General features: G+C 56.2%; 112 protein-coding genes and 4 pseudogenes (1 of these 116 running past the window's edge). 57 read left to right on the forward strand and 59 right to left on the reverse strand.

From position 1 onward, the window contains the following. The first annotated feature begins 54 nt into the window (after positions 1-54). Complete coding sequence (locus tag NWP14_RS00825; protein ID WP_095101628.1) at positions 55-306, forward strand: DUF2766 family protein; 252 nt, start codon at positions 55-57, stop codon at positions 304-306. A 37-nt stretch (positions 307-343) separates the two neighbouring features. On the opposite strand, the gene NWP14_RS00830 is transcribed toward NWP14_RS00825, so the two are convergent. Continuing rightward, positions 344-1861 (reverse strand): MFS transporter, encoded by a 1518-nt coding sequence (locus NWP14_RS00830; RefSeq protein WP_189339887.1) that lies wholly within the window; start codon positions 1859-1861, stop codon positions 344-346. Positions 1862-2321: 460 nt separating this feature from the next. Next, entirely contained in the window at positions 2322-2825 is a 504-nt protein-coding gene (locus NWP14_RS00835) for a non-heme ferritin-like protein (RefSeq protein WP_095101632.1), read from the reverse strand. A 923-nt stretch (positions 2826-3748) separates the two neighbouring features. Between NWP14_RS00835 and NWP14_RS00840 the strand changes: the two genes are divergently transcribed. The 5 genes from NWP14_RS00840 to otsA all read left to right on the forward strand — a co-directional run bounded on the left by NWP14_RS00840 (position 3749) and on the right by otsA (position 9662). After that, positions 3749-4729, forward strand: coding sequence for an arabinose ABC transporter substrate-binding protein (locus tag NWP14_RS00840; RefSeq protein WP_095101634.1), 981 nt, complete (start codon positions 3749-3751; stop codon positions 4727-4729). A gap of 60 nt (positions 4730-4789) precedes the next feature. Then, positions 4790-6304: an L-arabinose ABC transporter ATP-binding protein AraG gene (gene araG / locus NWP14_RS00845; RefSeq protein ID WP_375214583.1), complete on the forward strand. Its 1515-nt coding sequence runs from the start codon at positions 4790-4792 to the stop codon at positions 6302-6304. 15 nt (positions 6305-6319) lie between these two features. Beyond that, positions 6320-7300: an L-arabinose ABC transporter permease AraH gene (araH, locus tag NWP14_RS00850; RefSeq protein ID WP_095101638.1), complete on the forward strand. Its 981-nt coding sequence runs from the start codon at positions 6320-6322 to the stop codon at positions 7298-7300. 159 nt (positions 7301-7459) lie between these two features. Next, positions 7460-8263: a trehalose-phosphatase gene (gene otsB, locus NWP14_RS00855; protein WP_095101640.1), complete on the forward strand. Its 804-nt coding sequence runs from the start codon at positions 7460-7462 to the stop codon at positions 8261-8263. Then, positions 8238-9662: an alpha,alpha-trehalose-phosphate synthase gene (gene otsA, locus NWP14_RS00860; protein ID WP_375214584.1), complete on the forward strand. Its 1425-nt coding sequence runs from the start codon at positions 8238-8240 to the stop codon at positions 9660-9662. The genes otsB and otsA overlap by 26 nt, the downstream gene beginning before the upstream one ends. A 27-nt stretch (positions 9663-9689) precedes the next feature. Here otsA and uspC read toward each other — a convergent pair whose 3' ends face one another. After that, positions 9690-10118, reverse strand: a complete 429-nt coding sequence (gene uspC, locus NWP14_RS00865) for a universal stress protein UspC (RefSeq protein WP_331834437.1) — start codon at positions 10116-10118, stop codon at positions 9690-9692. Positions 10119-10478: 360 nt separating this feature from the next. On the opposite strand from uspC, the gene NWP14_RS00870 reads away from it, so the two are divergent. Together NWP14_RS00870 and NWP14_RS00875 are read left to right on the forward strand one after the other, a co-directional pair. Continuing rightward, on the forward strand, positions 10479-12062 hold the full coding sequence (locus NWP14_RS00870; RefSeq protein WP_375214585.1) for an MFS transporter: 1584 nt from the start codon (positions 10479-10481) through the stop codon (positions 12060-12062). A gap of 4 nt (positions 12063-12066) precedes the next feature. After that, complete coding sequence (locus NWP14_RS00875) at positions 12067-13206, forward strand: glycoside hydrolase family 105 protein (protein ID WP_331834435.1); 1140 nt, start codon at positions 12067-12069, stop codon at positions 13204-13206. A 96-nt stretch (positions 13207-13302) separates the two neighbouring features. On the opposite strand, the gene argS is transcribed toward NWP14_RS00875, so the two are convergent. Then, positions 13303-15036: an arginine--tRNA ligase gene (gene argS, locus NWP14_RS00880; RefSeq protein ID WP_095101650.1), complete on the reverse strand. Its 1734-nt coding sequence runs from the start codon at positions 15034-15036 to the stop codon at positions 13303-13305. 230 nt (positions 15037-15266) lie between these two features. Here argS and NWP14_RS00885 point away from each other — a divergent pair, with 230 nt between their 5' ends. After that, complete coding sequence (locus NWP14_RS00885) at positions 15267-15836, forward strand: VOC family protein (RefSeq protein ID WP_375214586.1); 570 nt, start codon at positions 15267-15269, stop codon at positions 15834-15836. Between the two features lie 76 nt (positions 15837-15912). Beyond that, positions 15913-16647: a copper homeostasis protein CutC gene (gene cutC, locus NWP14_RS00890; RefSeq protein ID WP_375214587.1), complete on the forward strand. Its 735-nt coding sequence runs from the start codon at positions 15913-15915 to the stop codon at positions 16645-16647. Between the two features lie 201 nt (positions 16648-16848). Here cutC and cmoB read toward each other — a convergent pair whose 3' ends face one another. From cmoB to NWP14_RS00915, 5 genes are read right to left on the reverse strand one after another with little or no spacing between them, the layout of a single operon-like run. Further along, positions 16849-17853, reverse strand: a complete 1005-nt coding sequence (cmoB, locus tag NWP14_RS00895; RefSeq protein WP_095101657.1) for a tRNA 5-methoxyuridine(34)/uridine 5-oxyacetic acid(34) synthase CmoB — start codon at positions 17851-17853, stop codon at positions 16849-16851. Then, positions 17850-18593 carry a carboxy-S-adenosyl-L-methionine synthase CmoA gene (cmoA, locus tag NWP14_RS00900; protein ID WP_375214588.1) on the reverse strand — a complete coding sequence of 248 codons (744 nt, stop codon included), beginning with the start codon at positions 18591-18593 and terminating at the stop codon, positions 17850-17852. The genes cmoB and cmoA overlap by 4 nt, the downstream gene beginning before the upstream one ends. A gap of 39 nt (positions 18594-18632) precedes the next feature. After that, positions 18633-19028, reverse strand: coding sequence for an MAPEG family protein (locus tag NWP14_RS00905; RefSeq protein ID WP_375214589.1), 396 nt, complete (start codon positions 19026-19028; stop codon positions 18633-18635). 53 nt (positions 19029-19081) lie between these two features. Next, positions 19082-19900, reverse strand: coding sequence for a DUF72 domain-containing protein (locus tag NWP14_RS00910; RefSeq protein ID WP_375214590.1), 819 nt, complete (start codon positions 19898-19900; stop codon positions 19082-19084). After that, on the reverse strand, positions 19897-20463 hold the full coding sequence (locus NWP14_RS00915) for a hydrolase (RefSeq protein ID WP_095101662.1): 567 nt from the start codon (positions 20461-20463) through the stop codon (positions 19897-19899). The genes NWP14_RS00910 and NWP14_RS00915 overlap by 4 nt, the downstream gene beginning before the upstream one ends. Positions 20464-20728: 265 nt before the next feature. On the opposite strand from NWP14_RS00915, the gene aspS reads away from it, so the two are divergent. The 6 genes from aspS to ruvB all read left to right on the forward strand — a co-directional run bounded on the left by aspS (position 20729) and on the right by ruvB (position 26156). Further along, on the forward strand, positions 20729-22522 hold the full coding sequence (aspS, locus tag NWP14_RS00920) for an aspartate--tRNA ligase (protein ID WP_375214591.1): 1794 nt from the start codon (positions 20729-20731) through the stop codon (positions 22520-22522). 1 nt (position 22523) lies between these two features. Then, positions 22524-22967 (forward strand): dihydroneopterin triphosphate diphosphatase, encoded by a 444-nt coding sequence (gene nudB / locus NWP14_RS00925; protein WP_095101666.1) that lies wholly within the window; start codon positions 22524-22526, stop codon positions 22965-22967. 61 nt (positions 22968-23028) lie between these two features. Beyond that, the gene (locus NWP14_RS00930; RefSeq protein WP_095101668.1) at positions 23029-23769 is read left to right on the forward strand and encodes a YebC/PmpR family DNA-binding transcriptional regulator; all 741 of its coding nucleotides are present in this window, start codon (positions 23029-23031) and stop codon (positions 23767-23769) included. Between the two features lie 154 nt (positions 23770-23923). After that, positions 23924-24445 (forward strand): crossover junction endodeoxyribonuclease RuvC, encoded by a 522-nt coding sequence (gene ruvC, locus NWP14_RS00935; RefSeq protein ID WP_041146240.1) that lies wholly within the window; start codon positions 23924-23926, stop codon positions 24443-24445. 80 nt (positions 24446-24525) lie between these two features. Beyond that, positions 24526-25137 (forward strand): Holliday junction branch migration protein RuvA, encoded by a 612-nt coding sequence (gene ruvA, locus NWP14_RS00940; RefSeq protein WP_095101670.1) that lies wholly within the window; start codon positions 24526-24528, stop codon positions 25135-25137. 8 nt (positions 25138-25145) lie between these two features. Further along, the gene (ruvB, locus tag NWP14_RS00945; protein WP_095101672.1) at positions 25146-26156 is read left to right on the forward strand and encodes a Holliday junction branch migration DNA helicase RuvB; all 1011 of its coding nucleotides are present in this window, start codon (positions 25146-25148) and stop codon (positions 26154-26156) included. A gap of 53 nt (positions 26157-26209) precedes the next feature. Here ruvB and znuB read toward each other — a convergent pair whose 3' ends face one another. Next, a complete protein-coding gene (znuB, locus tag NWP14_RS00950; RefSeq protein WP_095101674.1) occupies positions 26210-26995 on the reverse strand; it encodes a zinc ABC transporter permease subunit ZnuB in 786 nt (261 codons plus the stop codon). After that, complete coding sequence (gene znuC / locus NWP14_RS00955) at positions 26995-27747, reverse strand: zinc ABC transporter ATP-binding protein ZnuC (RefSeq protein WP_095101676.1); 753 nt, start codon at positions 27745-27747, stop codon at positions 26995-26997. Before znuC ends, znuB begins: the two co-directional genes overlap by 1 nt. A 78-nt stretch (positions 27748-27825) precedes the next feature. Here znuC and znuA point away from each other — a divergent pair, with 78 nt between their 5' ends. From znuA to lpxM, 3 genes are all read left to right on the forward strand, one after another. Beyond that, positions 27826-28770, forward strand: a complete 945-nt coding sequence (znuA, locus tag NWP14_RS00960) for a zinc ABC transporter substrate-binding protein ZnuA (protein WP_095101678.1) — start codon at positions 27826-27828, stop codon at positions 28768-28770. Between the two features lie 15 nt (positions 28771-28785). Then, positions 28786-30105 carry a murein DD-endopeptidase MepM gene (mepM, locus tag NWP14_RS00965; protein ID WP_095101680.1) on the forward strand — a complete coding sequence of 440 codons (1320 nt, stop codon included), beginning with the start codon at positions 28786-28788 and terminating at the stop codon, positions 30103-30105. Between the two features lie 128 nt (positions 30106-30233). After that, entirely contained in the window at positions 30234-31208 is a 975-nt protein-coding gene (gene lpxM / locus NWP14_RS00970) for a lauroyl-Kdo(2)-lipid IV(A) myristoyltransferase (protein WP_095101682.1), read from the forward strand. Between the two features lie 51 nt (positions 31209-31259). On the opposite strand, the gene dcuR is transcribed toward lpxM, so the two are convergent. The 3 genes from dcuR to NWP14_RS00985 all read right to left on the reverse strand — a co-directional run bounded on the left by dcuR (position 31260) and on the right by NWP14_RS00985 (position 34763). Next, positions 31260-31979, reverse strand: a complete 720-nt coding sequence (dcuR, locus tag NWP14_RS00975; protein WP_095101684.1) for a two-component system response regulator DcuR — start codon at positions 31977-31979, stop codon at positions 31260-31262. Positions 31980-32048: 69 nt separating this feature from the next. Next, positions 32049-33734 (reverse strand): NAD-dependent malic enzyme, encoded by a 1686-nt coding sequence (locus NWP14_RS00980; protein WP_346431182.1) that lies wholly within the window; start codon positions 33732-33734, stop codon positions 32049-32051. A gap of 81 nt (positions 33735-33815) precedes the next feature. Next, entirely contained in the window at positions 33816-34763 is a 948-nt protein-coding gene (locus NWP14_RS00985; protein WP_375214592.1) for an AEC family transporter, read from the reverse strand. A 419-nt stretch (positions 34764-35182) separates the two neighbouring features. Between NWP14_RS00985 and NWP14_RS00990 the strand changes: the two genes are divergently transcribed. Further along, positions 35183-36517: a 2-hydroxycarboxylate transporter family protein gene (locus tag NWP14_RS00990; protein ID WP_095101690.1), complete on the forward strand. Its 1335-nt coding sequence runs from the start codon at positions 35183-35185 to the stop codon at positions 36515-36517. A 101-nt stretch (positions 36518-36618) separates the two neighbouring features. Here the strand turns inward: NWP14_RS00990 and pyk are convergent, their stop codons facing one another. Together pyk and NWP14_RS01000 are read right to left on the reverse strand one after the other, a co-directional pair. Beyond that, a complete protein-coding gene (pyk, locus tag NWP14_RS00995) occupies positions 36619-38061 on the reverse strand; it encodes a pyruvate kinase (RefSeq protein ID WP_095101692.1) in 1443 nt (480 codons plus the stop codon). A gap of 125 nt (positions 38062-38186) precedes the next feature. Next, positions 38187-39091: pseudogene (locus NWP14_RS01000) on the reverse strand (MurR/RpiR family transcriptional regulator). Positions 39092-39250: 159 nt separating this feature from the next. On the opposite strand from NWP14_RS01000, the pseudogene NWP14_RS01005 reads away from it, so the two are divergent. The 4 genes and pseudogenes from NWP14_RS01005 (at position 39251) to NWP14_RS01020 (ending at position 43600) form a co-directional block, all read left to right on the forward strand. Continuing rightward, positions 39251-39401: pseudogene (locus NWP14_RS01005) on the forward strand (formate--tetrahydrofolate ligase). Between the two features lie 10 nt (positions 39402-39411). Then, positions 39412-40887 carry a glucose-6-phosphate dehydrogenase gene (gene zwf / locus NWP14_RS01010; RefSeq protein WP_095101694.1) on the forward strand — a complete coding sequence of 492 codons (1476 nt, stop codon included), beginning with the start codon at positions 39412-39414 and terminating at the stop codon, positions 40885-40887. A 220-nt stretch (positions 40888-41107) separates the two neighbouring features. Continuing rightward, positions 41108-42919 carry a phosphogluconate dehydratase gene (gene edd, locus NWP14_RS01015; protein WP_095101696.1) on the forward strand — a complete coding sequence of 604 codons (1812 nt, stop codon included), beginning with the start codon at positions 41108-41110 and terminating at the stop codon, positions 42917-42919. A gap of 39 nt (positions 42920-42958) precedes the next feature. After that, on the forward strand, positions 42959-43600 hold the full coding sequence (locus tag NWP14_RS01020; protein ID WP_095101698.1) for a bifunctional 4-hydroxy-2-oxoglutarate aldolase/2-dehydro-3-deoxy-phosphogluconate aldolase: 642 nt from the start codon (positions 42959-42961) through the stop codon (positions 43598-43600). A 50-nt stretch (positions 43601-43650) separates the two neighbouring features. Here the strand turns inward: NWP14_RS01020 and purT are convergent, their stop codons facing one another. Then, positions 43651-44829 carry a formate-dependent phosphoribosylglycinamide formyltransferase gene (purT, locus tag NWP14_RS01025; RefSeq protein WP_331834426.1) on the reverse strand — a complete coding sequence of 393 codons (1179 nt, stop codon included), beginning with the start codon at positions 44827-44829 and terminating at the stop codon, positions 43651-43653. Between the two features lie 137 nt (positions 44830-44966). On the opposite strand from purT, the gene NWP14_RS01030 reads away from it, so the two are divergent. The 3 genes from NWP14_RS01030 to ptrB all read left to right on the forward strand — a co-directional run bounded on the left by NWP14_RS01030 (position 44967) and on the right by ptrB (position 48449). Further along, positions 44967-45365 (forward strand): YebG family protein, encoded by a 399-nt coding sequence (locus tag NWP14_RS01030; protein ID WP_375214593.1) that lies wholly within the window; start codon positions 44967-44969, stop codon positions 45363-45365. Positions 45366-45461: 96 nt separating this feature from the next. Next, positions 45462-46127 carry a tellurite resistance TerB family protein gene (locus NWP14_RS01035; RefSeq protein ID WP_375214594.1) on the forward strand — a complete coding sequence of 222 codons (666 nt, stop codon included), beginning with the start codon at positions 45462-45464 and terminating at the stop codon, positions 46125-46127. Positions 46128-46388: 261 nt separating this feature from the next. Beyond that, on the forward strand, positions 46389-48449 hold the full coding sequence (gene ptrB, locus NWP14_RS01040) for an oligopeptidase B (RefSeq protein WP_375214595.1): 2061 nt from the start codon (positions 46389-46391) through the stop codon (positions 48447-48449). Positions 48450-48458: 9 nt separating this feature from the next. Here the strand turns inward: ptrB and exoX are convergent, their stop codons facing one another. Then, complete coding sequence (exoX, locus tag NWP14_RS01045; protein WP_095101708.1) at positions 48459-49118, reverse strand: exodeoxyribonuclease X; 660 nt, start codon at positions 49116-49118, stop codon at positions 48459-48461. Between the two features lie 78 nt (positions 49119-49196). Next, positions 49197-49427, reverse strand: a complete 231-nt coding sequence (locus NWP14_RS01050) for a DNA polymerase III subunit theta (RefSeq protein WP_041146219.1) — start codon at positions 49425-49427, stop codon at positions 49197-49199. 126 nt (positions 49428-49553) lie between these two features. Here NWP14_RS01050 and yobA point away from each other — a divergent pair, with 126 nt between their 5' ends. Genes yobA through NWP14_RS01065 form a run of 3 tightly spaced genes read left to right on the forward strand, consistent with a single transcriptional unit; the run spans position 49554 to position 51156 of the window. Continuing rightward, entirely contained in the window at positions 49554-49928 is a 375-nt protein-coding gene (gene yobA, locus NWP14_RS01055) for a CopC domain-containing protein YobA (protein WP_095101710.1), read from the forward strand. A 3-nt stretch (positions 49929-49931) separates the two neighbouring features. After that, positions 49932-50801, forward strand: coding sequence for a copper homeostasis membrane protein CopD (copD, locus tag NWP14_RS01060; protein WP_375214596.1), 870 nt, complete (start codon positions 49932-49934; stop codon positions 50799-50801). Between the two features lie 16 nt (positions 50802-50817). Continuing rightward, positions 50818-51156 carry a YebY family protein gene (locus tag NWP14_RS01065; protein WP_157349241.1) on the forward strand — a complete coding sequence of 113 codons (339 nt, stop codon included), beginning with the start codon at positions 50818-50820 and terminating at the stop codon, positions 51154-51156. Positions 51157-51980: 824 nt separating this feature from the next. Here the strand turns inward: NWP14_RS01065 and NWP14_RS01070 are convergent. Further along, positions 51981-52124, reverse strand: a complete 144-nt coding sequence (locus tag NWP14_RS01070) for an Ecr family regulatory small membrane protein (protein WP_141334947.1) — start codon at positions 52122-52124, stop codon at positions 51981-51983. Positions 52125-52229: 105 nt separating this feature from the next. Beyond that, a complete protein-coding gene (locus tag NWP14_RS01075; protein ID WP_375214597.1) occupies positions 52230-53189 on the reverse strand; it encodes a VirK/YbjX family protein in 960 nt (319 codons plus the stop codon). Positions 53190-53352: 163 nt separating this feature from the next. On the opposite strand from NWP14_RS01075, the gene pphA reads away from it, so the two are divergent. Then, positions 53353-54006 (forward strand): protein-serine/threonine phosphatase, encoded by a 654-nt coding sequence (gene pphA, locus NWP14_RS01080; protein WP_346431190.1) that lies wholly within the window; start codon positions 53353-53355, stop codon positions 54004-54006. Here the strand turns inward: pphA and NWP14_RS01085 are convergent. The 5 genes from NWP14_RS01085 to yebS all read right to left on the reverse strand — a co-directional run bounded on the left by NWP14_RS01085 (position 54003) and on the right by yebS (position 60092). Next, positions 54003-54194, reverse strand: coding sequence for a YebW family protein (locus NWP14_RS01085; RefSeq protein ID WP_095101724.1), 192 nt, complete (start codon positions 54192-54194; stop codon positions 54003-54005). The genes pphA and NWP14_RS01085 overlap by 4 nt on opposite strands. A gap of 98 nt (positions 54195-54292) precedes the next feature. After that, on the reverse strand, positions 54293-54532 hold the full coding sequence (locus NWP14_RS01090) for a YebV family protein (RefSeq protein WP_095101726.1): 240 nt from the start codon (positions 54530-54532) through the stop codon (positions 54293-54295). Between the two features lie 114 nt (positions 54533-54646). Continuing rightward, positions 54647-56080 (reverse strand): 16S rRNA (cytosine(1407)-C(5))-methyltransferase RsmF, encoded by a 1434-nt coding sequence (rsmF, locus tag NWP14_RS01095; RefSeq protein WP_095101728.1) that lies wholly within the window; start codon positions 56078-56080, stop codon positions 54647-54649. 126 nt (positions 56081-56206) lie between these two features. Beyond that, positions 56207-58840, reverse strand: coding sequence for an MlaD family protein (locus NWP14_RS01100; RefSeq protein WP_331834416.1), 2634 nt, complete (start codon positions 58838-58840; stop codon positions 56207-56209). Further along, a complete protein-coding gene (gene yebS, locus NWP14_RS01105; protein WP_095101732.1) occupies positions 58809-60092 on the reverse strand; it encodes a membrane integrity lipid transport subunit YebS in 1284 nt (427 codons plus the stop codon). The genes NWP14_RS01100 and yebS overlap by 32 nt, the downstream gene beginning before the upstream one ends. Before the next feature lie 132 nt (positions 60093-60224). Between yebS and NWP14_RS01110 the strand changes: the two are divergent. The 4 genes and pseudogenes from NWP14_RS01110 (at position 60225) to htpX (ending at position 64685) form a co-directional block, all read left to right on the forward strand. Beyond that, a pseudogene (locus NWP14_RS01110) lies at positions 60225-60738 on the forward strand (GAF domain-containing protein). Between the two features lie 81 nt (positions 60739-60819). Beyond that, positions 60820-61497 (forward strand): RNA chaperone ProQ, encoded by a 678-nt coding sequence (gene proQ, locus NWP14_RS01115; RefSeq protein ID WP_041146207.1) that lies wholly within the window; start codon positions 60820-60822, stop codon positions 61495-61497. 19 nt (positions 61498-61516) lie between these two features. After that, positions 61517-63565, forward strand: a complete 2049-nt coding sequence (prc, locus tag NWP14_RS01120; RefSeq protein ID WP_331834415.1) for a carboxy terminal-processing peptidase — start codon at positions 61517-61519, stop codon at positions 63563-63565. 238 nt (positions 63566-63803) lie between these two features. After that, a complete protein-coding gene (gene htpX / locus NWP14_RS01125) occupies positions 63804-64685 on the forward strand; it encodes a protease HtpX (protein WP_375214598.1) in 882 nt (293 codons plus the stop codon). 79 nt (positions 64686-64764) lie between these two features. Here htpX and NWP14_RS01130 read toward each other — a convergent pair whose 3' ends face one another. Further along, complete coding sequence (locus tag NWP14_RS01130) at positions 64765-66138, reverse strand: MFS transporter (protein WP_331834414.1); 1374 nt, start codon at positions 66136-66138, stop codon at positions 64765-64767. 177 nt (positions 66139-66315) lie between these two features. On the opposite strand from NWP14_RS01130, the gene kdgR reads away from it, so the two are divergent. Continuing rightward, complete coding sequence (kdgR, locus tag NWP14_RS01135; RefSeq protein WP_041146203.1) at positions 66316-67107, forward strand: DNA-binding transcriptional regulator KdgR; 792 nt, start codon at positions 66316-66318, stop codon at positions 67105-67107. Between the two features lie 66 nt (positions 67108-67173). On the opposite strand, the gene NWP14_RS01140 is transcribed toward kdgR, so the two are convergent. Further along, positions 67174-67413 carry a YobH family protein gene (locus NWP14_RS01140; protein ID WP_095101742.1) on the reverse strand — a complete coding sequence of 80 codons (240 nt, stop codon included), beginning with the start codon at positions 67411-67413 and terminating at the stop codon, positions 67174-67176. A 160-nt stretch (positions 67414-67573) separates the two neighbouring features. Here NWP14_RS01140 and mgrB point away from each other — a divergent pair, with 160 nt between their 5' ends. The 6 genes and pseudogenes from mgrB (at position 67574) to rlmA (ending at position 71877) form a co-directional block, all read left to right on the forward strand. Continuing rightward, a complete protein-coding gene (gene mgrB, locus NWP14_RS01145; protein WP_041146201.1) occupies positions 67574-67717 on the forward strand; it encodes a PhoP/PhoQ regulator MgrB in 144 nt (47 codons plus the stop codon). Between the two features lie 74 nt (positions 67718-67791). Further along, positions 67792-68082 (forward strand): YebO family protein, encoded by a 291-nt coding sequence (locus NWP14_RS01150; protein WP_095101744.1) that lies wholly within the window; start codon positions 67792-67794, stop codon positions 68080-68082. A 635-nt stretch (positions 68083-68717) separates the two neighbouring features. Further along, positions 68718-68862 (forward strand): annotated as a pseudogene (locus NWP14_RS01155) (DUF2627 domain-containing protein). Positions 68863-68874: 12 nt separating this feature from the next. Further along, positions 68875-69084: a transcription antiterminator/RNA stability regulator CspE gene (cspE, locus tag NWP14_RS01160; RefSeq protein WP_001062678.1), complete on the forward strand. Its 210-nt coding sequence runs from the start codon at positions 68875-68877 to the stop codon at positions 69082-69084. A 191-nt stretch (positions 69085-69275) separates the two neighbouring features. After that, complete coding sequence (gene ftsI / locus NWP14_RS01165; protein WP_095101746.1) at positions 69276-71021, forward strand: peptidoglycan glycosyltransferase FtsI; 1746 nt, start codon at positions 69276-69278, stop codon at positions 71019-71021. Positions 71022-71082: 61 nt separating this feature from the next. Continuing rightward, on the forward strand, positions 71083-71877 hold the full coding sequence (gene rlmA / locus NWP14_RS01170; RefSeq protein WP_375214599.1) for a 23S rRNA (guanine(745)-N(1))-methyltransferase: 795 nt from the start codon (positions 71083-71085) through the stop codon (positions 71875-71877). A gap of 3 nt (positions 71878-71880) precedes the next feature. Here rlmA and mntP read toward each other — a convergent pair whose 3' ends face one another. The 5 genes from mntP to manX form a co-directional block, all read right to left on the reverse strand. Next, positions 71881-72447, reverse strand: coding sequence for a manganese efflux pump MntP (mntP, locus tag NWP14_RS01175; protein ID WP_095101751.1), 567 nt, complete (start codon positions 72445-72447; stop codon positions 71881-71883). Between the two features lie 426 nt (positions 72448-72873). Continuing rightward, positions 72874-73332 (reverse strand): DUF986 family protein, encoded by a 459-nt coding sequence (locus tag NWP14_RS01180; RefSeq protein ID WP_095101753.1) that lies wholly within the window; start codon positions 73330-73332, stop codon positions 72874-72876. 63 nt (positions 73333-73395) lie between these two features. Then, positions 73396-74247, reverse strand: coding sequence for a PTS mannose transporter subunit IID (locus tag NWP14_RS01185; protein WP_041146195.1), 852 nt, complete (start codon positions 74245-74247; stop codon positions 73396-73398). A 12-nt stretch (positions 74248-74259) separates the two neighbouring features. Continuing rightward, a complete protein-coding gene (locus tag NWP14_RS01190) occupies positions 74260-75060 on the reverse strand; it encodes a PTS mannose/fructose/sorbose transporter subunit IIC (protein WP_045859157.1) in 801 nt (266 codons plus the stop codon). 55 nt (positions 75061-75115) lie between these two features. Further along, positions 75116-76087 (reverse strand): PTS mannose transporter subunit IIAB, encoded by a 972-nt coding sequence (manX, locus tag NWP14_RS01195; protein WP_095101755.1) that lies wholly within the window; start codon positions 76085-76087, stop codon positions 75116-75118. 453 nt (positions 76088-76540) lie between these two features. Between manX and yoaE the strand changes: the two genes are divergently transcribed. Further along, a complete protein-coding gene (gene yoaE / locus NWP14_RS01200; RefSeq protein WP_095101757.1) occupies positions 76541-78100 on the forward strand; it encodes a CNNM family cation transport protein YoaE in 1560 nt (519 codons plus the stop codon). Positions 78101-78138: 38 nt separating this feature from the next. Here yoaE and NWP14_RS01205 read toward each other — a convergent pair whose 3' ends face one another. The 4 genes from NWP14_RS01205 to pabB form a co-directional block, all read right to left on the reverse strand. Continuing rightward, the gene (locus tag NWP14_RS01205) at positions 78139-79716 is read right to left on the reverse strand and encodes an EAL domain-containing protein (RefSeq protein ID WP_095101759.1); all 1578 of its coding nucleotides are present in this window, start codon (positions 79714-79716) and stop codon (positions 78139-78141) included. A gap of 124 nt (positions 79717-79840) precedes the next feature. Beyond that, positions 79841-81205, reverse strand: coding sequence for an L-serine ammonia-lyase (gene sdaA, locus NWP14_RS01210; protein WP_375215084.1), 1365 nt, complete (start codon positions 81203-81205; stop codon positions 79841-79843). Positions 81206-81482: 277 nt separating this feature from the next. Continuing rightward, the gene (locus NWP14_RS01215; protein WP_331834411.1) at positions 81483-82061 is read right to left on the reverse strand and encodes a CoA pyrophosphatase; all 579 of its coding nucleotides are present in this window, start codon (positions 82059-82061) and stop codon (positions 81483-81485) included. 3 nt (positions 82062-82064) lie between these two features. Continuing rightward, entirely contained in the window at positions 82065-83420 is a 1356-nt protein-coding gene (gene pabB, locus NWP14_RS01220) for an aminodeoxychorismate synthase component 1 (RefSeq protein WP_375214600.1), read from the reverse strand. An 87-nt stretch (positions 83421-83507) separates the two neighbouring features. On the opposite strand from pabB, the gene NWP14_RS01225 reads away from it, so the two are divergent. Continuing rightward, complete coding sequence (locus tag NWP14_RS01225; RefSeq protein ID WP_331834409.1) at positions 83508-83693, forward strand: YoaH family protein; 186 nt, start codon at positions 83508-83510, stop codon at positions 83691-83693. 117 nt (positions 83694-83810) lie between these two features. Here the strand turns inward: NWP14_RS01225 and NWP14_RS01230 are convergent, their stop codons facing one another. Both NWP14_RS01230 and NWP14_RS01235 read right to left on the reverse strand, forming a co-directional pair. Further along, entirely contained in the window at positions 83811-85808 is a 1998-nt protein-coding gene (locus NWP14_RS01230; RefSeq protein WP_375214601.1) for a heparinase II/III family protein, read from the reverse strand. Further along, complete coding sequence (locus NWP14_RS01235) at positions 85808-87046, reverse strand: alginate lyase family protein (RefSeq protein WP_375214602.1); 1239 nt, start codon at positions 87044-87046, stop codon at positions 85808-85810. The genes NWP14_RS01230 and NWP14_RS01235 overlap by 1 nt, the downstream gene beginning before the upstream one ends. A gap of 527 nt (positions 87047-87573) precedes the next feature. On the opposite strand from NWP14_RS01235, the gene NWP14_RS01240 reads away from it, so the two are divergent. From NWP14_RS01240 to NWP14_RS01260, 5 genes are read left to right on the forward strand one after another with little or no spacing between them, the layout of a single operon-like run. Beyond that, a complete protein-coding gene (locus tag NWP14_RS01240) occupies positions 87574-88863 on the forward strand; it encodes a sugar ABC transporter substrate-binding protein (RefSeq protein WP_241723375.1) in 1290 nt (429 codons plus the stop codon). An 11-nt stretch (positions 88864-88874) separates the two neighbouring features. Continuing rightward, the gene (locus NWP14_RS01245) at positions 88875-89816 is read left to right on the forward strand and encodes a carbohydrate ABC transporter permease (protein WP_375214603.1); all 942 of its coding nucleotides are present in this window, start codon (positions 88875-88877) and stop codon (positions 89814-89816) included. Between the two features lie 9 nt (positions 89817-89825). Continuing rightward, positions 89826-90665: a carbohydrate ABC transporter permease gene (locus NWP14_RS01250; RefSeq protein WP_375214604.1), complete on the forward strand. Its 840-nt coding sequence runs from the start codon at positions 89826-89828 to the stop codon at positions 90663-90665. 10 nt (positions 90666-90675) lie between these two features. Further along, entirely contained in the window at positions 90676-91770 is a 1095-nt protein-coding gene (locus tag NWP14_RS01255) for a sn-glycerol-3-phosphate ABC transporter ATP-binding protein UgpC (RefSeq protein ID WP_331834405.1), read from the forward strand. A 7-nt stretch (positions 91771-91777) separates the two neighbouring features. Next, positions 91778-92920, forward strand: coding sequence for an alginate lyase family protein (locus NWP14_RS01260; RefSeq protein WP_375215085.1), 1143 nt, complete (start codon positions 91778-91780; stop codon positions 92918-92920). A gap of 62 nt (positions 92921-92982) precedes the next feature. Here NWP14_RS01260 and NWP14_RS01265 read toward each other — a convergent pair whose 3' ends face one another. Beyond that, a complete protein-coding gene (locus tag NWP14_RS01265) occupies positions 92983-93327 on the reverse strand; it encodes a RidA family protein (protein WP_133598450.1) in 345 nt (114 codons plus the stop codon). 194 nt (positions 93328-93521) lie between these two features. Between NWP14_RS01265 and NWP14_RS01270 the strand changes: the two genes are divergently transcribed. The 5 genes from NWP14_RS01270 to rnd all read left to right on the forward strand — a co-directional run bounded on the left by NWP14_RS01270 (position 93522) and on the right by rnd (position 99932). Then, positions 93522-95432, forward strand: coding sequence for an ATP-dependent DNA helicase (locus NWP14_RS01270; RefSeq protein ID WP_375214605.1), 1911 nt, complete (start codon positions 93522-93524; stop codon positions 95430-95432). A 67-nt stretch (positions 95433-95499) separates the two neighbouring features. Next, positions 95500-96195: a tRNA (adenosine(37)-N6)-threonylcarbamoyltransferase complex dimerization subunit type 1 TsaB gene (gene tsaB / locus NWP14_RS01275; RefSeq protein WP_346431201.1), complete on the forward strand. Its 696-nt coding sequence runs from the start codon at positions 95500-95502 to the stop codon at positions 96193-96195. 38 nt (positions 96196-96233) lie between these two features. Further along, positions 96234-96830 (forward strand): Slp family lipoprotein, encoded by a 597-nt coding sequence (locus NWP14_RS01280; protein ID WP_375214606.1) that lies wholly within the window; start codon positions 96234-96236, stop codon positions 96828-96830. 219 nt (positions 96831-97049) lie between these two features. After that, complete coding sequence (gene fadD / locus NWP14_RS01285) at positions 97050-98735, forward strand: long-chain-fatty-acid--CoA ligase FadD (RefSeq protein WP_331834404.1); 1686 nt, start codon at positions 97050-97052, stop codon at positions 98733-98735. 81 nt (positions 98736-98816) lie between these two features. Beyond that, complete coding sequence (rnd, locus tag NWP14_RS01290) at positions 98817-99932, forward strand: ribonuclease D (protein WP_189339888.1); 1116 nt, start codon at positions 98817-98819, stop codon at positions 99930-99932. 83 nt (positions 99933-100015) lie between these two features. Here the strand turns inward: rnd and minE are convergent, their stop codons facing one another. Genes minE through minC form a run of 3 tightly spaced genes read right to left on the reverse strand, consistent with a single transcriptional unit; the run spans position 100016 to position 101823 of the window. Further along, positions 100016-100285, reverse strand: coding sequence for a cell division topological specificity factor MinE (gene minE, locus NWP14_RS01295; RefSeq protein WP_002910902.1), 270 nt, complete (start codon positions 100283-100285; stop codon positions 100016-100018). Between the two features lie 3 nt (positions 100286-100288). Then, positions 100289-101101, reverse strand: coding sequence for a septum site-determining protein MinD (gene minD / locus NWP14_RS01300; protein WP_041146180.1), 813 nt, complete (start codon positions 101099-101101; stop codon positions 100289-100291). Between the two features lie 23 nt (positions 101102-101124). After that, the gene (gene minC / locus NWP14_RS01305; RefSeq protein WP_095101777.1) at positions 101125-101823 is read right to left on the reverse strand and encodes a septum site-determining protein MinC; all 699 of its coding nucleotides are present in this window, start codon (positions 101821-101823) and stop codon (positions 101125-101127) included. Positions 101824-101949: 126 nt separating this feature from the next. On the opposite strand from minC, the gene NWP14_RS01310 reads away from it, so the two are divergent. From NWP14_RS01310 to NWP14_RS01320, 3 genes are all read left to right on the forward strand, one after another. After that, the gene (locus NWP14_RS01310; RefSeq protein ID WP_095101779.1) at positions 101950-102228 is read left to right on the forward strand and encodes a YcgL domain-containing protein; all 279 of its coding nucleotides are present in this window, start codon (positions 101950-101952) and stop codon (positions 102226-102228) included. Between the two features lie 92 nt (positions 102229-102320). Then, a complete protein-coding gene (locus NWP14_RS01315; protein WP_375214607.1) occupies positions 102321-102980 on the forward strand; it encodes a fumarylacetoacetate hydrolase family protein in 660 nt (219 codons plus the stop codon). A 93-nt stretch (positions 102981-103073) separates the two neighbouring features. After that, positions 103074-103520 carry a YcgN family cysteine cluster protein gene (locus tag NWP14_RS01320; protein WP_076947366.1) on the forward strand — a complete coding sequence of 149 codons (447 nt, stop codon included), beginning with the start codon at positions 103074-103076 and terminating at the stop codon, positions 103518-103520. Positions 103521-103546: 26 nt separating this feature from the next. Here NWP14_RS01320 and NWP14_RS01325 read toward each other — a convergent pair whose 3' ends face one another. From NWP14_RS01325 to NWP14_RS01400, 16 genes are all read right to left on the reverse strand, one after another. Continuing rightward, positions 103547-104830 carry an Arm DNA-binding domain-containing protein gene (locus NWP14_RS01325; RefSeq protein ID WP_375214608.1) on the reverse strand — a complete coding sequence of 428 codons (1284 nt, stop codon included), beginning with the start codon at positions 104828-104830 and terminating at the stop codon, positions 103547-103549. 33 nt (positions 104831-104863) lie between these two features. Next, positions 104864-105115, reverse strand: a complete 252-nt coding sequence (gene xisR / locus NWP14_RS01330; protein ID WP_346431204.1) for an excisionase family protein — start codon at positions 105113-105115, stop codon at positions 104864-104866. A 2-nt stretch (positions 105116-105117) separates the two neighbouring features. Further along, positions 105118-105336 carry a TraR/DksA family transcriptional regulator gene (locus tag NWP14_RS01335; protein WP_375214609.1) on the reverse strand — a complete coding sequence of 73 codons (219 nt, stop codon included), beginning with the start codon at positions 105334-105336 and terminating at the stop codon, positions 105118-105120. Further along, complete coding sequence (locus NWP14_RS01340; RefSeq protein WP_375214610.1) at positions 105333-105554, reverse strand: hypothetical protein; 222 nt, start codon at positions 105552-105554, stop codon at positions 105333-105335. Before NWP14_RS01340 ends, NWP14_RS01335 begins: the two co-directional genes overlap by 4 nt. Beyond that, positions 105551-106627, reverse strand: a complete 1077-nt coding sequence (locus tag NWP14_RS01345; protein ID WP_375214611.1) for a DNA cytosine methyltransferase — start codon at positions 106625-106627, stop codon at positions 105551-105553. The genes NWP14_RS01340 and NWP14_RS01345 overlap by 4 nt, the downstream gene beginning before the upstream one ends. Further along, the gene (locus tag NWP14_RS01350; protein WP_375214612.1) at positions 106624-107283 is read right to left on the reverse strand and encodes an MT-A70 family methyltransferase; all 660 of its coding nucleotides are present in this window, start codon (positions 107281-107283) and stop codon (positions 106624-106626) included. The genes NWP14_RS01345 and NWP14_RS01350 overlap by 4 nt, the downstream gene beginning before the upstream one ends. A gap of 13 nt (positions 107284-107296) precedes the next feature. Next, positions 107297-107566: a hypothetical protein gene (locus NWP14_RS01355; RefSeq protein WP_375214613.1), complete on the reverse strand. Its 270-nt coding sequence runs from the start codon at positions 107564-107566 to the stop codon at positions 107297-107299. Continuing rightward, the gene (locus tag NWP14_RS01360) at positions 107563-108000 is read right to left on the reverse strand and encodes a regulator (RefSeq protein WP_375214614.1); all 438 of its coding nucleotides are present in this window, start codon (positions 107998-108000) and stop codon (positions 107563-107565) included. The genes NWP14_RS01355 and NWP14_RS01360 overlap by 4 nt, the downstream gene beginning before the upstream one ends. 15 nt (positions 108001-108015) lie before the next feature. Continuing rightward, a complete protein-coding gene (locus NWP14_RS01365) occupies positions 108016-108642 on the reverse strand; it encodes an ERF family protein (RefSeq protein WP_375214615.1) in 627 nt (208 codons plus the stop codon). Beyond that, positions 108639-108797: a hypothetical protein gene (locus NWP14_RS01370; protein ID WP_375214616.1), complete on the reverse strand. Its 159-nt coding sequence runs from the start codon at positions 108795-108797 to the stop codon at positions 108639-108641. The genes NWP14_RS01365 and NWP14_RS01370 overlap by 4 nt, the downstream gene beginning before the upstream one ends. Then, positions 108794-108991, reverse strand: a complete 198-nt coding sequence (locus NWP14_RS01375) for a hypothetical protein (RefSeq protein ID WP_375214617.1) — start codon at positions 108989-108991, stop codon at positions 108794-108796. The genes NWP14_RS01370 and NWP14_RS01375 overlap by 4 nt, the downstream gene beginning before the upstream one ends. Positions 108992-108999: 8 nt before the next feature. Next, positions 109000-110004: a hypothetical protein gene (locus NWP14_RS01380; RefSeq protein WP_375215086.1), complete on the reverse strand. Its 1005-nt coding sequence runs from the start codon at positions 110002-110004 to the stop codon at positions 109000-109002. A gap of 87 nt (positions 110005-110091) precedes the next feature. Continuing rightward, positions 110092-110286, reverse strand: a complete 195-nt coding sequence (locus tag NWP14_RS01385) for a hypothetical protein (RefSeq protein ID WP_375214618.1) — start codon at positions 110284-110286, stop codon at positions 110092-110094. Continuing rightward, complete coding sequence (locus NWP14_RS01390; RefSeq protein ID WP_227550024.1) at positions 110279-110389, reverse strand: hypothetical protein; 111 nt, start codon at positions 110387-110389, stop codon at positions 110279-110281. Before NWP14_RS01390 ends, NWP14_RS01385 begins: the two co-directional genes overlap by 8 nt. 432 nt (positions 110390-110821) lie before the next feature. After that, positions 110822-111787 carry a P63C domain-containing protein gene (locus NWP14_RS01395; RefSeq protein WP_375214619.1) on the reverse strand — a complete coding sequence of 322 codons (966 nt, stop codon included), beginning with the start codon at positions 111785-111787 and terminating at the stop codon, positions 110822-110824. Positions 111788-111930: 143 nt separating this feature from the next. After that, on the reverse strand, positions 111931-112133 hold the 3' portion of the coding sequence (locus NWP14_RS01400; protein WP_375214620.1) for a hypothetical protein. Its footprint extends 106 nt past the window's final position; only the last 203 of its 309 coding nucleotides appear in the window; its start codon lies beyond the right edge, outside the window — the gene reads right to left on this strand; the stop codon is at positions 111931-111933.

The following is a 112133-nucleotide window of genomic DNA, read 5'->3' on the forward strand; positions in this document are numbered from 1 at the left end:
TTTTATCTCAGCAGATTTAGGGTACTATTACGCTCCTGCAAAAAGGAGTAAAAAATGTCTCAACACCTTACCGAACAAGACGAGCTGGTTTCCGACGTTGTTGCCTGTCAGCTGGTTATCAAACAGATCCTCGACGTCATTGACGTTATCGCCCCTGTAGAGGTGCGCGAAAAGATGGCGACTCAGCTTAAAGCTATTGATTTTTCTAGCCATCCTTCGTCATCCGACCCGGTTACGCTGCGCGCGGTGCAAAAGGCGATTGCGCTGATTGAGCTGAAGTTCACCCCGCAAAGCGAAGCGCACTAATTCGTTTTACCCCGCCGCCGGCCGCGGCGGGGCGTCATCAGGCCTGATGGGAGACGGCGGAACGGGCCGGGGTAGCCTCTTCGCCCTTAAACAGCTTGCTGTTACCCCAGCACTCTTCATAGCGATGGCCGACTAAATCCTCAACGATAACGCGTACCTCCGGCGCGATATCGGCGATTTTGCCTCCTGCTTTAATCCGCGCGACCTCCTGTAAGACAACCATATGGGCTTTGCGATCCAGCTTCATCTGTTTGCTGAACACGATCGCTGCCAGAGCCAGCAGCACCACTCCGGTACAGAACACCACGGCAATTGCCGTTACCGCGCTTTCCGGCTGGGTGTGCGCCTTCGACTGGAATCCGTAGAAGCTGAGAATGGCCCCCATGGTGAAGACGATGACGGAGCGTAATATTTTCCCGGAGAAGGTCATCGCGCCGGCATAAATTCCCTCGCGACGGCGGCCGGTGTAGATCTCATCCACATCGGCAAGGAAGGTATAAACGGTCCACGGGATGTAATACACGCCGCCGGTGCCAAGGCCAAACAGGACGGTGATCCCGAACATCAGAACGGTGGCGAGGTGCGCCGGAAGATGGAAGAACCACAGCGAGGTGTACAGCAGTACCGAGAAAATGACGACGCTCAGCGCGAGGATATAGGGCTTGCTGAAGCCTTTTTTCACGCACAGGCCGATGAACAGCGCGGTAGAGACGAGCTGCAGAATTGAGTTCAGGCTGTTTAGCCCGGCGACCATCGCCGGATCGTGCTGCAGAACGAAGATCACAAAATAGGTAAAGATGGAGGCGAAAAGCCATTCTGCGCCAAAACCACACAGATACATGCCGAGATGCTTGCGGAAGACGCGTAAATAAAAAGTCGAACGCATATCTTTTGCCAGCAGCAGCAGCGTATTAAGCAGCCCTTTCTTCTCGCTGACGCTGCTTCCTTCTTCACGCGGACGCTCCCAGCTGCAGTACCACAGGCAGGAGATAGCGGTGACAAGGATGATCCCATAGGTCAGCCCGGTCAGGAAGAACGGAGTAGCGGAATCCTTGCCGTATAGCAGGATGAACTGCCCCGGAATAAAGGCCGCGAGGAAGTTCGCCAGCTTGCCAAAAATGGCTTTATAACCGGTTAGCTTAGAGCGTAATGAGAAATCGTCGGTCATTTCGGTGGCCAACGTTTCGTAGGGCACCATGATTGAGGTATAAATAATTTCGAAGATGACGTAAGTGCTGAGGTAGTACCAAAAGCCGAGGCCCTCGACCCACAGCAGAGGGTAAAACATCATCAGCGGAATGCCGATGAGCAAAAAGAAGCGCCGCCGCCCAAAGCGTTTGCCGAGCCGCGTTTTACCGAAGTTATCGGTCAGGTAGCCCATTAACGGGTTACTGATGGCGTCGATAATGCTGGCGATCGAGAAAATTAACGAGGCCTCGATCAGCGTCAGCCCGCAAAACGTTGTATAAAAATAAAGTAACCATGCGCCGCTGATTGCCAGCGCGCCGCTCCCCAGTAAGTTGCCGCCGCCGTAGGCGAGCTGATGGCGTAACAAAATCGGTCTTCCCTGCAGCCCTTGCGAGGCTGAAGCCGCGTATCTTGCCATTAATATAAACCTCTTGTTTTAAATTTTTGAAACGATGTTTTTATATTCTTAACTCATGGCGTAAAAAGTGATCCCGGTCACTAATCATCGGTAAGGTGATTTACCTGCGCAGTAATGCGATCGGGTTAAAAGTTTTTAATACTTTTCAGGAATAACAAATGGCGCTGGAGCGCCAAAAAGACAGGATAGCGGGACGAGAGGGTCATGCCGGGGAGCTCTGAAGCGATGCTGAACAGAGGGCGACTGCGCCCTGAAATAGGGTTGGCGATGACGGGACGCAGCGGGACGGGGATTATCAGGCACCTTTCATTCACCGCTCGAACGGTGCCTACAACGGTGCGTTGCAGCGGTTGCTTCCGGCTTTATCCCGTCTGAAGGAACCGCTGATGCGGCGTGCGCCGGAGCGGAATTAATGGCGCTGCTGAGCAACCAGATCCATCAGGCGGCGGTCGGTTTGCTGCAGACAGATGCCGGCCTTATCGGCGTTACGCACTTCGTCGAGGACGGTTTTCAGGAGAATGCCGTCCTGCTGCTGCTCTTTCTCTAACAGGGTTAAAAAGCGCCAGGTGGAATCATCGCTTTGCGCTTTGGCTTCTTCTGCCAGCCCGGCGAGCAGGCTGCTGCGCTGTTCATAGTCGGCAAGGGTTTGGGTAAACAGATCCTCGAGGGAGCTGCACTCCTGGCGGTAGGTCCCTTCGGCTTTCACGATAGGCCACTCACCGCCCTTTTTCATGAAATCGAATACCCGCATCATCAGCGTGACGCTGGACTGCGCCTGCGAGCGGAGAAACGTCGCGGTGCCGTTCAGGCGCCGCTGCGCGCACCATTCGCTCAGATGCAGATACGAGTTCGACGCGCGGAACTCAAGATTCATCTGGTTATTCAGCTTTTGAGCCATTTCTGCAATTACCATAAAATATCCTTATTAATCTGGAAGGGGGCCTTCGCGGGTTAAGGGCTTGCGCCTACAAACAGCTTCAATACGAGACCTTTACGCAAAATTTACTGGCGGAATAATATAATTCCACGCTCTCCATTGGTGGCCGGAAATGATATTGCTGATGACCACAAATATAGAATACTCTCAGAATTTACTTAAGAAAACTCTTAACCAGAGGGATTTACCTTTAGTTACACCATCCTATGGTGGCAGGCCGTTTCTCAACGTTTTCTCTACGAGAGTAAATTTACAATATTTTGATTTTATTCATTTTTTATTGTTTTGCTTACCGGGGTTATCAAACTGCTCATTCGTATTACGTAGATATATGATGTTTACATGAGTATTGCTTAGTGCAAATAAAAGCGCCGGATGTTTAAACCCGGTATTTAATTTTCATGATGCGGCTGGCTAACATTGCGCTGGATCATTTTTTAATTTTTATTGCTGAATATTCTCCGTAATAATATTTCAAGACGATGAAGCTTTTATCAATAAAGCGTGATGTCATCTTTGCCGCCTGAAATCGTCGGGAGGGCGGGAGCGGGGGATTGAAAAAAGATTCCGCCGATTGTGGGCCCGCATGTTGCCCGCGTTTCGCTGAGGCGTGCCACAGGGATAACTCTGCTGGTGATATGGATAATACTGCTGATACCTGCGCTAATTGTCTGACAATTAGCGCTTTTTTTATGTCATTTTTCGCTGAATTTATGCACTCAATTACTGTAATTCCGTGGTGTGATAATGCTCTCGTATGGAGAATTGATTTCCAGCTATTACTATTTCAACAACGACATCGTTGGATGAGTTTTTCCTAATGCCTTGTTTTAAGCCTGATAAAAATTTTTAGAACCGATATTTCCCTACATAAAAGCGAATTTAAGCTGGAGTTTACCATGCACAAATTTACTAAAGCGCTGGCGGCGATTGGTCTCGCTGCGGTTATGTCACAATCAGCTATGGCGGAAACGCTTAAGCTCGGTTTTCTGGTCAAGCAACCGGAAGAGCCGTGGTTTCAAACTGAATGGAAATTCGCCGATAAGGCCGGCAAAGATTTAGGTTTTGAGGTCATTAAAATCGCGGTCCCGGACGGCGAAAAAACGCTCAACGCTATCGACAGCCTGGCCGCCAGCGGTGCGAAAGGGTTTGTTATTTGTACCCCGGATCCGAAGCTCGGGGCGGCGATTGTCGCCAAAGCTCGCGGCTATGACATGAAAGTGATCACCGTCGACGATCAGTTCGTTAATGCCAAAGGTAAACCGATGGAGAGCGTTCCGCTGGTGATGATGGCCGCCAGCGAGATCGGCGCTCGGCAGGGCCAGGAGCTGTATAAAGAGATGCAAAAACGCGGCTGGGAGGTGAAGGATACCGGGGTGATGGCGATTACCGCCGATGAGCTCGATACCGCGCGTCGCCGCACGACCGGTTCGCTGGATGCGCTGAAAGCCGCCGGCTTCCCGGATAAACAGATCTACCGCGTGCCGACGAAATCCAACGATATTCCCGGCGCCTTCGATGCCGGCAACTCGATGCTGGTCCAGCACCCGCAGGTAAAACACTGGCTGATCGTCGGTATGAACGATAACACCGTCCTGGGCGGCGTTCGCGCCACCGAAGGGCAGGGCTTCAAGGCTCCGGACGTGATTGGTATCGGTATTAACGGCGTTGATGCGGTCAACGAGCTCTCCAAGGCGCAGGCCACCGGCTTCTACGGCTCTCTGCTGCCTAGCCCGGATATCCACGGCTACAAAACCAGCGAGATGCTCTACAACTGGGTAACGAAGGGCGCCGAACCGCCGAAATTCACCGCGGTGACCGATGTCGTCCTGATTACTCGCGATAACTTCAAAGAAGAGCTGGCGAAAAAAGGGCTGTAAGGCCTGCTAACCATGCCTCCCGCAGCGGCGGGAGGCTGAGCGCAGTAGAGCGGAGTCGTTATGCAACAGTCTACCCCTTATCTCTCATTTCGCGGCATCACCATGACTTTCCCGGGCGTTAAAGCGCTGTCCGATATTAGCTTTGACTGCTATGCCGGTCAGGTTCACGCCCTGATGGGAGAAAACGGCGCCGGAAAATCCACGCTGCTGAAGATCCTCAGCGGCAACTATATACCGACCGCGGGCAGTCTGCATATCCGCGGCCAGCAGCTGGCGTTTAGCAACGCCACCGAGGCGCTTAACGCCGGGATCGCCATTATTTACCAGGAGCTGCACCTGGTACCGGAAATGACCGTCGCGGAAAATATCTACCTCGGCCAGCTTCCGCATAAATACGGCATGGTGGACCGCAAGCTTCTTAACTACGAAGCGCGGCTGCAGCTGGAACATCTGGGTCTGGATATCGACCCGCAGACGCCGTTGAAGTATCTCTCTATTGGTCAATGGCAAATGGTGGAGATCGCCAAGGCGCTGACGCGCAACGCCAAAGTTATCGCCTTTGATGAACCGACCAGCTCCCTTTCCGCCCGTGAAATTGACAACCTGTTTCGGGTCATTCGCGAGCTGCGTCAGGAAGGGCGGGTCATTATTTACGTCTCGCACCGCATGGCGGAGATCTTTGCGCTAAGCGACGCGATCACCGTCTTCAAGGATGGCCGCTATGTGCGCACCTTCGACGATATGCAAACGGTGAGCCACGACGCGCTGGTACAGGCGATGGTGGGGCGCGATTTGGGCGATATCTACGGCTGGAAGCCGCGCGAGTACGGCAATGAGCGCTTGCGTCTGGAGCAGGTAAAAGTGCCGGGCGTGAGAACGCCGGTTAGCCTGGCGGTGCGCAGCGGAGAAATCGTCGGCCTCTTTGGCCTGGTGGGTGCCGGACGCAGCGAGCTGCTGAAAGGGCTGTTTGGCGGCACCCGGATCGCCGGCGGTCAGGTGTACATCGACGGGGAAGCCATCGATATTCGTAAACCGGCGCAGGCCATTCAGGCCGGGATGATGCTGTGTCCGGAGGATCGTAAAGCCGAAGGCATTATTCCGGTGCATTCGGTGCGCGACAATATCAACATCAGCGCCCGACGTAAGCATATTCACGCCGGTTGCCTGATTAACAACGGCTGGGAGGCGCAGAACGCCGACCGACATATTCAGTCCCTTAATATTAAAACGCCGGGACCTGAACAGCTGATTATGAACCTCTCCGGCGGTAATCAGCAAAAGGCGATTTTGGGGCGCTGGCTCTCCGAGGAGATGAAGGTGATCCTGCTCGACGAGCCGACCCGCGGTATCGACGTCGGCGCCAGGCATGAAATCTACAACGTCATCTATGCGCTGGCGGCATCCGGTGTGGCCGTGGTCTTTGCCTCCAGCGATTTACCCGAAGTGCTTGGCGTTGCGGATCGCATCGTCGTGATGCGCGAAGGGGAAGTGGCGGGTGAGCTGCTGCATGAAGATGCGAATGAACAGCAGGCGTTAAGCCTTGCGATGCCAAAAGTGAGCCAGGCGGTCGCCTGAGTAAAGGAGCCTATGATGTCCTCTGTTACCACCTCAAATACCCGTCGATCCGCCTTCAGCTTTGCCCGTATCTGGGATCAGTTTGGGATGCTGGTCGTCTTTGCCGTGCTGTTTATCGGCTGCGTGATTTTTGTGCCGAACTTTGCCTCTTTCATCAATATGAAAGGACTCGGGCTGGCGATTTCGATGTCCGGAATGGTAGCCTGCGGGATGCTGTTTTGCCTGGCATCCGGTGATTTTGATCTTTCGGTCGCGTCGGTTATCGCCTGTGCGGGCGTGACGACCGCCGTGGTCATCAACCTCACCGAAAGCATGTGGATTGGCATTGCCGCCGGCCTGCTGCTGGGGGCGTTAAGCGGCCTGGTCAACGGTTTTGTTATCGCCAGGCTGAAAATCAACGCCCTGATCACCACCCTGGCGACGATGCAGATCGTTCGCGGGCTGGCCTATATTATCTCCGATGGCAAAGCGGTGGGCATTGAAGATGAGCGCTTCTTCACCCTCGGCTACGCCAACTGGTTCGGCCTGCCGGCGCCGATTTGGCTGACCGTGGGCTGCCTGATAATCTTCGGCCTGCTGTTGAATAAAACCACCTTTGGCCGTAATACCCTGGCAATCGGCGGCAACGAGGAGGCGGCGCGTCTGGCCGGGGTGCCGGTAGTGCGTACCAGGATTATTATCTTCGTTATCTCCGGCCTGGTTTCTGCCGCGGCGGGGATTATTCTGGCATCGCGAATGACCAGCGGCCAGCCGATGACCTCGATTGGCTATGAGCTGATTGTGATCTCCGCCTGTGTGCTGGGCGGCGTGTCGCTAAAAGGGGGGATCGGTAAGATTTCGTACGTGATCGCCGGGATCCTGATCCTCGGCACCGTCGAGAATGCGATGAACCTGCTCAATATCTCTCCCTTCTCGCAGTACGTGGTGCGCGGCGTGATCCTGCTGGCGGCGGTTATCTTCGATCGCTACAAGCAGAAGGCAAAGCGTAGCGTGTAAATACTCCAACCTTTCAGTTTAATCCTGGAATATCACCAGCGCCCGCTGCGCTGGTGATAACTATCAAAAATGGCGAGCTCCGTCACACTGTCTATACTTACATGGCTAACAATTCGTTAACAGCCAGCGAAACGCTGGTCATGAAAGGAGGAGTTCAGGGTGGCTGACCAGATATCTGTACCGCCTGTACCAACCGGAAATTGCGCATTTTTCTTTGACCTTGACGGTACTCTTGCCGATATCAAACCTCATCCCGATCAGGTTGTTATCCCGGTTAACGCGCTTCAGGCGCTGCGGCAGCTCGCGCAGCAGCACCGTGGGGCGGTGGCATTGATTTCAGGGCGCTCAATGGTTGAGCTCGATGAGCTGACCCGTCCTCACCGGCTGCCGCTGGCCGGCGTCCACGGAGCTGAGCGCCGTGATATCAATGGGAATACGCATATCGTTTCCCTGCCGGATGCGCTACAGAAGGAGCTTCATGCGCGCCTGGCGCTGGCGCTTGAGGCGCTGCCGGGCTGTGAGCTTGAGCATAAGGGGATGGCTTTTGCGCTGCACTATCGTCAGGCGCCGCAGCACCAGAGCGCGGTGCTGGCGCTGGCCCAGGAGGTGGTGAAGAGCTATCCGCTGCTGGCGCTACAGTTAGGCAAGTGCGTGGTCGAGATAAAACCGCGCGGAGTGAACAAGGGCGAGGCGATTGCCGCCTTTATGCAGGAGGCGCCGTTCGAGGGGCGCAGGCCGGTATTCGTTGGTGACGACTTAACCGATGAAGCGGGTTTTGGCATCGTTAACCAGCTGGACGGCGTTTCGGTAAAAGTCGGCGGCGGCGAGACGCAGGCGCGCTGGCGTTTGCCGGACGTCGCGGCGGTGCACCTTTGGCTAAATAATATTGCGAATAATGGACAGCAACCAGACGCGCTAACCGACAGGAGAGATGGCTATGAGTCGCTTAGTCGTAGTATCTAATCGTATTGCCCCACCGGATGATAAGAAGGCCAGCGCCGGCGGCCTGGCGGTGGGGATTATGGGGGCCTTAAAAGCGGCCGGTGGGCTGTGGTTCGGCTGGAGCGGGGAAATTGGCGACGATCGTCAGCCGTTGAAAAAGGTGACTCAGGGAAATATTACCTGGGCCTCCTTTAACCTTAGCGAGCAGGATCATGATGAGTACTACAACCGCTTTTCCAACGCGGTGCTGTGGCCCGCGTTTCACTATCGCCTCGATCTGGTTGATTTTCAGCGCGACGCCTGGGAGGGCTATCAGCGCGTCAACGCGACGCTGGCGGACAAACTGCTGCCGCTGATTGAGCCTGACGATATTGTGTGGATCCACGATTATCATCTGCTGCCGCTGGCGCACGAGCTGCGCCAGCGCGGGGTCAATAATCGGGTCGGCTTTTTCTTACATATTCCCTTCCCGACGCCGGAAATATTTAACGCGCTGCCGCCGCATGCCGAGCTGCTTGAGCAGCTCTGCGACTACGATCTGCTGGGCTTTCAGACCGAGAGCGACCGGCAGGCATTTCTTGACTGCATCGCGGTGCAGACCCGCCTGACCACCCGCAGCGGAAAAACTCATCTCGCATGGGGCAAGCCGTTCCGCACCGCGGTCTACCCGATTGGTATCGATCCTGATGAGATCGCGCGTAGCGCCAAAGGGCCGCTGCCGCCGAAGCTGGCGCAGCTCAAAAGCGAACTCAAGAGCGTGCAGAATATCTTTTCCGTAGAGCGGCTGGACTACTCGAAAGGGCTGCCGGAGCGCTTCCTGGCCTATGAGGCATTGCTGGAGAAATATCCGCAGCATCACGGCAAGATTCGCTATACCCAGATTGCCCCGACCTCACGCGGCGATGTTCAGGCCTATCAGGATATCCGCCACCAGCTGGAGACCGCCGCCGGGCGCATTAACGGCCAGTATGGTCAGCTGGGCTGGACGCCGCTCTACTACCTGAATCAGCATTTTGAACGCAAGCTGCTGATGAAAATCTTCCGCTATTCCGACGTCGGGCTGGTGACGCCGCTGCGCGACGGGATGAATCTGGTGGCGAAGGAGTTTGTTGCCGCCCAGGACCCGCAGAACCCCGGCGTTCTGGTGCTGTCGCAGTTTGCCGGAGCGGCAAACGAACTGCCGACGGCGTTAATCGTCAACCCCTACGATCGCGATGAGGTCGCCGCGGCGCTGGACAGCGCGCTCACCATGCCGCTGGCCGAACGTATTGCGCGCCACTCGGCGATGCTGGCGGTGGTTAAGGATAATGACATTCACCGCTGGCAGGAGCGGTTTATTGCCGACCTGAAGCAGATAGAACCGAGAAATGAGGAGAGTCACCTGCAGCATAAGGTGGCAACCTTCCCCAAACTGGCTTAGCCCGGTCGTAAGGCTGGCGCTTCGGCGCTAGCCTTTTTCCAGCGAGATCAGCAGCACGTCAACGCCGCTGCTGCCGACGATATTTTTTGCCGAGCAGGTCGCGCGGGAAAACAGGCTGTGATTGTGGTTGCCGCAAATCACCAGATCCACCCTATGCTGCTGGCAAAAATCTTTCACGTGATGGCCGAGTTCGCCGCTGGCGATGACGATTTTATCAATCGGATACCCGGCATCCTGGGCCAGACCGTTGAGAAAGCCGCGGGTCTCTTCATGCATCAGATCCCGCAGGTTCTCTAACATTGGCGCCGCAAACTGGTTATACATTTCCGGGTCTGTTGCCAGCGTTATCAGGCTAATTTTAGCGTCAAGCGGACGCGCGATAGAGACCGCCTTGCTGATAAGCGTACGGCTTTCCGGCGTTGGGGCAACGGCTACGAGCAGATGTGAGTAGGGCATCAAGCCTCCTTGAGATACGCAAAATAACCCTTCTTCTTTTCTTTACTCCGATTTCCCTGTTCCCGCAAGGGCTATTGTCTGCTGCAAAGTACGCGCTTGCCGAGGGCGCGCAATCGCGATTTTGACAACCCAGTCACTAAATTGGTCTCTGGTTTTGCTATAAAAGAAATGCTGTTTTATAAATCGGTGATGCGCGTTCACTCTCTCTTTGCGTTTTTGCCATTGCCGGGCGAGGGCTGGCAAAAATGAAAAGGTAAGCCCGTTTCCATACTTTTACTGTAGCCGGGTACCAACTCCCTTTTGGCCTGGCCAGAAAGATTGTCGGAGTTCTCTAAAAAAAACGACACAGGATTTACGGCGATGAAAACACGTAAAATCGGTTTGGCTAACTATCTTGCCTATGGATCGGGCGATTTTCTCGGCGCCGGAACCACGGCGCTCACCGCGGCATGGCTGCTCTATTTTTACACCACCTTTTGCGGCTTATCGCCGATTCAGGCAACGCTTATCTTTGCCACCGCCAGAGTGCTGGATGCGGTCATTAGCCCGCTGATGGGGTTCCTGACCGATAACTTTGGCTCCACCCGGCTCGGCAAACGCTTCGGCAGACGAAAGTTCTTTATCCTGCTGGGGATCCCCTGCGTATTCAGCTACTCAATGATGTGGGTGGGCGATATGGGGTTCTGGTACTACCTGCTGACCTATCTGCTGTTTGATATTGTCTACACCATGATTCTGGTGCCGTACGAAACCCTGGTTCCGGAAATGACCGATGATTTTAAACAGAAAACAAAATTCTCCGGCGCGCGCATTTCGATGGCGCAAATGTCGGCAATTCTGGCCTCGTTCCTGCCGGGAGTGCTGCTTAGCCACTTTGGCAAGGACAATGCCGTCTCCTTCTTTTACGCAAGCCTGGTGTTTTCGATCCTGTGCGCAGTGATGCTGACGTTTGTCTGGTTCTTTACCTGGGAGCGCTCTCGCGAAGAGTGGTCGGAGACGGCGCTGCGGGCCGAGGAGGAGAAGCGTAATCTCTCGCTGGCGCAGAGCCTCAATCGTCTGTTTATCGAGCTCACCTCGACGCTGCGCATTAAGATCTTCCGCCAGCATCTGGGCATGTATCTTGGCGGCTATATTGCTCAGGACGTGTTTAACGCCGTCTTCACCTACTACGTGGTCTTCGTGCTGATGCAGGAAGCCGCGGTGGCATCCAACCTGCTCGGCACTATGGCCATCTTCCAGTTTATTGCGGTCATTGCCATGATCCCGCTGTGCATTCGCTTTGGGCCGGCGCCGTCCTATCGGATGGTGGTGGTTCTGTTCGGCCTCGGCTCGCTCTCATATGCGATGCTTTATTATGCCGGGCTGAGCGACGTTTATTCGCTGCTGCTGCTGATTTCCGCCATTGCCGGCCTCGGTCGCGGCGGGATCAACTATGTTCCGTGGAACACCTACACCTATATTGCCGACGTCGACGAGGTGATTACCGGCCAGCGTCGGGAGGGCATTTTCGCCGGCATTATGACGCTGACCCGCAAGGCGTCTCAGGCGGGGGCGGTGATGCTGGTGGGCATCATCATGCAGCTATCCGGCTTTGTCTCCGGGCAGAAAACGCAGCCCTATGAGGTTAGCCACACCATCCTGTTAATTCTCAGCGTGGGCACGCTGCTGGTGCTGGCCTGCGGTTTCCTCGTCTCCCTGCGCTTTAAGCTCAACCTCGAAACCCACGGCGTGCTGCACGCCGAAACGCGCAAGATGCGCGAATCGGGCCGGGTGCAGCCAGAGCTGACCCGCGCCGAGGATCGTGCGGTGGTGGAGATGCTGGCCGGTATGCCTTACTCATGCCTGTGGGGAAATAACAACATTGGCTATCTGAATCGTAATAAACCTGCCGCGCCGTCCCTGAAGCAGGGTGCTGAAATGAATTCGACATTCAACAGAGGTTAATAATATGAAGGTTTGGCCTGTCAAACATAGTCCCTTACTGCGTCAGCCGGAGCACTTTATTGCGCGCAACGAGCTGCAGGCGCTTATTCAAAAAGTGACCGACAATCTGGTCAATATTAAGGATGAAACGGGCGCGTTTCTGCTACGGCTGGACGATGGGCGGGTCATTGATACCAAAGGGTGGGCCGGCTGGGAGTGGACCCACGGCGTCGGTTTATACGGGATCTACCAGTACTACCAGCAGACCGGAGATATCGCGATGCGCGATATTATCGATAGCTGGTTTGCGGATCGCTTCGCTGAAGGCGCGACCAGCAAAAACGTCAACACCATGGCGCCATTCCTGACCCTGGCCTGGCGCTATGAGGAGACCGGCAGGCAGGAGTACCTGCCGTGGCTCGACAGCTGGGCCGAGTGGGCGATGAACGAGATGCCGCGTACCGATCATGGGGGGATGCAGCACATTACCCTGGCGGAGGAGAATCATCAGCAGATGTGGGATGACACGCTGATGATGACCGTGCTGCCGCTGGCGAAGATCGGTAAATTGCTCAACCGACCGCAGTATGTGGAAGAGGCGGTGTACCAGTTTTTACTCCACGTGCAGAACCTGATGGACCGGGAAAGCGGGCTGTGGTTCCACGGCTGGAGCTATGAAGGGCGGCATAATTTCGCCCGGGCCCGCTGGGCGCGCGGCAACAGCTGGCTGACGATGGTGATCCCGGACTTTCTCGAGCTGGTGGACCTCCCCGAGCACAGCGCGGTGCGGCGCTATCTGCTTCAGGTACTGAATACGCAAATTGCGGCGCTGGCACAATGTCAGGACGAGAGCGGTCTGTGGCATACGCTGCTAGACGACCCGGACTCGTATCTTGAAGCGTCGGCAACCGCCGGTTTTGCCTACGGAATTCTGAAGGCGGTACGTAAACGCTACGTGAGCCGGGAGTATGCGAGCGTCGCGGAGAAGGCCATGCGCGGGATTGTGCAAAATATCTCTCCACAGGGGGAGCTGCTGCAAACCTCATTCGGCACCGGAATGGGCTCGAATCTCGATTTCTATCGCCAGATCCCGCTCACCTCGATGCCGTACGGGCAGGCGATGGCGATCCTGTGCATGACGGAATATCTGCGCCGGTATTTCTGACGGCGAACTTTACCGGCTCTGCGCCGCGCGGCCGGAGGAGGGCGCAAAAAAAGAAACCGGCATAAGCCGGTTTCTTTATCGTTTATCAGAGCGGTATTACATCCGCTCGACGGTTTCAATACCTAAAGTATCCAGACCGGTCTTCAGGGTTTTGGCGGTCAGCTGCGCCAGCTTCAGACGGCTGTTGCGCGTCTCTTCGCTTTCAGCGGAGAGGATCGGGCAGTGTTCGTAGAAGCCAGAGAACAGACCGGCCAGATCGTACAGGTAGGCGCACATGACGTGCGGAGTCCCTTCACGCGCGACGACGGTCAGCGTCTCTTCAAACTGCAGCAGGCGTGCTGCCAGCTGCGCTTCGCGATCTTCGGTGATGATGACCGGCGCCGCAGCCAGCGCGCTTTCGTCGATCTCCGCTTTACGGAACACCGACAGCACGCGGGTATAGGCATACTGCATGTAAGGCGCGGTATTGCCTTCAAACGCCAGCATGTTGTCCCAGTCGAAGATGTAGTCGGTGGTGCGGTTTTTGGACAGGTCCGCATATTTTACCGCCCCGATACCGACCGCATTAGCCAGCTTCTCCAGCTCGTCGGCAGGCATATCCGGGTTTTTCTCGGCAACCAGGCGACGCGCGCGCTCCAGCGCTTCGTCCAGCAGGTCGGCAAGCTTCACGGTACCGCCCGCGCGGGTTTTAAACGGCTTGCCGTCTTTACCGAGCATCATGCCAAACATATGGTGCTCCAGCGGAACTGAATCCGGCACATAGCCCGCTTTGCGCACGATGGTCCACGCCTGCATCAGGTGCTGGTGCTGGCGGGAATCGATGTAGTAGAGCACGCGGTCGGCGTGCAGGGTTTCGTAGCGGTATTTGGCGCAGGCGATATCGGTGGTGGTGTAGAGATAGCCGCCATCCTTTTTCTGGATGATAACGCCCATCGGTTCGCCTTCCTTGTTTTTGTACTCGTCAAGGAATACGACGGTGGCGCCTTCGCTCTCAACCGCCAGGCCCTGCGCCTTCAGATCGGCAACGATACCCGGCAGCATCGGGTTATACAGGCTTTCACCCATCACGTCGTCGCGGGTCAGGGTCACGTTCAGGCGGTTATAGGTAATCTGGTTTTGCGACATGGTGATGTCGACCAGCTGGCGCCACATCTGGCGGAAGTACTCGTCACCGCCCTGCAGTTTAACCACATAGCTGCGCGCGCGCTCGGCGAAGGCTTCGTCTTCGTCGTAGTGCTTTTTCGCTTCACGGTAAAAGCCTTCGAGGTCCGCCAGCGCCATTTCGCCAGCATTTTCCTGCTGCTGCTTTTCGAGATAAGCAATCAGCATCCCAAACTGGGTGCCCCAGTCGCCGACGTGGTTGGCGCGAATAACCTTGTGGCCGAGGAACTCGAGGGTGCGAACCGCGGCATCGCCGATGATGGTGGAGCGCAGGTGGCCGACGTGCATCTCTTTTGCCACGTTGGGCGCCGAATAGTCGACGACGATAGTCTGCGCCTGCGGCTGGGTAACGCCAAGGCGCTCTGCGGTCAGCGCCTGGCTAACATTTTCCGCTAAAAACGCCGGGTCGAGGAAAATATTGATAAAGCCAGGCCCGGCGATTTCGACCTTATTGGCAATGCCGTTCAGATCAAGATGAGACAGCACCTGCTCTGCCAGTTGTCGCGGTGCCATACCCAGTTTTTTAGCCACCGCCATCACGCCGTTGGCCTGATAGTCGCCGAACTGGATTTTTGCTGACTGGCGGACCTGAGGTTCGCAATCGGCAGGGGCGCCTGCCGCGATCAGGGCGTGGCTGACTTTTTCTGAGAGAAGAGCCTGAATATTCACCGGAATACCTTACTTTTAAGGCGCCGTAACCCCTGCAGGGTGGCGCCGGAATGTGGACAAATTAGGGCGGGAGTATACTGCATTTGCACCCCTGCGTCAGCCCTGCGCGCGCGTCGCCGGGCGGCACGCTTAACGAATAACCAGCGCGGGCGGAATAAAGAAGATTGCGGGTTGGTCGCCGTCGGGAAACGCGATAAATTAGCCCCCTTTAGCGAGTACCGAGGTCAAGAATGGCGAACTGGCAGCAAATTGATGAACTTCAGGATATTACCGCGGATCTGCCGCGCTTCACCGAGGCGTTAGGCAGGCTGGCCGCGCGGCTCGGGCTGGATATTGCGCCACTCTCTGCGGACCATATCTCTCTGCGCTGTCATCAGAATACGACGGCTGAGCGCTGGCGGCTCGGGCTCGAGCAGTGCGGCACGCTGCTCTCAGAAAACATCATTAACGGTCGGCCAATCTGCCTGTTTAAGCTGGATGAACCTGTCATCGTGGCGCACTGGCGCTTTAGCGTGGTTGAGCTGCCGTGGCCTGGGGAAAAGCGCTATCCGCACGAGGGCTGGGAGCACGTTGAGATTGTGCTCGCCGGCGCCCCGGAAACGCTTAATGCCCGCGCGCTGGCGCTGCTCTCCGACGACGGCCTCAGCCAGCCGGGGATCTTCGTCAAAACCAGCTCGCCGAAAGGGGAGCGCGAGCGCCTGGCAAATCCGACGCTGGCGGTGACGGACGGGAGCGTGACGATCAAATTTCATCCGTGGTCCATCGAGCAAATTATCGCCAGTGAAAAAACGGATGCGTAACAGTGTGAAGCTACGCGGTTTCTGAACGGAAAAATCGTGACATGCTGTGTTGCCCGCGGCGTGAATGGAGAAGGGAATGACGCTACTGGAAGTGTGCTGTTACAGCACGGAGTGCGCCGAGGAGGCGCAGCGATGCGGCGCTGACCGCATCGAACTGTGCGCCGCGCCGCAGGAGGGAGGGCTAACGCCGTCGCTGGGCGTGCTCAAAGCGGCCCGCAGGGCGCTGACCATCCCGGTGCATCCGATTATTCGCCCGCGCGGCGGTGATTTTTGCTACACCGAGGGCGAATTTGCCGCGATGCTCGACGACGTGGCAACGGTGAGGGAGCTGGGTTTCCCTGGCCTCGTGATTGGCGTTCTGGACGCCGATGGTCGGGTTGATACTGCGCGTATGCGTAAAATTATGGCCGCGGCGGGACCGCTGGCGGTCACCTTCCACCGGGCTTTCGATATGTGCGCAAACCCGCATCAGGCCTACGCTGCGTTGGCTGAATCAGGCGTTGCGCGGATCCTGACCTCCGGCCAGCAGGCGAGCGCAGAAAAAGGTATTTCATTAATTTTGGAACTTATTGCCCTGGGCGATACTCCAATCATTATGGCCGGAGCAGGGGTGCGGGCAGCGAACCTGTCGCAGTTCCTGGAAGCCGGCGTGAAGGAAGTGCATAGCTCTGCCGGCCAGTGGCTGCCTTCGCCGATGTGCTTTCGTAATTCCCGGCTGTCGATGTCGACAGACGCCGACGCAGATGAATATTCACGCTACGCCGTTAACGGCGCAGCGGTGGCGGAAATGAAGAGTATTATTTCCGCCTGAATGCCCCGAGTTGTTTGCGCGCAGCCTGCGGGCTGGTGAGCTCAAACTCTGTGGGTAGAGAAAGAAAACCGTTTTTTGCTGCACATCATGTCGCCCAATATGATGATTGCCCGTACCAGGCCCCTGCAATTTCAACAGGGGCCTTTTTTTAGGCAAAATTTCGCTACCGATCGCCGAGGCGCGATGCCTGGCCCGCCGGCGTTAGCCCGCTTTTCTGGCCAGCGACTGCTGCGTTTCAGGCCTGGTGGCGATAATCACCGCGCGCAGCGGCGCGGGATAGCCTTCGAGGGTTTTGCTGCTGTCGTTCGGGTCGAGGAAATCAGCCAGCGATTCGGTGGTCATCCATTCGGTGCGGCGCTGCTCTTCGGTACTGGTCATACAGGCGTCAACGATGCGCACGTCGACAAAACCGCATTTTTCCAGCCACATTTTCAGCGCAGCGGCCGAAGGAATGAAGTAGACGTTGCGCATCTGCGCGTAGCGATCGCCCGGCACCAGCACGGTATTTTCATCACCTTCAACAACCAGCGTTTCCAGCACCAGCTCGCCGCCTTCAACCAGCTGATCTTTGAGCTGCCACAGATGGTCGAGCGGAGAGCGGCGATGATACAGCACGCCCATTGAAAATACGGTGTCAAAGGCGTTCAGCGCCGGCAGCTGCTCAATGCCCAGCGGCAGCAGATGGGCGCGTTGGTCGTTGCCCAGCAGCTTGCGCACCGCTTCGAACTGGCATAAAAACAGCTGCGTAGGATCGATACCCACCGCCAGATGAGCGCCGGCGCCGATCATGCGCCACATGTGATAGCCGCTGCCGCAGCCGACGTCGAGGATCGTTCGACCGGTCAAATCGGAAAGATGCGGCAGAACGCGATCCCACTTCCAGTCAGAGCGCCATTCGGTGTCGATATCCACGCCATACAGCGACCACGGGCCTTTGCGCCACGGCATCAGGTTGCGCAGCAGGTTTTCAATCCGCAGCCGATGGCCTTCGCTCAGCGGAACTTCGCTTTCCGCGGTCACGCTGTGCAGCAGGTCCAGACGATAGGGGGAGAGCTCGGGAAGAAACTCAACGGCCCGCTCCCATTCGCGGAATTTACCGTGCAGGGCTTCGCGCTGCCAGGCGGCAACCTGAGCAGGGAGCGTCTCCAGCCAATGGGAGAGCGGACCTTTGGCGATACGCTGATAAAAATTGCTGAAATCGATCATGCCGTTTCCCCGGACTTCACCGCCACCAGTGAGCCAAAGTTAAAGCACTGGAACCACAGCTCGGCGTGTTCGAACCCGGCCTTGCGCAGCCGCGCTTTATGGGTTTCTACCGAATCGGTGAGCATGACATTTTCCAGCATGCTGCGCTTCTGGCTGATTTCCAGCTCGCTGTAGCCGTTGGCGCGTTTAAAATCGTGATGCATGTTAAACAGCAGTTCGCCGACGTTGGCGTCTTCAAAGCTGAATTTTTCCGACAGCACCAGCGCGCCGCCCGGATTAAGCCCTTGATAGACCTTATCCAAAATCGCCTGGCGTTCATCGGGCTCAAGGAACTGAATGGTGAAATTGAGCACCACCATCGAAGCATTTTCGATGGTGACATGGCGAATATCGCCTTCCACCACTTCAACCGGCGTCGGCGCTTTGTAGGCGTCGATATGGCGACGGCAGCGCTCAACCATCGCCGGGGAATTATCTACGGCCACAATCCGGCAGCCGGCGTGGGAAATATTACGCCGTACGGACAGCGTGGCTGCGCCGAGGGAGCAGCCGAGATCGTAGACCTGGGTATCAGGCTGCACAAAACGCTCGGCCAGCATGCCAATCATTGAAATAATGTTGGAGTAGCCGGGAACGGAGCGCTGGATCATATCCGGGAAGACTTCAGCAACCCGTTCATCAAAGGTCCAGTCGCCAAGGCTGGCGATCGGCGTGGAAAAAAGGGTATCGCGGTGAGACATAAGGTTAAACCCGAAAAAACGAAAACGGCGTATTGTGCGCTAATGTAAGGAGAAAACCAACTCCCAGGGCATATACCACAGGTTAGCGAGCACCATCAGCACCAGCGCGCACCAGGTCGCGCTCATGCCCGAGCGGCGCCAGCTGTAGAGCCGATGATGGAAACCGTAAGAGTGCATCAGCCGGCCGGCGATAAGCAAAATACCGCAAAGGTGCACCATCCAGTTCTGCGCGCCGTCCATCTCGACAAACAGCAGCAGGATAAGCCCGATGGGCAGGTACTCAACCGCATTACCGTGCACGCGGATAGCGAGCTGTAGCTCGCTAAAGCCGCCGTCGCCGTATCCGACGTGGTACTGCGTACGCAGGCGTACGACGTCAAAAGAAAACTTGATTAACAATAACGCACCCAGGACGGCATACAGCGCGCTAACCATACAAAAAACTCCCTTTCACTTTGTCAGATGGCTCCGATTATCATAGCAGGATATCAGAAAAGAGAGGTCTGCTGCGGAATTGACGGCGCCGCACCCACTTCTGGCAGCACGGTGCGTAAATCTTCCCACAGGGTGTCGACCAGCGCCGGCGCGTGGGCGATATCCGGCGTATGCAGGAACAGGTAGGGCGTGGTCGAGCGGCTCCACTTCGGCAGCGTCTGGAGCCAGACGCGAAACATCTCATGGTTCTGCGCCATATCGTCGCTGCCGATGAAGCGAACCAGCGGATGATGCGCGGTGACCACCGCGTGGACCGGAAGCTTCGGCTTTTTACGCTGCGCGTCGAGCGCGGCCGGGCTACGGGCGGTAACGCTGTGCACCGGGCGGCTATCAAGGATCACGCGGTTAACGGCGCGCTGGTGCAGCCCGCGGTTGAGCTGCTGCTCGTCGTCACCTTTGGCAAAAAAGCACGGATGCCGTACCTCAACGCCGTAGGTGAAGCCGGCGGGCAGCGCGTCGAGAAACTGCCACAGGGCAGGGAGGTCGCGCGGGCCGAATGTCGCGGGCAGCTGCAGCCAGTACTGGCCGATACGCGTCTCCAGCGGCGCGAGGCGGGAAAAAAACTCGCGGCTTAGATCGCCGCAGTTACGCAGCGCCGCGTTGTGCGAAATGGTTGCCGGAAACTTAAAGCAGAAGCGAAAGTCGTCGTGGGTTTGCTCGAACCAGCGGGCCACTATCTCGGCTTTCGGCAACGCGTAGAGGGTCGTATTGCCCTCCACGCAGTTAAAGTGGCGAGCGTACTGTTCCAGACTGGTTATGCCAAGGCGCACCCATTTCGGATGCGACCATTGCGGGAGCCCAATGTAGATCATAGCGCGGCGAGAATGTCCTCAGTGCTGCGCACGCGGGCGATGCGCGGGAAAATATGCGTCATGCTGCCCTGGTGCTGCTCGGCGGAGGCCGCGCTGCAGGCGTCTTCGGCGATCAGCAGATTGAAGCCCAGCTCCCAGGCGTTGCGCGCGGTGGATTCAACGCCGATATTGGTTGAGATCCCGCACAGGATAATGGTGTCGATACCGCGGCGGCGCAGCTGCAGTTCGAGATCGGTGCCGTAAAACGCGCCCCACTGACGTTTGGTGACTTCGATATCGCCATCCTGTTTGCCCAGCGCAAGCGGCCAGGTCCACCAGTTGTCCGGCAGCGCGTGCGCGCCCGTCTGCGCATCAACCGGCTGTTTCAGCGCTTCGCCGAAGTCGGCAGACCAGCCGACGCGAACCAAGATGACCGGCGAGCCCTGCTGACGGCATTTTTCCGCCAGACGAGCGGCGCGAGTGACCACCTCATCGGCGCGGTGTGGGCCTCCGGCGAACGGCAAAATGCCTTCCTGCAGGTCGATGACCACAAGCGCCGTTTTTTTCGCATTGAGTTCTGGCATAGTATCCCCGTATCTTCTGTAGTTTGGCCGTTACAATACCGTTGCCATTCCCGCTCCAGGGTAACAAATTTTGTTAATTTTTGTGAGCGTAGCCAATAAGCGCGCAGCAAAGCAACGTACAAACTGCGTCGGGCTTATCGCGCGGCAGAATTTCCAGTATAATAGCCGCCTTTTTTCATTCAGTTGTGACATTCAGCTAAAGCCGCAACTTCGTGGCCTGCAGAGCAGGCAACAATCCGCCAGTGGCTAAGTTAAGGGATATCTCATGCGTACAGAATATTGCGGGCAGCTGCGTCTGTCCCACGTGGGGCAGCAGGTGACTCTGTGTGGTTGGGTCAACCGCCGTCGTGATCTTGGTAGCCTTATCTTCATCGATATGCGCGACCGCGAAGGCATCGTACAGGTGTTTTTCGATCCGGAACGTGCGGATGCATTAAAGCTGGCCTCCGAACTGCGTAATGAGTTCTGTATCCAGGTGACGGGCACCGTGCGTGCGCGTGACGAAAAAAACGTCAACAGCGATATGGCCACCGGTGCCATCGAAGTGCTGGCTTCCGATCTGACCATCATCAACCGCTCAGAAGCGCTGCCGCTGGATTCCAACCACGTCAACACTGAAGAAGCGCGACTGAAATACCGCTATTTGGATCTGCGTCGTCCGGAAATGGCCCAGCGTCTGAAAACGCGGGCAAAAATCACCAGCCTGGTCCGTCGCTTTATGGACGAGCACGGCTTCCTCGATATCGAAACCCCGATGCTGACCAAAGCCACGCCGGAAGGCGCGCGCGACTATCTGGTTCCGAGCCGCGTTCATAAAGGCAAATTCTACGCGCTGCCGCAGTCTCCTCAGCTCTTCAAACAGCTGCTGATGATGTCCGGCTTCGATCGTTACTATCAGATCGTCAAATGCTTCCGTGATGAAGACCTGCGCGCCGACCGCCAGCCGGAATTCACCCAGATCGACGTGGAAACCTCCTTCATGACCGCGGCGCAGGTGCGCGAAGTGATGGAAGCGCTGGTGCACGAGCTGTGGCTGAACGTGAAGGGCGTGGATCTGGGCGAGTTCCCGATCATGACCTTTGCCGAGGCCGAGCGTCGCTACGGTTCCGATAAGCCGGACCTGCGCAACCCGCTGGAGCTGGTGGATATTGCTGACCTGGTGAAAGCGGTTGAATTTGCCGTCTTCTCCGGCCCGGCAAATGATGCCAAAGGTCGCGTTGCCGCCCTGCGCGTGCCTGGCGGCGCGGCGCTGACCCGTAAGCAAATCGATGAGTACGGCAAATTCGTGCAGATTTACGGCGCGAAAGGCCTGGCGTATATGAAAGTCAACGAGCGCGCAAAAGGCCTCGAAGGCATTAACAGCCCGGTGGCTAAATTCCTCAACGCGGAAATCGTTGAAGCTATTCTCGATCGCACCGCTGCGCAGGACGGCGATATGATTTTCTTCGGCGCCGATAATAAGAAAGTGGTTGCCGACGCTCTGGGCGCGCTGCGCCTGAAGCTGGGTAAAGACCTCAGCCTCACCGACGAAGCTAAATGGGCGCCGCTGTGGGTTATCGACTTCCCGATGTTTGAAGACGATGGCGAAGGCGGCCTGACCGCGATGCACCATCCGTTCACCTCCCCACGCGATATGACCGCGGACGAGCTGAAAGCCGCTCCGGAAACGGCGATTGCTAACGCCTACGACATGGTCATTAACGGTTACGAAGTCGGCGGCGGCTCGGTGCGTATTCACAGCGGCGAAATGCAGCAGACCGTGTTCGGTATCCTCGGGATCAACGAGCGGGAGCAGCGTGAGAAATTTGGCTTCCTGCTGGATGCGTTGAAATACGGTACGCCGCCGCACGCGGGCCTGGCATTCGGTCTCGACCGTCTGACGATGCTGCTGACCGGCACCGATAACATCCGTGACGTTATCGCTTTCCCGAAAACCACCGCCGCCGCCTGTCTGATGACCGAAGCACCGAGCTTCGCTAATCCGACTTCGCTGGGGGAATTAGGTATTCAGGTTGTGGCGAAAGAGACAAAGACAAAAGAGTCTCTGGAGAATAAGTAAGATGTCATTCAAGCTCCCCGTTTCTGTTCTGGTGGTGATTTATGCCGAAGATACAAAGCGGGTGCTGATGTTGCAGCGGCGCGATGATGCCTCTTTCTGGCAGTCGGTAACCGGCAGCCTGGAAGAGGGGGAAACCGCGCTGCAAGCCGCCGCGCGCGAAGTAAAGGAAGAGGTCGTGATAGATGTTGCTGATGAGCATCTGGCCTTAATTGACTGTCAGCGTACGGTGGAGTTCGAGATTTTTTCTCATTTACGTCATCGCTATGCGCCGGGCGTTGAGCGCAATACGGAATTTTGGTTCCGCCTTGCGCTCCCTCATGAACGCCAGATTGTTTTTACCGAACATCTGGATTACCGCTGGGTCGATGCGACGGAAGCCGCCGCGTTGACCAAGTCGTGGAGTAACCGGCAGGCGATTGAAGAATTTGTAATTAACGCCAACTAATATTCCCCGCCTTTTGCTGGTCAGAAGGCTTCGGGAAAACGGCATTTTTGGAGAGTTTTTTATGGCAGGTCATAGTAAGTGGGCCAACACCAAACACCGCAAAGCGGCACAGGATGCCAAGCGCGGTAAGATCTTTACTAAAATTATTCGCGAACTGGTTACCGCCGCGCGTTTAGGCGGCGGCGATGCGGCTTCTAACCCGCGTCTGCGCGCAGCGATTGATAAAGCGCTGTCCAACAACATGACCCGCGATACCCTGAACCGCGCTATCGCTCGTGGCGTAGGCGGCGATGATGATGCGAACATGGAAACCATCATTTATGAAGGCTACGGCCCGGGCGGCACGGCGGTCATGGTTGAGTGCCTGAGCGACAACCGCAACCGTACCGTTGCCGAAGTGCGTCATGCCTTCAGCAAAACCGGTGGTAACCTCGGCACCGACGGCTCGGTGGCCTATCTGTTCAGCAAAAAAGGGGTGATCTCCTTCGAAGCTGGCGACGAAGACGTGATTATGGAAGCGGCTCTGGAAGCGGGTGCGGAAGACGTTGTGACCTACGACGACGGCGCGATTGACGTCTACACCGCGTGGGAAGAGATGGGCGCCGTACGCGACGCGCTGGAAGCGGCTGGCCTGAAAGCTGACGCGGCCGAAGTTTCGATGATCCCGTCGACAAAAGCCGATATGGATGCGGAAACCGCGCCGAAGCTGCTGCGCCTGATCGATATGCTGGAAGACTGCGACGACGTGCAGGAAGTTTATCATAACGGCGAGATCTCTGATGAGGTCGCCGCAACGCTGTGATGCCCGTAATCTTTCAGCCCACAGCGGCGTTGGCTCTCCTCGCTTACCCCGGTCACGTAGTGAATCTACGCTCCCGGGGATGCGCTGCGTGGCCGCCCGGCTGTGAACTGAAATATTTAGGGTCTCAGGGATTCGTTATTACCGGAGATGCGTGATGGCTATTATTCTCGGTATTGACCCGGGTTCGCGCATTACCGGCTATGGCGTTATCCGCCAGGTCGGGCGGCAGTTAAGCTATCTTGGCAGCGGATGCATTCGTACCAAGGTGGACGATCTGCCGTCGCGCCTGAAGCTGATCTACGCGGGCGTAACGGAAATCATCACCCAGTTCCAGCCGGACTATTTCGCCATTGAACAGGTGTTTATGGCGAAAAACGCCGACTCGGCGCTGAAGCTGGGGCAGGCGCGCGGGGTGGCTATCGTCGCGGCGACCAATCAGGATCTGCCGGTCTTTGAGTACGCCGCGAGGCAGGTCAAGCAAACCGTGGTCGGCATCGGCAGCGCGGAAAAAAGTCAGGTGCAGCATATGGTGCGCACCCTGCTGAAGCTGGCGGCTAACCCGCAGGCGGATGCGGCGGATGCGTTGGCCATTGCGATTACCCACTGCCACGTGAGTCAAAACGCGACGCAGATAGGCGATAGTCGGCTAAACCTGGCGCGCGGACGCTTGCGATAACCTCAAATCAGGCTGGATATTTATCCAGCCTTTTTTTATGATACCGGCAGATACTTTAGCCCTTAACGCAGGAGCAGCATGTGATAGGCAGACTCAGAGGCATCGTTCTCGAAAAACAACCCCCGCTGGTATTACTGGAAACGGGAGGCGTTGGCTATGAAGTGCATATGCCTATGACCTGCTTTTACGAACTGCCGGAAGTAGGCAAAGAGGCGGTCGTATTTACCCATTTTGTGGTTCGCGAAGATGCGCAGCTGCTGTTTGGTTTTAATAACAAACAGGAACGCACGCTGTTTCGCGAGCTGGTTAAGACCAACGGCGTAGGGCCGAAGCTGGCGCTGGCGATCCTTTCCGGCATGTCGGCGCAGCAGTTCGTTAACGCCGTTGAGCGCGAAGAGGCCGCGGCGCTGGTTAAGCTTCCTGGAATTGGCAAGAAAACCGCCGATCGCCTGATCGTTGAAATGAAAGATCGTTTCAAAGGGCTGCACGGCGACCTGTTTACTCCGGCGGCGGATCTGGTGCTGACCTCGCCGGCCGGCCCGTCCGATGACGACGCCGAACAGGAAGCGGTTGCCGCCCTGGTGGCGCTGGGCTATAAACCACAGGAGGCCAGCCGAATGGTGAGTAAAATCGCGCGTCCGGATGCCAACAGTGAAACGCTAATCCGCGAAGCGCTGCGCGCCGCGTTGTGAGGTAAGGGATGATTGAAGCAGACAGGCTGGTATCGGCAGACAGCACCGGGTTTGAAGAGACGGTCGATCGCGCAATCCGCCCTAAATTACTGGCAGAGTACGTGGGCCAGCCGCAGGTGCGGTCGCAAATGGAGATCTTTATCCAGGCGGCTAAGCTGCGCGGAGACGCGCTCGATCATCTGCTGATCTTTGGCCCTCCGGGGCTGGGGAAAACGACGCTGGCAAACATTGTCGCCAATGAGATGGGCGTCAACCTGCGTACCACCTCCGGGCCGGTGCTGGAGAAAGCGGGTGACCTGGCGGCGATGCTGACCAACCTTGAACCCCACGACGTGCTGTTTATCGATGAGATTCACCGTCTTTCGCCGGTGGTGGAAGAGGTGCTCTATCCGGCGATGGAGGACTATCAGCTGGATATCATGATTGGTGAAGGACCCGCGGCGCGCTCGATAAAAATCGACCTGCCGCCGTTCACCCTGATTGGCGCGACCACGCGAGCCGGTTCGTTAACCTCGCCGCTGCGCGACCGCTTCGGCATCGTCCAGCGGCTGGAGTTTTATCAGATTGCCGATCTGCAGCATATTGTGAGCCGCAGCGCCCGCTATATGGGGCTGGAGATGAGCGAAGAGGGTGCGCTGGAAGTGGCGCGTCGCGCGCGGGGCACCCCGCGTATAGCCAACCGCCTGTTGCGGCGGGTGCGCGACTTCGCGGAGGTGCGTCACGACGGCAGCATCTCCCTCGACATTGCCGCCCAGGCGCTGGATATGCTTAACGTTGATGCCGAAGGCTTTGACTATATGGACCGCAAGCTGCTGCTGGCGGTGATCGATAAATTCTTCGGTGGTCCGGTGGGGTTGGATAACCTGGCGGCGGCGATCGGCGAAGAGCGCGAAACCATTGAGGACGTGCTGGAGCCGTATCTGATTCAGCAGGGGTTCCTGCAGCGAACGCCGCGAGGGCGGATGGCAACGGTCCGCGCCTGGAACCACTTTGGCATCAAGCCGCCGGAAATGCCGTAGCCGTTCGCTCCAGCCGGTAGCCCTGCTAAGCAGCGCTACCGGAAGAAGAATAATCAGGCGGCGGCTTTCTTCATCATGCTGAAGATAAACAGCACCGCAGCGCACAGCACCACCGACGGGCCGGCCGGCGTGTCGTACAGCGCCGAGAAGGTCAATCCTCCGGTGACAGCGATCGCCCCGATGCCAACGGCGATAGCCGCCATTTGTTCCGGCGTACGCGCAAAACGGCGCGCCGTGGCGGCAGGGATAATCAGCAGCGAGGTGATGATCAGCGCCCCGACAAACTTCATCGCCACGCCGATGGTCAGGGCAGTGACCAGCATCAGCAGCAGCTTCACCCGCTGCAGCTTCACGCCGTCAACGAACGCCAGATCCGGGCTGATCGTCATCGACAGCAGGTTGCGCCACTGCCAGAGCAAAATGGCCAGCACTATCGCCACCCCGATGGCAATCGAGATCAGGTCCGTCGGCGTCACCGCCAGCAGATCGCCAAACAGATAGGCCATCAGGTCGACGCGGACGTTCGACATCAGGCTGACAACCACCAGGCCCAGCGACAGCGCGCTGTGGGCCATAATCCCCAGTAGCGTATCGATGGCCAGGTGAGGGCGCTTCTCCAGCCATACCAGCCCGCCGGCCAGCAGCAGCGTGATCGCGATAACGGCATAGAAAGGATTGACGTTGAGCAGCAGGCCAAAAGCGACGCCGAGCAGCGAGGCGTGGGCGAGGGTATCGCCAAAATAGGACATCCGGCGCCAGACGACAAACGATCCCAGCGGGCCGGCGGCGCAGGCGAGCATCACCCCGGCCAGCCAGCCGGGTAACAGTAGTTCAATCATCAGCGGTCATTTCCCCGACGCAGTACAATCCGCCCCTGCAGGTCGTGGCGGTGATTATGATGGTGACGATAAATGCCCAGCTGTTCCGCGCCGCGCTGGCCGAACATCGAGATAAACTGCGGGTGCATTGAGACCACTTCCGGCGTGCCGGAGCAGCAGATATGCTGATTCAGGCACAGAACTTCATCCGTTTTCGCCATCACCAGGTGCAGGTCGTGGGAGACCATCAGCACCGAGCAGTTAAGCTCCTGTCGCAGCTGGTTTATCAGATCGTAAAGCGCCACCTGGCCGTTGACGTCGACGCCCTGCGTCGGCTCATCAAGCACCAGCAGCTGCGGCTGGTTTAACAGCGCGCGGGCGAGCAGCACGCGCTGCGTTTCGCCTCCGGAGAGTTTCTGCATCGGGGCATCGATAAGATGTCCGGCCTGGACACGCTTCAGCGCCGGCAGAATATCCTGCTTATGCGTATCCGGACGCAGGCGTAAAAAGCGGCTGACGGTGAGCGGCAGCGTGGCATCGAGGTGTAATTTTTGCGGGACATAGCCAATCCGCAGCTTTCCCTCTCGTTTGATAACGCCGTCAGTTGGTGCTACCAGCCCGAGAACGACCCGCACAAGCGTGGACTTACCGGCGCCGTTTGGGCCGAGTAGGGTCAAAATTTTGCCTGGCTTAAGCGTTAGCGAAATGTCAGACAGCACGCGTCGCTGGCCGAAGGCCACCGAGACGTTTTCCAAAGTTACAAGATTTGTCATGTCAAATTAAGGGTTGCACAAGCTAGTGAATGTTATAATATCACATCTTTCTCATTCATTACGATGATTAGACGCATTATGTTACATAAAAATACGCTTCTTTGCGCTGGACTTAGCGCCGTTTTTTTGTTCACCCATGCCTCCGCGGCGAATGCCGCCGTGGTTACCTCAATGAAACCTCTTGGCTTTATCGCTTCCGCTATCGCTGACGGGGTCACGGACACTCAGGTTCTGCTGCCCGATGGCGCATCCGAGCACGACTATTCGCTGCGTCCATCGGATGTAAAACGCTTACAGAACGCAGACTTAGTGGTGTGGATTGGCCCGGAGATGGAAGCCTTTATGGATAAGTCAACGCAAAGCATTGCGCCAAACAAAAAGGTGACAATCGCCCAGCTTGACGGCGTGAAACCGCTGCTCATGAAAGGCGCGGATGACGACGATGACCATCACGACCACGACCATGCTGCAGGCGGAAAAAGTGACGACGATCACCATCACGGCATATACAACATGCATCTGTGGTTATCCCCAGAGATAGCGCGGCTTTCGGCGGTTGCAATCCACGATAAATTATTGGAACTTATGCCGCAGAGTCGAGCCAAACTTGACGCTAACCTGAAGGAGTTTGAGGCAAAATTAGCCTCGACCGATAAACAGGTGAGTCACGAGCTGGCACCGCTGCAAGGGAAAGGGTATTTCGTTTTTCATGATGCCTACGGCTACTTTGAAAAACACTACGGTCTGACATCGCTTGGTCATTTCACCGTCAACCCTGAAATTCAGCCTGGTGCCCAGCGTTTACACGAAATCAGAACACAGCTGGTTGAGCAGAAAGCGACCTGCGTTTTTGCTGAGCCACAGTTCAGGCCTGCCGTCATAGAAGCTGTTGCCAGGGGCACCTCCGTGCGCATGGGGACCCTGGATCCGTTGGGTATTGGAATTAAGCTGGGTAAAGACAGTTACCCTCAGTTCCTCAACCAGCTGGCGAACCAGTATTCGAGCTGCCTGAAAGGAGATTAACGAGGAAGTGAATACGTGCAACAGATAGCCCGCGCTGTCACTCAGGCATTTAACAATTTGCCACGACCTCACCGCGTTATGCTGGGGTCGTTGAGCGTTCTAACCTTAGCGGTCGCCGTCTGGCGACCGTACATCTACCACCATGAATCAGCCCCTATCGTCAGAACGATTGAGCTGGAAAAAAGCGAAATCCGTTCCCTGCTGCCGGAAGCCTCTGAACCTATCGATCAGGCCGCGCAGGAGGAAGAAGCTATCCCTCAGGACGAGCTGGACGATAAGGCGGACGGCGATTCAGGCGGCCATGAGTACGTCGTATCAACCGGCGATACCCTCAGCAGCATCCTCAATCAGTACGGTATCGAAATGGGCGATATCTCTCTTTTATCGACCGCTGATAAAGAGCTGCGCAACCTCAAGATTGGTCAACAGCTGTCATGGACCCTGACGGCGGATGGCGATCTGCAAAGCCTGACCTGGGAAATGTCCCGTCGCGAAACCCGAACCTATAATCGCGTGGGCAACGGCTTCAAGATGAGCAGCGAGCTGCAGGAAGGGGACTGGGTCAACAATGTGCTGAAGGGCACCGTTGGCGGCAGCTTCGTCTCCAGCGCGCGTAACGCGGGCCTTACCAGCACCGAGGTCAGCGCGGTTATTAAGGCCATGCAGTGGCAGATGGACTTCCGCAAGCTGAAAAAAGGCGATGAATTCTCGGTGCTGATGTCACGAGAAATGCTTAACGGCAAGCGGGAACAGAGCCAGCTGCTGGGCGTGCGTTTACGTTCAGATGGCAAGGATTACTACGCGATCCGTGCCGAAGACGGCAAGTTCTACGATCGTAACGGTACCGGCCTGGCGAAGGGCTTTATGCGTTTCCCAACCGCGCGTCAGTTCCGCGTGTCGTCAAACTTTAACCCGCGCCGCCTCAATCCGGTGACCGGGCGCGTTGCGCCACACCGCGGCGTAGACTTCGCGATGCCGCAGGGCACGCCGGTTCTTTCCGTCGGCGACGGCGAGGTGGTGGTGGCCAAACGCAGCGGCGCGGCGGGGTACTATGTTGCAGTGCGTCATGGGCGTACCTACACCACCCGCTATATGCACCTGCGTAAGCTGCTGGTGAAACCTGGACAGAAGGTGAAACGCGGTGACCGTATTGCCCTGTCGGGAAATACCGGCCGTTCTACCGGGCCGCATCTGCACTATGAAGTATGGATTAATCAGCAGGCGGTAAACCCGCTGACGGCGAAACTGCCGCGTACGGAAGGGCTGAGCGGTTCCGATCGCACGGATTATCTGGCGCAGGTGAAAGAAGTGATGCCGCAGCTGCGATTCGACTAACGCGCTGTTAATAAAAGCCGGTGCCAGCGCGCGCCGGCTTTTTCTTTTGTACCTTCCCCTACGTGTCGCTAAACTATAGCCTTGAGTATCTCCTTATCTTTATTCAGCACCATTTTTGCGGATCGGGCATGGAAACGAAAAAAAATAATATTGAGTTTATTCCAAAATTTGAGAAATCCTTTTTACTCCCGCGCTACTGGGGCGCGTGGCTGGGCGTTGTTGCCTTTGCGGGGATTGCGCTGACGCCCCCGTCGTTCCGCGATCCGATTCTCGGCAAGCTGGGGCGTTTTGTCGGCAGGCTGGCCAAAAGCTCGCGCCGCCGCGCACAGATAAACCTGCTGTACTGTTTCCCGGAAAAGAGCGAGCAGGAGCGCGAAGCGATTATTGATGAGATGTACGCCTCTGCGCCTCAGGCGATGGTCATGATGGCAGAGCTGGGCCTGCGCGATCCGCAGCGCATTCTTTCCCGCGTCGACTGGCAGGGGAAAGAGATCATCGACGAGATGCAGCGTAATAACGAAAAGGTGATCTTCCTGGTACCGCACGCCTGGGGCGTGGATATCCCGGCCATGCTGATGGCCTCCGGCGGACAAAAAATGGCGGCGATGTTCCATAATCAGGGTAATCCGGTATTTGATTACGTGTGGAATACCGTCCGTCGTCGGTTTGGCGGGCGCATGCACGCGCGGAATGATGGCATCAAGCCGTTTATCCAGTCGGTGCGTCAGGGCTACTGGGGCTACTACCTGCCCGATCAGGATCACGGCGCGGAGCACAGCGAGTTCGTCGATTTCTTCGCCACCTATAAAGCTACGCTGCCGGCGATTGGCCGCCTGATGAAGGTGTGTCGGGCGCGGGTGGTGCCGCTGTTCCCGGTCTATGATGGCAAAACCCACCGTCTGACGGTGCTGGTACGCCCGCCGATGGACGACCTGCTGGAGGCTGACGATAATACTATTGCCCGGCGGATGAACGAAGAGGTGGAAATTTTCGTCAAGCCGCATACCGAACAGTACACCTGGATCCTCAAGCTGCTGAAGACCCGCAAACCCGGTGAAATCGAACCCTATAAGCGCAAAGAGCTCTTTCCTAAGAGGAAATAGCGCCCGCGCACGCTCAGGGTACCGATCCTTTAGCCACTGCACGCCGAGGCGTCAGTGGCTAAATTGTTTGAGTAATGAGTCATGTTCCACAATCAGCCGATAGCGATACTCCGGCCTCCCCGTGGCGCCGTAGTGATTGCTGGTGCGTAAAATATTTATCTGCGCCAGCCACAGCAGATACTTGCGGCAGGAGACCCGGGAAATATCCAGCTGCGCCGCCAGCTCATTCGTTGAAAACTCAGCTTCAGGATGCGCGCCTATCCAGCGACATACCGTGCGCAGCGTTTGGGCGGTCAATCCTTTTGGCAAGCGGCGGCTCTCCGCGCGCTGCTGCGAAGCGTGGTTGAGCAGGCCGTCAATGTCAGACTGCTCGTAACAGGGCCTGGCGTGGCGCAGGCTACGCTTGTGGCTCCAGGCGATCAGCGCTTCTTCAAAGCGGGAGAACTGGAAGGGCTTGATTAAATAATCCACCACCCCGTAGCGCATCGCGCTCTGGACGGTAAGCGCATCGGCGGCGGAGGTGATCATGATGACGTCAATATCGTGCGCCGCCCGGCGCAGCGTTGGCAGCAGGTCCAGCCCGTTTTCCTTATGCATATAAACATCGAGCAGTATCAGGTCGATACCCTGCGGCCGTTCGCTGATGATCCGCTGCGCTTCGCCGAGCGTCGGAGCGATGCCGCAGCAGAAAAAGCCGGCAAGCCGGCTGAGAAACAGGCGGTTTAGCTCAGCGACCATCGGATCGTCATCGATAATAAGGACATTTATCACGCAGGCCTCCTTTTAAGGCCGGGAGGCCATTTGCCTCCCGGGCAGCACATGACCAACCGGACCCGTTTATCAGAACGATGAGCGTTTGTAGGCGGTGTAGCGCGCCTGCCAGTAGGTCTGTTCGATGCGCTCGATCAGTCGATCTTCACTTAGCTGCGGCGCAACGCCCTCCTGCTGAGCGACCTTGACGATCGCCAGGGCAATAGCGCGCGATATCGTTTCGATCTCCCCTACCGGAGGCAGCAACCCGCCGCTTTCCGCCGTAGCCAGCGGGGAGTGAGCGGCCAGGGTTCGGCTTGCGGCGGTGAGCATTTTTTCCGTTATCCGCTCAACCTTGCCGGCCAGCACGCCCAGTCCGAGGCCGGGGAAGATATAGGCGTTATTGCATTGGGCGATATCGTAGGTTTTGCCTGCGTAAACCACCGGCGCAAAGGGGCTGCCGGTGGCGACCAGCGCCGCCCCCTGGGTCCAGGCGATCAGATCCGCAGGCTGGGCCTCGGCGCGAGAGGTTGGGTTCGAGAGCGGCATGATTATCGGGCGGGCGCAGTGCCGGTGCATCTCTTTGACAATCTCTTCGCTGAACAGACCGGGCTGCCCTGAGACGCCGATCATTACCGTCGGATGCGCGTGGCGCACAACGTCGAGCAGCGAGATGGGGCCGCTGCCGACCTCCCAGTGCGCAATGCTGTGCCGGGAGGTGACCAGCTTTTGCTGGAAATCGAGCAGGTCAGGGATGGCGTCCGTCAGCAGGCCGCAGCGGTCGACCATAAACACCCGGCCGCGGGCCTCGTGCTCAGACAGTCCGTCATCGACCATCAGCGCCACGATCTTTTCCGCAATACCGCAGCCTGCGGAGCCGCTGCCTAAGAAGACCACGCGCTGATCGCATAAGCGGCTGCCGGCCGCCTGAGCGGCGGCGATTATGGTACCCGTCGTAACGGCGGCGGTGCCCTGGATATCATCGTTGAAGCAGCAGAGCCGATCGCGATAGCGCTGCAGGAGACGGGTGGCGTTCTTTTGGGCAAAATCTTCGAATTGCAGCAGAACGTCAGGCCAGCGGCGCTTCACCGCCTCAATAAACATATCCATAAACTCAAGGTAGCTATCGTCGTCGATCCGCGGATGACGCCAGCCCATATAGAGCGGATTATCGAGCAGCTGCGCATTGTTGGTGCCAACGTCGAGCATGATCGGCAGGGTAGAGGCCGGATGAATCCCGCCGCAGGCGGTGTAGAGCGAGAGTTTGCCAATCGGGATCCCCATTCCGCCAACGCCCTGGTCGCCGAGGCCGAGAATGCGCTCGCCGTCGGTGACCACGATGACCCGGATGTCGTTGCGCGAGAAGCTGTGCAGCATTTCATCAATTTGGTGGCGGTCCGGCCAGGAGATAAATAAGCCCCTGGCGCGACGATAAATTTCCGAAAAGTGTTCGCAGGCCTCGCCGACCGTCGGCGTATAGACGATAGGCAGGGTTTCGGTCATATGCGTGCGCAGGACGTTGTAAAATAACGTCTCGTTCGTATCCTGAATATTGCGCAGATAGACGTGGCGAGAGATATCGCGTTTAAACTGGCAAAACTGTTCCCAGGCTCTTGCCGTTTGCTCCTCAATCGTCTCCACCTTCTGCGGCAGAAAACCGTGCAGGCCAAAGGCGTCGCGTTCGCCGTCGGTGAATGCCAGCCCTTTATTAAGTAACGGGTTTTCCAGTAATACGGAGCCGTTATAGGGAGTGTAAATAGTGTCCTGGTTTAACATGGGTTACTCCTGAATATATATTTTGCAAAACGGTAGTCAATATTGATAGCCAATTAATAGGGTGGTGCCGCCGGGCATAATTTATGAAATCAAATAGATCATTATGCCTTCCGTCACCACGCCGATAGCGGTGCCAATTAAAATAGATGAGGATGCCGATTCAATATATGTATCGCTGCGCAGGGCAAACATTCCTGCGGCAATAGCGGATGGTGTCGCGCCGATAATAATAACCTGCTGCATTAAGCTATGGCTCAAGCCCAGCGCCAGTCCGGCGGCGGCCATCATTCCCGGTTGGATTAGATTTTTAATTCCAATGTTGGTGCATACCTGGCGATTAAATGCCGGACGCTCGCCATAAAATAGCAGTCCGAGGGCAAACAGGGAGAGACCGCCGGCAATTTTACCGACCATTTCTATCGGAGCGCTCAGGAGGTGCGGCAGCTTTATTCCGGCAAGACTTAACAGGACGCCTAATATCGGGATCCAGACAATCGGGTTTCTGACCGCCTTCATCAGGTTTTGCCATATCAGCATCGCGGGGTTGAGCCCGGTTCCCTGAGTATCGGCGTTTTTATCGCCGAGACGAATGAGGATAATCGTCAGTGGAATCATAAATACGCTGGTGATGAGATTGCCGATCAGGACGCCAAGAAATCCTTCCGGCCCGATAAGGACCGCCAGCACCGGCGCGCCAAAATAGGCCATGTCGGGAAACGAGCAGACCAGAGACTGGATCGCGCTGGTCTTGATATCGTGGCGAAAAACGTAGCGTGAAAGAAGCAGGGTCAGAAAATAAGAGCCCATCAGGCCAATAACCAGCACGGCCATAAAAGTGAAGTTTTTAATTTTATCCGGGTTGGTGTTTAGGGCACCAATAAAGAGATGAAAAGGTAACGCGAAGCGAATAACCACGGTAGCTAAAACCGTAGCATCTTCACGACGGGTATAGCCGAGCTTGCCGCTGATCCAGCCGAGCAGCATGATAAACACCAGCGGGAACAGTGATTGTAATAATAATGAAGGCATAGGATGTCCTGATAAAGTATGGTCTGCGACTACTGTTTTTTTAATCTAACAATCCCTCGTGCGGTGCAGGGTGATAGAAATCACAGTCTGTTTTCTTTAAATACTTTTACAGCGAGGACTTTACTTACAAATATAGCCGGGAGGTAACCCGATGTTTTCATTGAGGGCGGTTAAAAATAGTCGCATCGATAAATTTAATTACAAAATGCCGACTTAAATTACTTAAAGTTGAGATTCAAGGTCAATCACAAAAGCATCATTAGAAATGGCGCATGGCTTTTTTATGTTCGATGGCTGTGCTACTTTTTTTCAGGTTCAATGTGCTCGATGTACTATTTTATTCTCGATTTTATTCTGGTTGAATAACATTGTTGTTATTTATGCCCCTACATAGCTATTTATAAAAAGTCAGGTGAAAGATGGAAAATAATTCACTAAATCATCCTATTGAAAATTCACTGCCCAACCGGCCCGCGCTCAGAATGCTGGGGAATGCGGAAGTGGGGTCCGTCCCCCTGGTGCTGTTTGTCGGTATCGCGATCGTAGTGGCTATTGCCGCCTACGCCAGCGTACTGCCAAAAAATATGATCGGCGGCCTGGCGGTGATTATGACCCTGGGCTTTGCGTTTGCCAAAATTGGCCGCATGGTCCCGGTACTGAAAGATATCGGTGGCCCGGCGATACTGTGCCTGATGGTGCCTTCGGCGCTGGTCTACTTTGAAATGTTTGCCCCGCATACGCTGGCGACGGTGCATTTGCTGATGAAAGAAGCCAATCTGCTTTATTTCGTTATTGCCTGTCTGGTGGTGGGCAGCATCCTGGGGATGAATCGGGTTATCCTGATTCAGGGGATGGTCAGAATGTTTGTCCCGCTGGTTGTCGGGACCTTTGCCGCCATCCTCACCGGCCTGCTGGTGGGCACGCTGTTTGGCTACAGCCTGTACCATACCTTCTTCTTTATTATCGTCCCGATCATCGGGGGAGGGATCGGCGAGGGCATTCTACCGCTTTCGCTGGCCTATTCAGCGATCCTTGGGCAAACCCCCGACGTCTACGTTGCGCAGCTGGCCCCGGCGGCGGTCGTCGGCAATATCTTTGCGATTATCTGCGCCGGGGTGCTGGCGAGAATTGGCGTTCGTCGCCCCTCGCTTTCCGGAGACGGGATGCTGATCCGCAGCCATGAAGATAACAGCGTCTTCACGCAAACTCAGGGCCCGCAGCAGACGGACTTTCAGCTGATGGGCGGCGGGCTGCTGATGATTTGCGCCTTTTTCATCGTCGGCGGGCTGTTGGAGAAGGTGGTGCATATTCCCGGTCCGGTACTGATGATCCTCGCCGCCGTCATTTGCAAATACACCAAAGCGATCCCGGCGGCGATGGAGGTAGGTGCCTACAGCTGCTACAAATTTGTCTCCGCGGCGCTGGTATGGCCGCTGATGATCGGGCTTGGGATGCTGTACGTGCCGCTGGAAAGCGTGGTGGCGGTATTCTCCGTCGGCTATGTCGTGGTGTGCGGGTCGATTGTTATCGCTATGGCCCTGAGCGGGTTCTTTATTGCTTCACGACTCAATATGTACCCTGTGGAAGCGGCGATCGTCACCAGCTGCCATAGCGGCCTCGGCGGTACCGGAGACGTTGCGATTCTGTCCGCCTCCAACCGCATGTCGCTGATGCCGTTTGCGCAGATTGCGACCCGTATCGGCGGGGCGTCGACGGTGATTGCCGCCACGCTGCTGATGAACTGGGTGGTGTGATGTTCTTGCCGGCGAGCGCCAGCCGCAGAGCCGGGATAAAAAAATACCTGCCGATTTTACGTCGGCAGGTAGGTGGTACGCGGGGTCCGTTGCGCGATGGCTTATTCGACGGTCAGGATACGCGTGGTGTTGGTGCTACCGATGGTGCTCATGACGTCGCCTTGGGTGACGATAACGAGGTCGCCGGAGACCAGATAGCCTTTATCACGCAGCAGGTTTACCGCATCGTGAGCGGCGGCAACGCCATCGTTGGTGCTGTCAAAATAAACCGGCGTCACGCCGCGGTACAGCGCAGTCAGGTTGAGGGTGCGCTCATGGCGAGAGAGGGCAAAAATCGGCAGGCCAGAGCTGATGCGCGAGGTCATCAGCGCGGTGCGGCCGGATTCGGTCATGGTGATGATAGCGGTTACACCTTTCAGGTGGTTCGCGGCATACATCGCTGACATGGCAATCGCTTCTTCCACGTTGTCGAACTGGATGTCCAGACGGTGTTTGGAAACGTTGAGGCTCGGGATTTTTTCCGCGCCGAGGCAGACGCGAGCCATGGCGGCAACGGTTTCAGACGGATACTGACCGGCTGCGGTTTCAGCCGAAAGCATCACCGCATCGGTGCCGTCCAGCACGGCGTTAGCCACGTCCATCACTTCCGCACGAGTCGGCATCGGGTTGGTGATCATCGACTCCATCATCTGGGTGGCGGTGATGACCGAACGGTTCAGCTGACGGGCGCGGCGGATCAGGGCCTTCTGAATACCGACCAGCTCCGGATCGCCGATCTCGACGCCCAGATCGCCACGGGCAACCATCACGACGTCGGAGGCGAGAATAACGTCGTCCATCGCGTCCTGATCGCAAACGGCTTCCGCGCGTTCCACTTTCGCTACGATCTTCGCGTCGCAGCCCGCTTCACGCGCCAGGCGGCGAGCGTAGTTCAGATCTTCCCCGCAGCGCGGGAAGGAGACGGCCAGATAATCGACGCCAATTTTTGCCGCAGTAAGGATATCGGCTTTGTCTTTTTCGGTCAGCGCTTCGGCGGAGAGGCCGCCGCCAAGCTTGTTGATGCCTTTATTGTTGGACAGCGGTCCGCCGACGGTGACTTCGGTGAACACCTTCATGCCCTGAACTTCCAGCACTTTCAGCTGAACGCGGCCATCATCAAGCAGCAGGATATCGCCAGGCACCACGTCCGCTGGCAGACCCTTATAGTCAATACCGACTTTTTCTTTATCGCCTTCGCCTTTGCTCAGCTCTGCGTCCAGCAGGAATTTATCGCCGATATTGAGGAAAATTTTGCCTTCTTTGAAGGTCGAAACGCGAATTTTAGGCCCCTGCAAATCGCCGAGGATGGCCACGTGGCGGCCCAGTTTGGCCGCGATCACGCGAACTTTATCCGCGCGAATTTGATGATCTTCCGGGGTACCGTGAGAGAAGTTCATACGTACGACGTTAGCGCCTGCAGCGATAACCTTTTCAAGGTTGTTATCGCGGTCGGTTGCCGGGCCTAAGGTGGTAACGATTTTGGTTCTGCGAAGCCTTCTGGACATGTAATACTCCGTTGACTAAAACAACTTTGGTGTTGCGTGAACATGGAATCGGTCGTTCCGGCCGGTAAAGTTGCTATGCTGAAACGTAACCGAAGTGTAATGGGTTAACTACTTATTATCAGGTTTTATGGGTTGTCGCTGTGTACGGGAAGTTCTTTATCAAAACGCGATTCTTTCAACGCTTCCTTGACCCTCTTCAAGTTATCTCTGAATTTTGCGCCGCGGCGCAGGGTAAAGCCGGTAGCCAGCACGTCGATGAGGGTCAGCTGGGCGAGGCGCGAGACCATCGGCATATAAATATCGGTATCTTCGGGAACATCAAGCGTAATGGACAGCGTCGCCTCGCGAGCCAGCGGCGTACCCGCAGAGGTAATCGCGATAACCATGGCATCGTTTTCACGGGCCAGCTGCGCCAGCTCCACCTGACTTTTCGTTCTGCCGGTGTGAGAGATTATCACCACCACGTCATCATCATTGCAGTTCATACAGCTCATGCGTTGCAGGACAATGTCATCGGAGTAGATAACCGGCACGTTGAAGCGAAAAAATTTATTCATCGCGTCATGGGCAACGGCGGCCGAGGAGCCGAGGCCGAAGAAGGCGATTTTTTTCGCCTGGGTTAAAAGATCGACGGCCCGATTAACCGCGGACATATCGAGAGAATGGTGGACCTGATCTAAACTGGCCATCGCGGACTCGAAAATTTTTCCGGTATAAGACTCTACGCTGTCGTCTTCATCGACATTGCGGTTAACATAGAGGGTGCCGTGCGCCAGACTTTGCGCCAGATGCAGTTTAAAATCAGGGAAGCCGCGGGTTTCAAGACTCCGGCAAAAGCGATTGACGGTGGGTTCGCTGACGCCGGCTTCCAGGGCGAGTGCGGCAATGCTTGAGTGGATGGCCTGCGCGGGTTCCGCAAGAATGACCTCGGCCACTTTGCGTTCGGATTTGCTAAGGTGTTCCAGCCGGGACTGAATTTTTTCCAGCATATTCATGGTAACAAGGCGCTCATCAATGGAAGCGATTTCATTAATGGGTGAAATCATCAGGCGTTTTAGCAAGAATATACCCCTCCGCAATCATTAGCGGGGAAGAATGACCTAAAAAAATGTTGTTTTTTTTCATTACATGATCAGAGTCGTATTTTACTAACTGATAATCGGTCGGAACAACGAACAATATTAGCCGTCTGCCCAAATTGTCGCCTGAAGTTTTCTCCTTGTGCGGTTTAGCGCCTGGAAAGGGGGGCCGAGGCTTTCGGGAAAATCGTAAACACAGTACAGTGCAGTGTAAGAAAATTACAAATTATAGCCTGGCATAAGCACCAGACTATCAACTGAGGAGAATGACATGGCGGTAACGCAAACGGCCCAGGCATGCGATCTGGTCATTTTCGGCGCGAAGGGTGACCTGGCGCGTCGTAAATTGTTGCCTTCCCTGTATCAGCTTGAGAAGGCTGGCCAGATCAACCCGGATACCCGCATTATCGGGGTCGGACGTGCTGACTGGGATAAAGATGCTTACACCAAGGTAGTTCGTGAAGCGCTTGAAACCTTCATGAAGGAAAAGATTGATGAAGGGCTGTGGGATACCCTGAGCGGGCGCCTGGAGTTCTGTAACCTTGATGTTAACGACACCAAAGCTTTTACCCGTCTGGGCAAAATGCTCGACCAGAAAAACCGCGTCACCATCAACTATTTTGCTATGCCGCCTAGCACCTTCGGCGCCATCTGCAAAGGCCTTGGCGAAGCGAAGCTGAATGCGAAGCCGGCGCGCGTGGTGATGGAAAAACCGCTGGGAACCTCTCTTGACACCTCGCGCGAGATCAACGACCAGGTCGGCGAGTTCTTTGAAGAGTGTCAGGTTTATCGTATTGACCACTACCTTGGTAAAGAAACGGTTCTCAACCTGCTGGCGCTGCGCTTTGCCAACTCCCTGTTCGTCAACAACTGGGACTGCCGCACCATCGACCATGTGGAGATCACCGTAGCGGAAGAGGTGGGTATTGAGGGGCGCTGGGGCTACTTCGATCAGGCCGGACAGATGCGCGACATGATCCAGAACCATCTGCTGCAGATTCTGTGCATGATCGCCATGTCTCCACCGTCGGATCTCAGCGCCGATAGCATCCGCGATGAGAAAGTTAAGGTCCTGAAGTCGCTGCGTCGTATCGATCGCGCCAACGTGCGTGAAAAAACGGTACGCGGCCAGTACACCGCAGGCTTTGCGCAAGGCAAAAAAGTGCCGGGCTACCTTGAAGAAGAGGGGGCTAACAAATCCAGCAATACCGAAACCTTCGTGGCGATCCGCGTGGATATCGACAACTGGCGCTGGGCCGGCGTGCCGTTCTACCTGCGTACCGGTAAACGTCTGCCGACCAAATGCTCTGAAGTCGTGGTGTACTTCAAGACGCCGGAGCTGAACCTGTTCAAAGAGAACTGGCAGGAGCTGCCGCAGAACAAGCTGACTATCCGCCTGCAGCCGGATGAAGGCGTCGATATCCAGGTGCTTAACAAAGTGCCGGGTCTTGACCATAAGCACAACCTGCAGATCACCAAGCTGGATCTGAGCTACTCGGAAACCTTCAATCAAACGCATCTCGCCGACGCCTACGAGCGCCTGCTGCTGGAAACCATGCGCGGGATCCAGGCGCTGTTCGTGCGCCGCGATGAGGTGGAAGAGGCGTGGAAGTGGGTTGACTCCATTACCGAAGCCTGGGCCGCCGACCGTGATGCGCCGAAGCCTTATCAGGCGGGTACCTGGGGACCGGTTGCCTCCGTGGCGATGATCACCCGCGACGGTCGTTCATGGAACGAATTCGAGTAAGCGTTCGTTATCCGGAGGAGTTATTTTACCGGTAACATGATCTGGCGCAGAAAGCCGCATAATTTTTAATCTTTTAAGCTCCGGGAGGATTCACCCCCGGAGCTTTTTTTATTACACTGCGGGCAGACATTTTGCCTCTGAGCTGCAGTGTTGGTGCCTTTTAACTCTTTTGACATCGTAAAAATGCCGCGGCCGGACAGATAAATTTTTAGGAGCCTTTATGAATTCGACAATGTTACGGGTAACAAATCGCATTATCGAACGGTCGCGCGACGCCCGTACTGCCTACCTCGCACGGATTAATCAAGCCAAAACGGATACCGTCCATCGCGCCCAGCTGGCGTGCGGTAACCTGGCCCACGGTTTTGCTGCCTGTCAGTCGGATGATAAAGCCTCGCTGAAAAGCATGCTGCGTAACAACATTGCCATCATCACCTCCTATAACGACATGCTGTCCGCGCATCAGCCCTACGAGTCCTATCCGGATATCATCCGCAGGGCGCTGCATTCGGTGAATGCGGTTGGTCAGGTTGCCGGCGGCGTGCCGGCGATGTGCGATGGGGTAACCCAGGGGCAGGACGGAATGGAGCTGTCCCTGCTGAGCCGCGAAGTGATTGCCATGTCTACTGCTATCGGCCTGTCGCACAATATGTTCGACGGCGCGCTGTATCTTGGCGTCTGCGACAAAATTGTCCCCGGCCTGACGATGGCCGCGCTCTCCTTTGGCCATCTGCCGTCCGTCTTCATTCCGTCTGGCCCGATGGCCAGCGGCCTGGCGAATAAAGAGAAAGTGCGTATTCGCCAGCTGTACGCCGAAGGTAAGGTTGACCGAATGGCGCTGCTGGAGTCGGAAGCCGCCTCTTACCACGCGCCGGGCACCTGTACGTTCTACGGTACGGCTAACACCAATCAGATGGTGGTGGAGTTTATGGGCATGCAGCTCCCGGGCTCCTCGTTCGTGCATCCGGATGCCGAGCTGCGCGCAGCGCTGACCGTCGCCGCCGCGCGCCAGGTTACCCGTATGACCGGCAACGGCAACGAGTGGATGCCGCTGGGCAAAATGTTTGATGAGAAAGTGGTGGTTAACGGCATCGTGGCGCTGCTGGCGACCGGCGGCTCAACTAACCATACGATGCACCTGGTGGCAATGGCGCGCGCCGCGGGCATCATCATTAACTGGGATGATTTTTCCGATCTCTCGGACGTGGTGCCGCTGCTGGCGCGCCTCTATCCGAACGGTCCGGCGGATATCAACCACTTCCAGGCGGCAGGCGGCGTGCCGGTGCTGATCCGCGAACTGCTGAAAGGCGGGCTGCTGCACGAAGATGTTAATACCGTGGCCGGCTTTGGGCTTTCGCATTACACCATGGAGCCGTGGTTGAACAACGGCGAGCTGGACTGGCGTGAAGGGGCAAGCGCGCCGCTCGACGACCAGGTCATCGCGACGTTCGACAAGCCGTTCTCTCGTCACGGCGGCACCAAAGTACTGAGCGGCAACCTTGGCCGTGCGGTCATGAAAACCTCGGCGGTGCCGGTGGAAAATCAGGTTATCGAAGCGCCGGCGGTTATTTTTGAAAGCCAGCACGACGTACTGCCTGCTTTCGAAGCCGGGATGCTGGACAAAGATTGCGTCGTCGTGGTTCGTCATCAGGGGCCAAAAGCGAACGGCATGCCAGAATTACATAAACTTATGCCGCCACTTGGTGTATTATTGGACCGCCGTTTCAAAATAGCGCTAGTCACCGATGGTCGACTCTCTGGCGCATCGGGCAAAGTCCCGTCAGCCATCCACGTCACGCCTGAAGCTTACGACGGCGGGCTGCTGGCGAAAGTCCGTGATGGCGATATCATCCGCGTCAACGGCCAGACCGGCGAGCTGACGCTGCTGGTGGACGATGCTGAACTGGCTGCGCGGCAGCCGCATATTCCTGACCTGAGCGGTTCGCGAGTCGGGACCGGTCGTGAAATGTTCTCTGCGCTGCGTGAGAAACTCTCCGGAGCCGAACAGGGCGCAACCTGCATCACTTTTTAAGACCATACAATTTGTAGATCTGGCGAGAGAGAAACTCTGATGAAAAACTGGAAAACAACTGCAGAAGCAATCCTCACCTCCGGCCCGGTTGTCCCGGTGATCGTGGTGAAAAAGCTGGAACACGCCGTGCCGATGGCAAAAGCGCTGGTTGCAGGCGGCGTACGCGTACTGGAAGTGACCCTGCGTACCGAATGCGCGCTGGATGCTATCCGCGCAATCGCCAAAGAAGTCCCGGAGGCGATTGTCGGCGCCGGCACCGTGACTAACGCGGCGCAGCTGAAAGAAGTGACCGAGGCGGGAGCGCAGTTCGCTATCAGCCCGGGCCTGACCGATTCTCTGCTCAAGGCGGCGACTGAAGAAGGGACTATTCCACTGATCCCGGGTATCAGCACCGTATCCGAGCTGATGCTGGGCATGCAGTACGGCCTGAAAGAGTTTAAATTCTTCCCGGCTGAAGCGAACGGCGGCGTGAAGGCGCTGCAGGCAATTGGCGGTCCGTTCGCCCATATTCGTTTCTGCCCGACCGGCGGGATCTCTCCGGCTAACTACCGCGACTACCTGGCGCTGAACAGCGTTCTGTGTATCGGCGGTTCATGGCTGGTACCGGCGGATGCGCTGGAAGCAGGCGATTACGACCGTATCACCACTCTGGCTCGTGAAGCGGTAGAAGGCGCGAAGTAATTTCCGCGCCTCAGTTCTGACCCGGTAAGCGACAACGCTACCGGGTTTTTTTATCCCTCAACCACCACCGCTGACGCCGCGGCTTTGGCGCGCGCAACCGCCTCATCGACGCTCTCCGCTACCGCCAGCGTGACGCCCAGACGACGGGAACCGTCAATTTCCGGCTTACCGAACAGACGCACCTGCAGGCCCGCGCCGACCGCGGCCTGAAGGTTGCCGAAGGTTACGTTGTGGCTGGTGAGCTGCGGCAGAATCACCGCGGAAGCCGCCGGGCCATACTGGCGAATCGCACCAACCGGCAGACCGAGGAAGGCGCGGACGTGCAGGGCGAACTCCGACAGATCCTGCGAAATGAGCGTAACCATTCCGGTATCGTGCGGACGCGGCGAGACTTCGCTAAAAATCACCTCATCGCCGCACACGAACAGCTCGACGCCGAACAGGCCGTAACCGCCGAGCGCCAGCACCACGTTGCGGGCAATTTCCTGCGCGCGGGCCAGCGCCAGCTCGCTCATCTGCTGAGGTTGCCAGGATTCTCGATAGTCGCCATCTTCCTGACGGTGGCCGACCGGGGCGCAGAAGTGCACGCCGTCGACCGCGCTGACGGTGAGCAGGGTGATTTCAAAATCGAAGTTCACCACGCCTTCGACAATAACGCGGCCGGCGCCGGCGCGGCCGCCCTGCTGGGCATAAAGCCACGCGTCGGCCAGCTGTTCGCGGCGGCGGATAAAGCTTTGTCCTTTACCGGAAGAGCTCATCACCGGCTTGACGATACACGGCAGGCCAATCTCGTTCACGGCGTCGTTAAAGGCGGCTTCACTGTCGGCAAAACGATAGGCCGAGGTTGGAAGCTGCAGCTCTTCAGCGGCCAGGCGGCGAATGCCTTCACGGTTCATCGTCAGCTTTGCGGCGCGAGCGGTGGGAACGACTTTTTGTCCGCACAGCTCCAGCTCGACCAGAGTATCGGTGGCGATGGCTTCAATTTCCGGCACGATAAAGTCGGGTTTTTCTTGCTCAATTATGGCGCGCAGGGCATCTCCGTGCAGCATGTTGACGACATGCGAACGGTGCGCGACCTGCATGGCCGGCGCGTCAGGGTAGCGATCGACGGCGATGGTCTCAATGCCCAGACGTTGACACTCGATGGCGACTTCCTTACCCAGCTCGCCGGAACCTAACAGCATAACTCGCGTTGCCGCAGGGCGCAGCGCTGTGCCTAATACAGTCATGACTCTCTTCCGCAGTAAAAAAACATGCGCCGTAGTATAAACGAAAACGTTTGCGTCTGTCTTTATGCGCGTGAGTTGAGTCCTGGCCCTAAATTTGATATACTGTATATAAATACAGTATAAAAAGGGGCTGCACAATGGCGGTTGAAATCAAATATGTGGTGATTCGCGAAGGTGAGGAAAAGATGTCTTTTACCAGCAAAAAAGAGGCCGATGCTTACGACAAAATGCTCGATCTTGCCGAAGTCCTTAACGACTGGCTGGTAGACTGCCCGCTGACGCTTGATGAAGCCCAGCGTGATGAGATGGCGATGTGGCTGGCGGAGCGCAAAGACACCTTACATCACATTATGAAGTCCGGAAAACTCCCTGAAGCGGAAGAGCACGCCGCCGGGCAGGATGAAAACGAACAACAGTCCGCAGACGCTGGCGATGACGCCATCAGCGCCAGCGCGGATGACGGCGCGGCGGAAAAAGCGGCGGAAAAAGCGGCGGAAAAAGCGGCGCCAAAATCGCGCAAGGCGAAAGCGGCCTGAGCCACCCGGAATTTGCGCATCTTTAGCCACTGATAACATTTCCTGACATCGCGTCGTTTAGGCTGATGACATCGCCTATTGTGCAACGAGGAAATCATGGCTAACTGGCTTAATCAACTTCAGTCTCTGCTGGGTCAGCAGGGTCAATCTTCTTCATCTGACGATCGTTCGGGCGGTAAAAATCTGCTGCTGCCCGGCGCGCTTGGCGGCCTGGCGGGACTGCTGGTCGCCAGCAAATCGTCGCGTAAGCTGCTGGCGAAATATGGCACCAGCGCGCTGCTGGTTGGCGGCGGCGCGGTGGCAGGAAGCGTGCTGTGGAACAAGTATCAGCAGAAAATGCGCGCCGCTTCGCCGCAGCCGGAGCCGGCCGGGCAGGTTCCGGCGTCACCTGAGCCTGATGCCCGCAGCGAGCGGCTGATTCAGGCGCTGGTTTTTGCCGCCAAAAGCGACGGGCATATTGATGAAAACGAACGCGCGAGCATCGAAGAGCAGCTGCGCGCGGCTAATATCGACGTGCAGGGGCGGGTGCTTATCGATCGCGCATTGACTCAGCCCCTGGACCCGCAGCGCCTGGCGCAGGGGATCAGCAGCGAGCAGGAAGCGCTGGAAGTCTACTATCTGAGCTGTGCGGTGATTGATATTGACCATTTTATGGAGCGCAGCTACCTCAACGCCCTGGGCGAAGCGCTGAAAATCCCTGCGGACGTGCGGTCCGAGATCGAACAGGATATTCAGGCGCAAAAGCAGGCTCTTCCCTCTTAAATCATCACGTTCCGCTTGCATCGCTGGCAACTTTTGCCACCCTTATATACGGGTCATCTCTCAGCCTGACGTCGCGCAGGCCGGGGATGATCCTCTCTCCGGCGTTTTCTCACCAGCGGTAGCCGAGCGTCGGTCCGCTGTTGGCCGTTTGCCAACCTTCGGGGCAGAGCGATTTATGCCGTGGAGATTTCTTGTCTTGCCGTCCGGACGCGCGTCGATTAACGTTGTGCGCATAAAATTAAGCCGAAGAAGAACAAAGAGATGCTACCAAAAGCGAAACGGGTTCCCCACGCGATGACCTTACATGGCGATACGCGTATTGATAACTACTTCTGGCTGCGTGACGATGAGCGTTCGCAGCCGGCGGTGCTGGATTATCTGCGCGAGGAGAATGCCTACGGCAAAGCGGTGATGGACACCCAGCGTAGCCTGCAGGAGCGGGTGCTGAAAGAGATTATCGACCGCATCCCCCAGCGCGAAGTCTCCGCGCCTTACAGTAAAAATGGCTATCGCTATCGTCAGGTCTATGAGCCGGGCTGCGAATACGCGATTTACCAACGCCAGTCGGTGCTCAAAGAGGAGTGGGACCCGTGGGAGCTTCTGCTCGATAGCAACCAGCGCGCGGCGCAAAGCGAGTTCTACACCCTCGGCGGGCTGGGGATCTCCCCGGACAACGGTCTGATGGCGCTGGCGGAGGATTATCTCTCCCGGCGGCAGTACAGCCTGCGCTTGTGCAACCTCTCCGACGGTAGCTGGTATCCCGAAGTGCTGGAGAACGTCTCCCCGGGATTCGTCTGGAGCAACGACTCACGCACCCTGTGGTATGTGCGCAAACACCCCACCACGCTGCTGCCGTACCAGGTCTGGCGACATACCGTCGGCACCTCGGCGGAAGCGGACGTGCTGGTATACGAAGAGCAGGATGAAACCTTTTACGTCAGCGTCCATAAGACCACCTCGCAGCAGTTTGTGGTTATCTACCTTGCGAGCGCGACCACCAGCGAAGTGCGGCTACTGAATGCTGAAATGCCCGACGCCGAGCCGGTGTGCTTTCTGTCGCGGCGCAAAGATCATGAATACAGCCTCGATCACTATCAGCACGCGTTCTACCTGCGTTCTAATCGTGAAGGCAAAAACTTCGGTCTCTACCTTACGCATCAGCGCGACGAGCAGCAGTGGCAGGCCCTGATCCCGCCGCGCGATGACGTGATGCTGGAAGGTTTTACGCTGTTTACCGACTGGCTGGTGGTGGAGGAGCGCCAGCATGGGCTTACCAGCCTGCGGCAGATCAACCGTACGACCCGGGAAGCGGTGGGTATTGCCTTTGATGACCCGGCCTACGTCACCTGGCTTGCCTATAATCCCGAGCCGGAAACCTCGCGCTTACGCTACGGCTACTCCTCGATGACCACGCCGGATACGCTGTTCGAGCTCGATATGGATACCGGTGAACGGCGGGTGCTTAAACAGCAGGAGGTTAAAGGTTTCGACGCCAGTCATTACCGCAGCGAACATCTGTGGATCCAGGCCCGCGACGGCGTTGAGGTTCCGGTCTCGCTGGTCTACCGGCACGAATACTTCCGCCGCAGCGCCAGCCCGCTGCTGGTTTACGCCTATGGTTCATACGGCGCCAGCGAGGACGCAGATTTCAGCGCCAGCCGCCTGAGCCTGCTTGACCGCGGCTTTGTTTTCGCCATCGCCCACGTGCGCGGCGGCGGCGAGCTGGGGCAGCAGTGGTATGAGGACGGGAAGTTTCTTTGCAAGAACAATACCTTCAATGATTACCTCGACGTCTGCGATGCGCTGCTGAAGCAGGGCTACGGCGATCCGCAGCTGTGCTACGGCATGGGCGGCAGCGCCGGTGGGATGCTCATGGGCGTGGCCATCAATCAGCGCCCGGAGCTGTTTCATGGCGTGGTGGCGCAGGTACCCTTTGTTGACGTGCTCACCACCATGCTCGACGAGTCTATCCCGCTAACGACCGGGGAGTTTGAAGAGTGGGGCAACCCGCAGGATGAAACGTACTATCGCTATATGAAGGGCTATAGCCCCTACGATAACGTTACGGCTCAGGCCTATCCGCACATGCTGGTGACCACCGGGCTACATGACTCCCAGGTGCAGTACTGGGAACCGGCAAAATGGGTGGCGAAGCTGCGTGAACTGAAAACGAACGATAATCTGCTGCTGCTGTGTACCGATATGGATTCAGGGCACGGCGGGAAATCGGGACGTTTTAAAAGCTATGAGGGCGTGGCTCTCGAGTACGCGTTTCTGATAGGCCTGGCGCAGGGAACGCTGCCAGGCCAGGCCGACGTATAGGGCAGGCGCTTAATCCCCGAGGTAGTGCTTGAGGGTTAAGCGCAGCTCGGGGCTCATCCGATCCAGGTTGTTGAACAGCCAGCGTAGGTAGCCCGGATCGTTTTCCGCCACTTCAGCAACCGGCTTGCCGCGATACTTGCCAAACGTGAAGGTGGTCAACAGCGCCGGACGGCCGGTGATGGTCGCCATATCGTCAGGCGACCAGCCGGAGACGTTGATAATATCCAGGAGCAGCGCGGCGGTGATATAGCAGTCATAGAGCGCGCGGTGGTGGTGCAGGCCTGCGGGCGTGGTGACGTTCAGCTTGCGCGACTTATAGAGCCCCATATTGCTATATTTAATCCCCGGCCACAGGCGGCGCGCCAGCTTCATGGTGCAAATCCAGTCGCCGTGCATCTCTGGCAACACCCGCCGGTCAAAGCTGGCGTTATGGGCAACGTACCAGGGACTACCCAAATAGTGCGGGACAATCTCTTCAATCCACGGCTGGTCGGCGACCATCTCTTCGGTGATGTGATGAATAGCCATCGCCTGCGGGCTGATAGGCCGATCGGGGCGGACCAGATGGCTCATCGGATTGGTTATCTGGCCATCGACAATATCGACCGAGGCTATTTCTACGATGCCTCCCTGCAGTCCGCAGGTTTCTGTATCGATTACGCGTAGCATTTCGCGCTCCGGGTCAAAGGGGTCAGCGTAATAGAATGCGCCGGTCTTGCCAACCCGGGCGTCCGCAGGAGGGCCGAATTATTTCGTTTTGGGTTCATAGGGCAGGCGCGAGAGTGAAACGGATGCCAGGCGATGGGCGATCAGGCGTTCGCGGAACCAGTCCCGGAGATGAGCAGGCTGCTCTCTTTCGACTAAATCGGCGACCACCGGCATATTGTAACGTTCTTTAAAGGCGACGCCGGCTGCCGCAAGATCGACATTGACCTTGTCCATCTCGTCCTGCGAGATTTTTGCCAGATTATTTTCCATTGGGTTTCTCCTGGGTGATACCGAAAGCCGGTCGAGGGTAACGTAAGACTTAAACGCATGGCTCGACTACGCCATTATACAGGGTTATTCTCTGTGCTACATACATAACGAAAAGGAATGACGATTATGCGTATTCTCGCCGGTAGCGCGCTGCGCGTTTCTGCTCTTCTCGCCGGTTTGCTGGTCAGCGCCGGGGCTTTTGCCCACGCGCATCTGCAGCAACAAACCCCCGCCGCAGATTCTACGGTGAGCGCTTCGCCGCAGGCGCTAACGCTGAGCTTTTCCGAGGGTATCGAAACCCGCTTCAGCAGCGTGACGCTTAACGGCCCTCAGCAAAAAGCGGTGGCTACCGGCAAGCTGGCGCTTAGCGATGATAATAAAGCGCAGCTGATCGTCCCGCTGGCGCAGCCCTTAACGGCGGGTGAATATACCGTTGACTGGCATGTGGTCTCCGTCGATGGTCATAAAACCAAAGGGCAATACCACTTTACCGTCAAATAAACGATGCTCGCGGCACTCTATATCGCTTTACGCTTTGTCCACTTCGGCTCGCTGATGGTGGCTTTCGGCTGCGTGCTGTACGGCGCGTGGTGGGCGCCAGCGACGCTTCGTCGCCTGCTGATGCAGCGGTTTTATCCGCTGCTTCGCTACCTGCTGTTGATTAGCGCGCTTTCAGCGCTGCTGATGCTGATGGCACAGGGTGGCCTGATGGGCGAGGGCTGGCCGGATGTCTGGCAACCCGCCATCTGGCAAGCCGTTGCCGGCACGCGGTTTGGTAGCGTGTGGGTGTGGCAAATACTGCTGGCCTGGGTGACGCTCATCGTCGTCTGGCTTAAGCCGCGCCATCCGGCGCGACTGCTGCTGGTGCTACTCTGCGGCCAGCTGCTTCTGCTGGCGGGAGTGGGCCATGCGGCGATGAGTGAGGGCGGGCTGGGGGCGCTGCAGCGCACCAATCATGCGGTGCATTTGTTCTGCATCGCCGGCTGGTTTGGCGGGCTGCTGCCGTTTATCTACTGCCTGCGTTTGCTGCAGGGGCGCTGGCGGCAGGCGGCGATTGGCGCCATGATGCGCTTTTCGCGCTACGGGCATCTGGCGGTGGCCGGAACCATTGCCAGCGGCGTGGTGAATACGCTGCTGATTCAGGGCGGATTGTTCAGCGATTCTCCGTGGGGCAGGGCGCTGTTGATCAAATGTGCTCTGGTCGCGGGGATGGTGGCAATCGCGCTGGTGAACCGGTATGTTCTGGTACCTCGAATGTCGATGGACGAGGCGCGGGCAGAGCAGCTCATTTTGCGGACCACGCAGGTGGAGATGGCGCTGGGGGCGCTGGCGCTGCTGGCCGTCAGCCTGTTTGCAACCTGGGAACCTTATTGAATTAACTGGTTAAATCATGAAAAAAATTGTTCTGACACTGATGTTACTGGCAAGCTCCAGCGCCGCGCTGGCGGCCCCGCAGGTTATCACCGTTAGTCGCTTTGAAGTCGGTAAGGATAGCTGGGCATTTAACCGGGAGGAGGTCATGCTGACCTGTCGTCCGGGAAATGCGCTGTATGCCATCAATCCCAGTACCCTGGTGCAGTATCCGTTGAATGATACTGCCATTGAGCAGGTCAAGGCCGGTAAAACCAGCGGCCAGCCGATTTCTGTGATCCAGATCGACGACCCCCAGCATCCGGGGCAAAAAATGAGCCTGGCACCATTTATCGAGCGTGCGCAAAAGCTGTGCTGATTTTTGGAATTATCTGGCTGTATTAAAATGAAAAAACCGCCGTTTACCTGCATCAGGAACGGCGGTTTTTTTATGCGTCTCCGCGATTTTACCAGGAATTATTGGCCCACTTTTGTTGCGGACTGGAAAACCTGACGCGGTAAACTATTCTTATAAGGCAAGGCGACTTAGCCTGCATTAATGCCAACTTTTAGCGCACGGCTCTCTCCCAAGAGCCATTTCCCTGGACCGAATACAGGAATCGTGTTCGGTCTCTTTTTATCTATATCTTTCAAGAACCTATCTTCAGAAGGCCCGAAACGATCCCTCGTTTCCCGACGCGACCTTTTTCCCTTATACCACAACAAAAAACGCATTCACATTTCCTTTACAGAAAAACGCGGCGTTAAAGCCTCTCCAGGAGACGGTCAGGCGCTCTTACTGGCGCCAGCCGTCGCTGTCGGGCGCGCTGCCAGGAAAGCAGTCGTTGGCCACCTTCAGCGTAACCTTGAGTACCACCTGCTGATGGCCGATGGCGTAGTTGCAAGGGTAAAGGAGTCAGCTGAACCAAAACGAGGTTACAGATAAAGGGATGCAAGGAGATCGATGGTTCTAAGCGGATGATTCAAAGAGGGAAGAGCGCATTGGCATCGGACCCGGCATTGGGTCCCTGCGCAGCACCCGGAGCGATTTTAGCGCCGGATAAATTGACCGGGCGGATTCGTCTGTTTGTGGATGAGTAAACCGTAATGATTAGTATTATTGATACTGTTTTAGGCATCAAAAATGAGCGATGAAGTGAGAAAAAGAAAGCGCAGGATGAATTCGTAAATAAAAAAACGGGTTTATTCCGGAGCGACTAAAGAGGGATATAGCTGCGTCTCCAGATAACTGACGAGGGACCAGATTTCACCGCTGAAAATAAACCACAGGGAAGCCGTCAAAATAATCAAGACGATAGCCAACAGCACTGCTTCTGCTTTACTCATAACTTCAATGGCTACCTGAACGGAAACGGAGAAGTGATGATAGTAACGAAAGCGCAGGATAAGATGCAAACGCCGTTGCTAAAACGGCGTTGATTTGTTGGAAAGCTACGCCTGCGAGGAGCCGGCGGCGAGTGCGATAACCCGGGCATTCAGCTCATCGAGCAGCTGGAAGCGGCGGCGATACTCAGCCCGTTTTTTGCTGGCAATCTCGTCCAAAGACTTGCGCTCAAGGCGCAGCGGCAAGCGCCAGCGCCACGCGCCGTCGGCCGCGCCTTCAATAGACTTCCAGAACTCGTCATAGCTGGCGTGGAAGTGGCGCCCTTTACTCAAGCGATAGCGTAATGCCCTGAAAACGTGGCCGTTATCGCTGACGCCATAAATCGCCTGGATATTGCTTTGCGCCGCCAGCGCCCAGATAAACTCCAGCAGCAGGCGTTTAGGAAACAGGCCGTAGCAGGCGCGGGTAGCCTGCTTTATCGCCTCGTGCGGGACGTTGCGCCGCGGCCCCTGCAGCCCGCCGATGGTCAGCTGCCACTGCTCCTGTTCGCGCACCACGCTGAACGTCGCGCTGGCCAGCACCGTTTGGCTACCGTCGCGCAGCCAAAGCGTAGTTTCGCCTTCGCGCTCGGCTTTCCCGGCAGAGGAGGCCGAGATCGTGAACCGGGAGTCATCTTTGCCCTGCAGCTCCAGCAGCGGCATCTCCTGTACCGCGGTCATGGCGGCACTCAGCCGGCCGGCGGGTAAGGTATCGATATATTGATAGTGGCTGACAATCGCCGCGGCGCGCTGGCCGGCGTTGAGCCCGCGCCTCAGGTACTGACGATGAACTTTGCCCGGCAGCGTCGCCTGAGCGGCGAGCAGCTGGCTGAAGTTGGGCCGCGCCGCGAGATTATCCAGCATCAGCCGGGTCGGCGTGTAAAATAATGCTGTTCGCAGCAGGAACTTAAGCCGGTAATTACGCTTTTGCCAGATTGGCGCGGGAATAAGTCTGCCCATAACCAGATCGGTAATTAGATTTGTGCGTGGCTGTAGTACGTAGGCTGAATGCAGGCTATTGTCCGTCACGATGAATACCTCGGCGTTATTTAGTCTCTATTTTAGTGAGACTCGGACGCGAGATTAATGCCCCGGCGGACTATATTTCCGTTTCGTTTAAATTTTATTGAGGTGTGTTTCCGGGAGGGGAACAAGAGAAATAACTCGCTATAATTATAGCTGGAGGAACAATATGTATCAGCATCTTGATGGTTCAGGCTGGCGTAATATTTGGCTCGTCGGTGATCTGCACGGCTGCCTTGCGCAGCTGACGGCAAAACTGCGGCTGCTGAGGTTTGACCCGTACCAGGATCTGCTTATCTCAGTGGGCGATCTGATCGATCGCGGGCCGCAAAGTGCGGCATGTCTGGGCCTGCTCGACCGTCGCTGGTTTCGCGCGGTGCGGGGCAATCATGAGCAGATGGCGCTGGAGGCGCAGGAGAGCGGGAAGCCGGCGCTGTGGATGCTCAACGGCGGGCGCTGGTTCCAGGAGAGCTCGCCAAACGCGCGACGGCAGATGGCGCCGCTCTTTGCTCGCTGCCGTCAGCTGCCGTTGATTATTGAGCTCTGCGCCAGCTCGCAGACGCATATTATTGCCCACGCAGACTATCCGGCGTCGTCCTACCGGTGGCAGCAGCCGGTGGACGCATCCCAGGTCCTGTGGAACCGTCAACGTCTGACGGACCATCTGGCCGGGCGACATGGGGCTATCGGCGGCGCCGATCATTTCTGGTTTGGCCATACTCCGCTCAAGCAGCGCTACGACAGCGATAACCAGCACTACATTGATACCGGAGCCGTCTTTGGCGGCGAGCTGACCCTCGTGCAACTGCAGCAGGCAGGTTAGAAATCGCTGTATTCGCTGGCGGGGCGCCAGAAACCGTCGATAAAATCTTCTACCGGAAAGCAGCCGCCCTGGCGGATCCGCTGATCGTCCATCGCGACTATACAGCGTCGTTCGTCGTCATAAACATCCACGACAATATCCTCGCAGCCGCCGTCCAGGTAACAAATGAACAAAACTAAGGCAAACATCCTGGCCACATGTTCAGGTTAACGTGCTAATAAGTATAGGGGGGTTTAGCGAGTGCGGGGGGTAAATAACCCGTCTCAGGCGACGGGTTCTTTTTGAGTCAGGCTACGCGCATGACCCAGGCGTCAGATTGTTGATCGTAGTGCTTACGGTAGAGAACAGAATGTTGACCATCAAGAATAGCGGGAACGCTGGTATCAGCATCCCAACCGTCGAGCTGCATACATAAATCCGGGTCGGATTTGCAGGGAATACTTAACGTTCGCTCTCCCTGCTGTTCACCGTGCAGTTCGGCATCGTCTATCTCAAACGCGCCGATGCGTATGCTTGTTTTGCTCATAAATTCACCCCGTTTGTCTGCTGAATTGTGGTACGACCAGTTAAGGCCGCAATTTTCAGCGTAGACAATGGGGCGCAAATCGCCAGTTAAAAAATGCTGTTTTTCTGCGCTTAATCACACCTTGCCGGCAAATAGCTTCCCGTCGCGCACCAGCTCGCGCGGATAGCTGTTCTTCAGGCGCGAACCGACTTTTTTCGCCAGGCCCAGGGGAGCGCCCTGATAAGTGACGATCGCTTCGTCCTGCTGCGGCGCGGTTTGCGGGTAAATATCGCGTCCGCGATACCACTCTTCGGCTTCACTCTGCGTTAGCTCAAAAGGCGTCGCGGATGCGGCAAGGGCGATAACCGCCTCGTGCTGCCAGCGGAAGCCCTTGTTGTGCGTTTCCGCCAGCCTGAGCCCAATCCGCGAAAAGCGGACCTTGCCAATAAACGCTTCCAGGGCTTGCGGAAATAGCCAAATTTCCTTATCGCGTTGCCAGAGGGTATGGCTTTCATCCCAGCGCAGGCCAACGGCCGCCGCTGCGTCCGACACGGCGGCGCTTTCCCGCCGCTTGAGGGGAACAAACGGAAACTTACCGACCTTGTAGCCCGGCGCCGGCAGCGGTTCAACGGCGGCGGTTTTACGCAGACGGGCAACGAAGAATCCCTCGCAGTCATAAATCTGCGGGAAGACGTGAAGAAAGCCCTCTGTGGTCAGGGCCTCGCTGGCCTGGGGGAAGAGCGCGCCAAGAGGCAGCGTCTCCACCGCCTGCGGGTAGCGCGCCAGCAGCCAGTGCACCACGTCCTCATTCTCTTCGCGGTTCAGGGTGCAGGTTGAGTACACCAGCGTGCCGCCCGGTTGCAGGGCGTGAAAGGCGCTATCGATAAGCTCGCGCTGGGTTGCGGCGATCTGCTGGTTGCTTTCCGAGGACCAGTTTTTCAAGGCATCGGGATCTTTGCGCACCACGCCTTCGCCGGAGCAGGGGGCGTCGAGCAGGATGGCATCGAAGCACTCCGGCAGCGCGGCGCCAAATACCCGGCCATCGAAATGCGTCAGCGCGACGTTGCTTATTCCGCAGCGGCTGATGTTGGCATGCAGGACTTTGACCCGGCTGGCGGAATATTCGTTGGCGAGGATCCCGCCTTTGTTACCCATCCGGGCGGCGATTTGCGTGGTTTTTGACCCCGGCGCGGCGGCGACATCCATCACCCGCTGCGGCATATCGCCATCGGCAAACAGGGCGGCAACCGGCAGCATTGAGCTGGCTTCCTGAATATAGAAGAGTCCGCTGAGATGCTCGGCGGTGCTGCCTAACGGCAGGGACTCCTCATCCTCGCGCTCGATCCAAAATCCCTCTGCGCACCACGGCACCGGCGTAAGCTGCCAGCCATAGGGGGCGACCAGCTGCAGAAAGTCAGCCACGCTGGTTTTCAGCGTGTTAACGCGGATGCTGCGGCGTAGCGGACGTTGGCAGGCGGCAATAAAATCGTCGAATGAGAGATGCGTCGGCATTGCCGCACGCATTTGAGCGAGGAATTCGTCAGGAAGAAAGACAGCGTTTTGAGCCACTGGAGCGCACCACAAGAAAAAAGGGTGCGCAGTTTAACATAAATGCTCCGGCATCGGACACCGGAGCGTTTAGCCAGCGCGGAGTTCAGGCGTCGGGATGGCGGCTGAACTCCGTAGGCCAGCGGCCTAGCGCGGCAGGGCGGTGCCCCATTCGCGCCACTCTTTCGGTTCGCTCTCCAGCAGCAGGAAGTGTTTATCATCCTGCGCTTTCGGCGCCAGCGGCGTACCCGGCGGCGTGGCAAAGGAGATGCCGCCGCGAATGAACTGATTGAAGGTCCCGGTTTTCACCACTCCGCCAATCAGGCCAAAGTCGAGGTTGTAGCCGGAAGAGAGCCAGAACACCGAGTTGTTACGCACCAGATACTGATAACGCTTACTGATACGCAGTTTGACCATCACGCGGTCCGATAGCGATCCCAGCGTCAGCCCGGTGACCGTTCCCACCTCAAGGCCGCGGAATAACACCGGCGTACCGATATCCAGCGAACCGGCTTCCGGAACCTCAACCACGATGCTCAGGCCATCGATATAGCGAGAGTCGCTAATGGTCGTTTCCTGAATTTCGAAGTCGCGACGCGGCGTCCCCCGGCCCGGCTCAACGTTGATATACGGCTGGAAGATGGTATCCAGATGCTCAACGCCCGCCGCGGAAATTTGCGGGGTGATCACCGAGAATCGGGTGCCTACACGGGCGAAGGTCTCCACGTATTCCGGGTAGAGCACGGCTTTCGCCTGCACTTCGTTTTTGGCGGTGATCAGGTTCAGCGATTGGATCTGGCCGATGTTAATCCCCAGATAGCGGATAGGCATCCCGGAGGAGAGTTTTCCCGCATCGAAGGCATGGAGGGTGATCTGCCCGCCCACCGCGCGGGCGGCGGTCTCTGAAGCATACAGAATACGCTTATTACCGCTGCGGACGCGGGCGCTGGTCCCGCTCAGATCGTCAAAGCTGATGGCCCCTTTGAGGGCGCGGGCCAGCGGCGAAGCCTGGACGGTCAGGCCGTTGCCGTCGAGCTGGACCTTAGCTCCGCCTTCCGCCCAGAACACGCTATTGCTGGTGAGCAAATGGCGGTATTCCGGCTTAATGTGCAGGTCGATATCAAACGCGTTGCTGCGCGGTTTGACGGAGGTCACCTCGCCCACGGCAAACTTACGGTAGAGCACCACCGAGCCTTCCTGAACATCCGGCAGCGTTTCCGCAGAGAGGCTCAGCGTAGTGGTCGGGAGGTCGCTCAGGCTATTCTCCTGCGCTTTTTCCATATTGGCATACAGCGGATAGCTGGACTGAATCGCCCCTTGTGCGCCGGGAATAATGCGGATGCCGCCGTCAACCCACTCGCTGGCGCTGGCGCCAAGCACCTTAATACCGTCGAGGCCGACCTTAACGTCAAGGCGGCTGTTGACCACAAATTTGCTATCGCCGTGCACCAGGTCGCGATATTCCGGCGTAATGGCCACCTGGAAGGTGACGCCTTTAGCCGTCAGCTTGCGCTCCAGCACCTGGCCGATTTTAACGCCGTGCAGCACCAGCGGCTGTCCGGCGTCGATGCCGAAGCTCTCCGATGCCGTCAGCGTAATGGCCGCGACGTTCGGCTCTTCCAGCAGCGATTTATCCGCCGGCAGCACCACGAAATGGCTGCGCGGCTCACCTTCTCCCGGTACCAGTTCAAAGGTATTACCGGTCAGCAGGGCGCTGAGGCTCGGATTATCCAGCGAAATTTTCGGCTTTTTCATCTGAATAAGCGTCTTATCACGCAGCAGGGTTACGACGCTGGGATCGACGGTCATCTCGCCGGTAACTTTACTTCCGGGCTGGAGGTTGAGCTTAGTGAGCTGTCCGACCTCGAGGCCCTGGTACATCAGCGGCGTAGAGCCGGCTTTCAGCCCCGCGCCGTCAGGTAAATCGAGCGTCACCAGCACGCCGCGCTGGCTGTGGGCTAAATCTTCGTACAACCCGTACTCATCGTTTTGCTGCGCTGCCTGGGAGTCTCCGGGGGAGTCAAAGGCAATCGCTCCATTAACCAGGGCCGAAAGGCTTTCCAGCTCAACTTTAGCGCCGCTCAGGCCGACGTCGGCCTTGACGCCCGAAACGTTCCAGAAGCGGGTGCCTTTTTTGACCAGGTTGGTAAAGCGGCGTTCGATCAGCACATCGATGGTAACGCCCTGGTTGTTATCGTTGAGCGCATAGTCGTAAACCCGGCCAACGGGGATCTTGCGGAAATAGACCAGCGATCCGCTGGTTAGCGAGCCGAGATCCGCGGCGTGCAGATGAATCATCAGCTCGCCGTTGTTGATACGGTATTTCGGCTGGGTATCGAGGGCGACAAAGTGATCTTCCGGTTCGCCCTGGCCCGGCATCATGCCGATATAGTTGCCGCCTACCAGCGCATCAAGGCCGGAAACGCCCGCCAGCGAGGCTTTCGGCGTGACCAGCCAGAACTGCGTGTCCTTGCGCAGCGCTTCTTTCATATCGCCTTTGACGCTGGCCGAAACCTCTATCTTACTCAGGTCTTTACTCAGCGAGATATTCTGCACGGTGCCCACTTCTACCCCTTGATAGCGGATAGGCGTGCGCCCGGGGACAATACCGTTCGCCGACTGGAAGTCGATAGTGATAGTCGTCCCGCGATCGTTATAGCTGGTCCAGATCAGCCAGCTGGCGATCATCAGCGCAATGACCGGCAGCAGCCAGAATGGCGATATGCGACGTTTGGTTTTAATTTTGGCTTCAGTCGGCGAAGCGGGCGTTTCCTGACTCATGTGCGTCCCAAAGTAAGCGGCTGTCCAGCCATTCAACAGCAAGGATAGTTAATATTACCGCGGCGCCGAAATATACCGCAGCAGGCCCCATCGTAAAAGCGAGGAGTTGATCGCGGTTTATCAGCGACATGGTTAATGAGATAACGAAAAGATCCAGCATCGACCAGCGGCCAATCCAGGTAATCAGCCGCAGCAGCAGGATGCGGGTGCGCAGCCCCTGTTCGCACTTGAATTGTATGCTGACCAGCAGCGTAAACAACACAATAACTTTGGTAAACGGCACCAGAATACTGGCGATAAACACCACTCCGGCAATGGCGACGTTGCTGTTGGCCAGAGACATAATCCCGGAGAGGATCGTATCATCCTGGCGCGCGCCGTTGACGTAGATAATGGAGATCGGCAGCAGGTTCGCGGGGAGCAGGAACATCACCGACGCAATCAGCGCCGCCCAGCTCTTCTGCAGGCTTTGCGGCCGACGGTGGCGTAGCGGCGTATGGCAGCGACGGCAGCGTCCGCGGGGATCGCGGTGGCCGGTATAGTGGCAGCCGGTACATACCTGTAAATTCGGGTCCGGGCGCAGCGCCGGGCGCTGGGGATAAAATCGCTCCCAGAGCTCTTCAACGTTCATATGAATGAGCGTGAGGATGCTGAGCAGCGTTAATGAGACGAAGGCGATTAAGCCGACGCCGGGCTGCAGGAACGCGTAATCCTGCACCTTGATCGAGGCCACGCCGATCCCGACCAGGTAGATATCGAGCATCACCCACTCTTTGAGCCGCTCCAGCATCAGCAGCACCGGGCGCAGGTTCATCCCCAGCACGTTGCCTAGCCAAAGATAGGCGATGGAGATAACCAGCAGCGCCGGCGCGCCAATGGCGCAAAATAGCACCATCGCCGCCGTCAGCGGATCGCCCTGGTCGGTCATTTGCCAGATGCCCTGTAATACGTTAGCGTCGATACGGACGCCGAGCAGGTGCAAACGCAGCAACGGCTCCATCCAGGCGAAAGGCATCAGCAGCATCATGGCGATAGCCATACTGCCAAGGCGCGAAAGCGACCAGTCGCGGCCGTCGCGTATTTTGGCGCTGCAGCGCGGGCACCAGGCGCTCTGATTCCGCTTCAGCACCGGCAGGCGAAACAGAATGTCGCACTGCGGGCAGCGGTGATAGTGGGCCTGAGGCAACGGCGAGCTGACCGCATGTACGGTCATCTTTTTTGCTGGCGTAATCTGGGGTGTTTTTAGTGGCATTTATTACGTACGGCAATGAATGTATTTCACTATATTAACCTAGGAATGAATTCATCTTGAGCCTGAACGCATTTAATGCTTATTTTATTAGGCAGTGAGTGTAAGGCAGTAAGACAACTAAGTGATTATATAATGAGCAAAACAGAGTTTTACGCGGATCTGAACCGTGATTTTCAGGCATTAATGGCAGGAGAAACCAGTTTTCTGGCCACGATCTCTAATACCAGCGCGCTGCTGTTTGAGCGGCTGACGGAGGTTAACTGGGCCGGGTTCTATTTACTCGAAGGCGATACGCTGGTGCTGGGGCCCTTCCAGGGCAAGCTGGCCTGCGTGCGAATTCCGGTAGGGCGGGGCGTTTGCGGGACTGCCGTTTCGCAAAATCGCGTGCAGCGCGTGGAGGACGTTCACGCCTTCGACGGGCATATCGCATGTGATGCCGCCAGCAATTCGGAGATTGTCTTCCCGCTGCGGGTGAACGAGCGGATTATTGGCGTCCTGGATATCGACAGCACCGCGTACTCCCGCTTCACCGCTGAGGATGAACAAGGGCTTACGGAACTGGTAGCGCAGCTGGAAAAGTTCATTTCTGCGACCGACTATCAAAAAATATTTGCCCACGTCGCAGGATAATCAACGGATAACGTAGCATTTAGCGATGGCGTCATTATAATGGCGCCTGTTCATGCCTGCGGCTTGTTGGCTACGTCCGTTGTAATCAGGAAATTTCATGGAAAATCAACCTAAGTTGAATAGCAGTAAAGAAGTTATCGCATTTCTGGCCGAACGTTTCCCACAGTGCTTCAGCGCTGAAGGTGAAGCTCGCCCCCTGAAAGTCGGTATTTTTCAGGATCTCGTTGAGCGCGTTGGGGGTGAGATGAATCTCAGCAAAACCCAGCTTCGTGCCGCTTTACGTCTTTATACTTCGAGCTGGCGCTATCTGTACGGCGTTAAGCCAGGGGCGATTCGCGTCGACCTCGACGGCAACCCGTGCGGCGAACTGGAAGAGCAGCACGTTGCTCATGCCCGTCAGCAGCTCGAAGAAGCAAAAGCTCGCGTCCAGGCACAGCGTGCAGGCCAGCAGGCTAAAAAACGCGAAGCCGCAGCTGCCGCTGCTGGTCAGCAGGAAGACGGCACCCGTCGTGAGCGTAAGCCACGTCCTCAGGTTCGCCGCAAAGAAGGCACCGAACAGCGTAAGCCGCGTCCTGCCGTTGCGAAAGCACCGCGCGAAGAGCGTCATACTCCTGTATCAGATCTGACCGTGCTGTCCGTCGGCCAGGCTCTGAAGGTGAAAGCAGGCAATAACGCAATGGACGCCACCGTTCTGGAAATCACCAAAGATGGCGTTCGTGTACAGCTGACTTCTGGTATGTCAATGATTGTACGCGCAGAACACCTGGTGTTCTGAAACGGAGGCCGGGCCAGGCATGAACACATTCTTTAAGCTCACCGCGCTTGCGGGCCTGCTAGCAATAGCAGGCCATGCGTTCGCCGTGGATGATATTACCCGAGCCGATCAAATCCCCGTGCTGAAAGAAGAGCCGCAGCACGCGACGGTGAGTGAGCGCGTAACCTCGCGCTTTACTCGTTCGCACTATCGACAGTTTGATCTCGATAACGCCTTCTCGGCAAAAATTTTTGACCGCTATCTGAACCTGCTGGATTACAGCCACAACGTGCTGCTGGCCAGCGACGTTGCTCAGTTTGCCGCGAAGAAAAATCAAATCGGTGACGAGCTGCGCAGCGGAAAACTGGACGTTTTTTACGACCTGTATAACCTGGGGCAGAAGCGCCGTTTCGAACGCTATCAGTACGCGTTGAAGGTGCTGGAGCGTCCGATGGACTTTACCGGCAACGATAACTTCAACCTTGACCGCAGTAAGTCACCCTGGCCGAAAGATGAGGCCGAGCTGAACGCGCTGTGGGATGCCAAGGTTAAGTTTGACCAGCTGAGCCTGAAGCTTGCGGGTAAAGACGACAAAGAGATCCGCGAAACACTAACCCGCCGCTATAAGTTTGCTATTCGCCGTCTGGCGCAAACCAATAGTGAAGATGTGTTCTCGCTGGTTATGACCTCCTTCGCCCGCGAAATCGATCCGCATACCAACTACCTGTCGCCGCGCAATACCGAGCAGTTCAATACCGAAATGAGCCTTTCGTTAGAAGGGATCGGCGCGGTGCTGCAGATGGACGACGACTATACGGTGATCAACTCGCTGGTGGCCGGTGGCCCGGCGGCGAAGAGCAAGTCAATTAGCGTTGGCGATCGTATCGTTGGCGTCGGCCAGTCCGGTAAAGGCATGGTTGACGTTATCGGCTGGCGTCTTGACGACGTCGTGGCGCTGATTAAAGGGCCGAAGGGCAGTAAGGTTCGTCTGGAAGTGCTGCCGGCGGGCAAGGGCGCGAAAACGCGCATCGTCACGCTAACCCGCGAGCGAATTCGTCTCGAAGATCGCGCGGTTAAAATGTCGGTGAAAACAGTTGGTAAAGAAAAAATCGGCGTGCTGGATATCCCCGGTTTCTACGTTGGCCTGACGGATGACGTTAAGGTTCAGCTGCAGAAGCTGGAAAAACAGAACGTCAGCAGTATCGTTATCGACCTGCGCAGCAACGGCGGCGGCGCGCTGACCGAGGCGGTATCGCTTTCCGGTCTGTTTATCCCGTCTGGCCCGGTAGTGCAGGTTCGCGATAATAACGGCAAAGTGCGTGAAGACAGCGATACTGACGGCGTCGTTTACTACAAAGGCCCGCTGGTCGTGCTGGTTGACCGCTTCAGCGCTTCGGCTTCTGAAATCTTCGCCGCGGCGATGCAGGACTACGGTCGCGGACTGATCGTTGGTGAGCCAACCTTCGGGAAAGGCACCGTGCAGCAGTACCGCTCGCTGAACCGTATTTACGATCAGATGCTGCGTCCTGACTGGCCGGCGCTGGGTTCCGTGCAGTACACCATCCAGAAGTTCTACCGTATAAACGGCGGCAGTACTCAGCGTAAGGGTGTAACGCCGGACATCATGATGCCAACCGGAACCGAAGATCGTGAGACCGGCGAGCAGTATGAAGATAACGCCCTGCCGTGGGATAGCGTTAATGCAGCGACCTACGTCAAGTCCGGCGACTTAACGCCGTTTGGCCCCGGTTTGCTGAAGCTGCATGATGAGCGGATTGCCAAAGATCCGGAATTCCAGTACATCATGAAGGACATTGCTCGCTATAACGCGATGAAAGACAAGCGCAATATCGTTTCCCTGAACTACGCCCAGCGTGAAAAAGAGAACGAAGAGGATGATGCGACTCGTCTGGCCCGGATTAACGATCGCCTGAAGCGTGAAGGTAAGCCGCAGCTTAAGAAACTGGACGATCTGCCGAAGGATTACCAGGAGCCGGATCCGTATCTTGATGAAACGGTACATATCGCGCTCGACCTGGCCCATCTGGAGAAAGAACAGCCAGCGGTGGAACCACCGGTTAGTCAATAAGCACCCGACGGGCACACATGGTTGTGCCCGTTTTTTTATCTGCCCCTCCCGCCAAAAACCTCGATTCCCCCGTGCCTGATGTCAATATATTATGCAGATGTCAGCGATATGCTACAAAATGTAAAGTTGTGTCTTTCTCGTGACTTAGCGGGGGAGGATGGTTGAAAATTAACGTTGCACCCATACGATATGGGTAATCGCATAGTGCGTTTTGTTAAATCGAGGTTAGAAGAAAATTATGATGCGAATCGCGCTCTTCCTGTTGACCAACCTGGCCGTTATGGCGGTGTTCGGGCTGGTGCTAAGCCTGACGGGAATACAGTCAAGCAGCATGACCGGGCTACTGATCATGGCGCTGCTTTTTGGTTTTGGTGGTTCGATCGTTTCGCTGATGATGTCGAAATGGATGGCGCTAAAATCGGTGGGTGGGGAAGTCATTGAGCAGCCGCGTAATGAAACCGAACGTTGGCTGATGAATACCGTCGCGCAGCAGGCGCAGCAGGCGGGGATCGGCATGCCGCAGGTTGCTATCTACCATGCTCCCGATATTAACGCGTTTGCTACCGGGGCGCGCCGTGACGCTTCGCTGGTTGCCGTCAGCACCGGGCTGCTGCAGAACATGAGCCGTGACGAGGGGGAAGCCGTTATTGCCCATGAAATCAGCCACATTGCCAACGGCGATATGGTGACCATGACGCTGATTCAGGGGGTGGTGAACACCTTCGTTATCTTTATCTCGCGCGTTATCGCGCAAATTGCCGCAGGATTCCTTGGCGGCAACCGCGATGAAGGTGAAAACAGCAACGGCAACCCGCTGATTTACTTTGCCGTCGCTACCGTCCTGGAGCTGGTGTTTGGGATCCTGGCCAGCATCATCACCATGTGGTTCTCGCGCTACCGTGAGTTCCATGCGGATGCGGGCTCTGCCCGTCTGGTCGGCCGTGAGAAAATGATCGCCGCCCTGCAGCGTTTGAAAACCAGCTACGAGCCGCAGGAAGCCAGCAGCATGATGGCGCTGTGCATAAATGGCAAAGCGAAATCTATGAGCGAGCTGTTTATGACACACCCGCCGCTGGATAAACGTATTGAAGCTCTGCGCAGCGGGGAGTATCTGAAGTAATCACGTCCTTCCGAGCGCAGAAACAAAAACCGCAGCCTTAACCGGGCTGCGGTTTTTTTTGTGCCGTAATCGGGCCCGGCTACTGTCCGGGACGCGGCTGGGTGACGCGAAGCCCGCTAACGGTGGCCGCAATGACCGCCAGCCCTCCGGCCAGCAGCAGCGCGGTATGAGTGCCGCCGTTGCCTTGCAGATTGAACAGCAGCGCGACCAGCGCCGCGCCGGTGCTTTGCCCCAGCAGTCTGGCGGTACCGAGCATTCCGCTGGCCCCTCCGCTGCGGTGGCTCGGGGCCGATGAGACGATAGTGTGGTTATTCGGCGACTGGAACAGACCGAAACCCGCGCCGCAGAGCGCCATGCGCCAGATAATATCGAGATCGGACGGCGATGAGGGCAGCAGCGCCAGGCCAAACAGACCGCAGGCCATAACCGCCAGTCCCACCGCACCTAGCAGCCCCGCGTGAATTTTCTCAATCAGATAACCCGCCAGCGGCGCCATCACCATCGTCGCTAAAGGCCAGGGCGTCAGCAGCAGCCCGGTCTCCACCTCGCTGCGTCCGATCGTCGCCTGCAGGAAAAAGGGCAGCGAAACCAGCGCCAGCATTTGTGCGCAGAAGGAACAGATTGACGTGCAAATGGAGAGCGAGAACAGCGGGATACGCAGCAGATCAACCGGCAGGAGCGGCACCGGCATCCGCAGCTGGCGGCGAATGAAGAAGAATCCGATAACCAGCATTGCAACCACTTCAGCCAGCACCAGTTGACCGGACTGCCCTTGGGCAAAGCCGCCGAGCGCGGTGATCAGCAGGCCGAAGGTCAGCGCGTTCATGACGGCGCTGGGAAGATCGAAGCGGATAATTCGGCTGCGGCCGCTGTTGGCCGGCAGGTAGCGTATGGCGAGCGTCAGCGAAACAATCCCCAGCGGAATGTTGATTAAAAACAGCCACTGCCAGGAGGCGATGGAGAGTATCGCGGCGGCAATCGTCGGGCCGGCCGCGGAAGATACGGCGACCACAAACGAGTTGATCCCCATTCCCCGGCCAAGGAAGCGCTTCGGGAAGATAAGACGAATGAGCGCGGTATTCACGCTCATCAGCGCGGCGCCGCCGAGCCCTTGAGCGACGCGGGCGAGAGTCAGCATCTCAAGCGAGTGGGAGAGGGCGCAGGCTAGTGAGGTAAAGGTAAAAACCAGCAAACCGATTTTGTAGATGCGCCGATAGCCAAACATATCGCCCAAAAAGGAGAGCGGCAATAGTGCAATAACGATGGCGATTTGGTAAGCGTTGACTATCCAGATTGAGGCGGCGGGCGAAGCGTTAAGATCTGTGGCGATGGTCGGCAGGGCCACGTTAGCAATGGCGCCGTCGAGTACGGCCATCGCTATGCCTAAAACGATGGTCAGAATGGCGCCGTAACGCTGCGGCAGGGGCAGACCATCGGAAACGTTTTTATCCATGTTAAGTTTGTGTCTTTATCGTGACTATTCTCTGGGTAATGATTTTAGCATTGATTATTCGGCTGTATGTCGCAGATTTGTAACGAATGGGCAGAAGAACGATTGCGGGCATCGGGTTGCGAATTTATAATAAAAACCGGTTCTAATTTTTATAAAACAGTAGCGATGAGGTGATAAATGGCAGTTGCAGATTTGGATAAACAGCCAGATTCTGTCTCTTCAGTATTGAAGGTTTTTGGCATCCTGCAGGCGCTTGGCGAAGAGCGTGAAATTGGTATTACCGAACTATCTCAGCGCGTTATGATGTCAAAAAGCACCGTTTATCGCTTTTTGCAGACTATGAAGTCGCTGGGCTATGTCGCCCAGGAAGGGGAGTCTGAGAAATACTCCCTGACGCTGAAGCTGTTCGAACTCGGCGCGCGTGCGCTGCAGAATGTCGATCTGGTGCGCAGCGCGGATATCCAGATGCGCGAACTATCGCGCCTGACGAAAGAGACTATCCATCTCGGTGCGCTGGATGAGGACAGTATTGTCTACATCCATAAAATCGATTCGATGTACAACCTGCGTATGTATTCGCGCATTGGCCGCCGCAACCCGCTGTACAGCACCGCAATCGGCAAAGTGCTGCTGGCGTGGCGCGATCGTGCCGAAGTGGAGCAGATTCTCGAAGACGTCGAATATAAGCGCAGCACCGACCGGACGATTACCAGCACCGAAGAGCTGCTGGGGGTGCTGGACAGCGTTCGTCAGCAGGGCTATGGCGAAGACAATGAAGAGCAGGAAGAGGGGCTACGCTGCATTGGTGTACCGGTCTTCGACCGCTTTGGCGTGGTGATTGCCGGGTTGAGTATTTCGTTCCCGACGCTGCGCTTCTCGGAAGAGCGGCTGCACGAATACGTTGAAATGCTGCATACCGCGGCGCGTAAAATTTCTGAACAGATGGGCTATAACGACTATCCGTTCTGATCGCGGCAGGCGTTAGCTGCGTCGGGCTACTGCGGGAAGAGGGTTCCTGCCGTAGCCCGAAGCGGATTAACCTTTGTCGATAACGGTTTCGCTTTTGCGCAGAACCGGACAGTCAGTCAGGCCAATAATACCGCTATCAGAATGAACGTACTGTACGGTGCTGGTGCCGCGGGCGGTCAGATACTTACACTGGAGGCCCAGCCCCGCTGCGTTCTCATTGCTACCAATCAACATGCCGTAGCCGCTTAATAATACGCCAATCCATAAGATAGCCAGTACCACAATCGTACGAATGATCAATCGCATTGTTGCCTCATAATTTGTATTATCCTCGGCGTTTATTTTGACAGGTACACGAGTTGAAACAAGTCTATGATTCTTAAACTTGCCTTTCGTATTACAGTTAGCCGCGGTTTAAGATGAGCGTGCTATCCTGGCAACATCTGGTATTGATGCGGAGTGTGGAGTGAAAAAATTACGCTGGGTTTTGCTGATTGTTGTCATAGCGGGCTGTTTGTTGCTGTGGACTCAGATGCTTAACGTAATGTGCGATCAGGATGTGCAGTTTTTCAGCGGCATCTGCACCATCAACAAATTCATCCCCTGGTAAGACATTTTTATAACGACTGATTTTCTTCTGCTGCGCGGGTGGTAGAATAAACGCCTTCTCTTTGAGGTGGTGAAATGAGTGAGTTACTAAGTCCTGGGATCGTAAATCTGGCATCGCTGGCGCTTTCTATTGTGCTGTTGCTTGTCGGCCTGTTGTTATGGTTTTTTGTTAATCGCGCAAGTTCGCGCGCCAACGAGCAGATTGCCCTGCTGCAGGCTCTGCTGGATCAGCAAAAGCGCCAGAACGCGCTGCTGCGTCGTCTCTGCGAAGCCAATGAGCCGGAGAAGGAAGAGGCTACCGGACCTTCAGCCGTTGAGAAGGGGAAGGATGACGACGACTTTATCCGTCTCGTCGCTGAACGGTAGCTGATAAACGGGTGTACACCACCTTGGTGTACGCCTGCCTCATCGCCTTGCGCAATAACTTATTCTTATCCTTTTGTCCTGATTGCCACATTTCTTAGGCTACTTAATGTGTTAGCGATCGCAATTTTATCCAATAAGCTATGGATTTTTGAGCTAATCAAATAAAATAATAACATCGTGATTTAATTGCATGATGAAAGAAAGTGTCATCGAAATTTCATTATTCAGGTGCAGTATAAACACTATTTATAGTGGGGCGAACAACATTTAATTAACCCTGCATATTCTCGGCCTAAGCCAATTTTCAACTATCAATATGCGCGTTTATGCGCATCGTTATGCACGTACCCTGCCGCAACCCCCTGAAAACTGGCAGGGTGCATGCCTGCCGGCCTGGATGGACCGAAGTTGTTGAGCAATGGTGAAAAAGTTGCCACGCTCATCCATGCGTAATTGTATGTTTGCCGCGCTGGGCGGGATTAACGGCGGGGCGGAAAAGGCGCATAAACGTGCAGTTGGTCAAATGATTCCCTTATATTTTGTGCGAAGGATCGAGACCCGTTTAAAAATGGCTTGCCATTATTAACGTTGTATGTGATAACACCTTTCGGGTTAAACGAGGTACAGTTCTGTTTATGTGTGGCATTTTCAGTAAAGAAGTCCTGAGTAAACACGTTGTCGTTGAATACCGCTTCTCTGCCGAACCTTATATTAGTGCCTCATGCAGTAGTGTGTCAGTTTTATCTATGTAAGTGCCTGCGGGCGAAGAAAACAGTCTAAGGAATTTTGCAAATGGCAAAGATTAAAGGTCAAGTTAAGTGGTTCAACGAGTCTAAAGGTTTTGGCTTTATTACTCCGGCTGATGGCAGCAAAGACGTGTTCGTACACTTCTCCGCTATCCAGGGTAATGGCTTCAAAACTCTGGCTGAAGGCCAGAACGTTGAGTTCGAAATTCAGGACGGCCAGAAAGGTCCGGCAGCAGTTAACGTAACTGCTATCTGATTCAAGACCACTCATCTTGTAAAGAAAGCCTCGCCTTTGCGGGGCTTTTTAGCGTTTATTGCAAAACATTTCCGATTTCTCCCCTTCGTTGTGCTTTGTTGCAAAACAACATCTTTATTAGCACTGTTTCGCATCCTGTTTTGTCGATTTTCTGTTAAATCAGAGGGTTGCAAAATAATGCTGGAGCTACGGTGCAAAAGAACAAAACTAAGTCAGGCGCGAATTTCACCCCGATTCGCTTTGGGCTGCTGTGTGCGGCGATCCTCAGCTGCCTTGGGCTGCTATTGGGCCGGGTGGGATGGCTGCAGATTGTCTCCCCCGATAATCTTGTTAAGCAAGAGGATATGCGCTCGCTGCGCGAAGAGCCTATTGACGTCCAGCGAGGGATGATAAGCGACCGCGAGAATCGCCCGCTGGCGGTCAGCGTACCGGTTAGCGCTATCTGGGCCGACCCGCAAACGATAGTGGAAAAAGGGGGCGTCGGCTATGGTCCGCGCTGGCAGGCTATGGCCGAAGCGCTGCACCTTAATCTGGGCGATTTGGCAAAGCGGGTTCAGGCTCATCCCCATATGCGGTTTGTCTATCTGGCCCGCCAGGTTAACCCGGAACAGGCCGAGTGGATCGATAAACTGCATCTGCCGGGGATTAATCTGCGCGACGAATCCCGCCGCTTTTATCCGGCCGGCCACGTTGCGGCCAACCTGCTTGGTTTTACCAATATTGATAATCAGGGAATTGAAGGCGTTGAGAAAAGCTTTAACTCCCAGCTGACCGGAAAGGCCGGCCGCCGGCTGGTGCGTAAAGATCGCCACGGCCACGTGGTTGAAAATATCACCGAGGTTCCGGCGGTTCCGGCGCACAATTTACAGCTAAGCATCGACGAGCGGCTGCAGACGGTCACCGAGGATGCGCTGGATAATGCGGTCAGCTGGAACAAGGCGGAGTCCGGGGCGGCGGTGCTCATTAAGATCGATACCGGCGAAATCCTGTCGATGGCCAGCTATCCCGACTTTAACCCCAATAATCGCGATAACGCCCGGCTGGATGATTTTCGTAATCGCGCCATCAGCGATACCTTTGAGCCGGGATCGACGGTTAAGCCACTGGTGCTGATGACGGCGCTGCAGCAGGGGATTGTTCAGCCAGACAGCGTGGTGGATACCCATCCTTTCGTCCTCGACGGTCACCGCATTCGCGATGTCGGCTACTACCCGGAGCTGACCCTGACCGGCATCCTGCAAAAATCCAGCGATACCGGCGTCTCGCACCTGTCGCTGGCAATGCCGGTCCAGCACCTGATTGACACCTATAAGGCCTTTGGCTTTGGCGATCCGACGGGCCTGGGGTTAACCGGGGAAAGCGCGGGGCTGATGCCCCAGCGCCGCTACTGGGGGCAGCTGGATCGGGCGACTTTCGCCTTTGGCTACGGTCTGATGGTCACCCCGCTGCAGCTGGCGCACGTCTACGCTACCATCGGCGGCTTCGGCATCGAGCGGCCGCTGTCGATTACCCGCATCGATCCGCCGGTCATCGGCACGCGAGTGATGCCGGAGCAGATCGTCCATCAGGTCGAACATATGATGGAGAGCGTGGCGTTACCGGGCGGCGGCGGGACAAAAGCGGCCGTCCGCGATTACCGGATTGCGGTCAAAACCGGCACGGCTAAAAAGATTGGCCCCGACGGCAAGTACATCGATAAATATATCGCCTATACCGCAGGCGTGGCGCCGGCCAGCAACCCGCAGTTTGCGCTGGTGGTGGTCATCAACGATCCCAGCAACGGCGCCTATTACGGCGGGGCCGTTTCGGCGCCGGTATTTAGCCAGATAATGGGCGATGTTCTGCGTCTCGAAAACGTGATGCCGGACGGAATGCCGGCGGGCTCGGGCAATCTTATCGTTATGCATAACGGCGAGAGCCTGCCCCCGGCGCTGTAACAGTGGTCTGAAAGAGCGAATAACGCTACACTTTCGCTCTTTCAGCGACACCGGAGTTGTCATGTCTTACAGTTGCCCCCTTTGCCACGCGCCGCTTGAGCGCCGTGAAAATAGCTATATCTGCCCGCAGCGGCACCAGTTTGATTTAGCGAAGGAGGGATACGTTAACCTGCTGCCGGTGCAGTTCAAACGCTCGCGCGATCCGGGCGATAGTGCGGAGATGATGCAGGCGCGGCGCGCCTTCCTCGATGCCGGCCACTACCAGCCGCTGCGCGATGCGATCGGCGAGTTCCTGCAGACCTGTGCGCCGGCCGATCTGCTGGACATCGGCTGTGGAGAGGGCTACTACACTCACGCGTTTGCCGCTATCTCAGCCAGCTGCTGGGGCCTTGACGTCTCAAAATCTGCGGTTCGCGCGGCGGCCAAACGCTATCCGCAGGTTAATTTCTGCGTCGCTTCAAGCCAGCGCCTGCCGTTTGCTGATGCCAGCTTTGACGCGGTGGTGCGGATCTATGCGCCCTGCAACGCTCTGGAGCTGGCGCGGGTTGTCAGGCCCGGCGGCTGGGTGGTTACCGCGACGCCGGGCCCGAAGCATCTGCTTGAGCTGAAAGGTCTGATTTATGACGACGTGCATCTGCATGAGCAGAATACGGAAGCAATGACCGGCTTTACGCTGCGCCATCAGCAGCAGCTGGCTTACCCAATGACGCTAAGCGGGAGCGAAGCCGAGGCGCTGCTGCAGATGACGCCGTTTGCATGGCGGGCGAAACCGCCGGTTCGTGAGGCGCTGCGTGAGCAGGCGTTATTCAGCTGCCAGACCGATTTTATGATCCACTGCTGGCAGCGTGATGCCTGATAGCTAGCCGGCGAAATGGCTCCAGAGAATTTCGGCGCCGATACCTATCAGCACAATTCCTCCCAGAATTTCAGCCCGCTTGCCTAGCAGCGGGCCGATAAATCGTCCCAACATAATACCCAGGGTTGACATCACCAGCGTCGCGCAGCCAATCGCCAGCGCGGTGGCGATGATGTTCACCTGCAGGAATGCCAGACCGACGCCAACGGCCATAGCGTCAAGGCTGGTGGCAAATGCGGTAGTGACCAGCAGCCAAAAGCCGTGGCGATGGGGCGCTTCGCACTCGTCGCCGGCGTCGCCGCGAAATCCTTCAATCACCATTCGGCCGCCGAGGAAGACCAGCAGCACAAAGGCAATCCAGTGATTCCATTCGAGGATGAACTGGCTGGCAAGCATCCCCATTCCCCAGCCGACAAGCGGGGTCAGCGTTTCAATCGCGCCGAAGATAAGCCCGGTACGTAACGCTTCGGAAAATTTAGGTTGGTGGAGAGTTGCACCCTTACCGATAGATGCGGCGAAGGCGTCCATGGACATGCCAAAGGCCAGAAGAATCGTTGCGGATAAGTTCATAAGTGCGTCCTGACCGGGGATATTCCATATGACACATCGCTGCCCCCAGTAAATATACGCAATAAGTCTAATGATTATATATTGCGTACTGCAGTGATGCGTCTATGGTCTCGCCTGATTGAATGCGTTCTTCAACCCGTACGTGCCACGTTTTGCAACGAGTATGTTGACACGTACATCTCCTGGCCTGGCGGACAGGACATCGGCTACTCCCCAACGACGGGCGCAACCTTAACATATTTTTAGAATATAAAACAATAACACTATTTAGATATTTTAATAACCAAATGATAACGATTTTCATTTGAATTTAGGTGTCAAGAATTGGTTAATAAATATGAGGGAAGTGGGCAGATGAAATATAGCAACGGCTATATATCCATCTGCCTGAATGAGCTGAAATATAGCGTAGGCTATATTTATAACCTACTGAGTGGAAACGAGAAGTTTGTATATTTTTTCCAGATCGTCGATATTTCGTACGCGAATAAGCAGGCGTCTTTGCTCTAATTGCATCACCAGCACGCCGTCTTCCGATAAATTCATCTCTTTAATACGCTTATATTCAATCCAGATATTGGCGAAGAAAAAACCAGCGGGCTTGAAGATGATTTTGGGCGTGCGGATCCAGAACAGGTAGAGACCCATTAATGCCAGAGCAGATAATAACCATGTGGTAATGAGCGCGCCGTGGCTGATAATGTTGTTATAAATCAGTATGGCAGTTAGACCGACGAAGATTATTCCATCAACGCGGCTGCGGCGGAGCAGGGGAATGGCCAGCAGCTGCGGGCCGTTACGGCGCGGCATAATAAACTGGTCGTAAATCGCAAATGCCAGCAGAACCAAAATAAACAGCACCAGCACCAGATCCGTGAGTGTCATCCATCCTCCGAACAAAAACTAAAAAAAAAGCCGGGGGCAAGCCCCCGGCGTACAGCAGGATAATTACAGCCCCAGCAGGCCGATTGCGTAGCCAACGATACCGATGACGAAGAAGCCAACGATGATCCACAGGGCGTTAACTTTCTTACGCAGCAGCCACATACAGGCGAAGGTCAGCAGCAGAGGCACCAGACCCGGCATCAGCTGGTCAAGGATAGTCTGCACGGTGGTCACGCGAGTCTGGCCATCCTGACCGGTGATAGTCGATACCACCAGCGGGATGTTCACGTGCGTCCATTTATTGACCAGCGCCCCCATGACAAACAGGCCGAGAATCGACGCCCCCTCGGTCAGTTTCTGCAGGAAGCCGCCACCCATATCTTTAACGATGTCGATACCTTTACGGTAACCGTACGCTACGCCGTAGTAACGGGTCAGCAGACGTACTGCGTTAAACAGAATAAAGAACAGCAGAGGACCAAGCAGGCTGCCGCTCATCGCGATACCGGCGCCCAGCGCCGCGAATACCGGACGCACGGTGCCCCAGAAGATCGGGTCGCCTACGCCTGCCAGCGGGCCCATCAGACCGACTTTGATACCGTTGATGGCACCATCGTCGATTTCCGCACCGTTAGCGCGCTGCTCTTCCATCGCCAGCGTTACGCCGAGCACCGGCGCCGCAACGTAGGGGTGGGTGTTAAAGAACTCAAGGTGACGCTTAATCGCCTGTTTACGCGCATCGTTATTCTCCGGGTACAGGCGACGAATTGCCGGCACCATAGAGAAGCAGAAGCCCAGCGCCTGCATACGTTCGAAGTTCCATGAACCCTGGAACAGGTTAGAACGAATGAACACGCCACGAATATCACTCTGAGTGAGTTTTTTCTCGGTGGTATTTTTAGTCATATCAACCATTTCGCTCACCTGTTAGTCCAGTTCGTTATCGAGATCGTTATTACCAGCAGCCTGCGCTGGCGCACCCGCTACGCGGTTGTATTTCGGGCTCAGCTGGATGTAGAGGATTGCCATTACGGTACCAATCACGCCCAGAGCAACCAGGTTGAAGTTGGTGAACGCAGCGGTAACGAAGCCGAGGTAGAAGAACGGCATCAGATAGCCTGCGCGCATCATGTTGATGACCATCGCGTAACCAACTACCACGATCATGCCACCCGCGATGTTCAGACCGCCGGTTACCACTTCCGGAATGGCGTTCAGCAGGCCCTGGACTTCACTGGTACCGACGGAGATAGCGACGATAACGGCCGGGATAGCGATACGCATAGCCTGCAGGAACAGAGACGAAACGTGAAGCCAGGAAATGGCCGTCAGGTTTCCGCTTTCCGCTGCTTTATCCGCAGCGTGCTGGAAGGCAACGGTAATCGTACGGACGATAATGGTCAGAACCTGGCCTGCCGCCGCCAGCGGGATAGCCAGCGCGATACCGGCACCAATGCTTTGGTGACCCGCGATAACCAGAACGGTCGAGATGATGGACGCCAGGGCGGCATCCGGCGCAACGGCGGCACCGATGTTCATCCAGCCCAGGGCGATCATTTCCAGGGTACCACCGATGATAATACCGGTTTTCATATCCCCGAGAACGGCGCCAATCAGCGTACAGGCCACCAGAGGACGGTGGAACTGAAATTCATCAAGTACCGACTCCATACCCGCAATACACGCGACGATGAACACCAGCACAATCTGAAGAAGGGTAATCTCCATTGTACTTCTCCTGTTGATTAAGTCTTAAGTTGAAAAGTCAGGCGCGAGCGCAGGGTTATTTATTAACCTTGGCGATCAGGTCCATCATTTTCAGTTTCTGGTCGGTGGAAACTTTGCGTGCTTCCAGTTCGATACCGCGGGCGTTCAGCTTCTTAAACGCTTCAATATCTTTCTCATCGACCGAAATCGCGTTGTTCACCTGCGTTTTGCCCTGGCGGAAAGCCATACCGCCGATGTTGACCGTGGTGATATTCACGCCACCTTCGACAACGCGCTCAACGTCAGTCGGGTTAGTGAACAGCAGCATAATGCGCTCGCCTGCGTATTTAGGGTTGTTGTAGACGCGGATCATTTTAGCCACATCAACAACGTGGGCGGTGACGCCCGGAGGTGCAACCTGAGTCAGCAACGTTTTGCGTACGGTATCGGCTGCGACTTCATCGCTGACGACGATAATACGGGTGACGTTGGTTTCTTTGGTCCAGCGGGTCGCTACCTGGCCGTGGATAAGACGGTCATCGATACGCGCCAGGCCGATAACCATGTAATCGTTTGGACCCATCGGTTTAGCTGGGGTTGCCGCTCGTGGCGCTGCCGCCTGAACGGGAGCCGGAGCCGCTTTTTCAACCGCTTTCGCTTTCAGCGCTTTCACGCCTTCACGACCGGTTTCCACCGCTAACGCCACCAGCTCGTCGAACGACGGGTCGTCGTCACGGGCCATTAGCGTTTCAACCAGCATTGGAATGTTGACGCCGGCGATGACTTCGTAGTGCTCTTTATCGACGACAATGCGGCTCGCCGCATTGAACGGGCTTCCTCCCCACGTATCGACGAGAAACAACACGCCTTTAGCCGTGTCCAGCTTCGCCAGCTGTGCGTTGTATTTTTCGATCAGCGTTTCGGCGTTTTCACCGGGAACGAAATCGATCCAGCCAACGTTTTCCTGCTCGCCCAACAGCATTTCTGCCGTTTTCAGCAGCTGTTCTGCAGCCCAACCATGTGTGCCTATTACAATAGCAATCGTCACTTGCTACCTCCTTTATTATGGTGAATGCATCATCTGTTGTGATACATCCTGAATCACTCTTGCGAACAAAATCGATTCAGTAAGGGTGTAAGATATAAAATAATCACTACAGCGAATTATTTTAGATAGTGAAAAAATAATTAATGTGATGAAGATCCGTTAATCACGCATCTACGAATAATAATTTCGCGGCGCAAAAAATAGCCTTAGCTATTGCAAAAACAGGTAAATTTTTTTCCAATCTGGTTCTGTTTTTTGCTATGTTTAGCTTCCGTTTAACTACTCAGGAGTATAGGGCATAGCCCGCTGTATGGACCCTCATCGACGTCTTTTCACCTTTTGGCACCTGTCTGCCACCGCTACCGCTATCTGCTACGCTTTTTTACCAGCAATAATTGTCTCGCCTGTGCATGACATAGCGATGACTGCGTCCGTCGTTAACTGGAGCAACTCATGGAATTCTTAATGGATCCCTCTATTTGGGTCGGCTTGTTGACGCTGGTCGTCCTCGAGATCGTGCTCGGTATCGACAACCTGGTATTTATTGCCATCCTTGCGGATAAACTGCCGCCAAAGCAGCGTGATAAAGCACGTCTGATTGGCCTGTCGCTGGCGCTGTTCATGCGTCTGGGGCTGCTGTCGGTTATTTCGTGGATGGTGACCTTAACCAAACCGCTGTTCAGCATCGCTGATTTTTCCTTCTCCGGGCGCGATCTTATTATGCTGCTGGGGGGGATATTCCTGCTGTTCAAGGCGACGACCGAACTGCACGAGCGGCTGGAAAACCGCCAGCACGATGCCGGTCATGGTAAGGGGTACGCCAGCTTCTGGGTGGTGGTGCTGCAAATCGTCGTGCTTGATGCCGTATTCTCGCTGGATGCGGTGATTACCGCCGTGGGTATGGTAAACCACCTCCCGGTCATGATGGCGGCGGTGGTGATTGCGATGATGGTTATGCTGCTGGCATCGAAGCCGTTGACCCGCTTCGTTAACCAGCATCCAACGGTGGTGGTGCTGTGCCTTAGCTTCCTGCTGATGATTGGCCTGAGCCTGGTGGCCGAAGGCTTTGGTTTCCATATACCGAAAGGCTACCTGTACGCTGCGATTGGCTTCTCAATCACCATTGAGTTCTTCAACCAGGTGGCGCGGCGCAACTTTATCCGCCATCAGTCGACGCTGCCGCTGCGCGCGCGCACCGCCGATGCGATCCTGCGTTTGATGGGCAGCCGTAAGCAGAATCCGGTGACGCACGATGGCGACATGCCGTCCGCGGTACCGGTGCCAGAGGGCGCGTTCGCCGAAGAAGAGCGCTATATGATTAACGGCGTGCTGACTCTCGCGCAGCGTTCGTTACGCGGCATCATGACGCCGCGCGGTGAAATCAGCTGGGTGGACGCCGAGCAGAGCGTAGAAGAGATTCGCCGCCAGCTGCTCTCCTCTCCGCACAGCCTGTTCCCGGTGTGCCGGGGCGAGCTGGATGAGATTATCGGTATTGTTCGCGCCAAAGAGATGCTGGTGGCGCTGGAGGCCGGCGAGAACGTTGCGGCGCTCGCCTCGGCATCGCCGGCGATTGTGGTTCCGGAAACCCTGGACCCGATCAATCTGCTGGGCGTTCTGCGCCGGGCCCGCGGCAGCTTCGTCATTGTGACCAACGAATTTGGCGTGGTGCAGGGGCTGGTGACGCCGCTGGACGTGCTGGAGGCGATTGCCGGCGAGTTCCCGGACGCCGATGAGACGCCGGAGATTGTTGCCGATGGCGACGGCTGGCTGATCAAAGGTTCAACCGACCTGCACGCCCTGCAGCAGACGCTGGGGCTGGATGACATCGTCAATGAAGAAGAGGATATTGCGACGGTGGCCGGGCTGGTGATCGCCGTCAACGGCCATATCCCGCGCACCGGTGATGTGGTTGAGCTGGAGCCGCTGCGGTTCACCATCGTTGAGGCCAACAGCTACCGCGTCGATCTGGTCCGCGTCGTTAAAACGCGGCACGAGCACGACGAAGAAGAGTAATCCCGCCGACCTGCCGGTCTCCTCAGGAGGCCGGCAGGCTATTGACTATCCGTTTCCTCATCCGCCGCCAGATCGTGCGCCGCCAGCCATTGCGGAAATTCGTTAACCGGCATCGGCCGGGCGTAGCGAAACCCCTGCAGGATATCGACGCCGTGGTTACGCAGGTATTCCGCCTGCTCCTCTGTTTCAACGCCTTCCGCGATGGTGACAATTTCCAGGCGATGCGCCAGGGAAATAATCATATCCGTCACCGTTGAATTTACGCTGTCGATGCCGATTGCGCTGGTGAAGGACTTATCAATTTTTAAGATGTCGGGGCGGAGTTTTTTCAGCCATGACAGCGAGCTGTTGCCGGTGCCGAAATCGTCGATTGCCAGCTGCACGCCTTTGAAATGCAAATGTTCGGCCATATGGCGATCGCCATCCTGCAGCACGTCGCGCTCCGTGAGCTCCACCACCAGCTGCTGGACGGGATGGGCGCTAAACCAGTAGTGATGCAGATCGCGCAGCAGCTCGCCGTTAGCAAAATGGCGGGCGGCGACGTTGATCGAAATATGGAAGCTTTTGTCCTGAGGGAAAAGGTTGAGCTGGCGTGCGGTTTCCGCGATCACGTAGCGGGTGAGGGGAACGATAAGATTGTAACCCTCGGCAATGGGAATAAAGACATCGGGGGAGATCCTCCCCCGGCGCGGATTGTTCCAGCGCAGTAATATCTCGACTCCGCAGCACCTTTGGCTGCGCAGATCCTCCAGCGGCTGGCACCAAAGTTCGAACTCACGCGCGGTGATACCGAGGCTGATTTCACGGGAAAAGCTGAGCCTGCCTGCGGTTATGAGCCAGGTTATGCCGGTCGTTAACAGCGTGAAGATCAGCGCCAGCGGCAGCTCGGCGGGGAGTTCGTGCAGGGCGATTGCCGAGGCTCCGGGGCCGCTGACGTTGATGGTAAAGGGGAACTGCGAAGAGCTCTGGCGATAAATGACGCGCTCGCCCGGAATGGCGTCGTGGTCCACCAGTCCAAGGCCGTTAATAAAGCTTTTGTTACCGACCCGCAGCCCAATACCGGTAATCAACGGTGATTTCGCGTTGAGAATTAACTCCCCCAGCAGCTCAATATTAATCATCAGCATTACGCCGTCGGAGCCGCTAATCGATGCCGGATACCACTGAATTAATACCGGCGAGCCGACCAGCAGCGATCCATCGGTGGAGAAGACCAGAAGAGGGTGGTTGCTCGGCAGCATGGGCTGGCGCTGATGAAGGTTAAAATTACGTTCGCCATAAATACTGGAACAGTAAAGAGTATCCGCTTTCACCAGCGCGATAGTTCGCACCGTTTGCAGCGAAGACGCCAGCTTGCGTAAGGGCAGGTGAATTTCCCGGCAAGGCTGACCGACGAAATTCAGCATCGACAGGTGCTGCTTTTCAAGAGGGCGAAGAATTTTATCCATGGCCATCACCATCTGACTGGTGACCGTCTGGATCCGTTGCTGATTTAGGCTACGCTGCGAAATAAATCGGATAACCAGAGTGGTTGTCAGCGTTAATAACGCAACAATCAAACATACGACGATACGTTTACGGCGGTATGTCGTGATGACCTTATGTGCAGTCTGCATGCGCGACACCCTGTCGACTCTGAGTACCGTTCAGAATAACAATCGTCAGAGAGTAAGTGTAGTGGGTGTAAATGAATAGAAGAAGAAAAATGCGCCGGTTAGGGCGCATTTCGGTTGCGAAGGTTTAGTCACACTGTACTTTGATGGCCAGACCGCCGCGGGAGGTCTCGCGATATTTGGCGTTCATATCCTTGCCGGTTTCGTACATCGTCTCGATAACTTTATCGAGGGAGACGCGCGGTTCGCTGGTGCGGCGCATCGCCATGCGCGCGGCGTTAATCGCTTTAACCGATGCGATGGCATTACGTTCGATGCACGGCACCTGGACCTGGCCGGCGACGGGATCGCAGGTGAGGCCCAGATTGTGCTCCATACCGATCTCCGCCGCCACGCACACCTGTTCAGGGCTGGCGCCGAGCAGCTCCGCAAGACCGGCTGCGGCCATGGAACAGGCCACGCCAACCTCGCCCTGACAGCCCACCTCAGCGCCTGAAATAGAGGCATTCATCTTGTACAGCGCGCCCACGGCGCCGGAAGCCATAAAGTAGCGAATGTAGATATCAGGGCTGACGGATTCAATAAAGTGGTCATAGTAGGCCAGCACCGCGGGCACAATCCCGCAGGCGCCGTTGGTCGGGGCCGTGACGACGCGGCCGCCGGCGGCGTTCTCTTCGTTGACGGCGAGGGCAAACATGTTCACCCAGTCAATGACGTTCATCGGATCGCTGGACAGCTTATCGCTGGCCACCAGCAGGCGGCGCAGCGCAGAGGCGCGGCGCGGTACGCGCAGCGGCCCGGGCAGTACGCCTTCGGTATTCATGCCGCGATCGATGCAGGCGCGCATGGTCTGCCAGACGTTGGCAAAATAGTCTTCAATCTCTTTTTTGCTGTGCAGCGCCAGTTCGTTCTGCATCACCATCCCGGAGAGGGACAGCCCGGTCTCTTTGCAGTAGCCCAGCATCTCCTGCGCCGATTTAAACGGGTAAGGTACGCTGAGCTCGCACGCATTTTCTTTGCCGAAATGCTCTTCGTCGACGATAAAACCGCCGCCGATGGAGTAGTAAGTTTTGCTGTAGATTTCTTTGTCGCCGGCCCAGGCATGAATCGTCATCCCGTTCTCGTGCAGCGGCAGGTTGTCGCTGCGAAAACGCATACCGTCATCCTGCGGGAAATCGACTTCCTGCTGCCCTTGCGCCAGCAGCAGGCGTCCGCGGGCTTCTACGTCGCGAATAAATGCCGGAATCGCGTCAATGTCGACCGTATCGGGCTGATTGCCCGCCAGCCCCATGATAATGGCGATGTCCGTGTGGTGGCCTTTGCCGGTTAATGACAGCGAGCCGTAGACGTCAACCGCCACGCGCGTCACGTCATTAAGTAGTCCCTTTTCGACCAGGTCATCGACGAACTGTTTACCGGCTTTCATCGGCCCTACAGTATGGGAAGATGAGGGACCAATCCCCACCTTGAACATGTCGAATATACTAATCACCATAACACTCCAGTACAGGGTTGCCGCGGCTGCGGCAACGATGTGATAACTGCGCATAGTGTAAGAGGGAACCGTAGCATCAGCTTAACTATTCACATGAATTAAACTAATGGATAACCATGAATTTACTAATGCTGAGAGCGCCGTCATATTTAAGTATATACCCTAAATAATGTGGCCGATGAGGGCGTCAGAAGAAGGGAAGAAAAGCGCGTCGCGGGGGAGTCCAGCGGGCGAGCGCCGCCGGCAAGGCGGCTGCGCAAAGTAGGGTGGGGCGCTAGGGCTTGACGCCGATTTGCAGGGCCAGCTCGCGAATAATCCCTGCGGTCATTCCCCAGACAAAATAATGCTGATACCACGAAAGCCAGACCCGATGTGAGTTCCCGCGGCGATGAATATCCAGCGGATGATAGCGGCCTAAGCGCAGCGCTTCGGCCAGCGGCATTTCAAAGACCGCCGCCACCTCATCCTGGCTGGCGTGATAGCGCAGGTTTGGCGGAATAATCCCCACTACCGGGGTCACCTGAAAGCCGGTCACGCTATCCACCGGCGGCAGGACGCCGATGATCTCCACCAGCTCAGGAGGAATAGCCACCTCTTCCTGCGCCTCACGGAGCGCGGCGGCAATCAGCGTCGCGTCGCTGTTATCGACAGCTCCTCCCGGGAAGGCCACCTGGCCGGCGTGCTTACGCAGTCGCGGCGAGCGCTGGGTGAGCAGCAGCCCCGGCTGCGGGCGACGGACGATCGGCACCAGCACCGCGGCCTGGCGCTGATTCAGGGCGCTTTGCGAAGGCTGCGGGCGCAGTAATTGAAAGCGCGAAAGAAAGTCGTCCAGCTCAAGGGCGTTATCCGCCATATCCTAGCTCTCCAGTTGTTGCAGAATGCGGTTAACTTTATCAAACGTTTCCTGATATTCAGCCTCTTCTTCGCTATCCGCGACAATCCCGCCGCCCGCAGAGCAGTATAGCTGTCCCTGCCACGCCGTCAGCGTGCGGATCGTAATGCTGGTGTCCATATTGCCGCACAGGCTGAGATAGCCGATGCTGCCGCACCACGCGTTGCGCCGCTGCGGCTCCAGCCGATCGATAATTTGCATCGCGCGCACCTTGGGGGCGCCGGTAATGGAGCCGCCGGGAAACGCCGCGCGCAGCAGGTCGCTGGCGTGAAGACGGGCCGGTAGCCTGGCGGTAATGGTGCTGACCAGATGGTGGACCGCCGGGAAGGGTTCGACGACGAAGAGCTCCGGCACGCGCACGCTACCGGGCTCGGCAACCCGGCCAATATCGTTGCGCATCAAATCGACGATCATCAAGTTTTCCGCGCGGTCTTTCGCCGAGTTAGCCAGCTTTTCTGCCTGGCGAGCGTCCTGCTGCGGATCGGCCAGCCGCGGGAGGGTGCCTTTAATCGGCCGGGTCTGGATTTCACCCTGATGAAGCTGGATAAAACGCTCCGGAGAGAGGCTCAGGACCGCGCCTTCCTCGAGGCGAATAAAGGCGCTGAACGGGGCTCTGTTGGCACGGTTAAGCTGGCAAAATGCCTGCCACTCGTCGCCCTGATAGCGGGCCTGGAAGCGCTGAGCCAGGTTGACCTGGTAGCAATCGCCGCTCTGCAGCCACGCCTGCACCTGGCGGAATTTCTCGCCGTACTGCTCGCGGCTCATATTCGAACGCCAGGCCGAGGTCAGGCTAAAAGGGGCCGCCGCTGGGGCCGATTGCGCCCTCAGCCACTGCAGGCGCGCCTGGGGATCGCCGTAGCTCAGCAGCGAGACTTCACGACGCTGGTGATCGACGATCAGCGCCCAGTCGTAAATGCCGACCGCCATATCCGGCAGCGCAATATCCGCCTCGGCCTGCGACGGCAGGTTTTCAAAACGGCGCCCCAGATCGTAGCCGAACAGCCCCAGCGCGCCGCCAAGGAACGGCAGGTGCGGATGGGCCTGCGGCGCTAATCCGCACTGCGCCAGTTGTTGCGCCACTATTTTTAGCGGATCGTCGGCGGACGTCGTCAGCGTTCGGCCGTCGTTCACCGTGGTGAGGCCGCCGCGGGTAGTCAGCGTTGCGCGCGGCTCGGCCACCATAATATCAAAACGGTTATGCGGGTGATCGGCAAAGCCTGAGTGTAGCAGCATCGCCCAAGGCGCTGCGCTTAAGGGCGCAAAGTAGCGCTCGGCGGCATCCGGATGCCAGGGCAGGGTAATAATAGCGGGGGACAACATCTTCCTCGATCCTGATCGTTACCGCCCGCTGGCTTATAAGGGGACGGCGTGAAATAATTACGCCCCACAATGTAGCAGGAGTCAGTTATGTTTGCAGGTTTACCTTCGCTGAGCCACGAGCAACAGCAAAAAGCAGTAGAACGTATCCAGGATCTGATGTCGCAGGGGATGAGCAGCGGTGAGGCGATTCGTCTGGTCGCCAACGAACTGCGCGCCACGCATACCGGCGACCGGATCGTAGCGCGCTTTGAAGATGATGAAGACGATGAGTAAGTAGATAGCGTCTTTGATATATCAGCAGGGGAGCCCGTTCCCTGACAGTCCCCCTTCAGGCCGATGATTACCGGCGAAAAAAGTTAAACGCGCCCTCCGTTACCGGAAGGCGGCGGGTCAAATAATCACATCTGGCAGCAGGCCGGGATCTTCATGCAGCGTCACGTGGGTCACGCGCTCACCACGGCAGAAGTTCAACTGAGTACCGAGGGGCGTGTGATGTACGCTCACTTCGGTCAGCGGTGACGTTTTCGCCAGATCCCAAACACAACAAAAACGCGCCTGCGGCAGATGGTTGCGTAATACCAGATAGCTGAGGTCACCGATCGCCGGATTATCGGGAGCCAGCCCTTGCCACAGTTCACCGTCACCGGCTAGCCACAGGGCAAAGGTGTCGTTCTCGCGGGCAAAGTGGCGCGGCTGACAGCCGTGAAGCGGCGTCACGGTTGAATCCCGCATATCACGCAGCGGCCCTTTGAGCGAAAAGGGTTGCGGCATGCCGCTTTGGTCGAGCGCCTTCGCGGCCAGATGCAGCGTCCAGTCGAGCTGCTGACGATGCGGGTTTTCCACCGTTGACAGGTCAATCAGCACATCCTCCAGCCACAACAGGCGACGGCGAAAGCGCACTTCGCGCCATGCCTCGACATCCCATTCTACCCGCGTATGGCTTTTAAGCGTTGGTGGTGGCTTCTTCCAGTTAACTTCTGCGTCTATCCAGTGATAATCATCGCCCATATGCCAGCCTAAGACCTCGGTGTTGGCAGGCGGCTGATTGGTCTGGTTGACGGACAGCGTGTTGTGGGTGGCGCTGTTTTTGTAATAATCGTAGTGCATTTTCGCACCGTAGCCTGTGGTGCCGAGATCCGGGAGTAACCAGCCGTTGCGTTGCCACAGCATCAGACTCAGCCGATCGTAGTGATCGTGCTCGCCGCCCCAGGGGCTGTGTTTGATCAACACCGCCAACTGCTGCTGCGGGCGTCGCCACAGCGTCAGCCCGGCGCCCGGAGCAAAGATCGAGCGTTGCGGGATCGGATTGATTGCGGTTTCAGGCAGCGCCCGGTCGCGCCACAGCAGCGTCTCCCGCCAATCCGCGTCATCTTCAGTCAACTGCAGGACCGACGCGTAGAGCGGGTCATGCCAGATAAACCAGGCAAATTCGTACAGATCGCGATGATACAGCTTCTCTTGTCCGGCGAGGCAATCGTTCAGTCGTGGGAAGGTACCGTCAGGGAGCACAAGCGAGAGTGGGAAACTGAGCATTCGTGGATACCACGGGCCATCAAGCAGGCTCCAGCGGGTGCCACGCGCCAGCTTCTCAAAGGCAAAGAACCCCTGCAGCGCGTAGTAGTGGTAGTGAATCGAACCTTCAAACCATAAACCTTCAGCCAGTAATCCATGCTCGAGCTGCCAGCGTAGGCCGTAGGGCTGATTTACGGCAAAATCCAGCAGGCTCTCATCTTCCAGCACAAACCCCAGCACCCCGAGCGCCGCGCTGATTTTCACTTCATGGTTATGGATTTGTGGGCTGCGATGCGCGCGCAGAAACGTTGCCGCACAGCGCAGCAGGATCTCGCCAATGTGCTGCTGCTCACCGGGCGGTAAGCTGTCGCGAATAAAATCATATCCTAGCGCCATATCCAGAATGCAGTTGGCTTCGCACAGCGTCTGGGCATTCATTTTGCCAGGACCATTGTGCGGGATATCGCCATGGACTTTATAGTCGGGATAAACATCCGCATAGCCCATTAGCAGCGTGCGGACTTTGTCGCGGTACGGCGTTTCCCCGGTCAGACGCCAGAGCAGCCCCAACTGCTGGCAGGCGCTGGCGTTGCGACCGTTCATTTCACGCCACCATGCGCCGTCCCAGGGCTCACCGCTGAATGTTTCGCCATCCACCGGGCAAGCGTGCTGGTGGGGAGAGTCCGCCTGCCACGTCAGCCGCACCCCATGGTGCGGACAAAAGTAATAAAGATTCCAGCTGGCTATCCCGGTTTGCGGGATGCGAACGGCGGCTTCAAGTATCGGTTGTGCATCCTTCACGAGCTGTTCAATCTGCTCGACATTACCGGCTGCACGTCTGGCGATGTCGGGCCATAGCCCAGAAAATTGTTTCATTATTGGTTATCCCTGACCTCGGTTGACGCAGGAAGTGGGGCGATGAGCGTGGTGATATCGTCAGGATATTTCGCTCTCAGCCAGCGCGCTTTCTCGCTAAATAGCGGATTGTTCGGCCATGCGTGGGCGGCGCTCGCAATGTTGCGTAGCGCTTTTTTATCGTCCATTTTGTCGAGGTCTTTCCACGGCCACGGCGTGCCGCTGTTAATAAAGCCAGCCACATATTGATAGCCTTTTTGCAGGCTATGGTCGTCGAGGGTAAAGTTCCAGATATCGACACCGGCTTTTTCGCCCAGACGTCCCAGACGGTTATAGGCTTCGAGGTTGAAGTTGCTGTAGTGCCACGGACGGGTGCGCTCAAGCTCAGCCATCTGGCGGCCTTGCATATCAAACTGCCCGGCGATACGGCGCAATTGAGTGATGTACAGGCGCTTTTTCGCTTCTTCGATTTTGCCGCTGAACAGCGCAAAGGTGGCGGCTTGCATATCAAAATAAGTGCCGTGATTGTTGTGCCAGTTCTCTTCTTCAAAGCCGTTCTGGCTGGTGGTCATCCAGTGATAAAACTCGCCGAACCACTGTTTAAGCGCCGTTACGTCCGTTTCACTCAGCGCGCTGGATGATTGCAGCAGGGCGATGGCATCAACCACCTCAACCAGCGCCCGGCTATCGATAATGCCAATGCCACGTCCGGTATTAATCCCGGGGATGGCCTGCGCGTATTGCAGGTTCGGGGTCATGCGGGTATTGGCGTCGAGGAACCAGCTTTTAATCTGTTGAACGGCCTTCTGCGCGTAGCGTTCATCCTGAGAGAAATACCATGCCAGCGCCAGCGTCGAGACATCGTTGCTCATTTTCACCAGGCGATTTTTATCAGTGGCATTACTGTTTGCGTCCGGGTTAGTTTGCCCATCTTTGCGGATGTACGGCAGACCGTTTTTGGTCTCCGGGTTTGGCCACCAGTACGGCGGAAAGCTGTAGTAATCGTGCTTATTGCCGCTGGCGGCGACCAGCGTTTTATCCATCACCGAAAGCAGCGGATGTTTAAGCGCCAGATCCGCCTTGTTGAACAGCGCGCTTGCGGCCTGCACGAACAGCGGGTCTTTAGCCGCTATCTGCTGGCGGCTATAGGCTAAATCTTTACCGTCAAGGGTATAGGGTTCAGCGGCATACAGGGATGCACTGACGCTACAACAGAGAAGCGTAATGCCTAATATTCCTCGGCGAGGTATTGAATACATAGTAATAACCCTTCTTCAAATATGAGAAAAGATAACAAGAGAATTATGCCTGTTGCGTATTTCCATGACGCAAAAGGTAGGCGGATTAATTAAAAAATAATGCTTTGATGAATAGCGTGGCGTGCAGTGTAAAAGACAAAGTAATTTTTTTTGTGATGTTCATCATGATTGTTGCGGCGGATGAAAAATGACTCATTTAATGCGGTGTAGTTCACGGTTTTCGATGTTTTTCAATTTTTATTGATAAATTTAACAAAATAAATAAGTTTATAACTTGTTGATTTTTAACTATTAAGTTTTTATGTCACTTTTTGTGTCACTCTTTTATGTGATCTGATTCAACTTTTAAGTTTTTGAAATGCGATTTCTTTTTTGTGTGGTTGTATTGAGAAATACATTTCTATTTAATGTTTGGAAATACTTTTTTATGCATATTGAATTAATGCCGCGATGTTAATCGCGCTCACAGAAAATCAGCTGTTGCGAATTTAATTACCGTTGTGCCCTACAATAAAGGATATGCAATCATGTCTGCGAATAAATTACGTTCATTATTACTTGTTACCGCTCTGGGTGTTGGCGTCGGGCAAAGCTACGCCGCCACGACCCTTAACGTGTGGATCCGTGCAAGCAATGACTCCAAAAATATCTATAAACAAGAGGCTGAAAAGTTCGAAGAGAATACCGGCATTAAAATTGAGTATTTCAACGCCACGACTGATTTTGAACAGCGCCTGGCGAGGGCGACGGCGGGCAACGCCTTACCGGACCTGATTTTTAACGATGCGGCATCGCTGGGACAGTTTATTCAACTGGGCATTGCGGAAGAGATCGACCCCTCAGGCATTAAGGGGGGTGACCAGCTGTATCAGACCGCCTGGAACAGTACCCGCTATATCGACGGCAAATACTATGGCGTTCCAACATCCGCGCAAACCTTCGCGCTATTTGTGCGCAAGGACTGGCGCGAGAAATTAGGCCTGCCGCAGCCGAAAAGTTGGGATGATATTCAAACGCTGGCCAAAGCCTTTACCACCCAGGACCCGGACGGGAACGGCAAAAACGACACTTACGGATTTGTTGTTCCGGCGTCCACGACCCGTGGCTATGCCAGCTGGTTTATGAGCAGCTTTATCTGGCAGGCGGGAGGTGATTTTGTCAAAGAGAATAACGGCAAGTTCAGCGCCTCGCTGCAAACCCCGCAAGTCGCGCAGGCGTTGACGTTTATGCGTACCATGATGTGTGAAAAAGTCACCCAGCCGGGGGCGATTAACGCCACCACCGCCGACGTTATCCCATCCTTCCGTTCCGGACAAAGCGGCATGTTCTTTAGCGGCCCATACCACATCGCGCTGTTTGATAAAGACCCGGGCAAAGACAACTTTGAGGTCTTGCCGGTGGTGGGGCCAAAAGGGGAAGCGACTCTGGCTGAAGGGACCTCCGTCTTTATGATGAAGAGCAGCAAGCAAAAAGAGGCGGCGCGTAAATTTATCGAATTTATGATTTCGACCGAAGGCCAGGAAATTGGCATGGGTAAAGGCAGCAAGCACATTCCGGTGGTGCGCCTGCCGGTAAATAAAAATGTCGATGTCAAAGCAGTCTATCAGGACCCGCGCTGGGAAACCTTCGCTCGGCTCTACAACGAGCAGGGCCGTTACGTACCGCAAATTCCGAACTGGACGCCGGTTCGTCAGGTGGCTGCCGATGGCTTTAACCGTATTTTCGCCGATTGCAACAGCGATATTGCCGCTGAGCTGAAAGCGATAGATGGCAAGGTCGACGCCGAGTTGCAAAAGCAAAATGTGCTGGCTAAGTGAGGGAGTAAGTTATGACGCTGCATGAGACGAAGTCTTCGCCGCTAAAGCAAACCGCTTCGCCTGACTCCACCGGATGGTTGACGCCAAAGCGCAAGCGGGCGCTGATTCCGTGGCTGTTTTTAGCCCCGGCGCTGATTATTTTTAGCTGGTTTAAGTTCATCCCGATGATTCAGGGGCTGGTGATGAGCTTTTACAAGGTTAACTTTAATCAGCCGGACGAGTGGGTGGGATTGGCGAACTTTACCCGCGCTTTCGCCGACGTTGAGCTACATGCGGCAGTGGTGAATACCCTTCTGTACGTGGTGGTGACCATGTTTGCCGCCGCAATCCTGGCGTTCTTCCTCGCCATGCTGCTTGAAGGGCCAGCGCGCCACCTGCGATTTATTCGCACCGCCATCTTTTTCCCGGCAGTGACCAGCGCGGCAATTGTCGCCGAAATGTGGCGCATCCTGTTTAACCCTACGCCAAACGGGGTGGCAAACCATATTCTGAGCTGGTTTGGCGTAGCCGATCAGGGTTTCCTTGCCAGCTCCGATCAGGCGCTGGGGGTTATCATGTTGCTGCATATCTGGAAAGCAGTGCCCTACAACATGGTGATTTTTATTGCCGGGCTGGCGGGCATCAGCCGCGATCTGTACGACGCCTCGAACGTTGACGGCGCAAACTGGTGGAACCGCCTGCGTTACGTCACCTTGCCCGGAATGATCCCGGCGCTGTCGGTGGTGCTGATGCTCTCCTTTATTCGTGGTTTCCGTGTCTTTGCGGAAGTGTACGCCACCACCGGCGGCGGGCCCTCTAACGCCACGGAAATGGTCATGACCCACATCTATAAACTGGGTTTTGAGCAGTTCGACTATGGCTACGCCTCGGCGGTGTCGTTCCTGCTGTTCACCTTTACGGTGATCTTAACCATCTGTCATTTAACGCTAAAAAAACGTATCGCACGTTACTAAGGAGCCGTGATGTTAAGTAAACGTTGGGATACCGCAGGACGCTGGTGCATTTACGCGCTGTTGTTGATTGTTTTTGTCGGCCCGTTCTGGGGCATCGTCGCCACCGCGTTCAGCGGAGCGCCGGTCAAGCCGGGCGAACTGTTGGCCTGGCCGAATCAGTTCTCCTTCGATAACTTTATCTTCGCCTGGATGGATATCGGCGTCTGGCAGTACCTGCTGAACTCAGTGCTGGTGGTGTTCTTCGGCACAGTTTTGCAGGTCTCGGTGAGCGCGCTGGCGGCCTACGCGCTGGCACGCAAAAAGTTTCGCGGCGTGGCGCTGGTCAGTCTGGTGATTTTGTCCACCATGATGCTGCCGGAAGAGGTTATCGCCATTCCGCTGTACATGATTATTAACTGGCGGCTGCCGTTTATCGATGCGTCGCTCTACAACAGCTACCTCGGGATGATTCTGCCGGTGGTAGGCTGGGCATTCTCCATCTTTGTGCTGACCGAGTTTATGTCGGCCATCCCGAAAGAGCTGGAAGAGGCGGCACGCATCGACGGCGCTAACGAATGGCAAATCTTCTTCCATGTGATCCTCCCGCTGGTGAAACCGGCGCTCGGCACGGTAGTGACCTTTGGCTTCATCATGATTTGGGACCAGTACCTGCTGCCGCTGATTGTGGTTAACCAGGACAGCCTGAACACCATTCCGGTGATCCTCGGTACGCTGCGTACCGATGAGAGCATCACACCGAACATTTTTATCGCCATTACGCTGCTGGCGATGCTGCCAAGCATCATCGTCTATCTGGGTCTGCAAAAACATTTCAATCGCGGGATTATGTCCGGCGCGGTCAAAGGATAAGGAGTTACCTATGGGATCTGTTGTATTGAATAGCGTGCGGAAGTCTTATGGTGATGCGCACGTCATTAAAGACGTGTCGCTGACTATCCCGGACGGTGAGTTCTGCGTCCTTGTCGGGCCAAGCGGCTGCGGCAAATCGACGCTGCTGCGCATGATTGCCGGGCTGGAAGAGATATCCGCTGGTGAAGTGCATATTAATGAACGCAACGTCACCGAGGTGGAACCGAAGCGGCGTGATATCGCGATGGTGTTTCAGAGCTACGCGCTGTATCCGCAGATGACGGTGCGCGAAAACATGGGCTTTGCGCTGAAAATGTCGCGGTTGCCGAAGGCGGAAATCAACCAGAAGGTTAACGATGCGGCGGCGCTGTTGGGGCTGGAACCGCTGCTTGAGCGTTTGCCAAAAGATCTCTCCGGCGGTCAACGTCAACGTGTGGCGATGGGACGCGCCATTGTACGTAAGCCGCAGGTATTCTTGTTTGATGAACCGTTATCAAACCTCGATGCCAAGCTGCGTACCCAGGTGCGCGGTGAAATCCGCGAGCTGCATCGTCGGTTGAAAACCACCTCGGTATACGTGACGCACGACCAGATTGAAGCCATGACCATGGGGCAAATGATTGTCGTGCTGCGCGACGGGCGAATCGAGCAGGCGGGCACCCCGCTGGCGCTGTACGACCAGCCGGCGAACCTGTTTGTCGCCGGTTTTATCGGCTCACCGGAAATCAACCAGCTGCAGGGCGAAGTGGTGCTTAACGGCAACATCACCGCTCTGCGTCTGAAGGACGGTTCGCTGCTGGCGCTGCCTGCGGGATCGCGGGTGCAAAACGGGCAGCAGGTGGTCTACGCTATTCGCCCGGAGCAGGTCAACGTGGTGCACGAAGCTCGCGACGACGCGCTGGCGGCAAAGGTCACGGCGGTGGAGAATACCGGCTCGGATATGCAGCTGTTCTGCGATACTGGCGGCGGGGCATTCACTTCGGTGTTCAAACAGCGTCTGGCGGTCAAGGAGGGCGATAATATCTGGCTGCAGCCGAAGCTTTCTGGCGTGCATCTGTTTGATGCGCAAAGCGGCCTGCGCATCGCCTGTGCGGAGGATGAATAAGGTGGCGATGAAGCTGTACACCCTTGATGAAAGCTGTCTTGAGAATGCCCGCGCGGGACTAAAGCAGCCATTTTCTCCACTCCAGCAGGCGCTCGGGAAACTGGTGACGGAAGCGGACTTGCTGCGCCGCGAGCCGCCGGAAAGTGTGGTGCATAAAAAACTGCGTCCGGCGAGCGGCGACGCCCATGATTACTACAGTCTTGGTACCTACTGGTGGCCTAATCCGCGGCGGCCCAACGGGCTGCCCTATATTCGCCGCGACGGGCATATCAATCCGCAGTGCGAAAATAACGACACCGACACCACGCGCATTATCCGTATGTGCGAACGTTGCCTGACGCTGGGGCTGGCATGGTATTTCACCGGCCAGCGACAGTACGCGCAGGCCGCCGCGCTGCAGATCCGCTGCTGGTTTCTTGATGCGGATACGCGGATGAACCCGCATCTGAACTACGGTCAGGCGATCCCGGGGATTGTCTCCGGCCGCGGTACCGGGCTTATCGACACGCGCCTGCTGTGGATGGTGGTTGACACCATCGGACTGATTAATGCGGCAAGCGTGCTGGATACGGATGATATCATCGGCCTGCACCAGTGGTTCCGCGACTTCAACCATTGGATGTATTACAGCGAAATAGGCCATTCTGAGTATGTCTGGCACAACAACCACGGCACCTGGTATGACGCCCAGCGTGCGGTGAACGCGCTGTTCTATGGAGATAAAGGCCTGGTGGCGCGGATAATTGAGCAGGGCATTACCCAACGGATGGCGGCGCAAATCGACCAGGACGGCAAGCAGACGATGGAACTGGAGCGCACCATTCCGTTTCACTATTCGCTGTTTAACCTGGAAGCGCATCTGCTGCTTAACCGCTACGCTGAACACGTTGAGTTTGATCGCTGGAATACGGTCCGCGACGGGCGAGGGGTGAAGCAGGGGATTGATTATCTGGTGCCGTTTATCCGTGAGCCGGACCTGTGGCCGTATAGCGACTTGCAGGGAATTGTCTGGGATAGCGCGCTAAGAGTGTTATTGCAGTCGGCGCGGGGATATCCACAGCAGCTGGCAACCTATCGCGAAGCCCTGAAGTGCTTGCCTCAGGAGACGTTACCGTTAAAAGAGCAGTTGATGTGGTGCCCGGCCAGATAGGACAGGCACCTTTCCGGGCGAGGCGCTTGCGCCGACCCCGGAAAGGCTCAGCGTAAAAGTGCTTACGCCGCGGCGATAATTTTAATTTCGACTTTGTATTCTGCTTTCATCAGCGCTGCCTGAACGGTGCAGCGAACCGGCGCGTGACCGGCAACAACCCAGGCGTCCCAGGCTCTGTTCATCGCGGCAAAATCGCTTTTGTCCGCAAGGAAAATGGTGGCGTCGAGAATACGCGATTTGTTGCTACCCTGTTTCTCAAGCACCGCGTCAATCTGCGCCAGAGTATTGGCGGTTTGCTCTTCAGCGCCCGCGTCGAGATTTGCCGGCACGCCGGTGTAATAAAGCGTCTGGTTGTGGATCACTACATCAGACCAGCGGGCTTCGGCATCGATACGCGTAATAGTCATTTCAGTTTCCTCTCTATCCAATGAATTTCAGGCAGCTCTGCCGGCGGAACCGGCGCGGAAAGCTCCCGAAAGACGACGGGTATATCCATTTGACGGGGGCAAGACTGCCATAATGTTCCGCCCGCGTCACTACCCGGGCTGGTGAAAAGACCTCCTCCCTGACATAATCACTGTCCAAATAACCAGGGGGCATTGTGATCGACGATTTTGCAGCAGACGGCCAGTTGGCCAACGCGATTCCGGGATTCAAACCACGCGAGCCGCAGCGCCAGATGGCGGTGGCGGTGACGCAGGCTATTGAGGAAACGCGGCCTCTGGTGGTCGAAGCAGGGACCGGAACCGGTAAAACCTACGCCTACCTGGCGCCCGCGCTGCGGGCAAACAAAAAGGTGATTATCTCCACCGGCTCGAAGGCGCTGCAGGATCAGCTCTACAGCCGCGACCTGCCAACCGTGGCCAAGGCGCTTAAATTTAAAGGTAAACTGGCGCTGCTGAAAGGGCGGTCGAACTACCTGTGCCTGGAGCGTCTTGAGCAACAGGCGCTGGCCGGGGGCGATCTGCCGGTGCAAATTTTGAGCGATGTCATCCTGCTGCGATCGTGGTCCAACCAAACCATCGACGGCGATGTCAGCACCTGCGTCAGCGTGGCGGAGGACTCCCAGGCCTGGCCGCTGGTCACCAGCACCAATGACAACTGCCTGGGCAGCGATTGCCCGCTGTATAAAGACTGCTTCGTGGTCAAAGCGCGTAAAAAGGCGATGGACGCCGATGTGGTGGTGGTCAACCATCACCTGTTCCTTGCCGATATGGTGGTTAAAGAGAGCGGCTTCGCTGAGCTCATTCCCGAAGCGGAGGTGATGATCTTCGATGAAGCGCATCAGCTGCCGGATATCGCCAGCCAGTATTTTGGCCAGTCGCTCTCCAGCCGCCAGCTGCAGGACCTGGCGAAAGACATCACCATCGCCTACCGCACCGAACTGAAAGATACCCAGCAGCTGCAAAAATGCGCCGATCGCCTGGCCCAGAGCGCGCAGGATTTTCGCCTGCAGCTCGGGGACCCCGGCTATCGCGGCAACCTGCGCGACCTGCTGGCCGAGAGCCATATCCAGCGCGCGCTGCTGCTGCTCGATGACGCGCTGGAGCTCTGCTACGACGTGGCGAAGCTCTCCCTTGGGCGCTCCGCGCTGCTGGATGCCGCCTTTGAGCGGGCGACGGTTTACCGCGCGCGGCTGAAGCGGCTGAAAGAGATTAACCAGCCGGGCTTCAGCTACTGGTACGAATGTACCTCGCGCCACTTTACGCTGGCCTTGACCCCGCTGACCGTCGCCGAAAAGTTTAAAGAAGTGATGGCGCAAAAGCCCGGCAGCTGGATTTTCACCTCGGCAACGCTGTCGGTAAATGACGATCTGCGCCACTTTACCTCTCGCCTCGGTATTGAAGAGGCCGAGTCGCTGCTGCTGCCCAGCCCGTTTGATTATGCGCACCAGACGCTGCTCTGCGTGCCGCGCAATCTTCCGCTGCCGAATCAGCCCGGCGCGGCGCGTCATCTGGCCGCGATGCTTAAGCCGCTAATTGAGGCTAACGACGGGCGCTGCTTTATGCTGTGCACCTCCCACGCCATGATGCGCGATCTGGCGGAGCAGTTCCGCGCGACCATGACGCTGCCGGTTCTCCTGCAGGGGGAGACCAGCAAAGGACAGCTGTTGCAGCAGTTCGTCAGCGCCGGTAACGCGCTGCTGGTGGCGACCAGCAGCTTCTGGGAAGGGGTTGACGTGCGCGGCGATGCGCTCTCTTTGGTGATTATCGACAAGCTTCCCTTCACCTCTCCCGACGATCCGCTGCTGAAAGCGCGAATGGAAGACTGCCGGCTGCGCGGCGGCGACCCGTTCGACGAGGTTCAGCTGCCGGATGCGGTGATCACCCTCAAGCAGGGCGTGGGGCGCCTGATCCGCGATATTGACGACCGTGGAGTGCTGGTCATTTGCGATAACCGTCTGGTGATGCGCCCCTACGGCTCGGTATTCCTTGCCAGCCTGCCCCCCGCGCCGCGAACCCGCGATATCCGCCGGGCGGTGCGCTTCCTCGCCGTGCCGCCGGGGCGGTGATCTGGCGTAAAATGTGATAAACTGCGCGCCATTTTGTCAATCTGCTATAGCGAGAGCGCGACAACTCATGCGAATTTTGGCTATCGATACCGCCACGGAGGCCTGCTCCGCGGCGCTGTGGAATGATGGCACCCTTTGTGCTCATTTCGAAATCTGCCCCCGCGAACATACGCAACGTATTCTGCCTCTGGTGCAGGATGTCCTCAATGAAAGCAACGTCTTACTGACCGAACTGGATGCGCTGGCGTTCGGCCGCGGGCCGGGTAGCTTTACCGGCGTGCGCATCGGCATCGGCATTGCGCAAGGCCTGGCGCTCGGCGCCGAACTGCCGATGATCGGCGTTTCTACGCTGGCCACTATGGCGCAGGGCGCATGGCGTAAAACCGGCGCCACCCGCGTGCTGGCCGCCATTGATGCCCGCATGGGGGAGGTTTACTGGGCGGAATATCAGCGCGACGAGCAGGGCGTCTGGCACGGCGAAGAGACCGAAGCGGTCCTCAAGCCGGAGGCCGTCAGCGAACGTCTGCAGCAGCTCGAGGGGACCTGGGCAACCGTTGGTACCGGCTGGCCGGCGTGGCCCGATCTGGCGAAGGACTCCTCGCTGACCTTAACCGACGGCGAAATTGCGCTGCCGGCAGCGGAAGATATGCTGCCGCTGGCCTGTCACCTGCTTTCCGTCGGTAAAACCGTTGCCGTAGAGAACGCCGAGCCGGTTTATTTGCGTAACGAAGTGGCCTGGAAGAAACTTCCTGGCCGAGGATGAATCTCAGTAAGCATAAGACTGAGAGAAGGAGTCGCATCATGGCGGGTCAAACTAAAGTAGTACGTTGGCTGTTGGCGGGCGCCGTTGCCGCCGCGTTAAGTGGCTGCGTTTCGGTACCGGATGCCATCAAGGGCTCTACCCCGACGCCGCAGCAGGATTTAGTGCGGGTCATGGCCGCACCGCAGCTGTACGTTGGTCAGGAAGCTCGCTTTGGCGGCAAAGTGGTCAACATTATGAATCAGCAGGGCAAAACCCGCTTAGAAATCGCCACGGTGCCGCTGGACAGCGCCGCCCGGCCCGAGCTGGGCGAGCCTTCGCGCGGGCGTATTTTCGCCGACGTTAACGGCTTCCTCGACCCGGTGGACTTCCGCGGTCAGCTGGTAACGGTGGTTGGCCCGATTGCCGGCGTTATCGACGGCAAGGTCGGCGGCACGCCGTATAAGTTTATGCAGATGAACGTCATCGGCTATAAGCGCTGGAACGTTGTGCAGCAGGTGGTTATGCCGCCGCAGCCGATTGATCCGTGGATGTTCGGCCCGCGTCGCTGGGGCTACGGCCCATCCCCGTGGGGCTACGGCGGCTGGGGCTGGTATAATCCAGGCCCTGCGGAAGTCAGAAATGTGGTAACCGAATGATTTTGCGGTTTTTCTAAGCTATTCGTAAGCTAAAAGAAACAGCGGCCAGTCCGCTGTTTCTTTGTTTCTGGTCTGATAAGAAAAATAAATAGTGACGCGCTTCGCAACCTGCAAAACGCCTAATTAATAAACTGGTACGCTGAGTTAATATAATGTTAACAGAATGTTTGTTGATCAGGGGGTGTGATGACGACGAATAACTATTTCAGAGGTGATGCAGTGAAAAAGGTTTGGCTAAACCGTTATCCCGCCGATGTTCCTGCGGAGATAAATCCTGACCGCTATCAATCCCTGGTTGAATTGTTTGAACAAGCCGCCGCGCGCTATGCCGACCAGCCGGCGTTTATCAACATGGGCGAGGTGATGACCTACCGTAAGCTGGAGGAGCGCAGCCGCGCTTTTGCCGCTTACCTTCAGCAGGGGCTGGGGCTGAAAAAGGGCGACCGCGTGGCGCTGATGATGCCCAACCTGCTGCAGTATCCCATTGCGCTGTTCGGGGTCCTCCGCGCCGGGATGATCGTGGTTAACGTCAACCCGCTATATACGCCGCGCGAGCTTGAGCATCAGCTGAACGACAGCGGCGCCGCGGCAATCGTGATCGTCTCAAACTTTGCGCATACCCTGGAGAAGGTGGTCGATAAAACTCAGGTCAGGCACGTGATTCTGACGCGAATGGGCGATCAGCTGTCGACGGCGAAAGGCACCCTGGTTAACTTCGTCGTCAAGTACATCAAGCGGCTGGTGCCAAAATACGATCTGCCTGACGCCATCTCGTTTCGCAGCGCGCTGCAGCACGGCTACCGGATGCAGTACGTCAAGCCGGAGATCGTCTGTGAAGATCTGGCGTTCCTGCAGTACACCGGCGGTACGACCGGCGTAGCGAAAGGGGCCATGCTGACCCATCGCAATATGCTGGCCAACCTTGAACAGGTCAACGCCACCTACGGGCCGCTGCTGCACCGGGGCAAAGAGCTGGTGGTGACGGCTTTACCGCTGTACCACATTTTTGCGCTGACCATGAACTGCCTGCTGTTTATCGAGCTTGGCGGGCAGAACCTGCTGATTACCAACCCGCGTGACATTCCGGGGCTGGTGAAGGAGCTGGCTAAATATCCGTTCACCGCGATGACCGGGGTCAATACCCTGTTTAACGCCTTGCTGAATAACAAAGAGTTTCAGCAGCTCGATTTCTCCACGCTGCACCTCTCTGCCGGCGGCGGGATGCCGGTCCAGCAGGTTGTGGCCGAACGCTGGGTGAAGCTCACCGGACAGTATCTGCTGGAGGGCTACGGCCTGACCGAGTGCGCGCCGCTGGTCAGCGTTAACCCGCACGATATTGACTACCACAGCGGAAGCATCGGGCTGCCGGTCCCGTCGACGGAAGCGAAGCTGGTGGACGATGACGATAACGAAGTCGCGCCGGGCCAACCGGGCGAGCTGTGCGTGAAAGGCCCGCAGGTGATGCTGGGGTACTGGCAGCGCCCGGACGCCACCGCGGAAATCATCAAAGACGGCTGGCTGCACACCGGCGATATCGCGGTGATGGACGACGATGGCTTCCTGCGGATTGTCGATCGTAAAAAAGATATGATTCTGGTCTCCGGATTTAACGTCTACCCCAATGAAATTGAAGACGTGGTGATGCAGCATTCCGGGGTTCAGGAAGTGGCGGCGGTCGGCGTACCGTCCGGCAGCAGCGGTGAAGCGGTGAAGATTTTTGTCGTCAAGAAAGATGCGACGCTGACTGAAGAGGCGCTGATCGCCTTCTGCCGCCGCCAGCTGACGGGCTATAAGGTTCCCAAGCTGGTTGAGTTTCGTGATGAGCTGCCAAAATCGAATGTCGGGAAAATTTTACGGCGAGAACTTCGTGACGAAGCTCGCGCTAAAGTAGACAATAAAGCCTGAGCTAAGAGTGAATCGCCAGACGCCGGCTAAGCCGGCGTTTTTTATGGGCGCCAGTTAAGAGAGCATGATTTGAACTATCAGATGATTACCACCAACGATGGTCTTCGCACCGTCTGTGAAGCGGCAAGCGCGGCAGCTGCGGTTGCGCTGGATACGGAATTTGTCCGCACCCGTACCTATTATCCGCAGCTGGGACTGCTGCAGCTGTTTGATGGCGAGCAAGTTTCGCTCATCGACCCGCTGGAAATCACCGATTGGGCGCCGATGCGTGAACTGCTGCTAAATCAAAACGTCACCAAATACCTGCACGCCGGCAGTGAAGATCTGGAAGTGTTCCTCAACACCTTTAGCCTGATGCCGCAGCCGCTGATTGACACCCAAATCCTGGCGGCGTTCTGCGGCCGCCCGATGTCATGGGGCTTTGCATCGATGGTTGAAGAGTATTCCGGCGTGGCGCTGGATAAGAGCGAATCGCGTACCGACTGGCTGGCCCGTCCGCTGACCGAACGCCAGTGCGACTATGCCGCGGCGGATGTCTGGTATCTGCTGCCCATCGCCAGCAGGCTGATGGCCGAAACGGAAGCCGCCGGCTGGCTGCCCGCCGCGCTGGACGAGTGCCGCCTGATGCAGCAGCGCCGCCAGGAAGTGCAGGACCCTGCGCAGGCGTGGCGCGATATCGGCAACGCCTGGCAGCTGCGCACCCGCCAGCTCGGCTGCCTGCAGCTGCTGGCAGAGTGGCGCCTGCGCAAAGCGCGGGATCGCGACATGGCGGTCAATTTTGTCGTGCGTGAAGAGCACCTGTGGAGCGTGGCGCGCTATATGCCCGGCAGCCTCGGAGAGCTCGATAGCCTCGGGCTATCCGGGAGTGAAATTCGCTTCCACGGTAAAACGCTGATAAGCCTGGTGGCGAAGGCGCAGGAGCTGCCGGAAGAGGCGTTGCCTGAACCGCTGCAAAACCTGGTCGATATGCCGGGATACCGCAAGGTGTTTAAAGAGATTAAAGCGCTGGTGCAGGAGGTGAGCACCGGGACCGGGCTGAGCGCCGAGCTGCTGGCGTCCAGACGGCAGATTAACCAGCTGCTGAACTGGCACTGGCAGTTGAAGAGCGGAAATGCTCTGCCGGAGCTGATTTCCGGCTGGCGTAGCGAACTGATGGCCGATCGCCTGCGGGCGCTGTTAAGCGAATATCCGCGCTAGGCCACGGCAAATAGCCCGGGGTGATCTCCGGGCTTATGCAACAAACTGGCCCGACAGCGCAAGGCTATCGGGAGGAGCCAGCGTCAGGATTTCGACTCTTCCGTTTCTGGTAAAGTCACGTTCAACTCCAGAATCGAAATATCACCGTCTCGCTGCTCCAGCTGCACGCTGACCATTTCCGGGTCGATCTGCACATACTTACAGATCACTTCCAGAATATCTTTTCGTAGCTGCGGCAGGTAATGCGGTTCAGCATCGCCGCGACGACGCTCCGCGACGATGATTTGCAGGCGCTCTTTCGCAATGTTGGCCGTGTTCTTTTTCCGCGAGAGAAAAAAGTCGAGTAATGCCATAATTTATCCTCCGAACAGGCGTTTGAGGAAACCTTTCTTCTCTTCTTCAATGAAGCGGAAAGGACGTTCTTCTCCGAGCAGACGTTCGACGGTATCGGCGTAGGCCTTACCTGCGTCCGACGCATCATCCAGAATAACCGGCTCACCCTGGTTCGACGCACGCAGCACGGACTGATCTTCCGGAATCACGCCTACCAGATTGATACGCAGAATTTCCAGAACGTCTTCCATGCTCAGCATGTCGCCTTTATTGACGCGACCTGGGTTGTAGCGGGTCAGCAGCAGATGCTCTTTGATCGGCTCTTCACCATTTTCCGCGCGGCGGGATTTGGACGCAAGAATACCGAGGATGCGGTCGGAGTCACGAACGGAGGAGACTTCCGGGTTAGTGGTGATGATGGCTTCGTCAGCGAAATACAGCGCCATCAGCGCACCGGTTTCGATGCCTGCAGGTGAATCGCAGACAACAAAATCGAAATTCATTTTTTTCAGTTCTTCAAGAACCTTGTCTACGCCTTCGCGGGTCAGCGCGTCTTTATCACGCGTCTGGGAAGCGGGGAGGATGTAGAGGTTTTCGGTGCGCTTATCTTTGATTAACGCCTGATTCAGCGTGGCGTCACCCTGAATAACGTTAACGAAGTCATAAACCACCCGGCGCTCGCAGCCCATGATCAGGTCAAGGTTACGCAGGCCAATGTCGAAGTCGATAACGACGGTCTTCTTTCCCTTCTGGGCCAAACCAGTAGCGATGGCCGCGCTGGAGGTGGTCTTGCCGACGCCCCCTTTACCCGAAGTCACAACAATAATGCGTGCCATAGAAATTCCTTGTTAAAAAGGGACTAACTCAACGGTTGAATAGTCAAAGCGTTATCGCCCAGACGCAGACGCGCCGCTTTGCCATAAAATTCGGCCGGGATATTATCACTCAGCCAGTATTCCCCAGCGATGGATACCAGCTCCGCCGTGAGGTGTGAACAAAATATTTGGGCTTCTCTGTCGCCGCCTGCGCCTGCGAGTGCGCGACCTCGCATCATGCCATATACATGGATATTGCCGTCGGCGATAAGTTCCGCTCCGGCACTCACATGATTTGTAACAATTAGATCACAGTTTGGTGCATAAATGCGCTGACCGGAACGTACCGGCAGGTCAATCAAACGCGTTTTTGTGATCTGATTAACAACTGGCGCAGCGACAACCGGTTCCGGCGGCGCCTGACGCGGCATTTTTTCTTTCCCTTCCGTCAGCAAAGGGATCCCCGTGCGGTCGATTTCCGTTTTCAGACGCGGGGCTTTGCAGCCGCTCACGCCGATAATGCGTAAACCGGTACCGGCGATCGCCTCCTGCATAGCGCGCCAGTCGACGACATTTTCGATGTTGCTAATATTCACAACGACCGGGGCGTGACGTAAAAAAGCGGGGGCCTGGGCGATTTTGTCTTCTAACGCCTGACGAATAACCTCGGGATTTGCGTCGTGCAAATGAACGACAGATAAGGTGAAGCTACTGCCCTTAAGTTCGATTGGCGTATTTGACATCCTGGCCTTACTCAATTTGCTGTTTATCACCCGCCGAAGTGCGGTGATATTCCGAAGACTAAAAGGCATGTTATAGTCACTCATATATTGAGGCAAGTGACCACGAGTCTAATTCCGGGTAAAACTATGTTTTGTGTGATCTATCGAAGTACTAAACGTGAGCAAACCTATTTATATGTCGAAAAAAAGGACGATTTCTCACGTGTGCCCCCTGAATTAATGAGCAGCTTCGGCGCGCCGAAAATGACCATGCTGCTGCCGCTCGACGGGCGTAAAAAACTGGTCGGCGCTGACCTGGAAAAAGTCAAACAGGCGTTGAGCGATCAGGGCTATTATCTACAGCTTCCTCCACCGCCTGAGAATTTACTCAAGAAACACCTGGCGGAACAGGGGAATAATCCTTAAATAATTCAGACTGCCGGAAGGAGAACGTCGTTCGCGCCGAGGCGGCCTGAAGTAAAAGGGTATCACTCTGATTCACCCACTAAGGGGAAATAATGTACCAACATCATAACTGGCAGGGAGCATTACTGGATTTTCCGGTAAGCAAGGTCGTTTGCGTGGGCAGCAATTATGCAAACCACATCAAGGAAATGGGCAGTGCGACGCCGGAAGAACCGGTGCTGTTTATTAAACCTGAGACGGCGTTATGCGATATCCGTCAGCCGTTGGTGCTTCCTGAGGGGCTGGGATCGTTGCATCACGAAGTGGAGCTGGCGGTGCTGATTGGCAGCACGCTGCGCCAGGCGACCGAAGAGCACGTGCTTAAAGCGATCGCGGGCTACGGCGTGGCGCTGGATCTGACCCTGCGCGACCTGCAGGGCAAAATGAAAAAAGCCGGCCAGCCGTGGGAGAAGGCCAAGGGATTCGACAACTCCTGCCCGATCTCCGGTTTTATCCCCGCAGCCGAGTTCCACGGTGACCCGCAGAACACGGCGCTGAGCCTGAAGGTGAACGGCGCTGCTCGCCAGCAGGGCACCACCGCCGATATGATCCATAAAATTGTGCCGCTGATTGCCTATATGTCGCGCTTCTTTACCCTGAAGGCCGGCGACGTGGTGCTTACCGGCACCCCGGAAGGCGTCGGCCCGCTGAATAGCGGCGACGAGCTGGAAGTCGGTTTTAACGGTTTAACCCTGTCCACTCGCGTACTGTAACGTCCTTTTGCCGCCTCCCGAGGCGGCAAAACTTGCATCGGCGTGCCAGACTGGTTATAAGGTGCACCCTGAATTGCAATGACGGACATCCCTATGAGCGAACAACTCTTCTGGCAACATAAAACGCTGGAGCAAATGGCCGACGCGGAGTGGGAATCACTGTGCGACGGCTGCGGACAGTGCTGCCTGCATAAGCTGATGGATGAGGATACTGACGAAATCTATTTTACTAACGTCGCCTGCCGTCAGTTAAATATTAAAACCTGCCAGTGTCGTAACTATGAGCGGCGCTTCGAGTATGAGCCGGACTGCATCAAGCTTACGCGAGACAACCTGCCGACCTTTGAGTGGCTGCCGCCAACCTGCGCCTATCGCCTGCTTGCTGAAGGTCAGCCGCTGCCGCACTGGCACCCGCTGCTAACCGGATCGAAGGCGGCGATGCACGGCGAGCGTATTTCCGTGCGCCATATTGCGGTGAAAGAGTCCACCGTCAACGACTGGCAGGACCATATTTTGAACAAGCCTGACTGGGCGCAGTGAAAGTATGATTCATAAGGAGTTTTCCATTACATGGAAATCGCCTGGGGCATCTGTGGGGCATCGCTGTTGAAATTGGCATTAAGAATGCTCAACTGATCGACGTTGTTATCGCTCATCCATTTGCCGTAAACGTTGTAAACCATCTGGGCTGAAGTGTGGCCCATTTGAGCTGCAATAAAGTTTGGGTTTGCCCCGGCGCTCAACGCCCAGCATGCGTAGGTATGACGTGACTCATACGCGCGGCGATGTCTGATCCCCGCACGCTTGAGAATGTCATTCCACGTGGCACCAAAAGAACCAGGCGCATACCAGCTTCCCCCCATCCCGTTTCTGGCGGTCAGCCGCGGTACGAAAACGAAAGTGCAGGCATCCACCCGAACCCGGCCAAACTCGCGCAAATGAACGTCAATCTGGTGCTGCTTACCCATGCGTGTGTAAGCAAGTTGGTTTTTCAGCGCCTGGATGGCTGGCTCTGTCAGATTAACAACCCGGTTTCCGCTTTCAGTTTTAGGCGGGGTGAAGTGTCCTTTTATGGCGATGTTCCGGCTGATGGTTATTGTGCCTTCTTTCAGGTCGATATCTTCCCATGCAAGAGCAGAGATTTCGCCATGCCGCATACCTGTGTTAATCGCCAACACCCACAAATTGCGGATCTGTTCAGACGGGCAACCATCCAGCATTCTCCGATATTCGGCTTTTGTTAACGGGTCCGGATCGGCTTTACTTTTCCTGAGCGGCGCTACCCCGGCAAATGGCGACTTATCGATGTATCCGTTCATCTCAGCAAACTTGAACATCTGGGAAAAGCAATTCAGATAAACGTTCACCGTTCTGACAGTCCTCCCTTTTTTTGCCGATCGGTTTTTCTGGTGTTTACCGCAGATTTGAAAACCGGTTAGCAGTTCTTTGCGCACAAGCAGCACATCTTCGTTACTGAATGCTCCTACTGGTTTCTCTGGCCCGAGAATTTCAGTGCATATTTTAATGTAAGAGACGTACCGATTGTGCGCATTCTCCGTTATCTCCATGCGTTTCAGTTCGAGCCACCGATCTGACAGATTTTTCAATGTCACACCAGGCTGGCTGAAACCAAATCTTCGCAGGTTAGGCGATTGCGGGAATTGGGCGGGATAATTGAAAGCCCCTGTTTTGACCGCATAGCAGATAGAAGTACGCAATTCGCCGGCTACTTTTCTGTTTTTTGGCGTATCAGGCACGCCAAGACTTTCCCTTACCCTGACTCCCTGGTAGATAAACCACAGGCGGAGCGTGCCGCCGTGGTTTTCCACCCCTGTTGGGTATTTGATCATAACGATTCCTCGTTGGTTGAAAGGAAAGGGTATTTAAACAGATTGCTTTCGTGGTTTCGCCGGCTTCTGTCTTTCGATCCACATATCGATTTCATCGATGTTGTAAAAACATGGGCTGTTGTCCCAGGGCTCACAGTCGAAAGACACGTGACGGTATTCCTTCCCTTCGAGAAAGGTGTTTTCACGAGCCTTTTTTAGCGTCCCCTTTTTGATTCCCTTCATGGCGATCAGCTGGTCTTCAGCAACCCATTTTCCGGGGGAAACCATCACAACAACTTCACCCATAATCACCTCCGATGCTTTCCGCGTTCTTCAGCCACTTCCTGACAATCCGCGCAGCGCTGACAGCCCGCCACCAGTTCGCGGCGCCGCGCCGGTATCTCATCGCCGCAATCCACACACTTTTCTGCCGATACCGCGTTATGGTTGATGCGCATGTTCTGGATGGTCATTTCCAGACGGCGCTCTGCCAGCTCGTTGGCCTGATCGATGATTTCTGCGCTCATGATTCCACTCCATACCGGCCTTGCATGCGGCCAATTACACTGACAAATTTCACCAGACTGACGCCCATCGGCCGGACCTTCTCGTAGTGCTTGCGAAGGATGGGGGGGCATACAGCGTTCCACTTCGGTTTAGGCTTTGTGCTCATCGCTTTAGTTAGCTCTTCTGCGCAGCGACGAGCCTGGGCGCGGAGGATGTTTTCCTGTTCTTCTGGCGTCATGCGACCTCCATGTAAGCGCGAATGAAAGCCGCTGCAGCCTGGGCGTTTATGGCGTTCCCGTACCCTTTCAGGCGGCCGACGCGGTTGCTGCTTGCCACTCTTGCCACCCCGGGCTCGACTCGTCCCATGCGTGCGGTAGCCCCATCAACCAGCGGGAATGTGCCGGGTTCAACTGGACGCCATTTCCCATCTCGACAAAAGAGCCAGTCCGCATCTCGCCAAAAACCGTTAACCTCAAGGGGCCGCACAGGCTCGCCGCCCATCCTATTTTGTTCGGAGTCTCTCTGCCGTCCGCGCTCATTTGCACCGTCGTTGCATTGGTGATGTAGTTGACCTGTGGTGTTGGCCAGCCGGCGAACTTCGCTACATGATTCAGGCTGACTGCGACCTTTTTCCCCTCCGGTGTTTTCCCCGTTGAGCTTAACCCCTCGAATGATTGAGACCCCTTCGCATTGGCTGCTGTGGGCGTGGGCCATCCCGTTAACGCCGTCGCCGATTGCAATCCCGGTGCCGGTCCGCGCTTTTTGTCCGGAGGTCTCGGGCCACCCGTCATATCTCCCACAACTGGCGTGGGCCACCCAGTAGGCCCGCTCTCTGATGTGCGGCGCGCCGATACTCGCTGACGTAAACGGCACAAGCCCGAAGGCGTAATCCAATCCTTCCAGGTCTGCTTGTACAAGGTCGAACCATGTGTTTGCGTTACCGCTTGCAACCTGTTCGCCAAAGACATGCTGAGGTCTGCGCTCGCTGATGAGATGGAAGAAGTGTGGCCAAAGGTGCCGCTCGTCAGCAAACCCATCTCCTTTGCCTGCCGCGCTGAAAGGCTGGCACGGGCAGGAACCTGTCCAGACTGGTTTATCGTCAGGCCATCCGGCGAGACGGAGGGAATGAGACCAGACGCCGATCCCGGCGAAAAAGTGACACTGGGTAAATCCTCTGAGGTCGTCAGGTGTGACATCTTCAATACTCCGTTCGTCTACTTCGCCCGGGGCGATATGCCCGGCAGCCATGAGGTTACGCAGCCACTGAGCCGCGAAAGGGTCAATTTCGTTGTAGTAGGCTGCAGGCTTCATGCTGCCTCCGTCTTAACAACGTCGATGGCGCAGCCGGGGAGAAACTCAACGGAAGCGGTAGCGCACTGATTACCCCAGTGACTCCAGCCTGTCGCCGAGCTGCGGCTGAATAACTCAATCCGCGGCACATCGCCGTATAGCAGCTCAAGTCGGTGGCGAACCTCCCACGGCTTTTCGCTATGTGCGCCGAGCGGGCTGCAAACCACCTGTTTAATGCCGGCATTCAGGCGCTCCAACCCGGTGCCGCAGGTGGCGATCAGCACGTCTTCGGTATTAGCGCGGGTGTGGTTGCCGCCGTTCATGCGCGTCTCGGCATTCAGCAGGTCGAGGAAGTCGTAAAAGTCGGCGACCTCTCCCTCTGCCATGGCCTTGTTAATGCGCAACTCGGCCAACTGGTTCAGCTTCACCCAGGTGAAGCCCTTCATCGTGCGCACCGTAAAGCCCCAGCTCTCGGCCAGCTCGATCGCCTCCTGGTTGTGGGTGCCGGTGTACCACATTGCCAGCACGGCGTTATCCGCGGCGAGCTCCCATACCGGCAGGCGCTTCAGGTCGATAAGCCGCATCGTTGAGTAATGGTCGGCTGCTGCTCCGTTGCTGATCGTGTTCCCGTATGACCAGGGTGGATCTGCGTAGATAAGTGAGTACCGCTTGCTCATTGCGCACCTCTTTTCATTCGTTGCTGATGGCACCGTAGCGGGTGCGATAAAGCTTGAATCTCTCGTCTTCGCTTGTCGGCCGCATCGGGCCAACAGGCACAAATCCGGGCCTCATACTTGCTTCAAGATTGTCGTACCAGACATCCTTTTCGAAACGCTGCTGAAGCCGCTCTTCCATGCTCGGTGTCTGGTAATCGTTATTGGCGATAGCTTCAAAGCATCGAGCCAATACCTCATCGCGGCTTCCTGAACGAATAGGGGGGCGCAGATACTGTCCGCTCATAGAACCCCCTCAAATTCATCTATGTACAATCCGGCATTGATTAGCCGGCGGCGCCGGGCCGCTTTCTCTATGCACTCCTTACGGCAGCCACTGCGATGGACCTCGACCGCCCGACGAGTGCAGAGACGGGTTTTCGCTGTCCCAGAAGTCGGGGTTGCGTATTTGATTGAGCTGCTTATGTCGAAATAGCGATCGAGAATCCCCGAGCCGGTTACCCATGTTGAAGATGCGATGATGGTGACTACCTTTCCAGACCCGCGGGTAATCGTCCTGGCTACCTGGTTGAACTCCGGCAATGACACGCCAAAAACAGCAGCAATCTCTTCCCCTGAAACCGGGCGGCCGCGGGTCTGAATCATCCACACGACACGCTCTTTAAGTCCGGAGAACTTCCCGGAGCGACCGGAGCGGCGATAAAAGGCGACTTTTTTCATGGTGTTCTCTCCCCGTCAGGCCGCTTGTTTCAGTTCTTTCAGGCGAATACCGGTAACGTCTTTGCATTTCGCCTGGTGATCCGGGAAGCCATCAAGAAGCCCCCACGCTTTCGCATAACTGGCCTGTAGCGCTTTAGGGTCGTTCTCTGAACTCGCATACCTGGAGAAGTCGGCGAGAACCTTATCGGCGTCAGCTGGCTTAACCTGATGCTGCTCATAATCAGGGTCTGCAGTCGTTTCCTCGGTCGGGATGCAGAACGCCTGAAACGCTGCGTATTTGTAGGCAATCGACATGGCCTTGTTAGTGGCTTTATCACCGCTGTCCATTGCTTCGCCGTAAGTAACAACCGTGTGCAGGCTGCCGTCCTCTGTGCTGACAAAGTCGAACTCAGCACGGACAGTGATGTAAAACAGGGCGCCGCCGTTTTTGCTGGTTCTTTCGCACGATGTACGCTCAGTGCAACGAGGAAGGATCAGCAGTTTGTGTTTAACCAGGGCAGGGGCCAGCGCGTTGTAAACGTCATCAATACCCCTGAACGCGTAGTTGACCTGGCTCCCTTGTTTTCTGCCCTTGCTGATCCCCTTTTCTGCCAGCTCGCCGGCGACAGCGCTGATGGCTGCGTAAACTTTTTTCTCTGTCATTGATAGTTCCCCGCGAATTCTTCCCATCCAATTGCCGCATTCATTCGTTCGGCAGCCAAATCAACCTGGACTTCATTGCTTTGTTCAGAGGAGGTAATTGCCTCTGTCATCAACTGGATAAAAGCATCGTCATCCCATTTTTCTGATGCGCTCATGCCGCCTGCACCCGGTGCGTAATCACGTACCCCTGTTCAGAAAGCCACTCCAGAATCACAGCGCTATCCAACTGAGGAAGGACCTCACGCGTATCAACCGTTCCGTCCAGGACCACGCCGTCAAGCTCAAGCACCTGATCGCGCTGTGTGTTCAGGTATCCGTGGGCGTTGTCGTATCTGAGTTTTAATTTCATGACGCACCTCAGTAACTGATCCCGGTATGCGGGATGTTTCCGTCTTTAATCTCGGTGAGGACTTCAATAGCCTGATCGCGGGTTAGGCTGGTTTTAGCCAGGAGCGCTTTGACGATGTCAGTACCGACAGCCTTGCGGTGTTTAACGTCGGCTTCCCGGCGCGCCTGTTCATCGGCTTTGCGCTTCTCTTCAGCGAGTCGAGCTTGTTCACGCTGCTCAGCTTCACAACGGATGCGATCGGCTTCTTCCTGCGCTTTGCGGCGCTCGGCATCGATAGCCGCCTGTTTGTCAGCCTCTGCTTTCTGCTCAGCCGCAATGCGGTCACGCTCAGCCTTTTCAGCGGACTCCCTCTGCTCACGCTCGGCGCGCTCCTTCGCTAAAAGCGCCTCGCGTTCTCTGGCTGCAGCGGCGTCGATTTCACGCTGTGCCTTTTCTGCTGCTTCACGCTTGGCTTTCTCTTCCGCCTGGCGCTTAATCTCTTCTTCGCGGGCAATGCGCTGGCGTTCGGCTTCGGCTGCTTTATCTGCGCGTTCGCGGTCAATATCTTTATCCATCAGCAGGGCCATTTCGTGGTCCGCTTCGAACTTGGCCGCCAACTCCTGATCGAACTTGATGTTCATTTCCAGCGCTTCGGCGTGCAGCGCGTTCATGGCTTCTTCGGCCTTAATGCGTTCCTGCTCGGCTTCCCATTCGGTCAACGGGCGACGCACTTCATCTTTCAGCGCATCAAGACGCTCACGAGCAATGCGGCGGCTTTCGTCAATCTTCTTTGGCAGCGCCTTCAACTCAGCGACCAGGTCTTTACCTGCGTTGTCGATGTACGTTTTAGAGCGCGCGACCTTGTGAGCCATTGAAGCGATAGCGTCACGGCCTTTTTTGGTGGTTACATCCGGAACCAGGCTGCGCGCTTCTTTCTCGATAGCTTCAATAAGCGGGTCGAGCTGGTCGTTATTGGTGAATACCGCCATCGCGTTTTTCTTTTCGATGACGACTAAATCCGTTATTTCGCTCATGGTTTCTCCTGCAAAAGGTTGAGAGATGCCCGGCACTGGAATGGCTGCCTGATAGCTCAGTTAAATTCGTGCGCTGAAATGCGCTGGTTAATGCGTCCCGGCTGGTACCAGGTTTGGTTCAATGCTGCGCGAGGCGTAAGGCCGCCGGATGTGCCTCAGGTTGCCTTGTGGCTCGTGCCAGTAGCTTCCGTCGCGATAATTGAATGAGACCAGCCAGGCGGCGCCAGTGCGGTCATTGCGCATCATCACGGCGCGTCCGTTGTTTGGAATTGACTTAGCCATTGAATACCCCCGCGACATGCAGAATTTTGATAATCACCGCTGACCAGATAACAAGGCTGACAGCCAGCACGATAACCAGTGAACGAATGCCGTTTCTGCTCATGCGCCACCACCAGGAATAAGACAGTACGCACTGACCACCAGAACGCAGGCCACTATTGCCAATAACTGCGCCAGGAACTTAAACCACTCGGTTTTATCTTCTTCGCGGATCATCTCTTCACCCTGGCCTTATCGCGGCTAACGGAACGTTTGACTAGACCCCAGCGTTGCCGGTGTTGTTTGGATGATTTGAATATACAAAACGTATTCAAACATTGCAATACGAAATGTATACTTAAATCTTGTTCTTCGGCTAACGTTTTGTATTTTCTTTGGTTTTATTTTTACTTGAGTTGGACTGCTTTAAAAAACACCAGTGATAGCTATTTCATAAGGAGTTACGAGCAGAAGGGCGGACAGGTTTAAGGCTGAAGAAGTGCAGAAGGGGTGGGGACGGGTAATAAAAAACCCGGCGCGGTGGCCGGGTCATCCGTTATAATTCAGTCTTCATTTTTCCGAAGACCTTCTCGATCCCGGCTTCATATTCTTCTTTGTTATCACTCATGGCTGCAACACCAAGAAGTTTCCCGATGTGCTGCCGGAGCGCTTTAACACCAATTTCGGAAAGGAACAAGTGTAACTTATCGGTCTGCTTTCCGTTTTCATCACGACTGGCGCGAATCTGCTCAAGTATTTTCCCTTTGCTCTTTGCGAGCGGGACGTAAATCTGCATGTTTGTTAGTTGTCCGAATCGAATTGGTCTGCCTTTTTCAGGGCGATTTAATCCGTATAAGCGGTACCATTCTTCGTATAGTTCATCAGGAAACTCTTTCTCATATTGGCGCGCTTCTTCACGAACAAAAGCCTTGAACGCATTAATGACTTCCTGTACTTCAGGGCGATAACCTGCAATTGCATATGCAAGCCCTTTAATACCGGCCTTCATTGCAGCATTAGAGAGCAACTGTGCCTGTCTTGCAGCCTCAATCCTGCTTTTTGGTAGTGCGCCGGCGATATTGGCTTTTATTAATGCACTAGCCAGATCACCAACTACAGTTATGTCATATCCATGAGCCTCGCTAAAACCCAATGCTGCATCATCACCCTTCCATTGAAAAATAAGGGGATTTTTGAATTTTTCTAGCAAAACTGCATCGACGAAAGGCGCCATGTACTGTGAGTGAATAACCCTGTCAACATCGTTACCAAGACCACCCAAACCAAGCAGTCTGGATAATCCACGCTTACTGGTGACGACTGTTTTATCTTCGTCATTAAGAACGTAACATTCAGCATCAATCCCAAACTCATCCATAAAGCTACCCTTATGGGTCGCTTTATACCCCCATCTGGCTGCTGCTCCTTTTTTGGCTTGAGCGCTACGTTGTTTTGATGTTAACGCCTTGGCGCGAGCGATGCCGCCTTTTGCCTTTCCCTTGGGTTCTTTCTTGTCACTCATTGCTGCAAGCACCTTATTGTGAAATGTGCTTGCATAATAAACACCATGCAATCATAAAAGCAAGCATTGTTTTTATCTACATGCTTGCATTGTTTGGCGTACAAAAAAGGCCGCATTTCTGCGACCTTCTATCAATCATAATTCTAGAAATCATCAATAAGCTCTTGAGCAATCTTATGCACCTGTCGCGGGTTAAACTCACCTGAAATCTCTTTTGGATAGTTGCATTCGTCTATTGTCCATTGGCTAGGATGGTACTCATCGCCTTCGATGTGAACGCCTGGGTCATTTCTATAATATTCCCGGTTCTCATTCACTTCTTTGACCTTTTTTATCGCAGAGTGGC

This window comes from Klebsiella sp. C349492 (assembly GCF_042055345.1).
GTDB lineage: Bacteria > Pseudomonadota > Gammaproteobacteria > Enterobacterales > Enterobacteriaceae > Klebsiella > Klebsiella scottii.

Excerpts from the sequence above, each read along its gene's own strand:
- NWP14_RS00825 (WP_095101628.1), top strand. The coding sequence starts at position 55 with ATGTCTCAACACCTTACCGAACAAGACGAGCTGGTTTCCGACGTTGTT.
- NWP14_RS00835 (WP_095101632.1), bottom strand. The coding sequence starts at position 2,825 with ATGGTAATTGCAGAAATGGCTCAAAAGCTGAATAACCAGATGAATCTT.
- NWP14_RS00840 (WP_095101634.1), top strand. The coding sequence starts at position 3,749 with ATGCACAAATTTACTAAAGCGCTGGCGGCGATTGGTCTCGCTGCGGTT.
- araG (WP_375214583.1), top strand. The coding sequence starts at position 4,790 with ATGCAACAGTCTACCCCTTATCTCTCATTTCGCGGCATCACCATGACT.
- araH (WP_095101638.1), top strand. The coding sequence starts at position 6,320 with ATGTCCTCTGTTACCACCTCAAATACCCGTCGATCCGCCTTCAGCTTT.
- otsA (WP_375214584.1), top strand. The coding sequence starts at position 8,238 with ATGAGTCGCTTAGTCGTAGTATCTAATCGTATTGCCCCACCGGATGAT.
- uspC (WP_331834437.1), bottom strand. The coding sequence starts at position 10,118 with ATGCCCTACTCACATCTGCTCGTAGCCGTTGCCCCAACGCCGGAAAGC.
- NWP14_RS00870 (WP_375214585.1), top strand. The coding sequence starts at position 10,479 with ATGAAAACACGTAAAATCGGTTTGGCTAACTATCTTGCCTATGGATCG.
- NWP14_RS00875 (WP_331834435.1), top strand. The coding sequence starts at position 12,067 with ATGAAGGTTTGGCCTGTCAAACATAGTCCCTTACTGCGTCAGCCGGAG.
- NWP14_RS00885 (WP_375214586.1), top strand. The coding sequence starts at position 15,267 with ATGGCGAACTGGCAGCAAATTGATGAACTTCAGGATATTACCGCGGAT.
- cutC (WP_375214587.1), top strand. The coding sequence starts at position 15,913 with ATGACGCTACTGGAAGTGTGCTGTTACAGCACGGAGTGCGCCGAGGAG.
- cmoB (WP_095101657.1), bottom strand. The coding sequence starts at position 17,853 with ATGATCGATTTCAGCAATTTTTATCAGCGTATCGCCAAAGGTCCGCTC.
- cmoA (WP_375214588.1), bottom strand. The coding sequence starts at position 18,593 with ATGTCTCACCGCGATACCCTTTTTTCCACGCCGATCGCCAGCCTTGGC.
- NWP14_RS00905 (WP_375214589.1), bottom strand. The coding sequence starts at position 19,028 with ATGGTTAGCGCGCTGTATGCCGTCCTGGGTGCGTTATTGTTAATCAAG.
- NWP14_RS00910 (WP_375214590.1), bottom strand. The coding sequence starts at position 19,900 with ATGATCTACATTGGGCTCCCGCAATGGTCGCATCCGAAATGGGTGCGC.
- NWP14_RS00915 (WP_095101662.1), bottom strand. The coding sequence starts at position 20,463 with ATGCCAGAACTCAATGCGAAAAAAACGGCGCTTGTGGTCATCGACCTG.
- aspS (WP_375214591.1), top strand. The coding sequence starts at position 20,729 with ATGCGTACAGAATATTGCGGGCAGCTGCGTCTGTCCCACGTGGGGCAG.
- nudB (WP_095101666.1), top strand. The coding sequence starts at position 22,524 with ATGTCATTCAAGCTCCCCGTTTCTGTTCTGGTGGTGATTTATGCCGAA.
- NWP14_RS00930 (WP_095101668.1), top strand. The coding sequence starts at position 23,029 with ATGGCAGGTCATAGTAAGTGGGCCAACACCAAACACCGCAAAGCGGCA.
- ruvC (WP_041146240.1), top strand. The coding sequence starts at position 23,924 with ATGGCTATTATTCTCGGTATTGACCCGGGTTCGCGCATTACCGGCTAT.
- ruvB (WP_095101672.1), top strand. The coding sequence starts at position 25,146 with ATGATTGAAGCAGACAGGCTGGTATCGGCAGACAGCACCGGGTTTGAA.
- znuB (WP_095101674.1), bottom strand. The coding sequence starts at position 26,995 with ATGATTGAACTACTGTTACCCGGCTGGCTGGCCGGGGTGATGCTCGCC.
- znuC (WP_095101676.1), bottom strand. The coding sequence starts at position 27,747 with ATGACAAATCTTGTAACTTTGGAAAACGTCTCGGTGGCCTTCGGCCAG.
- znuA (WP_095101678.1), top strand. The coding sequence starts at position 27,826 with ATGTTACATAAAAATACGCTTCTTTGCGCTGGACTTAGCGCCGTTTTT.
- lpxM (WP_095101682.1), top strand. The coding sequence starts at position 30,234 with ATGGAAACGAAAAAAAATAATATTGAGTTTATTCCAAAATTTGAGAAA.
- NWP14_RS00980 (WP_346431182.1), bottom strand. The coding sequence starts at position 33,734 with ATGTTAAACCAGGACACTATTTACACTCCCTATAACGGCTCCGTATTA.
- NWP14_RS00985 (WP_375214592.1), bottom strand. The coding sequence starts at position 34,763 with ATGCCTTCATTATTATTACAATCACTGTTCCCGCTGGTGTTTATCATG.
- NWP14_RS00990 (WP_095101690.1), top strand. The coding sequence starts at position 35,183 with ATGGAAAATAATTCACTAAATCATCCTATTGAAAATTCACTGCCCAAC.
- pyk (WP_095101692.1), bottom strand. The coding sequence starts at position 38,061 with ATGTCCAGAAGGCTTCGCAGAACCAAAATCGTTACCACCTTAGGCCCG.
- zwf (WP_095101694.1), top strand. The coding sequence starts at position 39,412 with ATGGCGGTAACGCAAACGGCCCAGGCATGCGATCTGGTCATTTTCGGC.
- edd (WP_095101696.1), top strand. The coding sequence starts at position 41,108 with ATGAATTCGACAATGTTACGGGTAACAAATCGCATTATCGAACGGTCG.
- NWP14_RS01020 (WP_095101698.1), top strand. The coding sequence starts at position 42,959 with ATGAAAAACTGGAAAACAACTGCAGAAGCAATCCTCACCTCCGGCCCG.
- purT (WP_331834426.1), bottom strand. The coding sequence starts at position 44,829 with ATGACTGTATTAGGCACAGCGCTGCGCCCTGCGGCAACGCGAGTTATG.
- NWP14_RS01030 (WP_375214593.1), top strand. The coding sequence starts at position 44,967 with ATGGCGGTTGAAATCAAATATGTGGTGATTCGCGAAGGTGAGGAAAAG.
- NWP14_RS01035 (WP_375214594.1), top strand. The coding sequence starts at position 45,462 with ATGGCTAACTGGCTTAATCAACTTCAGTCTCTGCTGGGTCAGCAGGGT.
- ptrB (WP_375214595.1), top strand. The coding sequence starts at position 46,389 with ATGCTACCAAAAGCGAAACGGGTTCCCCACGCGATGACCTTACATGGC.
- exoX (WP_095101708.1), bottom strand. The coding sequence starts at position 49,118 with ATGCTACGCGTAATCGATACAGAAACCTGCGGACTGCAGGGAGGCATC.
- NWP14_RS01050 (WP_041146219.1), bottom strand. The coding sequence starts at position 49,427 with ATGGAAAATAATCTGGCAAAAATCTCGCAGGACGAGATGGACAAGGTC.
- yobA (WP_095101710.1), top strand. The coding sequence starts at position 49,554 with ATGCGTATTCTCGCCGGTAGCGCGCTGCGCGTTTCTGCTCTTCTCGCC.
- copD (WP_375214596.1), top strand. The coding sequence starts at position 49,932 with ATGCTCGCGGCACTCTATATCGCTTTACGCTTTGTCCACTTCGGCTCG.
- NWP14_RS01065 (WP_157349241.1), top strand. The coding sequence starts at position 50,818 with ATGAAAAAAATTGTTCTGACACTGATGTTACTGGCAAGCTCCAGCGCC.
- NWP14_RS01070 (WP_141334947.1), bottom strand. The coding sequence starts at position 52,124 with ATGAGTAAAGCAGAAGCAGTGCTGTTGGCTATCGTCTTGATTATTTTG.
- pphA (WP_346431190.1), top strand. The coding sequence starts at position 53,353 with ATGTATCAGCATCTTGATGGTTCAGGCTGGCGTAATATTTGGCTCGTC.
- NWP14_RS01085 (WP_095101724.1), bottom strand. The coding sequence starts at position 54,194 with ATGTTTGCCTTAGTTTTGTTCATTTGTTACCTGGACGGCGGCTGCGAG.
- NWP14_RS01090 (WP_095101726.1), bottom strand. The coding sequence starts at position 54,532 with ATGAGCAAAACAAGCATACGCATCGGCGCGTTTGAGATAGACGATGCC.
- NWP14_RS01100 (WP_331834416.1), bottom strand. The coding sequence starts at position 58,840 with ATGAGTCAGGAAACGCCCGCTTCGCCGACTGAAGCCAAAATTAAAACC.
- yebS (WP_095101732.1), bottom strand. The coding sequence starts at position 60,092 with ATGCCACTAAAAACACCCCAGATTACGCCAGCAAAAAAGATGACCGTA.
- proQ (WP_041146207.1), top strand. The coding sequence starts at position 60,820 with ATGGAAAATCAACCTAAGTTGAATAGCAGTAAAGAAGTTATCGCATTT.
- prc (WP_331834415.1), top strand. The coding sequence starts at position 61,517 with ATGAACACATTCTTTAAGCTCACCGCGCTTGCGGGCCTGCTAGCAATA.
- htpX (WP_375214598.1), top strand. The coding sequence starts at position 63,804 with ATGATGCGAATCGCGCTCTTCCTGTTGACCAACCTGGCCGTTATGGCG.
- NWP14_RS01130 (WP_331834414.1), bottom strand. The coding sequence starts at position 66,138 with ATGGATAAAAACGTTTCCGATGGTCTGCCCCTGCCGCAGCGTTACGGC.
- kdgR (WP_041146203.1), top strand. The coding sequence starts at position 66,316 with ATGGCAGTTGCAGATTTGGATAAACAGCCAGATTCTGTCTCTTCAGTA.
- NWP14_RS01140 (WP_095101742.1), bottom strand. The coding sequence starts at position 67,413 with ATGCGATTGATCATTCGTACGATTGTGGTACTGGCTATCTTATGGATT.
- NWP14_RS01150 (WP_095101744.1), top strand. The coding sequence starts at position 67,792 with ATGAGTGAGTTACTAAGTCCTGGGATCGTAAATCTGGCATCGCTGGCG.
- cspE (WP_001062678.1), top strand. The coding sequence starts at position 68,875 with ATGGCAAAGATTAAAGGTCAAGTTAAGTGGTTCAACGAGTCTAAAGGT.
- rlmA (WP_375214599.1), top strand. The coding sequence starts at position 71,083 with ATGTCTTACAGTTGCCCCCTTTGCCACGCGCCGCTTGAGCGCCGTGAA.
- mntP (WP_095101751.1), bottom strand. The coding sequence starts at position 72,447 with ATGAACTTATCCGCAACGATTCTTCTGGCCTTTGGCATGTCCATGGAC.
- NWP14_RS01180 (WP_095101753.1), bottom strand. The coding sequence starts at position 73,332 with ATGACACTCACGGATCTGGTGCTGGTGCTGTTTATTTTGGTTCTGCTG.
- NWP14_RS01185 (WP_041146195.1), bottom strand. The coding sequence starts at position 74,247 with ATGGTTGATATGACTAAAAATACCACCGAGAAAAAACTCACTCAGAGT.
- NWP14_RS01190 (WP_045859157.1), bottom strand. The coding sequence starts at position 75,060 with ATGGAGATTACCCTTCTTCAGATTGTGCTGGTGTTCATCGTCGCGTGT.
- yoaE (WP_095101757.1), top strand. The coding sequence starts at position 76,541 with ATGGAATTCTTAATGGATCCCTCTATTTGGGTCGGCTTGTTGACGCTG.
- NWP14_RS01205 (WP_095101759.1), bottom strand. The coding sequence starts at position 79,716 with ATGCAGACTGCACATAAGGTCATCACGACATACCGCCGTAAACGTATC.
- NWP14_RS01215 (WP_331834411.1), bottom strand. The coding sequence starts at position 82,061 with ATGGCGGATAACGCCCTTGAGCTGGACGACTTTCTTTCGCGCTTTCAA.
- pabB (WP_375214600.1), bottom strand. The coding sequence starts at position 83,420 with ATGTTGTCCCCCGCTATTATTACCCTGCCCTGGCATCCGGATGCCGCC.
- NWP14_RS01225 (WP_331834409.1), top strand. The coding sequence starts at position 83,508 with ATGTTTGCAGGTTTACCTTCGCTGAGCCACGAGCAACAGCAAAAAGCA.
- NWP14_RS01230 (WP_375214601.1), bottom strand. The coding sequence starts at position 85,808 with ATGAAACAATTTTCTGGGCTATGGCCCGACATCGCCAGACGTGCAGCC.
- NWP14_RS01235 (WP_375214602.1), bottom strand. The coding sequence starts at position 87,046 with ATGTATTCAATACCTCGCCGAGGAATATTAGGCATTACGCTTCTCTGT.
- NWP14_RS01240 (WP_241723375.1), top strand. The coding sequence starts at position 87,574 with ATGTCTGCGAATAAATTACGTTCATTATTACTTGTTACCGCTCTGGGT.
- NWP14_RS01245 (WP_375214603.1), top strand. The coding sequence starts at position 88,875 with ATGACGCTGCATGAGACGAAGTCTTCGCCGCTAAAGCAAACCGCTTCG.
- NWP14_RS01250 (WP_375214604.1), top strand. The coding sequence starts at position 89,826 with ATGTTAAGTAAACGTTGGGATACCGCAGGACGCTGGTGCATTTACGCG.
- NWP14_RS01255 (WP_331834405.1), top strand. The coding sequence starts at position 90,676 with ATGGGATCTGTTGTATTGAATAGCGTGCGGAAGTCTTATGGTGATGCG.
- NWP14_RS01260 (WP_375215085.1), top strand. The coding sequence starts at position 91,778 with ATGAAGCTGTACACCCTTGATGAAAGCTGTCTTGAGAATGCCCGCGCG.
- NWP14_RS01265 (WP_133598450.1), bottom strand. The coding sequence starts at position 93,327 with ATGACTATTACGCGTATCGATGCCGAAGCCCGCTGGTCTGATGTAGTG.
- tsaB (WP_346431201.1), top strand. The coding sequence starts at position 95,500 with ATGCGAATTTTGGCTATCGATACCGCCACGGAGGCCTGCTCCGCGGCG.
- NWP14_RS01280 (WP_375214606.1), top strand. The coding sequence starts at position 96,234 with ATGGCGGGTCAAACTAAAGTAGTACGTTGGCTGTTGGCGGGCGCCGTT.
- rnd (WP_189339888.1), top strand. The coding sequence starts at position 98,817 with ATGATTACCACCAACGATGGTCTTCGCACCGTCTGTGAAGCGGCAAGC.
- minE (WP_002910902.1), bottom strand. The coding sequence starts at position 100,285 with ATGGCATTACTCGACTTTTTTCTCTCGCGGAAAAAGAACACGGCCAAC.
- minD (WP_041146180.1), bottom strand. The coding sequence starts at position 101,101 with ATGGCACGCATTATTGTTGTGACTTCGGGTAAAGGGGGCGTCGGCAAG.
- minC (WP_095101777.1), bottom strand. The coding sequence starts at position 101,823 with ATGTCAAATACGCCAATCGAACTTAAGGGCAGTAGCTTCACCTTATCT.
- NWP14_RS01310 (WP_095101779.1), top strand. The coding sequence starts at position 101,950 with ATGTTTTGTGTGATCTATCGAAGTACTAAACGTGAGCAAACCTATTTA.
- NWP14_RS01315 (WP_375214607.1), top strand. The coding sequence starts at position 102,321 with ATGTACCAACATCATAACTGGCAGGGAGCATTACTGGATTTTCCGGTA.
- NWP14_RS01320 (WP_076947366.1), top strand. The coding sequence starts at position 103,074 with ATGAGCGAACAACTCTTCTGGCAACATAAAACGCTGGAGCAAATGGCC.
- NWP14_RS01325 (WP_375214608.1), bottom strand. The coding sequence starts at position 104,830 with ATGATCAAATACCCAACAGGGGTGGAAAACCACGGCGGCACGCTCCGC.
- xisR (WP_346431204.1), bottom strand. The coding sequence starts at position 105,115 with ATGGGTGAAGTTGTTGTGATGGTTTCCCCCGGAAAATGGGTTGCTGAA.
- NWP14_RS01335 (WP_375214609.1), bottom strand. The coding sequence starts at position 105,336 with ATGAGCGCAGAAATCATCGATCAGGCCAACGAGCTGGCAGAGCGCCGT.
- NWP14_RS01340 (WP_375214610.1), bottom strand. The coding sequence starts at position 105,554 with ATGACGCCAGAAGAACAGGAAAACATCCTCCGCGCCCAGGCTCGTCGC.
- NWP14_RS01345 (WP_375214611.1), bottom strand. The coding sequence starts at position 106,627 with ATGAAGCCTGCAGCCTACTACAACGAAATTGACCCTTTCGCGGCTCAG.
- NWP14_RS01350 (WP_375214612.1), bottom strand. The coding sequence starts at position 107,283 with ATGAGCAAGCGGTACTCACTTATCTACGCAGATCCACCCTGGTCATAC.
- NWP14_RS01355 (WP_375214613.1), bottom strand. The coding sequence starts at position 107,566 with ATGAGCGGACAGTATCTGCGCCCCCCTATTCGTTCAGGAAGCCGCGAT.
- NWP14_RS01360 (WP_375214614.1), bottom strand. The coding sequence starts at position 108,000 with ATGAAAAAAGTCGCCTTTTATCGCCGCTCCGGTCGCTCCGGGAAGTTC.
- NWP14_RS01365 (WP_375214615.1), bottom strand. The coding sequence starts at position 108,642 with ATGACAGAGAAAAAAGTTTACGCAGCCATCAGCGCTGTCGCCGGCGAG.
- NWP14_RS01370 (WP_375214616.1), bottom strand. The coding sequence starts at position 108,797 with ATGAGCGCATCAGAAAAATGGGATGACGATGCTTTTATCCAGTTGATG.
- NWP14_RS01375 (WP_375214617.1), bottom strand. The coding sequence starts at position 108,991 with ATGAAATTAAAACTCAGATACGACAACGCCCACGGATACCTGAACACA.
- NWP14_RS01380 (WP_375215086.1), bottom strand. The coding sequence starts at position 110,004 with ATGAGCGAAATAACGGATTTAGTCGTCATCGAAAAGAAAAACGCGATG.
- NWP14_RS01385 (WP_375214618.1), bottom strand. The coding sequence starts at position 110,286 with ATGGCTAAGTCAATTCCAAACAACGGACGCGCCGTGATGATGCGCAAT.
- NWP14_RS01390 (WP_227550024.1), bottom strand. The coding sequence starts at position 110,389 with ATGAGCAGAAACGGCATTCGTTCACTGGTTATCGTGCTGGCTGTCAGC.
- NWP14_RS01395 (WP_375214619.1), bottom strand. The coding sequence starts at position 111,787 with ATGAGTGACAAGAAAGAACCCAAGGGAAAGGCAAAAGGCGGCATCGCT.